Here is a 113365-nt window from a genome sequence, read left to right as displayed (position 1 = left end):
TGCCGCCCATCGAATCCATCCGCGCTTTTGGCGTTTCAAGGCGGCCCTCCGCCTCTCGGTTCGGCCAACTGCTTTTTACACGCGGAGCCCGTTGTTCTGGCTCTACATCCCGTGGCGGGCGAGGGCCCACTCGACGTGTTCGCGGACCACGGGATCGGCGATCTCCCGGCGTGACTGCAACGCAGCCAACACCTCGGGCGTTGCCGGCGCATTGCCCAGCGCCACCGCGATGTTGCGCAGCCAGCGCTGGTAGCCGCTGCGGCGAATCGCCGAGCCTTCGCTGCGTTGCAGGAATTCCTCCTCGGTCCACGCGAACAGTTGCGCCAACGAGGCCGTGTCCAGGTTGTTGCGCACGCGGAAGTCGGGTTCGTCGCTGCGCCCGGCGAACTTGTTCCAGGGACACACCAGCTGGCAGTCGTCGCAGCCGAAGATGCGGTTGCCGATCAGCGGCCGCAGTTCCTCGTCGATCGAACCTTCGTGCTCGATGGTGAGGTACGAGATGCAGCGGCGCGCATCGAGGCGGTAGGGCGAGGTGATCGCCTGGGTCGGGCAGACGTCGATGCAGCGCCGGCAGGTGCCGCAGTGGTTGCCGGCCGGCGCATCCACCGGCAGCGGAATGTCCAGGTAGATCTCGCCGAGGAAGAACCAGCTGCCGCCGTCCTTGTCGATCAGGCACGTGTGCTTTCCGATCCACCCCAGGCCGGCATTGCGCGCCAGCGCCCGCTCCAGCACCGGCGCCGAATCGACGAACACGCGATGCCCGAACGGCCCGATATCGGCCGCGATCCGGTCGGCGAGCCTCTGCAGGCGTTGTCGCATCAGCTTGTGGTAATCGCGGCCGAGCGCATAGCGCGCGACGTAGGCGCGCTCGCCGTCGGCGAGGTTGGCCCAGGCTTCGTCGGCCTCGCGCCCGTAATCCATGCCCACCGACAGCACCCGCACCGTGCCGGGGATCAGCTCCTGCGGCCGCGAGCGCTTGTCGCCGTGGCGCGCCATCCAGTCCATCGACCCGTACAGCCCCTGTGCCAGCCAGTCGCGCAGGTGCGCCTCGTCCTGGCCGAGTTCGATGTCGCTGATGCCGCAACGCTGGAACCCGGATTCCAGCGCCAGCGCCTTGATGCGTGCCGCCAACGCCGCGGGATCCGGCCGTGGCGGCGATGCGGGTGCGGCGGCAAGCGGGCCGGAAGCGTCCATCGCGCAAGTATAGAATCGCGTGATGCCGCACGCCTTCGCGCTTTACGACACCGATGCCCTGCGCGCCCTGGAGCGGCGCGCGGCGCAGGCGCATGGCGACGATTTCGAACTGATGCTGCGTGCGGGGCAGGCAGCCTGGCGACACGTGCTCGAGCACTGGCCGCAGGCGCAACGCCTGCTGGTGGCCTGCGGACCGGGCAACAACGGTGGCGATGGCTACGTGCTCGCCAGGCATGCGCTGGCGGCCGGGCGCGACGTGCGCGTGGTCAGGCTGGGCGCGCATGCGCCACGCAGCGCACTGGCCCGGCGCGCCTGCGCGGATTACGAGCGCGCGGGCGGTCGCGTCGATGCGTTCGAGGGCAGCCTGCCCGACGCGGACGTGCTGGTGGATGCACTGTTCGGCATCGGGCTGGCGCGAGCACTTGGCGAGGAGTCCGCGGCCCTGGTCGAGGCGCTCAACGCGGCGTCCGCCCCGATCCTCGCGCTGGACGTCCCCAGCGGCATCGACGCCGACCGCGGCAGCACTGCAGGCGTCGCGGTTCGGGCCGCGCGCACGCTGCAGCTGATCGCGCCGCATCGCGGGCTGGCCACCGGCGCGGCGCTGGACCATGTCGGCGCCAGCGACCTCGCAACGCTAGACCTGGAGCCGTCGGTCCTGGATGGTGTCGCGCCCGCAGCGCTGGCGCTGCCCGCGGCCATGCTTGGCGACTGGCTGCACCCGCGCCCGCGCGACAGCCACAAGGGCGACAACGGCCACGTGCTGTGCATCGGCGGCGGCCCGGGCGGTGGTGGGGCGGTCATGCTGTGCGCGCAGGCGGCATTGCGCGCAGGTGCCGGACTGGTGAGCGTGGCGACGTTGCGCGAACACGTCGCCGCGCTGCTGGCGCTGCAACCCGAGGCGATGGTGCATGCCGTCGATCACATGCAGCCGCCGGCAGCATTGTTGCAACGTGCATCGGTCGTCGCGATCGGCCCGGGCCTGGGCCAGGACGGCTGGGGGAACACGCTGCTTGATGCGGCGCTCGCTGCCGGCAAGCCGCTGCTGCTCGATGCCGACGCGCTCAACCTGCTCGCCACGCAGCCACGTGCTCTCGCCGCCGGCACGATCCTGACGCCGCATCCCGGTGAAGCGGCGCGGCTGCTCGGCATCGACGCGGCGCAGGTGCAGGCCGATCGTTACGCTGCCGCGCAAGCGCTGGCGCAGCGCCACGGCTGCGTGGTGGTGCTCAAGGGTGCGGGCACCATAGTGGCAGCGCCGCAGCGCACGCCGTTCGTGATCGCGGCCGGCAACCCGGGCATGGCGGTCGGTGGCATGGGCGATCTGTTGAGCGGGGTAATCGCGGCACTGCGCGCGCAACGGTTCGATGCCCTGGACGCGGCCGCGTGCGGCGCGCTCCTGCATGCGGTCGCCGGTGACGATGCGGCCGTCGACGGTGCGCGTGGCATGTTGCCCACAGACCTGCTGCCGCATCTGCGCCGCCGCGCGAACCCGCCAACATGACGCCGATGGACCGCACATCGATGCACCTGTTATTGCCGGACGCGGCCGCCACCGAAGCGCTGGCGCGCGCACTGGCCGCGACGCAACCACGTTCGCGCGCGGTGGTGTTCCTGCACGGCGACCTCGGCGCAGGCAAGTCGACGCTGGCGCGGGCCTGGTTGCGTGGGCATGGCGTCGAAGGCGCGATCCGCAGCCCGACCTACACCCTGGTCGAGCAGTATTCCCTGCCGGGCAGGGGCGTGGCCCTGCACTTGGACCTGTACCGGATCGGCGATGCCGGCGAGCTGGAATTCCTGGCGCTGGACGATGCCCGCAGCTGCCTGTGGCTGGTCGAATGGCCCGAACACGGCGCCCGTGCCCTGCCGCCGGCCGATCTGGAAGTCCGGCTGGCGCTGTCCGGCAGCGGGCGCTCGGCGCAACTGGAGGCCGGCACCGGCGCCGGCGAGCAGTGGCTGGCCAGGCTGGCTGGAAATGGGCAGTTGCGGGCCCTACCTGAATCCGGGCCGCAGGAAGTTACGCCAGCTCCCGGATAACTAAGGGAAAAATGGTTGCAATGCATGGCGGTTGGTGCTTGAATCCGGCCATGCGCGTCAAGGGGGCCACCATCCAGCAGTTCCTGCTCGCCACGGCCTTGCTGGTCGGGGTGTGCTGGAACCTGGCCCATGCCGGGGAATTGCGGGGCGTGCGCGTGGACAGCGGCGCCACCGGGACCCGAGCCGAGCTTCGGCTCGATCGCGAAGTGCCCTACCAGCTGATTTCCCTGGCCGGCCCCGACCGCCTCGTCGTCGACCTGCCCGGCGTGGACCTGGACAAGGGCCTGCAGCTGCCTGCCGGCAGCGGCCTGGTGCGCGGCGTGCGCAGCGGCCATCCGGTCCCCGGCACGACCCGGATCGTGTTCGACCTGGCCGACCGGGTCGCGGCGCTGAAGCCGCGTTTCGAAAACGGTGCCGACGGTGCGCGGCTGGTGCTGGAATGGCCGGGCGACGGCAGCGGGCAGGGGGTGGGGGCGACCGCGGTGGTTGCAGCGCCCGTGGTGCCGGCAGTCCCGACGCCCACGCCGGATCCCGCCCGGTCGGCTGCGGCCACCTCGCGCCTGATCGCCTCATTGCCGGACACGGCCGCCGAGGCGGAACCCGACCCGCTCGCCATCCTGACCCAGGGCTCCGGCACCGTCGCGACGGGCGTACCCACCCGCATCGCCACGGGCGTGCCGACGCCAGTGCCCGCGCGCGCCGCGCCAATCGATGCGCCGCGCAGCGCCCAGGCCCCGGTCAAGACCGTGCAGGACATCGCCCGCCGCGCCGGCATGCGCCCGCTGGTGATCGCCATCGATGCCGGCCACGGCGGCCAGGATCCGGGCGCGCGCGGCGCCAATGGCAGCCGCGAGAAGAACATCACCCTGCAGATCGCGCGCGAGCTGGCGCGCCAGGTCAACGCCACCCCCGGGCTCAAGGCCTACCTGACCCGCGACACCGACGTGTTCATCCCGCTGACGCGGCGTTACCAGCTTGCGCGCGAGCACAAGGCCGACCTGTTCGTTTCGATCCACGCCGACTCCTTCACCAGCCCGGAAGCCAGCGGCTCCTCGGTGTTCGTGCTGTCGCAGCGCGGGGCCTCGTCGCAAGCCGCACGCTGGCTGGCCAAGCAGGAGAACGAGGCCGACCTGGTCGGTGGCGTCCGGCTCCAGGACAAGGACGACACCCTGGCGTCGGTGCTGCTGGACCTGTCGCAGAGTGCCACCCAGAAGGCATCCGAAAGCATGGCCGACCAGGTGCTGGGCGGCCTCAAGCGCCTCGGCAAGACCCACAAGAACCACATCGAGCGTGCCAATTTCGTGGTGCTGCGCTCGCCCGACGTGCCGTCCATGCTGGTCGAGACCGCCTTCATCTCCAACCCGGCCGAGGAGCGCAAGCTCAACGACCCGGGGCACCAGTCGCAACTGGCGCGCGCGATCCTGGACGGCGTGACCAGCTACTTCACCCGCCAGCCGCCGCCGGGCACCTTGTATGCCGCGCGCGCCGATGCCGCGGGCGGTGCCTACGGCGGCGGCAGCCCCTAGCGCAACGCGGTCCCCCGTCGCGGGTCGGCGTCCGCTCCGCGGCGCGCTTGGTTATCATCACGGCTGCAATCGCATGGCGGCGCCGCAATCGGCGTCGGAGATAACGTCTTGAACCCGCCGTCGCCGTGACGATCCACCAGCTTCCCGACACCCTCGTCAACCAGATCGCCGCCGGCGAAGTGGTGGAACGCCCCGCGTCCGTGGTCAAGGAACTGGTCGAGAACGCGCTCGACGCCGGCGCGCGCCGCATCGACATCGACCTGGAGGAAGGCGGCGTGCGCCTGATCCGCGTGCGCGACGACGGTGGCGGCATCGCGGCCTCCGACCTGCCGCTGGCGATCGCGCGCCACGCCACCAGCAAGATCGCCTCGCTCGACGACCTGGAGTCGGTCGCCACGCTCGGTTTCCGCGGCGAGGCGCTGCCGTCGATCGCGTCGGTGAGCCGGTTCTCGCTGGCTTCGCGCCGCGATGACGATGGCCACGGTGCGGTGTTGCCGGTCGAGGGCGGGCGCATCGGCACGCTGGCGCCGAAGCCGCATCCGCAGGGCACCACGGTCGAGGTCCGCGACCTGTTCTACAACGTGCCCGCGCGGCGCAAGTTCCTGCGTGCCGAGCGCACCGAGCTCGGGCACATCGAGGAATGGCTGCGTTCGCTGGCGCTGGCGCGGCCGGAGGTGGAACTGCGCGTCACCCACAACGGCAAGCCGTCGCGCCGCTACCGCGCGCTCGGCGTGCTCGGTGGCGATGCCGCCACGGATTCGCCCGAGCGCCTGCTGGAAACGCTGGGCGGGGAATTCGCCCGCAACGCGCTGCGCGTCGAACACGCCGCCGCCGGCCTGCGCCTGCACGGCTGGATCGCGCGCCCGGCCTACAACCGCGCAAGCGCCGACCAGCAGTACCTGTACGTCAACGGCCGCAGCGTGCGCGACCGCAGCATCGCGCACGCGGTCAAGCAGGCCTACGCCGACGTGCTGTTCCACGGCCGCCAGCCGGCGTACGTGCTGTTCCTGGAACTCGATCCGCGCGGCGTCGACGTCAACGTGCATCCGGCCAAGCACGAGGTGCGTTTCCGCGAGTCGAGGCTGGTGCACGACTTCGTGCATCGCACGCTGCACGCGGCGCTGGCGGGGACCCGGGCGGGCATCACCGGAGATGCTTCAGGCGCGGGCGCTTCCGCGCCGGCCGCGAATCCATTCGCGCAGGCGATGCCGCAGGCCCGCCTTGGACTGCAGGTCGACGACGCGCGCGCCGCCTATGCCGCGCTGTACGGGCCGTCCGCGGCGGTGGCGTCCGAAGCGCCACGGCCGGAGTTGGCGGCGTCCGACGATGCGACCCTGCCGCCGCTGGGCAACGCCATCGCGCAGCTGCACGGCATCTACATCCTCGCCGAAACCGTCGATGGACTGGTGGTGGTCGACATGCATGCCGCGCATGAGCGCATCGGCTACGAAAAGCTCAAGGCCGCGCACGACGGCATCGGCGTGCGCCAGCAGCCCCTGCTGGTGCCGGAGCGCGTCGCGGTCTCCGAGCGCGAGGCTGAAACCGCCGAGCGCGAGGCGGCGACCCTGGCCGAACTGGGTTTCGAGGTATCCCGCGCCGGCCCGCACGCCTTGCTGTTGCGTGCGGTGCCGGCGCTGCTTGCCGACGCCGATACGGGCGCCCTGCTGCGCGACGTGCTGGCCGACCTGCGCGAGCATGGCGAGAGCCGACGCGTCGCCGGGATGCGCGACGAATTGCTGTCGACGATGGCCTGCCATGGGGCGGTGCGCGCCAACCGGCGACTCACGCTCCCGGAAATGAACGCGTTGCTGCGCGAGATGGAAGCCACCGAGCGTTCCGGACAGTGCAATCATGGGCGCCCGACCTGGGCGCGCTTCGGCCTGGCCGAAATAGACCGTTGGTTCCTGCGAGGACGTTGAGATGGCGCAAATCCATTACGTGCTGATGCTCGCCGCGGCGGTGGCGCTGGCCGCCGGCTGCAAGCGCGGCGACGACGGCAAGGCGGCCGCGGCACAGGCGGCCGCCGCGTCCGCGTTCGCGCAGTCCGAACAGGCCTGGCGCGACCAGCGCCGCGAACGCCTGCTCGCGCCCGATGGTTGGGCCAGCCTGGTCGGCCTGCACTGGATCGACCCGGGCAGCCATTACCTGGGCAGCGATGCCGACAATGGCATCCGCCTGGCGATGGGACCGGAGCACATGGGCATGCTCGACCTCGAGGGCCGGCGGGTGCGCTTCGTGCCGGACAAGGCCGCGACGCTCACGCTCGACGGCCAACCGCTCACCGCCACCGCATCCTTGCGCACGGACATGGCCGAACAGGGCCCGAGCGTGATCGGTTTCGACGGCGGCAAGGGCCAGGCGACGGTGATCGAGCGCGGCGGGCGTTACGCACTGCGGGTGAAGCATGCGGATGCGCCCAGCCGGGTACGCTTCGCAGGCCTGGATTACTGGCCCGCGGACGCGGGTTGGAAGATCCAGGGCACCTTCGTGCCGCATGCGGCCGGGCAGACGATCGAGATCGCCAGCATCATCGGCACGACCGACCAAGTGCCGAATCCGGGCGCGATCGAATTCACCCGCGACGGCAAGACCTACCGCATCGAGGCGCAGGACGAAGGCGAGGGCGAACTGTTCCTGGTCTTCGCCGACCGCACAAACGGCCACGGCAGCTACGGCGCCGGGCGCTTCCTGTATGCGCCGATGCCCGATGCCAATGGCAAGGTGATGCTCGACTTCAACCAGTCCTACAACCCGCCGTGCGCGTTCACCGCCTTCGCCACCTGTCCGCTGCCGCCGCCGCAGAACCGCCTCGACCTGGCCATCACCGCCGGCGAGAAGGCGTATGCCAAGCCACCGCATTCCTGAGGAGTTCCATGGGTTCCCGCGCGCTGTTGCTGTCGTCCTGCATTGCGGCGCTGGTCGTCGCGGTTGCGCATGCCTCGGCGCCGGCCGCCGCGCCCGGACCCATGCAGGATGCCGCCCGTGCCCCCGCGACACAGGCGGCCGAACCAGTCGCCGTTGCCGCGATGCCAGCGGCCGAAGCGCCCGCCGCGCCGCCGGTGCCGTTGTTGTGGAAGGTCTCCGACGCCGACAACAGCGTCTACCTGCTCGGATCCTTCCACCTGCTCAAGCCGGGCGACTACCCGTTGTCCGCGGACGTCGATGCCGCGTTCGCCGATGCCGAGTCGCTGCTGTTCGAAATGCCGCCCAGCGAGATGGAATCGCCGACGCTTGCGCTGCAGATGGGGCATGCCGCGCTGCGGGTCGACGGCTCGCGGCTGGACAGCCAGCTGCCACCCGCGACCGCGCGCAAGTTGCAGGACTGGTTCACGGGGAACGCTGCCGATTTGCAGGCCTCGGGCCTGACATCGCAGTCGTTGCAGATGTTCGAGCCCTGGTTCGTCGGCCTGACCGTCAGCATCATCGAGATGACGCGCGAAGGCCTGGATCCCAAGCTGGGCCTGGACCGCCACTTCGCCGAGGCCGCAGGGCGGGCCGGCAAGCCGGTCGACGGTTTCGAGACGGGCGCACAGCAGATCGCCTTCCTCGACGGCATGGATGCGGACGAGCAGGTGCAATTCCTCGACGAGGCATTGTCCGAGTCGGACGAGGGCGGCAGCGAGGTCGAGAAACTTCATGCGGCCTGGCGCGCCGGCGACGCCGCGACCCTGTGGGATGACATGGCCGCCGACATGAAGCGCCAATACCCGCGGCTGTACCGGCACGTGAACGTCGAACGCAACGACGCCTGGCTGCCGCGGATCGAGCAGCGGCTGCAGGCGTCTGGCGAGGACGACACCATGGTCGTTGTCGGCACCCTGCACCTGCTGGGCAGCGACGGTCTGGTCGAGAAGCTGCGCGCCCGCGGCTACGCCGTCGAGCGGATCTGTTCGGCCTGCAAGGCGGCGGAGTAGCACCGCGCAGGGCTCCCTACGGCAAGGGCGCCACCAGCACGATGCAGTCGACCGGGCAGGCCGGGATGCACAGCTCGCAACCGGTGCACAACGGTTCGATTACCGTATGCATGTGTTTCGAACCGCCGATGATGGCGTCCACCGGGCAGGCCTGGATGCACTTGGTGCAGCCGATGCAGTCGGCTTCCACGATCAGCGCCACCTGCGCCGGCTTGTGCGCACCCCGGGCTCGGTCGAAGGGCAGCGCCGCGACACCGAGCACGTGCGCAAGCGCACGCGCGCCGGCATCGCCACCCGGGGGGCAGCGTTCGATGCCCGCCTCGCCGCGCGCCATCGCCTCGGCATACGGCCGGCAGCCGGCGTAACCGCATTGGCCGCACTGGGTTTGCGGCAGGATGCGGTCGAGGCGTTCGATCAAGTCTGCCTGCATGTCCTGGTTTGCCGTCGTTTGCCGTGAATGCACGAACCCGGTGCTCAAGGGGCGCGCAGCGGCAAAGTCACTGGATCATCGCCTGCGCGGGGCGGGTTATCTCACCGGCATGCCGGGCTGCGCGCCGTCGTCGACGGCCAGCAGGTGCAGCGGCCCGCCGTCGAAGCCGGCCGACAGGATCATGCCTTCGCTGATGCCGAACCGCATCTTGCGTGGCGCGAGGTTGGCGATGAAGACGACGTTGCGGCCGACCAGCGTTTCCGGCGCGCCATAGCTGGCGCGGATCCCGGAGAAGACCTGGCGCCTGCCCAGGTCCCCGGCATCGAGTTCGAAGCGCAGCAGTTTGTCCGAACCTTCCACGGCCTCGCAGGCGAGCACCTTGCCGATGCGCAGGTCGAGCTTGGCGAAATCATCGATACCGATGGTCGCCATCGGCGCGGTGCCATCGGCAACCGCCGTCGCGCCAGCGGTGTCTGCGGGGGCGGCGCTTGTCGGGGCGGTTTTCGCCACGGGTTTCTCCGGTGCAGGGCGAGCGGGTCGCGCCGCCGAGGCGCCGGCGGCAGTCGCCCCGGCCGCCGGGGCGAGGGTGTCCCTGGAAGCTTCGGTCATGGCGTCGATCTGTTTCGGGTCGAGGCGGGTGAACAGCGGCTGGTAGTCGCCGATGGCGTGGCCGAGCAACGGTGCGGCGGCGTCGTCCCAGCGTTGCAGCGGCGCATCCAGGAAATCCTCCGCCTGGCGCGCGAGCGCCGGCAGCACCGGCGCCAGCGCCAGGGCAAGCACCCGGAACAGGTTCAGCCCCTGGGTGCACACGGCCTGCAGTTCGTCGTCGGCGCCCACCTGCTTCGCAATCACCCACGGCTTGCGCTCGTCGATGTACTTGTTGGCCTCGTCGGCCAGCGCCATCGCCTGGCGCAGCACGCTGGCTGCTTCGTTGCGCTCGTAGGCCTCGCGGATCGGCGCCAGCGCGGCGACGAACCGTGCGTACGTCGCCGGCTCCGGCAGCGCCGGCGCCAGCCGGCCGTCGAAGCGCTTGCCGATGAAGCCGGCACAGCGGCTGGCAAGGTTGACGAACTTGCCGACCACGTCGGCGTTCACCCGCGCGACGAAGTCGACAAGGTTCAGGTCGAGGTCGTCGACACCGCCCGAGGACTTGGCTGCGAAGTAGTAGCGCAGCGCTTCCGGCGGCAGCCCGCTGTCGAGGTAGGTCCGCGCCATCACGAAGGTTCCGCGCGACTTCGACATCTTGGCGCCGTCCACGGTCAGGTAGCCGTTGACGTGCAGCCGCGTCGGCGCGCGCATGCCGGCGCCGTGCAGCATCGCCGGCCAGAACAGGCCATGGAAGTTGACGATGTCCTTGCCGATGAAGTGGTGCATCTCGGCGCTGCTGTCGGGCACGATGAAATCGTGGAATTCCAGGCCGGTGCGTTCGCACAGCGCGCGGAAGCTCGACAGGTAGCCGATCGGCGCATCGATCCAGACGTACAGGTACTTGCCCGGATGGCCCGGGATCTGGAAACCGAAATACGGCGCGTCGCGCGAGATGTCCCAGGCGCGCAGGCCGCCTTCGCCGTCCAGCCATTCCAGCAGCTTGGCCTTGACCCCGGGCACCGCGACGTCGCCGGCCAGCCACTGGCGCAGGAATCCTTCGAAATGGCCGAGTTCGAAGAAGAAGTGCTCGGACTCGCGCAGTTCCGGCGTGGCGCCGCTGACCACCGAGTACGGCGACTTGAGTTCGGTCGGCGAGTAGGTCGCGCCGCAGTGTTCGCAGTTGTCCCCGTACTGGTCGGGCGTGCCGCAGTTGGGGCAGGTGCCCTTGACGTAGCGGTCGGGCAGGAACATGCCCTTGACCGGGTCGTACAGCTGCGCCACCGAACGCCGCGAGACGTGGCCGCTGGCGTCGAGCCTGGCGTAGATCGCCTCGGTCAGCGCGCGGTTGCCGGCCGAGTTGGTGGAGTCGTAGTGGTCGAAAGCGATGCCGAAGTCGGCGAAGTCGCGTTCGTGCGCGGCCTGGATGCCGGCGATGAAGGCTTCCGGCGTGGTCCCGGCCTTCTCCGCGGCGAGCATGATCGGGGTGCCGTGGGTGTCGTCGGCGCAGACGTAATGCACGGTTTCGCCGGCCATCCGCCGCGCTCGCACCCAGATGTCGGCCTGGATGTAGCCCACCAGATGGCCCAGGTGCAGCGGGCCATTGGCATAGGGCAGGGCGTTGGTGACGAGCGCGGTGCGGGGCATGGGAATCGGCGTGCAAGGCTGGGTGCGATTATCGCATGGCCATGAAAACGCACGGCCCGGAAATCCGGGCCGTGCGTGGTGTCGCGGTGTGCCTGGCGCCGGTTATTCGTCGCGCAGCCAGGTCTGGGTACGGCCGAGCAGCGAGAAGCCCATGTAGCCGCGGACCTCGAGCTTCATGCCGTCGTCGATCGGCGTCATCTTGGCCGAATAGACCTTGCCGTTCTTGGGATCCATGATGCGGCCGCCTTCCCAGCTGGCGCCCTGGTGCTTCAGCCCCCAGGCGATGACCATGCCTTCGATCGGCTTGTTGTGGTTGGCGCCCTTGCAGGCGTCGCACACCGGGTGCGGGCCCTTCTCGGAGTCGAGTACCTGCAGCACCTTGGCCTGGAGGGTGCCATCGGTTGCGGTGTAGACCTCGACGATCGACTTCACCTTGTCGGTCTTGTCGTCGATGGTGCGCCACTTGCCTACCGGGCTTTCCTGGGCGGATGCGTTCTGGGCGAAGGCCGCCAGCGGTAGCGCGAGCAGCAGCAGTGCGGTGAATTTGATGCGCATGGTTCCCCTCCAAGGGATGGATGCCGGGCGGCGGCGAGCCGCCCGGGCTACCGGACTTATACCGCATCCGCCAGCGTATGGTGGCCGCCCCGGCAACGGCATTCAGCCGCGGGCGCGGCTGTCGCGCGCCGGGCCTGCGTGGCGCCCCCGCTACAATGGCGGCATGAACGAACTCGAACAGCGGTTGGCGGCCGTCATCGACCCCGCCAGTGGCCTGCGCCTGTCCGAAACCGGGGCGCGCGTACGCGTGGCCAGCGACGGCGGCCAGGCGGCAGTGGCATTGACCCTGGGGTATCCGCTGGCCGCGGACGGCATCGCCGCCCTGCGCGGCGCGGTGGTGCAGGCGCTGGGGGCGATGCCGCTGGCCAGCTTCGAGGTCGGGCAACGGATCCTTCCGCACGCCCCGCAGCCCAACGTCGCGCCGTCGCCGCGGGTGCGGAACATCCTCGCGATCGGTTCGGGCAAGGGCGGCGTCGGCAAGTCCACCACCGCGGTCAACCTGGCCCTGGCCCTGGCCGCGGACGGCGCCCGCGTCGGCGTGCTCGACGCCGACGTCTACGGCCCCAGCGTGCCGATGATGCTGGGCCTGTCCGGCCGCCCCGACAGCCCCGATGGCAAGGCGATCGAACCGATGCGCGCGCACGGCATCGAGGCGATGTCGATCGGGCTGATGGTCGAGCAGGACACGCCGATGATCTGGCGTGGCCCGATGGCGACCTCGGCCCTCACGCAGTTGCTCGAGCAGACCCTGTGGGGCGGCGAGGCGGGGCTGGACTATCTCATCGTGGACCTGCCGCCGGGCACCGGCGACATCCAGCTGACGCTTGCGCAGAAGATCCCGGTGGCCGGCGCGATCATCGTCACCACCCCGCAGGACGTGGCCACGCTGGACGCGCGCAAGGCGCTGAAGATGTTCGAGAAGGTCAACGTACCGGTGCTCGGCCTGGTCGAGAACATGGCCGTGCACGTCTGCAGCCAGTGCGGCCACGCCGAGCACATCTTCGGCAGCGGCGGCGGCGAGCGGATCGCGGCGCAGTACGGCGTGCCGTTGCTGGGCAGCCTGCCGCTCGAGCTGGCGATCCGCGAGCAGGGCGATGCCGGCGTGCCCGTGGTGGCCTTCGCGCCCGATTCGGCCGCGGCCCGCGCCTATCGCGACACCGCGCGCGCGATCGCGGCGCGGCTGGCCATGCGCCCGCGCGCGGCGATGCCGATCGCCTCGTCCATGGTCTGATCCGGACTGGGCCTGTCCCGGTCTTTACAATGCCCCGCTTTGGCCGCCTGGCCGCAGGAAACGACGCATGAGCATCAAGAGCGATCGCTGGATCCGCCGCATGGCAGAGCAGCAGAAGATGATCGAACCGTTCGAGCCGGGGCAGGTCAAGCATGCGGCCGACGGCCACCGCATAGTCAGCTACGGCACCTCCAGCTATGGCTACGACGTGCGCTGCTCGCGCGAGTTCAAGGTGTTCACCAACATCAACTCGACCATCGTCGACCCCAAGGCGTTCGACCCCGGCAGCTTCGTCGACATCGAGTCGGACGTCTGCATCATCCCGCCCAACTCCTTCGCCCTGGCGCGCACGGTCGAGTTCTTCCGCATCCCCCGCGACACCTTGGTGGTGTGCCTCGGCAAGAGTACCTACGCGCGTTGCGGGATCATCGTCAACGTGACCCCGCTGGAGCCGGAGTGGGAAGGCCACGTGACGCTGGAGTTCAGCAACACCACGCCGCTGCCGGCGCGGATCTACGCCAACGAGGGCGTCGCGCAGATGCTGTTCTTCCAGGCCAGTGCCGACGACGTCTGCGAGACCAGCTACCGCGATCGCGGCGGCAAGTACCAGGGCCAGACCGGGGTCACGCTGCCCAAGACCTGAGCGCCCCCAGTTGTGGGAGCGGTTTCAGCCGCGAGCTTTTCGGGGTCCGTTCGATACCGGGCAAAGGGCTCGCGGCTGAAGCCGCTCCCACAAAGGGATATTCAGGGCTTGCGGTAGGTGACGAAAAAGCCCTGCAGGTCGCCGTTCTCGATGTAGGGCGCCACGTCCACGACCTGGTAGCCGCGGCTCGCGAACGCCTGGTGTGCGCGGCTCAGCGAATTCGCCGCGCCCTGGTTGCGGAAGCCCCAGCTCGCGTCGACCCAGATGGTGACCGCGGCCAGGTTGGCGCGCGCGGCTTCCTCGGCGGATTTCTCCGGCGACTTGTCGAACAGGCCCGCGTGCGCGGGCAAGGATGTCGCAATCGCCGTGGTGGCGAGCAGGGCGGCAAGCAGCAGCTGTCTCATGCGTTCTCCGTGGATCGTTGCCCGCGTGGGGCGCTCATTGCGCCGGCGCGGCCTCGCCCGTCGGCGCCGTATCGGACGCCGGCGTGGCCGTCGGTGTCGACGCGGGGGCTGCGACAGCGGTCGCCGGCGCCGTCCACAACCTCGCCTCGGCACTGCCGCCGAGCATCTGCGCGCGCACCAGCGGGATCGGCGGGCCGCCATAACCCAGGAACTGGTCGTGGAACGCCTTCCAGCCGGTGCGGCCGCCGTGTTGCGCGGTCCAGTCCTCGCGCAGCTGCATGATCATCAGCTTGCCCAGCGTGTAGTTGAGGTAGGCCGGATCGTAGGTGCCGCGCGCAGCCTGCTGGCGCGCGCTGCCCGGGTTCTGGAACGCCTGCTCGAGGAACATCTTCTCCGATTGCGCCATGCTCATGCCGCCGGTGTGCAGGCCGATCGCCGACAGGTAGCGGACGTCGCGCAGCAGCGCGTTTGCAAGCTGGCCGATGTGGGTCTCGGGCGTGCCGCCACCGACGCCGGCATCGAACATCATCTCCTCGGTGTAGTGCGCCCAGCCCTCGGCGAAGGCGTAACCGACGAACAGCTGGCCGAACTTCCAGTCCGAGCGGTTGGAATGCAGGAACTGCAGGAAGTGGCCCGGCCAGACCTCGTGCGCGGACACGAACAACAGGTCCGCCTTGCCCGGCACGTAGGCGTCGCGTTCGGCCTTCGGCCATTTCGGGTCCGGCGGCGCGATGTAGTACACCGATGGCAGGTTCTTCTCGTATGGCCCCGGGATCTCGATGTAGGCGAAGTTCCAGCGGTTGAACGGCGGCGCCTCCTCGACTTTGGCCTGTTCCCGCCCCGGGATCGTTGCCAGGTCCTTGTCGACGATGAACTGGCGGAGGCTGTCGAGTTGCGCGCGCGCGCCTTCGACCGCGCCGCCCTCGGGCTTGTCCGCGGCTTGCTTCGCGACGCAGTCCTTCAGCGGCTTGCCGGCGGCGTACTGGTCGCAGGCGGCCTTGAGCGCGTCGAGGTTGCGCTGCAGGTCGGCTTCGCCCGCGGCCTTGAGCCGGTCCAGCGGGATGTCGACCCGTTCGGTCGCGCGCAGCATCTTCGAGAATTTCTCCGCGCCGAGCGCGAAGTCCTGGGTCGCCTGCGGCTGCTGCGCCGCAAGCCAGTCGGCCATGCCCTGCGTGGCCTGGATCGCGGCGGCGTTGGACGCCTTGAAGCGCGCCTGCAGGGCGTCGTCCTTCACTTCGGCGAAGATCGCCGGCACGTCGGACCTGAAGAAACTCGCGTAGCCGGCGAACGAATTGACCCCGAGGTCGATGTACGACGCCGGCAGCGGCAGCTTGAAGTTGGCCCTGACCTGGTCGATCGCCTTCGGCAGTGCTTCCTGGTAGGCGACGAAGGCGGCCATGCGCTGCGGCAAGGGCGCGTACGGGCGGGTGAGGTACATGCTCGGCGACAGGTCGCCGGTGTAGAAGCCGGGGTTGTTGTACGGGAACCCCGAGTCCTCCAGCCAGAACAGGTTCCCGTCGATCACCGCCAGCACGTAGTCGCGCTGGAATCGGCGCCTGTCGTCCAGCTGCGCGTCGGTGAAGCCGGCGAACCTGTCGCGCTGCGCGTGCAGCCAGTCGCCGGTGGCCTTCAATCCCGCCGGGCTGTAGTCGGGCAGCTTGCCGTCGAACTCATGCCGGCCGGCGTTGGCGGCGAAAGTCGGGTAATGCTGGAAGGCGCCATCGATGAAGGCGTCGACCGCCGATGCGAAGGCGGCGTCCTGGCTGGCGACCGCGGGCGCCGGCGCCTGCGTGCTCGGTGCGGGGGCGGCGTCGCGCCTGCAGCCGGCGAGCAGCGCGACGGCGACCAGCGCGGAAACGGCGGCGACGCGGGCGGAAGGCAGGTGGCGCATGCGCGTATTCCTCTTGGAGGCAGGCGCCGAGCCTAGGCCCTGGCCGCGGGCCGCGCAACGCGGCGGCTCAGGCCAGCAGGGCGTCGCGCAGCTGGGCGATGCGTTCCACCAGCCCTTCGGGCGTATAAGGCCGCGCCGCGACCCGTCCCCAGACCGGCGACGGCCACGCCGGGTCGTGCTCGTAGCGCGCGATCACGTGCACGTGCAGTTGCGGCACCAGGTTGCCGAGTGCGGCGACGTTGAGCTTGTGCGGCTGGAACACGTCGCGCAACGCGCGCGAGGCGAGGTCGATCTCGTCGCTCAGTGCATGCCGTTGCCTGGCATCGAGGTCGATCAATTCGCGCGCCTGCGGCAGCCGCGGCACCAGCACCAGCCAGGGATAGTTGGCGTCGTCCATCAGCCGCAGCTCGCACAGCGCGAATGCGACGACCGGGTGGGTGTCGGCGGCCAGTTGCGGATGCAGTTCGTAGTGCTGCGGAACCTGGTGCGAATGCCTGCTCATGGCGATCTCCTGCGCGGCCTCAGCCCAGCGCGCGCGCGAACAGTTCCATGGTGCGCTGGTGGGCGAGCCGGGCGGCCGCGCCGTCGTAGTGCGTCGGGTCGATCTCGCGGTTGAAGGCGTGGCCTGCGCCCTCGTAGACGTGGACTTCGGCCCCGGGTTGGCGCGCGCGGTGCGCGGCGACCGCCTCGGGTGGAATCGAAGGGTCGCTGTGGCCGAAATGGAACTGGATCGGCGCGCGCAGCGGCTCGTCCAGGAACGCCAGGTTGCGGGCGCCATAGTAGCTGGATGCCGGCAGTCCCAGGCGGGTGTTGCCGAGCAGGGCGACGGTGCCGCCCCAGCAGAAGCCGACGATCCCCACCTTCAACCCCTCGGCCTGGAGCAGGGCGGCCGCCGCGCCGGTGACCGTGTTCGCGCGTTCCAGCCCGACGGCATCGGCCAGCGCCTTGCCGCGCGCCACCCCGGCGGCGTCGTAGCCCAGTTCGACGCCGCGTTCGACCACGTCGAAATACGCGGGCGCCAGCGCCACGTAGCCTCCCGCGGCGTAGCGGTCGACCACGCCACGGACGTGCGCGTTCACGCCGAAGATCTCCTGCACCACCACCAGCGCGCCGCGCGGCGCCTCGACCGGATCGGCGCGCCAGCCGCCGATGCTGCCGGCGGGGGTGTCGAAGGCGATGTCGCGGCCCATGCGCGGCTCCCTGCGTGCGGGGGAATGATCGCGAACCCGGAGACAGGAGCGATCCCGGCCCGATTCTAGCCCCGGACTATAATTCGCGCCCCCCACGCGATCCTGCCCGATGTCCACGCCCCGTCCCGCCGCGCCCGCCCGCGAGCCCACGAACCCGAAAGTCGGCTTCGTCAGTCTCGGCTGCCCCAAGGCACTGGTCGACTCCGAGCGCATCCTCACCCAGTTGCGGGTCGAGGGCTACGACCTGGTGCAGAGCTACAACGACGCCGACGTGGTCGTGGTCAACACCTGCGGCTTCATCGACTCGGCCGTGGCCGAATCGCTGGACGCGATCGGCGAGGCGATGGCCGAGAACGGCAAGGTGATCGTCACCGGCTGCCTGGGCAAGCGCGAGGACGTGATTCGCCAGGCGCACCCGGGCGTGCTGTCGATCAGCGGCCCGCAGGACTACGGCAGCGTGATGAACGCGGTGCACGCGGCCGTGCCCCCTGCGCACGACCCGTTCATCCACCTGGTGCCGGACACCGGCATCAAGCTGACTCCAAAGCACTACGCCTATCTCAAGATCTCCGAAGGCTGCAACCACCGTTGCAGCTTCTGCATCATCCCGTCGATGCGCGGCGACCTGGCCTCGCGGCCGGTGGACGAGGTGCTGCGCGAGGCCGAAAAGCTCGCCATGGGCGGGGTGAAGGAACTGCTGGTGATCTCGCAGGACACCAGCGCCTACGGCGTCGACGTGAAGTACGCGGCGCGCGAGTGGCGCGGCAAGCCATACCAGACGCGGATGAAGGCGTTGTGCGAGGGCCTGTCCGAACTGGGGCTGTGGACGCGGCTGCATTACGTGTATCCGTATCCGCACGTGGACGAGATCATCCCGTTGATGGCGGACGGCAAGCTGCTGCCTTACCTGGACATCCCGTTCCAGCACGCCAGCCCGCGCATCCTCAAGCTGATGAAGCGGCCAGGCGCGGTCGACAGGACGCTGGGGCGCATATCGCGCTGGCGCGAGATCGCGCCCGAGCTCACGATCCGCTCCACCTTCATCGTCGGCTTCCCCGGCGAGACCGAGGCCGAGTTCGAGGAACTGCTGGACTTCCTCGACGTGGCGCAACTGGACCGTGTCGGCGCCTTCGCTTATTCGCCGGTCGAGGGCGCCAGGGCCAACGAGCTGCCCGATCCGGTGGACGAGGATGTCAAACAGGAGCGCCTGGCGCGCTTCATGGAACGCCAGGCCGCGATCAGCACGGCCAGGCTCGAGGCCAAGGTCGGCAGCGTGCAGCGCTGCCTGGTCGATGCCATCGACGGCGAACTGGCGATCGCGCGTTCGATGGCCGACGCGCCGGAGATCGACGGCGTGGTGCAGGTGCAGGACGGACGCGATGCCGGGTTGCAGCCCGGGCAATTCGTCGACGTCGAGATCCTCGGCAGCGACGAGCACGACCTCTACGGCGAAGTCGCCGTTTGATTCAGCGGCGCGACAACAGCATCGGCTTCGTGGAGGGCAGCCGCGGGTCCCGGCCAGCGAGGCGGGACACGCCGCAAGTACATCCATGTAGGCTTTTCAGCGACATCCATGTCGCTGAAAGTCCTCGCAGGCCGGGACCCGCGACTGCTGCCGCAGCTGGAGCGACACGGATTCCTGCAGCCGAAGACCGTGGTTCCATGTCGTGGTGACGTCGTGCGTGCGGGCCCGCCGGGCGGGGGTGTCGGCGACATGGATGTCGCCGATCAGCCTACAAGGACGTATTCACGGCGTCCCCCGACCGGCAGGCCCGCGCGTACGGCGGACCCGCAAGAGTTGGCAGGCTTTTGCCCGCACCACCAGCAGCGACTGGCCCCTCCGCGCCGGGCAGGGCATGGCGTAGGATCGGGGAATGGCCAAGGCCACGACATCGCCGGCATACGAATGGCGCACGGTGCTGCGCCATCGCGCGCCCCTGCGCTGGATGCACTGGATCAACCTCGCCTGCATGCTGGTGCTGGTCGGCAGCGGGTTGCAGGTGTTCAACGCGCATCCGGCGTTGTACTGGGGCCAGGCCTCGAGCTTCGGCAGCCCGGTATTCGCGGCCAGCGCGGTACTCGGGCCCGATGGCAAGGGCCGCGGCATCACCCTGGTGGGCAACGCCAGCTTCGATACCACCGGCGTGCTCGGGGTGTCCGCGAACGGGGACGGGCGCATGGTCCGGCGCGGCTTCCCGGAATGGGCGACGATCCCGAGCACGCGTTCGCTGGCGCTGGGCCGGCGCTGGCACTTCTTCTTCGCCTGGTTGTGGGTGGTCAACGGCGCCTGCTACCTGGCGTGGTCGCTGGCCAGCCGGCACCTCGCGCGCGACCTGGCGATGCGCCGGCGCGACTGGCGCGACATCCCGCGTTCGATCGCCGACCACCTGCGCTTCCGCCATCCGGTCGGCGAGCAGGCGACGCGCTACAACCCGCTGCAGAAGCTGGCCTACCTCGGCGTGGTGTTCGTGCTGGCGCCGCTGGCGCTGCTGACCGGGCTGTCGATGTCGCCGCAGCTGGATTCGGTGCTCGGCTGGTGGCTGGCGCTGGTCGGCGGGCGGCAATCGGCGCGTACGCTGCATTTCATCGTGATGGTGCTGTTCGTGCTGTTCGCGCTGCTGCACGTGCTGATGGTGGTGTACGCGGGTCCGGTCAACGAATTGCGCTCGATGCTCAGCGGACGCTTCCGCGTGCGCTGGCCGCGCGCGGGGGAGGCGGGCGATGGCTGAGCGCGTGCTGCTGCCGCGCCGGCGGTTGCTGCGCGGCGCGATCGCCGGCACCGGCCTCGGCCTGCTGGCGGGCTGCGACGCGTTGTCGCGCAGCGAGCGCTTCGTCGACGTGCTCGGCGTCGCCGAGCACCTGTCGATGCGCGCGCAACGCGCGCTGACCGGCAACCGGCTGGCGACGGAATTCCCCGAGTCGATGATCTCGCCGGGGTTCCGGCCCAACGGATCGGTCGATCCGCGCACGCCCGAATACCTGGCGCTCAAGGCCGATGGCTTCAGCGGTTACCGGCTGCGCATCCGCGGGCTGGTCGAGCGGCCCCTGGAGTTATCGCTGGATGCGTTGCGCGCGCTGCCGCAGCGCACCCAAATCACCCGCCACGACTGCGTCGAGGGCTGGAGCGTGATCGGCAAGTGGCAGGGCGTGCCGCTGGCGCACCTGCTGGATCTCGCGCGGCCGAAACCGGCGGCGCGCTTCGTGGTGTTCCACTGCTTCGATGACCTGGGTGGCGACGGCTCGCGCTATTACGAGAGCGTCGACCTCCTGGATGCGTACCACCCGCAAACCATCGCCGCCTACAAGCTCAATGACGCCCCGCTGCCGATCGCCAACGGCGCGCCAGTGCGCATGCGGATCGAGCGCAAGCTCGGCTACAAGCAGCCCAAGTACGTGCACGCGGTCGAACTGGTCGACGCCTACGCCGGGTTCGGTGCCGGCAAGGGCGGCTACTGGGAAGACCAGGGCTACGACTGGTACGGCGGGATCTGACCCGGTCCAGGCGCCGACACCGCTTTTGCGCGCCGCCTGCGCACTGGCGTCCGCCCTTTTCGAGAGGCACCCCGCATGCGCAAGCTCGGCTGGTTCACCCGCACGGCCAAGGCGGCGTCGCGCTTCACCGGGCGGCCGTTGTGCTTCGCGCTGGCCGCCGGCGTGGTGCTGGCGTGGGTGGTCACCGGGCCGCTGTTCGATTTCAGCGATACCTGGCAGCTGGTGATCAACACCGGGACCACCGTCATCACCTTCCTGATGGTGTTCCTGATCCAGAACACGCAGAACCGCGACACCCAGGCGCTGCAGATCAAGCTCGACGAACTGATCCGCGCCACCCAGGGCGCGCACAACGCGCTGCTGGACCTGGAGGAACTGGAGGAGCGCGACCTGCAGCAGTTCCAGGATCGCTACGAGGAACTGGCGCGCAAGGCGCGCGAAGTACCCCGGGGCGACGATGATGCCGGGACGCCGGAGGTGGAAGTGGGTGACCTCGAAGCGCCCGCGGGCGCGCGGCATCGCATCAGCCGTCGCCGTCGTAATCCACCGCCAGGATCGTGAAACGGGTGGCGCCGCCCGGCAATGCCGCTTCGAATTCCTCGTCGACGCGCTTCTTCAGCATGGCGCGCGCCAGCGGCGAATCGATGCTGATGTGCCCGAGCCTGGCATCGGTCTCGTCGGGTCCGACGATGCGGTAGCGCGAGACCTCGCCGTTGGCGACACTCTCCACCTCCACCGTCGCGCCGAAGAACACCGCATCGCGATCCGTGGGCGCCGTGTCGACGACGCGCAGCACCTGCAGCCGCTTGCTGAGGTAGCGCACGCGACGGTCGATCTCGCCGAGCTGCTTCTTGCGGTAGGTGTACTCGGCGTTCTCGGAGCGGTCGCCCTCGGCGGCCGCCGCGGCCAGCGCCTTGACCACCTCCGGGCGCCGCACGCGCCACAGCTCGTCCAGTTCCGCCTTGAGGCGCGCATGGCCGGCGCGCGTGACCAGCGCGGTGCCGTGCGCGGCGGGCGGGCGCCAGCGTCCCAAGGCCGGTTACTTGCCGCGCTTCAGGCGCATGTCGGGTGCGCCCTCCACGCGCTCGCCATCGGCGCCCAGCGGGCTGAGCGTGTCGTTGTCCTCGATCGCGTACAGGCGGTCGCGTTCGGCCTTGCTACCCGGATCCAGGCGGATTTGCTTGCCGTCGGCGTCGGCCGACCAGGTGCCCTGCAGGGTGGAGGTGCCCTGCGGGCGTTCGCGGTACACGTCGGTCAGGGTGAAGCTGCCATCGGCGGCCAGTTCGAGCGTCTCGTCGATGCCGGGGCAGTCGGCGCAGGGCAGGCTGCCGTTGAACTTGCCGGCGAAGGCCTTGCTGTCGATCGCTCCCGGGCCTGGTTGCACGCCGGCCTGGGCCATCGTGGTTTCGGTGGCGACCACGGGCGTGTCGCCGGGCGCCGGTGCGGCGACCGCGGGCGCGGTGGCGGTGTCGGCAACCGGCGCCTCGCGCTGGCAGGCGGGGAGGGCGAGCGCGAGGGCGGAGAGGATTACGGCAAGGCTGGGCTTCATGGGCTGGATCCCGTGGCTGGAAAGTTGTCGGTGGAGCGTCGCGATTGCCTGCGGTCGGCGACTAGCGTCGGCCGCCGAAGATGCCGCCGAGCACGCCGCGCAGGATCTGCCGCCCGACCTGGCTGCCGACCGTGCGCGCGGCCTGCTTGGCCATCGACTCGACCATGCCCTGGCGGCGCTTGGTGCCGAACACCGCATCCTTCACCGCCTGCCCGAAACCGCCGCCGTCATCGTCGTCGGCAGTCTTCGCCGGCGGCGCGTCGGCCCGGGCGCTGGCGGCCTCGGCCTTCTTCGCCAGCATCTCGGCGGCGGAGTCGCGATCGACCGCGTTGTCGTACCTGGCGCCGACCGGGCTGCCGGCGCGTACCTGCGCGCGTTCGGCATCGGTGATCGCGCCCATGCGGCAACGCGGCGGCGCCACCAGCGTGCGCTCGACCGGCATCGGGACGCCTTTGTCCTGCAACATCGAGCACAACGCCTCGCCGACGCCGAGCTGGCCGATGGCCTTGGCCACGTCCAGCGCGGGGTTGGCGACGAAGGTCTCTGCCGCCGTGCGCACGGCCTTCTGGTCGCGCGGGGTGAAGGCGCGCAGCGCGTGCTGCACGCGATTGCCGAGCTGGCCGAGGATGTCGTCGGGCACGTCATCGGGGAACTGCGAGCAGAAGTACACGCCCACGCCCTTGGAACGGATGATCCGCACCACCTGTTCGATCCGCTGCTGCAGCGCCGGCGGCGCGTCGTCGAACAGCAGGTGCGCCTCGTCGAACACGAACACCAGCTTCGGCTTGTCGAGGTCGCCGACTTCCGGCAGCTTCTCGAACAGCTCCGACAGCAGCCACAGCAGGAAACTGGAATACAGCCGCGGCTTCAGGATCAGCTGGTCGGCGGCGAGGATGCCGATGACGCCGCGGCCGTCGTGCGTGGTGCGCATCAGGTCGGCCAGCTCCAGCGCCGGCTCGCCGAAGAAGTTCTCGGCCCCGTCCTGCGACAGCCGCAGCAGGGCGCGCTGGATCGCGCCGATCGACTGGGTGCTCACCAGTCCATATTCGGTGGAGACGTCCCGGCGCTCGTCGGCGACGAGGTTCAGCAGCGCGCGCAGGTCCTCCAAGTCGAGCAGCAGCAGGCCGCGGTCGTCGGCGAGCTTGAAGACGATGTCGAGCACGCCGGACTGGGTGTCGTTGAGCTCGAGGATCCGCGACAGCAGCAGCGGGCCCATTTCGCTGACCGTGGTGCGGATCGGGTGGCCGAGCTTGCCGTACAGGTCCCAGAAGATCGTCGGCGCGCCTTCTGCCTTGTAGTCGGCGATGCCGATCTCGGCGATCCGCGCCTGCAGCTTGTCGTTGGGCGCGCCGGCAACCGCCAACCCGGCGACATCGCCCTTGACGTCGGCCAGGAACACCGGCACGCCGATCCTGGAGAAGCCTTCGGCCAGCGTCATCAGCGTCACCGTCTTGCCGGTGCCGGTGGCGCCAGCGACCAGGCCATGGCGGTTGCCGTACCTCGGCAGCAGTTGCACCAGCCCGCTGGCGGGGGTGGTCACGGCCTTGCCGACGAGGATGGGGTCCATGCGCGATCCTTCCGGGTGTGTTGCCCCGATTCTATCGGCCCGGTCCGATTTTTCACTCCTTTGCCTTTCGGGGTCCGGCCTGCTGGAGCAGAGCGTAGCTGCTGCGCGACGGTCAGGGGTGCCGCGGCGTTTCGACGTGACATCGTGCGCTTCGTATGTGCGGGAGCGCATCGGCCCGATGAATCGGCTTCGGCCGGAGTCGCCGCCCGGCGGGCTGGGGGTGCTGCGCCCTGCTGACGACACTCTGTCTCCAGGTCGGGTCGCAGGCCCGCTCCGCGGTCCGGCCCGGCGCAGCGCGCCGGGCGTTCGCCAAGGCCGCGCGGCAGTGCCGCGCAAGCTGCCCTGGCTCACCCATGGCCTGCTCTCCGCACCCCCCAGCCCGCCGGGCGGCGACGACGCAAGCCTGTAAATTCTGGGTTTCGGCCGCTTTTTTCTTCAAGCACCGCGCAACCGTGCTGAAGCTGGTGGCCTGCTATTCGCGGGACCTTCGGCGGCATGGATGCCGCCGATGAGCCTACATGGATGTACTTGCGGCGTGTCCCGCGAATGGCGGGCCACCTGCTTCCCCACGGCGGGCCACCTGCTTCCATACCCGCATTGAAGCTGCCAGTCGCTCCGGAAGCCTCGAAGACGAGATGATGGCCCCTTCGCGCGAGTTCTTCGCGCCCGCAGGGACGCATTCACCTTCGGCGGAGAAATGAGCGTGTCGTCGCAAGGAAGTTTCCCGCAGTTGGCGGTGGAGAAACCGGGGGCAATCTGGCGCAACGTTTCGGGCGAGGGCGGTTCAGCGGCGTCGATCACGGTTGCGCTCGCGGGCGGTTGCCGGTGCGCGGCCGCGGAGGCTACCCTGCGGGTACTTCCGCTGTTGCCGCCGTGATGACTTTCCTTGCCGCTACCTGGCGCATTGCGCCGATCGCCTGCCTGTTCGCCTGCCTGGCCGTGCCCACCGACGCTGCCGCCGTTTCGCGCCGCGACCAGGCCGGCATCGACGCCATCAACGGCAGGATGGCTGCCGCCGAGGAGCGTTATCGCGCGGCGCTGGTGAAGATCGGCAACAGCGATCCGGACGGGCAGAAGGAAAGCGACGCCGCGCTGGAAGACATGGAGGATGCGGTCGCTGCGTGCGGCCAGCAGCGCGGCTGCCAGGTGTCAACCCTGCTTGCCACCTACAAGCGCCTGCTCAAGCTCGCCGCCGACGGTGAAGCCGCGGCGAGCGACAGCGACGACTTCGACGATGACATCGACCCCAACGATGCCGATCCCGACCATATCGGCACCCTGGCAGCGGATGTGCCGGAGGCCGCGCGCGCAGCGAGCCTGCTCGACGACAAGACCCACCGCTTCGACGCGATGGTGCAGTACAACCCGGCGGTGCAGGCCGGCATCCGCCGCTGGCTGACCGACATGCGCGGGCAGCTGCTGGACAGCTACGAGAACTACGAATACCTGCGCCAGGCCATGTGGCCATCGTTCGAGCGCGCCGGCCTGCCCGAGGCATTGCTGTTCGGGATCATGGCCAAGGAGTCCAACGGCAAGGTGCACGCGACCTCGCGCGCCGGCGCCGCCGGACCGATGCAATTCATGTATGCGACCGGCAAGCGCTTCGGGCTGGGCGTCGACGCCACCGGCTTCGATACCCGCTACGACCCGCGCGCCGCCGCCGAGGCCAGCGCTGCCTACCTCAACGAGCGCATGGGCCAGCTCAACAACAGCATCGAACTGGCGCTGGCGGCCTACAACGGCGGCGAAGGCCGTGCGCTGCGCGTCTACCAGGGCAGTGGCGGCCGCGGCTTCTGGAACGCCGACGTCTACGACCAGTTCCCGTCGGAAACCCAGGACTACGTGCCGATGGTGATCGCCGCGGCATGGCTGTTCCTGCACCCGCGGCAATACGGCTTGAGCTTCCCCCTGGTCAGCACGCGCTCCGAAGGCCTGCGGCTGCAGAAGCCCGGGTCGATCTACGAGCTTGCGATCTGCCTGGGCAACAGCGGGACCCGCGACGGCTACTTGCGCACGCTGCGCAACCTCAATCCCCGCTACCAGGCCGACAGCTGGCTGCCGGCGGGGACCACGCTCAACGCCACCAGCCAGATCGCCAAGCTTTACGACCGCTATTGCGTGACAGGCGCGCGCGCCACCCTGGCGCAGACGCTGATGCAGAGCGACGCAGGCACGGCGATCGTGCGCACCGGCGCGATCCAGCAACTGCCGGATGTCGCGACCACGGTGCCCACGACCGTCGCCACGGGCAGGCCGATGCCGGCGACGCCGCGCCACTACAGCGTGCAACGTGGCGAAACCCTGACCTCGATCGCGCGCAAGTTCCAGTGCAGCACCGGCGACCTGGCCGAGGCCAACAACGTCAGGGCGCCGCGCTACGCGATCCGGCCCGGGCAGCGACTGAAGCTGGAAGGCTGCCGCGCCGCGCAGTAACTGCAAGTGCCATGATCTTCAACGCGTCGCAACGCGCGGAGATGTTGCCGCTAGGCTGAGGTGAGCGTTGCCAGGCGCTGGCCGAGCTTCACCGCTGATTCCGGGGCAAGTTCCGTTGCCAATGTCGCCACGCCCCGCGGCAGCAGCACGATCACCGTGGATCCGTAATTGAAACGCGCCATCTCGGCGAAGCGCTCCAGCGCGATGCCCTCGCCGCGGTAATCCTTCACCGTCACCGGCCCGCCATATGGGGGGATCTCGACGCCGCTCCATACGGTTTCCACGCCCGATACCAGCAACGCGCCGACCATGACCACGGCCATCGGCCCGAAATCGGTGTCGAAGTGGCACACCAGCCGCTCGTTGCGTGCGAACAGCCGCGGCACGCTGCGCACTGCGTCCGGGCCCACGGAAAACAGGCGCCCGGGCACGTGCACCGTCTCGCGCAGCCTGCCGGCCCACGGCATGTGCACGCGGTGGTAGTCCTTCGGCGACAGGTACACCGTCGCGAACACGCCGCCGTCGAACAATGCCGCTGCATCGGCGTCGCCGAGCAGTTCGGCGGTGGTGAACGACTGGCCCTTGGCCTGGAAGACGCGGCCCATGCCGTCGGCATTGGCGGTGATCGCGCCGCACTGGCTGATGCGGCCGTCGGCGGGCATCAGCAATGCGCGCGGATCGGGATCGGGCGCGCGCGCGCCCGCCTTCAGCGCGCGGGTGAAGAAGGCATTGAAGCTGGCATAGGCGTGCGCATCGGGTTCGGCGGCCTCGGCCAGGTCGACGCCGAACCTGCGCACCACCGTCTCGATCAGCCACCGTTTCAGCGCAGGCATGCGTGAATACGCCAGCGCGCGCGCCAGCGACGACAGCAGGCGGTGGGGCAGGACGTAGGTCAGGGCGGTAACCGGGCTCATGCGCCTCGCGCCTCAGCGGCCGTCGTCGCGGGTCAGCGCGAGCAGGTCGGCCGCGACCGCCTGCGGATCCAGCGGCGCATCCTGGGATTGCGGAACCATGCCGGCCATGCGCGCCTGCGGGTCGAGCAGTGCCAGCGCCGCGGAATGGTCGACGCTGTACTGGTCGGGGGGTGCGCCTTCGGGAGCGGGCACCTTCATGAACACCAGCGACAGCGAGCGCGCGAAGGCCTCCAGCGCCGGCAGGTCGGCGGTCGCCGCCAGCGTGTCCTTGTGGAAGGCGTGCGCGTACTCGCCGATCCGGTCCGGGGTGTCGCGCTCGGGGTCGACCGAGACGAACAGCACCCGCGGCCGGGTGGCGTCCGGCAAGGTGGCCCACTGCTTCTGCGCCTGCGCCAGCTGCGCAAGCGTGGTCGGGCACACGTCCGGGCAATGGGTGAAGCCCAGGAACACCACGGTCCAGTGGCCCTTGAGCTCCCCCGGCACCAGCGGGGTGCCGTCGGACTGCTGCAGCGAGTACGCCGGCAACTCGCGCGGCTGTTCGAGCAGCTTGGCCACCTGCAGCCGCGGCCCGGCGACGGGTTGCGCGAACCAGCGCTGCGCGGCCCAGAGACCGAGCGCGGCCGCGAGCGCGATGACCAGGATGGTGCCGGTGGTGCGGTTGAACATGGCGATTCTTCTTCAGCCGGTACTTGAACTTCGGCCATGATAGCCGCGCCACGGCTATAATTCGCCGCCTTGCCTACGGGCGCACGCCGCGGCCGCCGCCATGACCGATGAGCTCCGCACCATCATCGACCTGATCCGCTACGGCGCCAGCCGTTTCAACGCGGCCGGGTTGACCTTCGGCCACAGCTTCGACAACGCCCTGGACGAGGCGACCCAGCTCACCCTCCACGCGCTGCACCTGCCGCACGACATCGGCCCGGCCTACGGCCAGGCGCGGGTGACGCTGGCGGAGAAGGAAGAGATCCTCGGCTTGTTCCTGCGCCGGATCGAGGAGCGCATCCCCGCGGCGTACCTCGCCGGCGAGGCCTGGTTCGCCGGCTTGTCGTTCAAGTCCGATCCGCGCGCGCTGGTGCCGCGCTCGCCGATCGCCGAACTGATCGAAACCGGCTTCGAGCCCTGGCTCGGCGGCCGCGAAGTGCGCCGCGCGCTGGACCTGTGCACCGGTTCTGGCTGCATCGCCATCGCCATGGCGCACTACAACCCGGACTGGCACGTGGATGGCGTCGACCTGTCCGACGACGCACTCGCGCTGGCGCGGGAGAACCAGGCGCGGCTGCACGCAGGCAACCTGCGGTTGCTGAAGTCCGACCTGTTCTCGGCCCTGTCGGGCGAGCATTACGACCTGATCGTCACCAATCCGCCGTACGTCACCAATGCCGAGACCGATGCGCTGCCGCGCGAATATTCGCACGAGCCCGAGCTCGGCCTGCGCGCCGGCGACGACGGCCTCGACCTGGCGCTGCAGATCCTGCGCGATGCGCCGCTGCACCTGACCGACGACGGCCTGCTGGTGTGCGAAGTCGGCGAGGCCGAGCAGGCGCTGGTGAAGCTGTTGCCGGAACTGCCGCTGGCCTGGGTCGAGTTCAAGGTCGGGCAGATGGGCGTGTTCGTCGCCGAACGCCACGACCTGGTCGCGCACAACAAGCGCATCCGCGAGCTGGCCGACGCGCGCGAGCAGGCGACCGCGCCGCGCGCCGCCGGCGGGTTGTTCTGAATCCGGCAGCGGATGAACACCTTCGGCCAGCTGTTGCGGGTCACCACCTTCGGCGAATCGCACGGGCCGGCGATCGGCTGCGTGGTCGACGGCTGCCCGCCGGGGATCGAAATCGCGCCGGCCGATTTCGCCCCCGACCTCGCGCGCCGCGCCACCGGCAAGTCGCGGCACGTCTCGGCGCGGCACGAGGACGATGCCGTCGAGATCCTGTCGGGCGTCCACGAAGGCCGCACCACCGGGACCCCGGTCGCGCTGCTGGTGCGCAACACCGATGCCCGCGGCAAGGATTACGACGCGATCGCCGGTCAGTTCCGCCCCGGCCACGCCGACTACACCTACTGGCAGAAATACGGCACCCGCGATCCACGCGGCGGCGGGCGCTCCTCGGCGCGCGAGACCACGATGCGCGTCGCCGCCGCGGTGATCGCGAAGAAGTGGCTGGCGCAGCGCCATGGCGTGCACGTGCGCGGCTACCTCGCGCAGCTCGGCGAGGTGCTGCCGCGCGCCTGCGACTGGGCGGCGGTGGAGGCCAACCCGTTCTTCTGGCCCGACGCGGCGCAGGTGCCGGAGCTGGAAAGCTACATGGATGCGCTGCGCAAGTCCGGCGATTCGGTCGGCGCGCGCGTCACCGTCGTCGCCACCGGCGTGCCGCCGGGCTGGGGCGAGCCGGTGTACGGCAAGCTCGACGCGGAGATCGCCGCGGCGATGATGTCGATCAACGCGGTCAAGGGCGTGGAGATTGGCGACGGGTTCGCCAGCGTGATGCAGCGTGGCAGCGTGCACCGCGACCAGGCGACGCCGGACGGCTTCCTCAGCAACCACGCCGGCGGCATCCTCGGCGGCATTTCCAGCGGGCAGCAGTTGCTGGTGTCGGTGGCGTTCAAGCCGACGTCCAGCCTGCGACTGCCGGCACGCGGCGTGGACATCGAGGGCAAGGCGGTGGAGGTCGTCACCACCGGTCGCCACGATCCCTGCGTCGGCATCCGCGCCACCCCGATCTGCGAGGCGATGCTGGCGCTGGTGTTGATGGACCAGGCCTTGCGGCATCGCGCGCAGTGCGGCGACGTGGGCGAGGTGTCGCCGCGCATCCCGCCACAGGCATGAAATGAATTCGTAGGAGCGGCCTGAAGCCGCGAGCTTTGAAGCGCCACCCGGGAAAGGTCTCGCGGCCATAAGCCGCTGCTACATCAACCGCAACAAGCAGGAACAAGCATGGGCAGGACATACAAGGTCGCCGTGGTCGGCGCCACCGGCGCGGTCGGCGAGGTGATGCTGTCGATCCTGGCCGAGCGCGGGTTCCCGGTCGGGGAATTGGTCGCGTTGGCCAGCGAACGCTCCGCCGGTGGCGAGGTGGCCTTCGGCAACCGCGAGATCGTGGTCCGCGACCTCGCCACCTTCGACCCGGCCGGCGTCGACATCGCGCTGTTCTCGGCAGGCGGCGCGATCTCGAGGGAATACGCGCCCCGGTTCGCCGCGGCGGGCGCCGTTGTCATCGACAATTCCTCCGCGTTCCGCCAGGACGACGACGTGCCGCTGGTGGTGGCCGAGGTCAACCCGGAGGCGGCGCGCAACCGGCCGCGCGGGATCATCGCCAATCCCAATTGCTCGACCATGCAGATGCTGGTCGCGCTGGCGCCGCTGCACCGCAGGGCGGGAATCGAGCGCATCAACGTCGCCACCTACCAGTCTGTGTCGGGCACCGGCCGGCGCGCGCTGGAGGAGCTGGGCAGGCAGACCGCGGGGCTGCTCAATTTCCAGCCGGCCGAGCCGGAGGTCTACCCGGTGCAGATCGCGTTCAACGTGATCCCGCACGGTGGCGACTTCACCGACAATGGCTACACCACCGAGGAAATGAAGCTGGTCTGGGAGACGCGCAAGATCCTCGGCGACGACGGCATCGGGGTGAACGCCACCGTGGTGCGGGTTCCGGTGTTCTACGGGCATTCGGAGGCGGTCAACATCGAAACCCGCGACAAGCTCGCCGCCGCCGACGCGCGCGCGCTGCTCGCGGCCGCGCCCGGCGTGGAGGTGGTGGACGAACCCGTCGGCGGCGGCTATCCGACGCCGGTGACCCATGCCTCGGGCAACGACCCGGTGTACGTCGGCCGCATCCGCGACGATCTTTCCCATCCACGCGGGCTCAACCTGTGGATCGTCTCGGACAACATCCGCAAGGGCGCGGCGCTGAATGCGGTGCAGATCGCCGAACTGGTCGTGGCAGAGGCCGGATGATCGCAGCGGTGGTGATTGCGGAGTGCCGCCGCGGGCGGCTAGAGTCGGGACGAAGGTTTCCCCGGGGGTGGGCGTGACCAGAAGGCCATCGATCGCGATTTCGCTGCTGCTGGCCGGCGTGCTGGCGTTGCTGGCCGGGCCGGCGCTGGCGCTCGGCCTGGGCCAGCTCACGGTCAGGTCGCAGCCCGGGCAGCCGCTGGTCGCCGAGATCCCGATCATCTCCAGCGATCCGACCGAGCTGGAGAACCTGCAGGCGCGGCTGGCCTCGCCGGACACCTTCCGCCGCGTCGGCCTGCAGCCGCCGGACACGGAAGTGTCGGGCCTGCAGTTCGCGGTCGCGCTGGACGCGCGCGGCAATCCCGTCATCCGCGTCACCAGCGCGGCGCCGCTCACGCAACCGCTGCTGACCTTCCTGCTGGAAGTGGACTGGGGCGAAGGCCGCCTGGTACGCGAATACTCCACGCTGGTCGATGCGCCGCGCACCGTGGCCGCGCCGTTGCAGCCGATCGAGGCGCCGACCGTCGCGCCGTCCAACACCATCGTGCGCGCGCCGGAAGTGGCCCCTGCGCCGGCAGCGCCGACTCCGTCGGCAACGCCGGCCGCGCCGCGGGCGCCCACGGCGATCCCGGTGCCGCCCCCGGTTGCCGCGGCGCCCGCGCCTGCGCCGGCGCCCGCGCCCACGCCGGCGGCGCCACCGCCATCCGGCGATTATGCGGTGCGCTCCGGCGACACCCTGAGCGCAATCGCCGCGGGCTTGCCGTCGGCCGGCCACAACCTCGACCAGGTCATGCTGGCGTTGCTGCGCGCCAATCCCGATGCCTTCATCGGCGACAACATCAACCGCCTGAAGGCGGGCGCGGTACTGCGCATGCCGCCGGCTGGCGAACTGTCGCGCTACAGCGCCGGTGAAGCCGCGGCGATGGTGCGCACCCAGGTCGCGCAATGGCGCCAGGCGCGCGCGCCGCAGCAACAACCCGCGGCGATCGCGGGTGCCGATGGCGACCGCACGCCCGCTACGGCCGGCAAGGGCAACGGCGCCACGACGCAGGCGCGGCTGGAAATCGTGCCGTCATCGCCCGGGCGCGGGCAGGCAGGCACACGATCCGGCATCCAGGCCGGGGGCGAGGGCGACATGCTGCGACAGCAGGAATTGCAGGAAACCAGGGAAACGCTGGCGGCGCGCGATGTCGAGGTCGGCGAACTCAAGGCCCGCGTGGCCGAGCTGGAGAAGCTGCAGCAGCAACAGCAGCAGCTGATCGCGATGAAGGACAGCGCGCTGGCCGCGGCGCAACAGAACCTGGCCAAGGCCAACACCGCGGCCACCACGGTCCCGGGGGCCAGCCAGCCGCCCGCGCAGGCGGCGGCGTCCGGCGGCAGCGCGGCCTGGGTCTGGTTCGGGCTGGCGTTGCTGCTGGCGGCCCTGGTCGGCTGGCTCTTCACCCGTCGCCGTGCCTCGACGCACAAGCCGCGGCTGTTCGATGCCGCCGAACTGGCTGCAAGCGTCCCGCCACCGGCCGCGCAGAACGCTGCCGGGCTCCGCGCCGGGCCCGAGGATCCGGCCGTGGAAGCGGCGACGCCGGACACAACCGTGATCCGGGACGACGATGGAGAAGTGGGCGACGCGGGTCCCCAGTCGCTGCCGGCCGACGTCCTGGTGCCGGGCGCCACGGCGGCGCCGCACTGGACCGCGGCACCGGCCCTGGTCGGCACCGTTCCGACCTGGCACGGCGGCGGGTCTGCCCCGGTCGCGCCGGCTGCGGCGGTAAGCGAAACCAGCGACCCGCAGCGGCAACTCGAACTCGCCCGCGCCTACCTCGATCTTGGCGACGACGATGCCGCGCGCGACCTGTTGCGCGAGGTCCTGGACGGACGCGACCCGGCCGCGCGCGAGGCTGCGGCGCGGATGCTGCGCGACCTGTGACCGGCGCGGCCGCCATGCGCGTGCCCGCGAAGCCGGCCAGGGCGTACGCCCGCAGCGGGGAATAGCCCGGATGCGCTACGCGCTGGGCGTCGAATACGACGGCAGCGGTTTTTCCGGCTGGCAGCGCCTGAACCGGCCCGGCGAACCCGAGCGCCGCAGCGAGCCGACCCTGCAGTCCGCTCTGGAACAGGCGCTGTCGTTCGTCGCCGGCCATGGCGTGGAGACCGTCTGCGCCGGGCGTACCGACGCCGGCGTGCACGCGGCCTGCCAGGTGGTGCACTTCGACAGCCACGCCATGCGCGAACCGCGTGGCTGGATGCTGGGCACGACTTCGCGCCTGCCGCCGGCGGTCTGCGTGCTGTGGTGCGTGCCGGTTGCGGACGATTTCCATGCCCGTTTTTCCGCGCGCGCGCGCCGCTACCGCTACCGCATCCTCAACCGGGCGGTGCGGCCGGCGTTGCAGCGGCAATACCTGTCGTGGGAACGCAAGCCGCTGGACGCGGACGCCATGCACCGCGCCGCGCAGGCGCTGCGGGGCGAACACGATTTTTCCGCCTTCCGCACCGTGCATTGCCAGGCCCCGCACCCACGCCGCGACCTGCAGCACATCGCGGTGCGCCGCGACGGTGCGATCGTCGAAGTCGAGGTGCAGGCCAATGCCTTCCTTCACCACATGGTGCGCAACATCGTGGGTAGTCTCTTGCCGGTGGGCCGGGGCGAAGCCGCCGAGGACTGGATCGCGCAGCTGCTGGCGGGCCGCGACCGCGCGGCGGCGGGCCCGACGGCCCCGGCGGACGGGCTCGTGTTCGTCGGTCCGCGCTATCCCGGAGAATGCGGCCTGCCCGCGGAGGTGACCCTGTGATCCCGATCCAGCTGCGCCGCACCCTGTTCCGCACCCGCATCAAGTTCTGCGGCATGACCCGCGCCGGCGACGTGCGCCTGGCCAGCGAGCTGGGGGCCGATGCGATCGGTTTCGTGTTCGCCCGCGACAGCCCACGCCAGGTGCGGCCCCCGGAGGCGCGGTCGATGCGCAACGCGCTGGCGCCGCTGGTCGATGCGGTGGCGTTGTTCATGGACAACAGCGCCGAGGAAGTGCGCGAGGCGATCAGGCAGGTGCGGCCGAGCCTGCTGCAGTTCCACGGCGCCGAGGACGACGCCTTCTGCCGCGGGTTCGGGGTGCCGTGGCTGAAGGCGGTGGCGATGGGCGACGGCCAGGCGCCCACCGCGGCGGCGTTGCAGGCGCGTTATCCGGGGGCGTCGGGCTTCCTGTTCGACGGCCATGCGCCGGGGGCCGCGGGCGGCAGTGGCGCCCGCTTCGACTGGAGCCGGCTGCCGGCCGAACTCGCCAAGCCGGTGATGCTGGCCGGCGGCCTCGACCCGGACAACGTCTTCGACGCCATCACCACGGTGCTGCCGTGGGGCGTGGACGTGTCCAGCGGGATCGAGAGCGCGCCGGGGATCAAGGACGGCGAGCGCATGCGCCGCTTCGTCGAGGAGGTCAGGCGCGCGGATTGCCACGTCGAGCACGACACCGACGCCTGACCCCGCTGGCGGCGGATGCCGCGACCCGGCTTTCCGCCTACACTGGGCGGCCCAGCGCCGCATGCGGCCGCACTCCGCCGCGCCGCCGCCCGATGAACCGTTCCTCCGCCCTCGACACCATCGCGATCGCCGAAGCCCCGGTCGACTTCCACGCCTGGCCCGATGCCAGTGGCCATTTCGGCCGCCATGGCGGGCGTTTCGTGGCCGAGACCCTGGCCGGGCCGCTGCAGGAGCTGGCCGACGCCTATGATGCCGCGCGCGCCGATCCGGCCTTCATCGCCGCCTTCGAGGACGACCTGGCGCACTACGTCGGTCGGCCAAGCCCGATCTACCACGCGCAGCGCCTGAGCCGGGAGGTCGGTGGCGCCCGCATCCTGCTCAAGCGCGAAGACCTGAACCACACCGGCGCGCACAAGATCAACAACACCATCGGCCAGGCGCTGCTCGCCGCGCGCATGGGCAAGACCCGGATCATCGCCGAAACCGGGGCCGGCCAGCACGGCGTTGCCAGTGCCACCGTGGCCGCGCGCCTGGGCCTGGAGTGCGTGGTCTACATGGGCGCCACCGACATCGCCCGCCAGCAGGTCAACGTCGACCGCATGCAGATGCTGGGCGCGACCGTGGTGCCTGTCACCAGCGGCTCGGCCACGCTCAAGGACGCGCTCAACGAGGCGATGCGCGACTGGGTCGGCAACGTCGGCGACACCTTCTACATCATCGGCACCGTCGCCGGCCCGGACCCGTACCCGCGCATGGTCCGCGACTTCAACGCCGTGGTCGGGCGCGAGGCGCGCGCGCAGATGCTGGCCGAACATGGCCGCCTGCCGGACGTGGTCACCGCCTGCGTCGGCGGCGGCAGCAACGCGATCGGCATCTTCCATGCCTTCCTCAACGACCGCGACGTGCGCCTGGTCGGCGCGGAAGCGGCGGGCGAGGGCATCGCCACGGGCCGCCATGCCGCCTCGCTGTCGGCCGGTCGCGTCGGCGTCCTGCACGGCAACCGCACTTACGTGCTGTGCGACGACGATGGCCAGATCGTCGAAACCCACTCGATTTCCGCGGGCCTGGATTACCCGGGGGTCGGCCCCGAGCATGCGTTCCTGAAGGACGCCGGGCGCGCGGAATACGTCGGGGTCGGCGACGACGAGGCCCTGGCCGCGTTTTACCAGCTGGCGCGCTGCGAAGGCATCCTGCCGGCGCTGGAATCCAGCCACGCATTGGCGCAGGCGGTGAAACTCGCGCGCGGCCTGCCGCGCGATGCCATCGTCCTGTGCAATCTCTCCGGCCGCGGCGACAAGGACGTGCACACCATCGCGGCACGCGCGAAAATCAGGCCCTGACCCACACCCCGAAACCGGGCCGACGGCCGCGGTTTCCCTTCCATTTCCACTTTCCACCCGAGGCAAGAACGTGACCGAACCGACCCAGACCCCTATCCAGACCGAAGCGCCCGGCTCCAGCGGGCTTGATCCGGCCTTCTTCACCTGCGTCAACGAATTCCTGGAACTGACCAACCGGCAGTCCAAGGTCCAGGGCTTGAAGCGCATCAGCATGGCCAGCATGTTCGCGGCAGCACGCTTCAACGCGCATGTGTACCTCGCCAACGCCGGCGCCAATGCCGCGGCCGAGCGCAAGGATTTCCTGGACTACATGAGCACCATGTACCGGCGCATGCTCAACGAACACCTGGATGGCCTCGGCGCGGAGCGCGGCATCGACGTCGGCGAGTCCGAGTTGGCAGCCGAATACGCCGCCGCGGGCTTCACCCTGCCGGGCAAGCCGCTGCCCACGGAAACCGCGAACCCGGTATCGCCGGCGGCGCCCGCCGCCGAGTGACCCGGCTCGACGCCACCTTCGCCGCCTTGCGCGCCGCTGGCCGCAAGGCGCTGGTGCCATTCGTCACGGCGGGCGACCCGGGGTTGCAGGCGACGGTTCCGGTGATGCATGCGCTGGTCGCAGCCGGCGCCGACGTGCTCGAGCTGGGCATGCCGTTCTCCGACCCGATGGCCGATGGCCCGGTGATCCAGCGCAGTTCCGAACGCGCGCTGGCCCGCGGCGCCGGTCTGGCCTACGTGCTGGACTGCGTGCGCGATTTCCGCCTGCGCGATGGCGCCACGCCGGTGGTGCTGATGGGCTATCTCAACCCGATCGAGATCCGCGGCGCCGAGGGCTTCGCCCGCGACGCGGCGGCGGCCGGCGTCGATGGCGTGCTGCTGGTGGACCTGCCGCCGGAAGAGGCCGACGACCTGCGCGCGGCTTTCGCCGGCGAGGAGCTGGCGCTGATCCTGCTGGCCGCGCCGACCACGTCGGCGGCGCGGATGCAGCGCTTGCGCGTGGATGCGCGCGGCTACCTGTATTACGTCAGTTTCGCCGGCGTGACCGGCGCCGACCGGCTCGATGCCGGGGCCGCCACGGCGCGATTGCGCGAGATCCGCGCGCTTGCCGGGGTGCCGGTGGTCGCCGGATTCGGCATCCGCGATGCGGTCGGTGCCAGGGCGATGGCGGCGGAAGCCGACGGCGTGGTCGTCGGCAGCGCGCTGGTCGCGGCGATCGCGGATGCTGGCGATGCGGCGCGCGCCGCCGCGCTCGCCGGCGAGTTCCTGGCACCGTTGCGGTCCGCCCTCGACGCCGCCTGAACCGGCCGACGCATCGGTGGCGCGGGATGCCTGCGCTAGAATCGCAGGCGCCATGCCGCAATGCGGCCGGCAACGGATCCAGCTTCGTGGCGCGCGGCCAGGCCCCGCGAGCCGCAAGGCCATCCGGATTGACAGCCGCCCTGGAACGGGAGGCGATCCCGTTCCGCGCGCGGAACGGCATGGGGGTTGCGAGGGCATCCGCTCCAGCAACCGCAGTCGTGGCACCCACGTTCGAGTACCTGCCCGCATGAGCTGGTTGAAGAAACTGATGCCCGCGCACATCCGCACCGAGGCGGCCACCAGCCGCAAGCGCAGCGTGCCCGAAGGGTTGTGGGAAAAATGCGACAAGTGCGGCGCGGTGCTGTATCGGCCCGAACTCGAGGAAAACCTCGAGGTCTGCCCGAAGTGCGGCCACCACCGCCCGATTCGCGCGCGCGTGCGGCTGGCGGCGTTCCTGGACCCGGCCGGTTGCACCGAGATCGGTGCCGCGCTCGGGCCCACCGACGTGCTGAAGTTCAAGGACCAGAAGAAGTACTCCGAGCGGATCAAGGCCGCGCAGAAGTCCAGCGGCGAGCGCGACGCGCTGATCGCGATGCAGGGCACGCTGAAGGGCCAACCGCTGGTCGCCTGCGCCTTCGATTTCGCCTTCATGGGCGGATCGATGGGTTCGGTGGTCGGCGAGCGCTTCGCGCTGGCCGCCGAGCGTGCGCTGGAAATCGGATCGCCGCTGGTGTGCTTCTCCGCCACCGGCGGCGCCCGCATGCAGGAAAGCCTGTTCTCGCTGATGCAGATGGCCAAGACCTCGGCCGCGCTCGGGCGCCTGCGCGCCGCGGGGTTGCCGTATGTCTCGGTGATGACGCATCCCACCACCGGCGGCGTGTCCGCATCGCTGGCGATGCTCGGCGACATCAACATGGCCGAACCCGAGGCCCTGATCGGCTTCGCCGGCCCGCGCGTCATCGAGCAGACCGTGCGCGAGACGCTGCCGGAGGGCTTCCAGCGCTCCGAATTCCTGGTCGAGCACGGCGCCATCGACCAGATCTGCGACCGCCGCGAATTGCGCGACCGCATCGCCGAATTGCTGGCGATGCTGATGAAGCAGCCCCGGCCCCGGGAAGACGCCGAGGCCGCTGCTTGACCCGGTGCCCGCCATGAGCCGCAAGCACTTCGGCACCGACGGCATCCGCGGTCGCGTCGGCGAAGGCGCGATCTCGGCCGATTTCGTGCTGCGCCTGGGCAATGCCTACGGGTATGCGCTGCCCCGCAACGACTGGCGCAAGCCGGTGGTCATCATCGGCAAGGACACGCGCATCTCCAACTACATGTTCGAGGCCGCGCTGGAGGCCGGGCTGGTCGCGGCCGGCGTCGACGTGCAGCTGATGGGGCCGATGCCCACGCCCGCGGTCGCGCATTTGACCCATTCGATGCGCGCCGACGGCGGCATCGTCATCTCCGCTTCGCACAATCCGCACCACGACAACGGCATCAAGTTCTTCTCCGCCCAGGGCGAGAAGCTCGACGACGCCACCGAACTGCAGATCGAGGCGGCGCTCGAACGGCCGTTCCGCACCGTGCCTTCGGAACAGCTCGGCAAGGCGGTGCGCACGCGCGACGCGGTCGGCCGATACGTCGAGGCCTGCAAGAATTCGGTGCCCAGGGGCTTCGACCTCGGCGGCATGCGCATCGCGATGGATTGCGCCAACGGCGCCACCTACCAGCTGGGGCCGCTGGTGTTGCGCGAGCTCGGCGCCCGGGTGGACGCGATCGGCGTCGATCCCAACGGCACCAACATCAACGACGGCGTCGGCTCGACCCACCCGGAGACACTGGTCGCGCACCTGCGCGCGACCGGTGCCGACCTCGGCATTGCCTTCGACGGTGACGGCGACCGGGTGCTGTTCGTGGACGGCGACGGCGCGGTGTGCGACGGCGACGACCTGCTGTACGTGCTGGCCACAGACTGGCAGCGCAGCGGTCGCCTGCGCGGGCCGGTGGTCGGCACGCTGATGAGCAACTACGGCTTCGAGCGCGCCCTGGGCGAAAGCGGGATCGAGTTCGTGCGCGCGAAGGTGGGCGACCGTCACGTGCACCAGGCGCTGCTGCAGCACGGCGGCATGCTTGGCGGCGAGGCTTCCGGCCACCTGTTGTGCCTCGACCGCGCCAGCACCGGGGACGGCATCGTCAGTGCATTGCAGGTACTGGAAGTGCTGCATCGCCGCGGCATCGCGCTGCGCGCTGCGCTGCAGGGCATGCAGCGGGTACCGCAGAAGACGGTCAACGTGCGCTGCGGCAATGGCGCCAGGCCGGCCGAGGCGGCGAGCGTGCAGGCGGCGTTGGCCGAGGCCCTGCGTGCGGTGGAGGGGCGCGGCCGCGCGTTCCTCCGCCCTTCCGGGACCGAACCGGTGGTGCGGGTCACGGTCGAGGCCGACGACGCCGGCTTGATGCAGTCCACGCTCGACGCGTTGGCCGCGGCGGTGCGCGCCGCAGCGCAATGATTCCCACCCCGCCCGCGCGGGGTACGCATCCCATCCCGAGACGACCATGAGCGCCATCCCCACCCTCGACATTCGTCGCTTCACCGCGCCGGCCAGCGCAGCGGACCGCGACGCCTTCGTCGCCGAACTGGGCGCCGCCTACCGCGAGTGGGGTTTCGCCGGGATCCGCGGCCACGACATCCCGCAGTCGCTGGTCGACGATGCCTACGAAGTGTTCCGTCGGTTCTTCGCGCTGCCCGACGCGACCAAGCGCAACTATCACGTCCCCGGCGCCGGCGGCGCCCGCGGCTACACGCCGTTCATGGTCGAGACCGCGAAGGATTCGCGCTATCCGGACCTCAAGGAGTTCTGGCACATCGGCCGCGAGATTCCGCGCGATTCCAAATACGCCGCCGACATGCCGGCGAATCTGTGGCCCGACGAAGTGCCCGGGTTCCGCGAGACCGGCTATGGGCTGTACGTCGCGCTCGACCAGCTGGGCGTGCAGGTGCTGGCCGCGCTCGCGTTGCACATGGGATTGCCGGAGCAGTGGTTCGCCGACAAGATCGACAACGGCAATTCGATCCTGCGCCCGATCCACTACCCGCCGATCACCACCCCCGACGTGCCGAACGTCCGTGCCGGCGCGCACGAGGACATCAACCTGATCACGCTGCTGGTCGGCGCCAGCGCCGCCGGGCTCGAGGTGCTGTCGCGCAAGGGCGAGTGGGTGCCGTTCACGGCGGACGCGGACACGATCGTGGTCAACATCGGCGACATGCTGCAGCGCCTGACCAACCACGCGTATCCCTCGACCACGCACCGGGTGGTCAATCCGCCGGGCGACGGTGCGCGCCAGCCGCGCTATTCGACGCCGTTCTTCCTGCACCCGAACCCGGATTTCCTGATCGACGTGCTGCCGTCATGCGTCACCGCCGACAATCCCAGCCGCTATCCCGAGCCGATCACCGCGCAGGGTTACCTCGAAGAACGCCTGCGCGAGATCAAGTTGAAGTAAGCGGGATCGGGCGGGGCCGCGATCACCTGGTCGCACGCCACGACGCGACGGGCCCCGGCGTGATGGCCAGCCCTTCGGGGCGACCTGACGGGCGCCGGCGTGACCGCCAGCCCTTCGGGGCGAATGTCCCCCGGCCTGCGGCCTCCTCCCTTGTTTCGCCCCGAAGGGCTGCCGGCCACGCTGGCACGCCGGATCACGGGCTTGCTGAAAAGCCTTGCTCTGTTCTGCTCAGCTTTGCGCTCAAAACCGCTGCGCAGCCGCAACGCCGCGTGCGGTTGCCCCTGGGTGCGAAATCAATGGGGAGGCGTCGGCCAAAGGCCGGCGCCGGAGGACATTCGCACCCGAGGGCAACCGGATCCGGCACCCGACGAATGCCTGCATTCCCGATGCCCCGGCGAATGTCCGTATCGGCGCCCCGGCAAGTATCCGTAGCCGGTGCCACGGCCATTGCCTGGACGCACCGCGCGCGGTGGTCGCCGCGCTCAGGCGGCCATCCAGAAAAACACCGCCGCCATGCGCTTGTCCGCCAGCGCCTGCCCGCAGTAGGCGCTGGCGCTGTGGATCAGGTTGGCGCGGTACAGCAGCAGGCGGTTGAAGCGGTGCTCCACGCGCACGTCTTCCACGAAGGATCCCTGCGCCACGAAACGCGTGCCCAGCGCATCGACCAGGTTGGCGTGCGGCGGCATCACCGCGTTGCCGCCCAGGCGCCCGTCCGGCAGGCGTTGCCGGTAGAAGCTGGTGCCGCAGTGCGCCGGCGCATCCGGATTGAGGTACAGCACCGCGGCGTAGCGGCACAGCGTGCGCGAGTCGGTATGCGGCTTCGGCCCGGATTCGTCCTCGCCCACCACCTGCACGCAGTTGTGGTTGAGGTGGCCGCCGTCGGGCATGGATTGCACCCACAGACGCTTGCTGCCGGTCGCCTCGCGCACCCATGCCTCGATCGGCTCCAGTTCCGCAGGCTGCAGCGCGGGCAGGGCGCGCATCCCTGGCCAGGCCTCCGGCCTGTACGGATAACCCTCGCTCCAGTCCGTGCGCGCCAGGCAGCGCGCGCGCAGGGCGGCGGCGTCGGGCAGGGCATCGTCGAGCAGCCAGTAGTCGCGGCCCAGGGTCGGCTTGCGGTAGGGCAGCAACTTGATGGTGGGCACGGGCTTGGGCATGGGGTCAATCCGAGTCGCGGAAATCCCGGCTGCGGCGGTCGATCAGCGCGCGCGCCGCGGATTCGGGCAGGTACTTCGACAGGCCTGCGAGGATGCGGTTGACGCCGCCGGTCACGCAACGGGCATCGCCGCGTTCGACCGCGGCCACCCCCAGGCGTGCGACGCGGTCGGCATTCAGCCACAGCCAGGCCGGTAGTTTCGAAACCCGCGCGCGCATCCCGTTGACGTCGTGGAACTCGCTCCAGGTCATGCCCGGGCACAGCGCGGTCACGTGCACTCCCCGCGTTGCGGTTTCCTGCGCCAGCGACTCGGAAAAACGGATCACGAAGGCCTTGGCCGCGCCGTACAGGGTGTGGCCGGCCGAGGCCGGTACCAGGCCCGCCAGCGACGCGACATTGAGGATGCGACCGTGGCCGGCGGCTTCCATGGGCGGCAGGAAGCGATGGGTGAGTTCGGCGACCGCGGTCACCATCACCTGCAGGAAATCGGCGTGGGTCTTCCACTCCGAGGACAGGTAGCGCCCGGGAACGCCGTAGCCGGCATTGTTGACCAGGTGCGAAACGTGCAGCCCGCGCCGGCCGATTTCCTCCTGCAGCCAGCGCGGTGCGAGCGGATCGGCGAGGTCGGCGGGAATGCATTGGACCGCGACCTGCCCACGCAACGTCGCCGCCAGCGCCTGCAGGCGATCCTCGCGGCGCGCGCTCAGCACCAGCGGCACGCCGCGGCGCGCGTATTCGCGCGCGATCGCCGCGCCGATGCCGCTTGACGCGCCGGTGACGAGGGCATGGCCGGAACCGGGCATCGCGGGCTCGCTTCGGAAGAAAAGGCGCGCCTACGGTGGGACGCGGCATGGGGATTCTAGCGGCGCTGGGATAGACTGCGCGCCTTGACGCGACGGAGCAGGACGATGCGCCGCAGGATCGTGGCCGGAAACTGGAAATTGCATGGCGACCATGCCTTCGCGCACGCGCTGCTGGATGCGCTGGTGGCGGTGCCGGCGCCGGCCGGGGTCGAGCGCGTGGTGTTGCCGCCGCTGCCCTACCTGGGCGACCTGGTCGAGCACTACGCCGACCGTGGCATCGCCTTCGGTGCGCAGGACGTGAGCGCCAACGAGAAGGGCGCGTACACCGGCGAGGTGTCGGCATCGATGCTGGTCGACGTGGGCGCGCGCTACGGCCTGGTCGGCCATTCGGAGCGCCGCCAGTACCACAACGAGGGTAGCGAGCTGGTCGCGCGCAAGTTCCTGGCGGCGCGCCATGCCGGGCTTGTGCCGATCCTGTGCGTGGGCGAAACCCTGCAGCAGCGTGAGGCCGGGCAGACCGAGTACTGCATCGAGCGCCAGCTGGCGCCATTGTTCGACCTGGGTGGCGCCACGGTGCTGGAAGGGGCCGTGGTGGCCTACGAGCCGGTCTGGGCGATCGGGACCGGCCATACCGCCAGCCCGGAGCAGGCGCAGGCGATCCATGCCTTCATTCGTGGCGAAGTGGCCGCGCGCGATGCTAAAATCGCGGGCTCGCTGCCGATCCTGTACGGCGGCAGCTGCAAGCCCGACAACGCCGCCGCGCTGTTTTCACAGCCGGACGTCGATGGCGGGTTGATCGGCGGCGCCTCGCTGGTGGCCGCCGATTTCCTTGCCATCGCAGCCGCGGCGGCGCCCTGAGACAAGACCGGAAGACCCCGTGCAATGCTGATGCTGATCCTCAATGTCGTGTACGTGCTGCTGGCGATCGCGATGATCGCGATGATCCTGATGCAGCGCGGCGCCGGCGCGCAGGCCGGTTCCGGCTTCGGCGGCGGCGCTTCCGCGACCGTCTTCGGCGCCCGCGGCGCATCCAACTTCCTGTCCAAGAGCACCAAATGGCTGGCGATCGCGTTTTTCGGGATCAGCCTGGGCATGGCCTGGTATGCGACCCACTCGGCGACCCAGGGGCCGGCGCAGCAGGACTTGGGCCTGATGGGGCAGGTCCCGGCCGCGGCGACGCCCGCGCCGGCGCCCTCCACCGGCGCGACGGTGCCCACGGCGCCCGTGGCGCAGCCGGCGCAGGCGCCCGCCTCCACGGTGCCGGCGGCTCCGGCCGCGGCCCCGGGCGCGCAACCGCAACCGGCGACACCGCCGACGGGCGGCTGAGCGTCGGTTAAAATGCCTGCTTGAAAATCTGCTGGAAAATCCGGGCCGGATGCCCGGGTTGTCGTGTCCGGGATGGACGCTTGCCCAGGTGGCGGAATTGGTAGACGCACTACCTTGAGGTGGTAGCGGCTTAGGTCGTAGGGGTTCGAGTCCCCTCTTGGGCACCATATGCGCCTCCCGTCGGCCCGCGCCTCGCGCGCGGAGCGGCTGGAGCAAGCGGCAGCCCGCATCCTTGGATGCGGATTGCCGATAACGACAGACTTCCCGGACAGGACGTCCGGGTGCCGGCCGGGATGGCCGAAAGAGGACGCGCGTGCTGGCCGAATACCTGCCGACCCTGCTGTTCCTGATCGTTGCCACCGGCATCGGCATCGCCCTGATCGTCATCGGCAACGTCCTCGGGCCCAGGCGCCCGAACCCCGAAAAGCTGTCGCCGTACGAATGCGGTTTCCCCGCGTTCGAGGACGCGCGCATGCGCTTCGACGTGCGCTACTACCTGGTGGCGATCCTGTTCATCGTGTTCGACCTGGAAATCGCCTTCATCTTCCCGTGGGCGGTGGTGTTCCGCGAGCTCGGTGTGTTCGGGCTGGTCGAGATGGGCGTGTTCCTGGCGCTGCTGGTGATCGGCTTCGTCTACGTCTGGAAGAAGGGAGCGCTGGAATGGGAGTGAGCGAGACCGTCGCGCAGTTGATGAACAACCCGCTGCCGCAAGGACGGGTCGACGACATCCTGCGCCCGGAGGGCGAGAACCCGCTGGTGGAGCATGGCTTCGCGACGGCGAGGTTCGACGACCTGCTCAACTGGGCCCGCACCGGATCGATGTGGCCGATGACCTTCGGCCTGGCGTGCTGCGCGGTGGAGATGATGCATGCCGGCATGTCGCGCCTGGACCTGGACCGCTTCGGTGTGGTGTTCCGGCCGTCGCCGCGCCAGGCCGATGTGATGATCGTGGCCGGCACCCTGGTCAACAAGATGGCGCCGGCGCTGCGCAAGGTCTACGACCAGATGCCCGACCCCAAGTGGGTGATTTCGATGGGCAGCTGCGCCAACGGCGGCGGCTACTACCACTATTCCTACGCGGTGGTGCGCGGCTGCGACCGCATCGTGCCGGTCGACATCTACGTGCCCGGCTGCCCGCCGACCGCCGAGGCGCTGATCTACGGCATCCTGCAGCTGCAGAAGAAGATCCGCCGCGCCAGCAACTTCGGCGACAACAAGACGGGGCTGCGCTGATGGCCGCGACGGCTGCTGCCCTTGCCGATCGCCTGCGCGCGCGTTTCGTCGGCGCGGAAGTTTCCGTGGCCGAGCCGCGTGGCGAGGTCGGGATCGTGTTCGACGCCGGCGTCTGGCACGACGGCTGCCGCGCGTTGCGCGACGAATTCGGATTCGAACAGCTGATCGACGTGTGCGGCGCCGACTACCTGGGCTACGGCGGCGACGAGTGGGACACCGGCGTGTCTTCGGAAGGCTTCTCGCGCGGCGTCCAGGGCAGGGGCCCCGGGCGTTTCCGCTTCGGCGAGGTGCCAAGCGAACAAGTCCCGCAGCCGCAGGGCCACGCCGACACGGTGGCGCCACGCCGCCGCTTCGCCGCGGTGTTGCAGTTGCTGTCGGTGCAGCACAACCAGCGCCTGCGCGTGACCTGCTTCGCCCCCGACGACGCGCTTCCCGTCGTGGCCTCGGTCACCGACCTGTGGCCGGTCGCGAACTGGTTCGAGCGCGAGGCCTTCGACCTGTTCGGCATCGTCTTCGCCGGGCACCCGGACCTGCGCCGGATCCTCACCGACTATGGTTTCGTCGGCCATCCGTTCCGCAAGGATTTCCCGCTGATCGGGAACGTCGAGGTTCGTTACGACGCCGGGCAGCAGCGCGTCATCTACGAGCCGGTGACCTCGGTGGAACCGCGGGTCAACGTGCCGCGGGTGATCCGCGACGACGCCCGTTACGCGACCGCGCGCGGCGAGGACCATGACCTGAAGATCGACAGCGGCATCGGCCCTGCGGGGGTTGGCAAGTGAACGCACATCCCTCCAGCATCCCGTTTGCCAGCAATCCCGCCGAGGCCCGGCAGGAAATCCGCAACTACACGCTGAACTTCGGCCCGCAGCACCCGGCTGCGCACGGCGTGCTGCGCCTGATCCTGGAAATGGACGGCGAAACCGTCCAGCGCGCCGACCCGCACATCGGCCTGTTGCACCGTGGCACCGAGAAGCTGGCCGAATCCAAGCCGTTCAACCAGTCGATCGGCTACATGGACCGGCTGGACTACGTGTCGATGATGTGCAACGAGCACGCCTACGTGCGTGCGATCGAGACCTTGATGGGGATCGAGGCGCCGGAGCGGGCGCAGTGGATCCGCACGATGTTCGACGAGATCACGCGCATCCTCAACCACCTGATGTGGATCGGCTCCAACGCCCTCGACCTGGGCGCGATGGCGGTGATGCTGTACGCCTTCCGCGAGCGCGAGGAGTTGATGGACGTGTACGAGGCGGTGTCGGGCGCGCGCATGCACGCGACCTACTACCGTCCCGGCGGCGTCTACCGCGACCTGCCCGAACGCATGTCGAAGTACCGCGAATCGCCGTGGAGGAAGGGCGACAAGCTCAAGCGCTTCAACGCCTGGCGTGAAGGCTCGATGCTCGATTACCTGGAAGCCTTCGCCAACGACTTCCCGGGCCGCGTGGACGAATACGAGACGCTGCTCACCGACAACCGCATCTGGAAGCAGCGCACCGTCGGCATCGGCGTGGTGTCGCCGGAAAAGGCGCTGGCCTGGGGCATGACCGGGCCGATGCTGCGTGGTTCCGGCATCGCCTGGGACCTGCGCAAGAAGCAGCCCTACGCAAAGTACGCCGAGGTCGACTTCGACATCCCGGTCGGGGTCGAGGGCGACTGCTACGACCGCTACCTGGTGCGCGTGGCCGAGATGCGCCAGTCCGCGCGCATCATCCTGCAGTGCGTGAAATGGCTGAAGGCCAACCCGGGCCCGGTAATGCTGGACAACTTCAAGGTCGCGCCGCCCTCCCGCGAGGAGATGAAGGACGACATGGAAGCCCTGATCCACCACTTCAAGCTGTTCTCCGAAGGGTATTGCGTGCCCGCAGGCGAGACCTACAGCGCGGTCGAGGCGCCGAAGGGCGAGTTCGGCTGCTACCTGGTGAGCGACGGCGCCAACAAGCCGTTCCGCTGCCACCTGCGCGCGCCCGGGTTCGCCCACCTGTCGTCGATGGACGAACTGGTCAGGGGCCACATGCTGGCCGACGTGGTGGCAATGATCGGCACCTACGACATTGTTTTTGGTGAAGTCGACCGATGAAAGCGACCGGCAATTTCGAGAACGCGCGCAACGTCGACCCGATGGTCGCGTTGAGCGACGCGACCCGCGCCCATATCGACCACTGGCTCGCCAAGTTCCCGCCGGACCGCAAGCGCTCCGCGGTGCTGCAGGGGCTACACGCGGCGCAGGAACAGAACGGCGGCTGGCTCAGCGACGAACTGATCGCCGCGGTGGCGAAATACCTCGGCCTGCCACCTGTCTGGGCCTATGAGGTCGCCACCTTCTATTCGATGTTCGAGACCCGGAAGGTCGGGCGCAACAACGTCGCCTTCTGCACCAACATCAGTTGCTGGCTCAACGGCGCGGAAGACCTGGTCGCGCACGCCGAACGCAAGCTGGGCTGCAGGCTGGGCGAATCCACCGCCGATGGCCGCGTCTACCTCAAGCGCGAGGAGGAATGCGTCGCCGCGTGCTGCGGCGCGCCGGTGGTGGTGATCAACGGGCACTACCACGAGAAGCTCGATGCCGCGAAGGTGGACGAGCTGCTGGACGGGCTGAAGTAATGGCAGGGCACTCCCACTATTCGGAAGGTTACGGCCCCGTCGGCCCGGCGCCCGCGGAGCACAACGTCGTCTACACGACGCTGCACTACGACAAGCCGTGGTCGTACGAGAACTACCTCAAGACCGGTGGCTACGCCGCGCTGCGCAGGATCCTCGAGGAGAAGATCGAGCCGGCGGCGGTGGTCGACATGGTCAAGCAGTCGGGCCTGCGCGGTCGCGGTGGCGCAGGCTTCCCGACCGGCCTGAAGTGGAGCTTCATGCCCAAGGGCCCGGGCGTGAAGTACATCCTGTGCAACTCGGACGAGTCCGAGCCCGGCACCGCCAAGGACCGCGACATCCTGCGCTACAACCCGCACGCGGTGATCGAGGGCATGGCGATCGCCTGCTACGCGACCGGTTCGCCGGTGGCCTACAACTACCTGCGCGGCGAGTTCCACCACGAGCCCTTCGAGCACCTCGAGGAGGCCACGCGCGAGGCCTATGCCAATGGCTGGCTGGGGAAGAACATCCTCGGCAGCGGCATCGACATCGACATCCACAACGCGCTCGGCGCCGGCGCCTACATCTGCGGCGAAGAGACCGCGCTGATGGAGTCGCTGGAAGGCAAGAAGGGCCAGCCGCGCTACAAGCCGCCGTTCCCGGCCAACTTCGGCCTCTACGGCAAGCCGACCACGATCAACAACACCGAGACCTACGCCTCGGTGCCGGCGATCATCCGCAACGGCGCCGAGTGGTTCCTGAACCTCGGCAAGCCCAACAACGGCGGGCCGAAGGTGTTCTCGGTCTCCGGACACGTCAACAAGCCGGGCAATTACGAGATCCGCCTGGGCACGTCCTTCGCGGACCTGCTGCAGATGGCCGGCGGCGTGCGCAACGGCCATCGCCTCAAGGCGGTGATCCCGGGTGGTTCGTCGATGCCGGTGCTGCCGGCCGACACCATGATGGGCCTGACCATGGACTACGACGCGATCCAGAAGGCCGGGTCCGGCCTGGGTTCGGGCGCGGTGATCGTGATGGACGAGACCGCGTGCATGGTCCGCGCCTGCCAGCGGATCGCGCGCTTCTACTTCAAGGAAAGCTGCGGCCAGTGCACCCCGTGCCGCGAGGGCACCGGCTGGATGTACCGCATGGTCACCCGCGTCGCCGAGGGCAAGGCGACGGTGGACGACCTGCAGATGCTGCGAGCCGCCGCCGGGCAGATCGAGGGCCACACCATCTGCGCCTTCGGCGAAGCCGCGGCGTGGCCGATGCAGGGTTTCCTGCGCCATTTCTGGGACGAGTTCGAGTACCGCATCGTGAATGGCCGCTTCCTGGTGGACGACGAGCGCGACGGCACCGTGGTGCGCAAGGCGGTGGCGGCATGAGCGCGACATTCCTCCACGACCCCCGTTGCCCGCGCACGGGCAACGCGCCCCTTGACCCAAGGGGCTGCGCTGCTCCGATGGGAGGTATCGCATCGTGAGCGCGCAACCGGTCAACCCGAACCTGCCGCCCGACCATGTCACCGTCTTCATCGACGGCGTCGAGATGGCCGCGCCGAAGGGTTCGATGATCATCCAGGCGGCCGACAGGGCCGGCATCCCGATCCCGCGCTTCTGCTACCACGACAAGCTGGCGATCGCGGCCAACTGCCGCATGTGCCTGGTCGACGTCGACAAGATGGGCAAGCCCGCGCCCGCCTGCGCCACCCCGGTGATGGATGGCATGAAGGTATCCACGCGCAGCGAGAAGGCGTTGAAGTCGCAGCGCAACGTGATGGAGTTCCTGCTGATCAACCATCCGCTCGACTGCCCGATCTGCGACCAGGGCGGCGAGTGCGAGCTGCAGGACCTGTCGCTGGGCTACGGGCGTTCGGTCTCGCGCTTCTCCGAGCGCAAGCGGGTGGTGGCCGACGAGGACCTCGGCCCGCTGGTCGCCACCGACATGACCCGCTGCATCCACTGCACCCGCTGCGTGCGCTTCACCGCGGAGATCGCCGGCACCTACGAGCTCGGCGGGATGATGCGTGGCGAGCAGCTGCAAATCGGCACCTACGACGGCAAGCCGCTGACGACCGAACTTTCGGGCAACGTGATCGACGTCTGCCCGGTCGGGGCGTTGACCAACAAGGTGTTCCGCTTTCGCGCCCGGCCGTGGGAACTGGTGGCCAGGGAATCGCTCGGCTACCACGATGCGCTCGGCAGCAACCTGTTCCTGCACGTGCGCCGCGGCGACGTGCTGCGCACCGTGCCGCGCGACAACGACGCGGTCAACGAGTGCTGGCTGTCGGACCGCGACCGCTATTCGCACCAGGGCCTGTACGCCGAAGACCGTGCCACGCGGCCGCTGGTCCGCGTCGCCCGCAACGGCGACGAAGGCGACTGGCGCGAGGCGAGCTGGGACGAGGCGCTGCAGAAAGCGGCGTCCATCCTGCGCGACAACGGCGCCGACCAGCTCGGATTGCTGGTGCATCCGGCCACCTCGAGCGAGGAGGGCACGCTGCTGGCGCGGCTGGCCGAGGCGCTGGGCAGCGGCAACCTCGACCACCGGATCGCGCAAGCCGACCTGTCCGATGCCGCCGTCGCCGAACCCTTCGCGATGCCGGTCGCCGACATCGAGCAGGCCGACGCCATCGTCATCGTCGGCTCGCAGCTGCGCTACGAACTGCCGCTGGTGCATGCGCGGGTGCGCAAGGCCGTGGCGCGCGGGGCCAGGGTCCACGTGGTGAATCCGGTGGACTTCGACTTCACGTTCGAGGTCGCCTCGCGCCGGATCGTGCCGCCGTCGCGGCTTGCCGCCGCGCTCGGCGAGGTGCAGTTGGGCGAGGCCACCCGCGCGGTGGTGATCGTCGGTGGCGTGGCCGAAGCCGGGCCGCACGCCAGCGCGATCCGCGCGGCCGCGCGCGCGTTCGCCGGCGCCAACAATGCCGCGCTCTGCCGCATCCCGCAGGGCGCCAACGCGCTCGGGCTGGGGCGACACGGCGTGCTGCCGGCTTCGCGCGATGCGCAGGCGATGTTGCGCGAACCGCGCAGCGCCTACGTGATCTATGGCCTGGAACCGGGCCTGGACTTCGCCGACCAGGCGCTGGCGATGCAGGCGCTGGGCAACGCGCAGGTGGTGGCCTTCAGCCAGTTCGCCTGCATGTCCACGCGCAAGGTCGCGGACGTGATCCTGCCGATCGGCGCATTGCCGGAAATCGACGCCACCCTGACCAACCTCGATGGCCGCGACCAGCGCGCCGTGGCTGCCGGCAAGCTGCCGGGCGAGGCGCGCGCCGGCTGGCGCGTGCTGCGCGCGCTGGGCGGCCTGCTCGACGCGCCGGGCTTCGGCTTCACCGACCTGGCCGGATTGCGCGGCGAAATGGACGACCACCTGGCCACGACCGCCGCCGTGGGCGTGGCGGCGCCGAAGCAGGCATGGTTCCAGAAGGACGAGGTCGCCACGGAGCAGGCCGCGCACATCGCCAACGCAGCGGTGGCCGCCGCGAGCGGCGACGCAGGCGTCGGCGAAGGGCTTGAGCTGGTGGTGTCGCAAGCCATCTACCGCGGCGACGCCGTGCTGCGCCGCGCCGCTGCCCTGCAGGCGCACCCGCTGACGGCCGGGGCCCGCGTCGTGCTGCACCCGCGCGATGCGCAATCCGCCGGCCTTGCCGCGGATGCCGTCGCCAGGGTGGCCAACGACACCGGCACCGCGACGCTGCCGGTCGCGATCAGCGAGCAGGTCGCGCCGGGTTGCGCCTGGATCGAATCCGGCTACGGCGCCACCGCGGCGCTGGTGTCGGCACGCGTAAAGGTCGGTGGCGCATGAACCCGATCGTGACCCTGTTCGAACCGCTGCGCGACTGGATGCTGTCCTTCGGCGCCATCGGGCTGCTGGCGTGGGTGCTGCTGAAGATCCTGGCGATCGCGGTGCCGGTGATCCTGGCGGTTGCCTTCTACGTGGTCTGGGAGCGCAAGCTGATCGGCTGGATGCACGTGCGCCACGGCCCGATGTACGTGGGCAAGGGCATCCTCCAGGCGTTCGCCGACGTCTTCAAGCTGCTGTTCAAGGAGGTCATCCATCCCTCCGCGGCGCATCGCGTGCTGTACGTGCTGGCGCCGCTGGTGGCCATGGTGCCGGCATTGGCCGCATGGTCGGTGGTGCCGTTCGACACGCAAATGGTGCTGTCCAACGCCAACGCCGGCCTGCTCTACCTGCTGGCGATGACCTCGATGGGCATCTACGGCGTGATCATCGCCGGCTGGGCCTCGAACTCGAAATACGCCTTCCTCGGCGCGATGCGCGCCTCGGCGCAGATGATCAGCTACGAGATCGCGATGGGCTTCGCCCTGGTCGGCGTGCTGATCGCCGCAGGCAGCCTGAACATCACCGACATCGTGATGGCGCAGGCCGGCAACGGCGGCTTTCTGGAGTGGTTCTGGGTCCCGCTGCTGCCGCTGTTCGTGGTCTATTTCGTGTCCGGCGTGGCCGAGACCAACCGCTCGCCGTTCGACGTGGTCGAGGGCGAGTCGGAAATCGTTGCCGGGCACATGGTCGAGTATTCGGGCTCGCAGTTCGCGCTGTTCTTCCTGGCCGAGTACGCCAACATGATCCTGGTCAGCTTCCTGACCTCGATCTTCTTCCTCGGCGGCTGGCTGAGCCCGTTCCATGGCTGGGGCATCCCGCTGCTGTCGGTGGACGGCTGGTGGTGGCTGTTCGCCAAGGTGTTCTTCTTCGCCAGCGCCTTCGTCTGGTTCCGCGCAACCTTCCCGCGCTATCGCTACGACCAGATCATGCGCCTGGGCTGGAAGGTGTTCATCCCGGTCACGATCGCCTGGATCTTCGTGACCGCGTTGATGGCGTACTACGGCGTGTTCGAGGTGGGTGCCTGATGGCCAATCTGATTGCCTGGTTCAGGGGCCTGCTGCTGATCGAGCTGCTGCAGGGCATGTGGCTGACCCTGAAGTACCTGTTCCGTCCGAAGTACACGCTGATGTACCCGATGGAAAAGACCCCGCAGTCGCCGCGCTTCCGCGGGCTGCACGCGCTGCGCCGCTATCCCAACGGCGAGGAGCGCTGCATCGCCTGCAAGCTGTGCGAGGCGGTGTGCCCGGCGCTGGCGATCACCATCGACTCGGAGCAGCGCGCCGACGGCACACGCCGCACCACGCGCTACGACATCGACCTGTTCAAGTGCATCTACTGCGGCTTCTGCGAGGAATCCTGCCCGGTGGACTCGATCGTGGAGACCCACATCCTCGAGTACCACTTCGAGAACCGTGGCGAGAACGTCGTGACCAAGCCGCAGCTGCTGGCGCTGGGCGACCGCCTGGAGGCGGAGATCGCCGAACGCCGCGCCGCAGATTCCCCGTTCCGATGATCGAGCGCCACTGAGGACCGCATGGATTACACGTTGCTCGCGTTCTACGCCTTCGCCGCCGCGGCCGTGGTCTCCGCCGGCGCGGTGATCGGCGTCCGCAACCCGGTGCAGGCGGCGCTGTTCCTGGTGCTGACCTTCTTCACCGTGGCCTGCACCTGGATCCTGGCCGGCGCCGAGTTCCTCGGCCTGGCGCTGGTGGTGGTCTATGTCGGCGCGGTGATGGTGCTGTTCCTGTTCGTGGTGATGATGCTGGACATCGACGTCGCGCGGATGCGGGAAGGCTACGTGCGCTACCTGCCAGTCGGCCTGCTGGTGGCGGTGGTGATGCTGGCCGAGATGCTGGCGCTGCTGGGGATCCGCGCCCGCAGCGCGGTGCCCTTCGCCGACAACGCCGCGCATGCCGCGGCCGCCGGCGACGTGCCGAACACCACGTGGCTGGCGCGCGCGCTGTTCACCGACTTCCTGCTGCCGTTCGAGGTCGCCGCGGTGATCCTGACCGTGGCGGTGGTCGCGGCGGTGATGCTGACCCTGCGCCGCCGCGTCGGCGCCAAGCACCAGAACCCGCTGGAACAGGGCCGGGTGCGCGCCTCCGACCGCTTCCGCATGGTGAAGATGGACGCCACCCGCAAGCCGGAACCCCCCGCCGACCAGGAGGTGACGCCATGACCGCCCTGACCACCGGGCTGGCGCTCGGCCATTTCCTCGCGCTCGGCGCGGCCCTGTTCTGCATCAGCGTCGCCGGCATCTTCCTCAACCGCAAGAACGTGATCGTGCTGTTGATGTGCATCGAGCTGATGCTGCTGGCGGTCAACATCAATTTCGTCGCGTTCTCGCGCCACCTCGGCGACGCGGCGGGCCAGGTGTTCGTGTTCTTCATCCTCACCGTGGCCGCGGCCGAGGCCGCGATCGGCCTTGCGATCCTGGTCACCCTGTTCCGCAACCGGCGCACGATCGACGTCGCCGATATCGATTCGTTGAAGGGCTGAACCGATGCCTGGCGTCGAACACGTGATCTCGAAATCAATGCTGCTGGCGATCGTGCTGGCGCCGCTGCTGGGCGCGGTCGTTGCCGGCCTGTTCCGCAGGCAGGTGGGCCGGGCCGGCTCGCATGTCGCCACCATCGCCGGCGTCGCGATCAGCTGCGCACTGTCGTGCTGGGTGCTGTGGCAGCTGGTGGGGCAGGGCGCGCCGCCGTTCAACGAGAACGTCTATACGTGGTTCAAGGTCGGCGGGCTGGAAGCGCATGTCGGCTTCATGGTCGACAAGCTGACCGCGATGATGATGGTCGTGGTGACCTTCGTGTCGCTGCTGGTGCACGTCTACACCATCGGGTACATGGCCGAGGACGACGGCTACCAGCGCTTCTTCAGCTACATCAGCCTGTTCACCTTCTCGATGCTCATGCTGGTCATGAGCAACAACTTCATGCAGCTGTTCTTCGGCTGGGAAGCCGTCGGCCTGGTGTCGTACCTGCTGATCGGCTTCTGGTTCAAGCGGCCGACCGCGATCTTCGCCAACCTCAAGGCGTTCCTGGTCAATCGCGTCGGGGATTTCGGCTTCATCCTCGGCATCGCCGCGGTGCTGTACTGGTTCGGCACCCTCGACTACGCCACGGTGTTCGCAAACGCGCCGACCATCGACGGCCTGACGGTGGCGGTGTTCTCCGGCCACGAATGGTCGGTGGCGACGCTGATCTGCATCTGCCTGTTCATCGGCGCGATGGGCAAGTCGGCGCAGGTGCCGCTGCACGTGTGGCTGCCCGACTCGATGGAAGGCCCGACCCCGATCTCGGCGCTGATCCACGCCGCGACCATGGTCACCGCCGGCATCTTCATGGTGGCGCGGATGTCGCCGCTGTTCGAGCTGAGCGAAACCGCGCTGAACTTCGTGCTGTTCATCGGCGCGACCACGGCCTTCTTCACCGGCCTGATCGGCATCGTGCAGAACGACATCAAGCGCGTGATCGCCTATTCGACGCTGTCGCAGCTGGGCTACATGACGGTGGCACTGGGCGTGTCGGCCTACAGCGCCGCGGTCTACCACCTGATGACCCACGCCTTCTTCAAGGCGCTGCTGTTCCTGGGCGCAGGCTCGGTGATCATCGCCATGCACCACGAGCAGGACATGCGCCGCATGGGTGGCCTGCGCAAGTACATGCCCGTGACCTTCTGGAGCATGCTGATCGGGACCCTGGCGCTGGTCGGAACGCCGTTCTTCAGCGGCTTCTATTCCAAGGACACCATCATCGAGGCTGCCGCGGAGCACGCGCACGAGGCCGGCAACTGGGTCGCCACCTACGGCTATTGGGCGGTGCTGCTGGGCGCCTTCGTCACCGCGTTCTACAGCTTCCGCCTGCTGTACCTGACCTTCTTCGGCGAGGAGCGATTCCGCCACGCGGCCGCCGACCATCACGGCCACGACGCGCACGACGACCATGGCCACCACGGCGTGCACGAGCCGCACGAGTCGCCCTGGGTGGTCACGTTGCCACTGGTGCTGCTGGCGATCCCGTCGGTGCTGGTCGGCTTCTTCACCATCGGCCCGATGCTGTTCGGCACCGACGTGATGGGCCATGCGAAGCAGTTGCCGTTCTTCCTCGGCGCGATCGACGTGGCCGCGGCGCGCGACGTCGTCGGCAAGCTGGCCGGGGAATTCCACGGCCCGGTCGCGTTCGCGCTGCACGGCTTCCAGGCGCCGGCGTTCTGGCTGGCGCTGGCCGGATTCGCACTGGCCACGGTGATGTACTGGTGGAAGCCGGAACTGCACCACAGGGCGCGACGCCTGCTGTCCTGGCCGGTCCGGGTGCTGGAGGACAAGTACGGCTTCGATGCGCTCTGGATCGGCGGTTTTGCCGGGAGCGGCGTCAGGCTCGGCAAGGTGTCGCGCAAGGTGGACGAACGGCTGATCGACGGCCTTTTCGTCAACGGCAGCGCGCGCCTGGTCGACTTCGCCTCGGGGTTGTTGCGCAGGACCCAGTCCGGCTACCTCTACCACTACGCTTTCGCGATGATCCTCGGCCTGATCGGTTTGCTGGCCGTGCTTCTTCGCTTCTGGCACTGATCCGACAAGGACCCGCGACGTGAGCCCCGAGCCCTTGCAAACCTTGACCTCCAACGGCGGACTGCCGCTGCTGAGCCTGCTGGTGTGGCTGCCGATCCTCGGCGGCGCGCTGTGCCTGGCGCTGGGCGACGCCCGCGCGGCGGCCGCGCGCTGGACCGCGCTGCTGTTCGCGCTGGCGACGCTGGCCCTGACCGTGCCGCTGATCACGGGTTTCGACATGGCCGATCCCGGCATGCAGTTCGTCGAACTGCATGCGTGGATCCCGGCCTACGACATCCGCTACCACCTCGGCGCCGACGGCATCTCGGTGGCGCTGATCGCGCTGACCACGCTGACCACGGTGTTGACCCTGGTCGGCGCATGGACGCCGATCCAGAAGCGGGTCAACCAGTACGTGGCCTCGATCCTGTTCCTCGAGGGCGTGATGATCGGCGTGTTCGCGGCGATGGACGCGATGCTGTTCTACGTGTTCTTCGAGGCGATGCTGATCCCGATGTTCATCATGATCGGCGTCTGGGGTGGCCCGCGCCGCGTCTATGCCTCGGTGAAGTTCTTCCTGTACACGTTCCTGGGCTCGGTGTTCATGCTGGTCGGGCTGATCTACCTGTATCTGAAGGGCGGCAGCTGGCAGATCATCGACATGTACGCGGTGCCGCTGTCGATGCCGGAGCAGATGTGGCTGTTCTTCGCCTTCCTGGTCTCGTTCGCGGTCAAGGTGCCGATGTTCCCGGTGCACACCTGGTTGCCGGACGCGCACGTGGAGGCGCCGACCGGCGGTTCGGTGATCCTGGCCGCGATCATGCTGAAGATCGGCGGGTACGGCTTCCTGCGCTTCAGCCTGCCGATCGTGCCCGACGCCGGCCACGAATGGGCCTGGCTGGTGATCGCGCTGAGCCTGGTCGCGATCGTCTACGTCAGCCTGGTGGCGCTGGTCCAGGACGACATGAAGAAGCTGATCGCGTATTCGTCGGTCGTGCACATGGGCTTCGTCACCCTGGGCATCTTCATCGCCTTCGCGCTGGTCCGCGACTTCGGCAACGTCGATGCCGCGCGACTGGGCCTGCAGGGTGCGATGGTGCAGATGATTTCGCACGGCCTCATCTCGGGCGCGATGTTCTCCTGCGTCGGCGTGCTCTACGACCGCCTGCACACGCGCCGGATCGCCGACTACGGCGGCGTGGCCAACGTGATGCCGTGGTTCGCGGCGTTCATGATCTTCTTCTCGATGGCCAACTCCGGCTTGCCTGGCACGTCGGGCTTCGTCGGCGAATTCATGGTGATCCTGGCCAGCTTCCAGCAGCACCCGCTGATCGCCTTCGGCGTGGCCACCACCCTGGTCACCGGCGCCGGCTACACCCTGTGGCTGGCCAAGCGCATCGTCTGGGGCGAGGTCGGCAACGCCCACGTGGCGCAGATGCAGGACATCGACATGCGCGAATGGATCGTGCTGGGCGTGTTCGCCGCCGGCGTGCTGCTGATCGGCGTGTGGCCGAAGCCGCTGACCGACCTGATGGAGCCTTCCATCGCGCAACTGGCGGGCCAGCTCGCCGCAAGCAAGCTTTGAGGATGCAAGCCGGATGACGCCGACCATGCCCACCGCCGCCGACCTGCTGCCGCTGCTGCCCGAACTGGTGCTGGTCGGCGCCGCGTTCGCGCTGCTGCTGCTGGACCTGTTCCTTGATCCGCGCCGCCGCGTCGTCACCCACGTGCTGGCGATCGTGGCCTTGCTGGCGGTAGCGGCGATGATCGTAGCCGGCGTCGGCGGGCAGGGCACGGTGCTCAACGGCATGTTCGTGCGCGACACCATGGCCGACGTGCTCAAGGTGACCGCTTGCGTGATCACCGCGCTGTCGCTGATGTACGTGTGGCCGTTCCTGCGCGAGCGCGGCCTGTACCAGGGCGAGATCGCGGTGCTGATGCTGTTCGCGGTGGTGGGCATGATGCTGCTGATCTCGGCCGGCAGCCTGGTGATGGTGTACCTGGGGCTGGAACTGCTGGCGCTGTGCTCCTACGCGCTGGTCGCGCTGGACCGCGACAGTTCGCTGTCTTCCGAAGCGGCGATGAAGTATTTCGTGCTCGGCTCGCTGGCATCGGGGCTGCTGCTGTACGGCATGTCGCTGCTGTACGGCGCCACCGGCACGCTCGACCTGGCGCAGCTGCACGCGGCCGTCGCCGGGTCGACGGAAACCACGCTGCTGCTGACGGGCACCGTGTTCCTGGTCGCCGGCATCGCTTTCAAGTTCGGCGCCGCGCCGTTCCACATGTGGCTCCCCGACACCTACCACGGCGCGCCGACCGCGATCACCGTGTTCATCGGCTCGGCGCCGAAGCTGGCCGCGTTCGCGATGGCCTTCCGCCTGCTCGAAGCCGGCCTCGGGCCGCTGGACGAGCGCTGGCGGCTGCTGGTGGCCGCGCTTGCCGTGCTGTCGCTGGTGGTCGGCAACGTGGTCGCCCTGGCGCAGTCCAACCTCAAGCGCATGCTGGCGTACTCGACGGTGTCGCACGTGGGTTTCCTGTTCCTGGGACTGGCCGCGGCCGATGCACAGGGCTACGCGGCGGCGATGTTCTACGCGATCTCCTACGCGATCATGTCGACCGCGGCATTCGGCGCGGTGGTGTTGCTGGCCAGCCGCGGCTTCGAGGCCGACCGCATCGACGACTTCAAGGGCCTGAACGCGCGCAACCCGTGGCTGGCCGGGATGATGCTGATCGCGATGATGTCGTTGGCCGGGATCCCGCCGTTCCTGGGCTTCTGGGCCAAGCTCGCGGTGCTGCGCGCCGCGATCCAGGGCGGCATGCTGTGGCTGGCGATCGTCGGCATCGTGTTCGCGGTGGTCGGCTGCTTCTATTACCTGCGCGTGTGCAAGGTGATGTACTTCGACGTGCCTGACGGCGACGTGCCCGCGTTGCGCGAGGATCGCCCGTTGCGGATCGCATTCAGCGTCAACGCGCTGGCGCTGCTGGTGCTGGGGTTCTTCTGGAACCCGATCATGGCCTGGTGCCAGGCGTCGTTCCTGTAAGGCAGGCGCGGCCACTGCGTTTCATGCGCGGGATCGCGCCGGCCCGGACCCGCCGCCGCTGAACCGCGGCACGCCGGCGGCAACGAAGTCGATGGGGCAGGTTGCAATAATCCGCGCCATTCACCATAATCCCGCCCCTGTTGCGGGGTGGAGCAGTCTGGCAGCTCGTCGGGCTCATAACCCGAAGGTCGCAGGTTCAAATCCTGCCCCCGCTACCAGCTCTCGCTGGCGATAAAGGCTCCTCGGAGCCTTTTTCGTTTGCGAGGTCGGGCTTGGCGGACGCACGCTGCATGCGACCGCGCCGAAATCCAGCGGAGCACGCTGGCTATTGGACAAGGGGCCCGCCGGGCCCCTTGTTGTTTTCCGGGCCCGGAAACGGCCAAGGCAGAAGGCAGGACGCAACTTCCGAACTCGCGACCCATGACCGACAAGGCAAACGAAATCGCCGCGCTGCTGGCCCCGACCGTGCAATCGCTGGGGCTGGAACTGCTGGGCGCCGAATACCTGCCGTCCCCGGGCGGCGCGGTGTTGCGCCTGTACATCGATGTCGCCGCGGACGAGTCGCGCACGGTCGGGATCGAGGACTGCGAGGCCGTCAGCCGCGAGGTGTCTGCGCAACTCGACGTCGCCGACCCGATCAGCGGCCACTACACCCTGGAGGTGTCGTCCCCGGGCGTGGACCGGCCGCTGTTCACGCCGGCACAGTTCGCGCAGTTCATCGGCCAGGACGCAAAGGCCACGCTGAAGCTGCCGCAGGACGGGCGCCGGCGGCTGCAGGGCCGGATCGTCGCGGTGGAAGGCGACGGGATCCGGTTCGAGGTCGACGGCCAGCCGTTCGCGGTTGCCTTCGACAACATCGACAAGGCGCGGCTGGTGCCCGACTGGGCGGCACTGGGCCTGGCGCCGGCAAGGGACAAGTCGGGTCGCGACGCGCGCCCCGGCAAGCAGGCAGGGAAGCGATCCAGCGGGACGCAATCCAGTACCAACAAACCATCCAACAAGAAGCCGGCGGCCGCGAAGCCGTCCCGTGCGGAGCGAGAGAAATGAGCAAGGAACTGTTGCTGGTCGTCGATGCGGTGGCAGCCGAGAAGGGCGTGCCGGAGTCGGTGATCCTGGAGGCGATCGAGGCTGCGCTGGCCTCGGCGGCGAAGAAGCGCTATCCGGACCAGGACGTGCTCACGCGCGTCGCCGTGGACCCGAAGGACGGCAGCTACGAGACCTTCCGCCGCTGGGAAGTGGTGGCCGACGACGTGGTGATGGAATCGCCCGATCGCCAGATCCGCCTGATGGACGCGCTCGACGAGAGCGAAGGCGCCGAGGTCGGCGACTTCATCGAGGAACAGATCGAGAACCCGGACTTCGGCCGCATCGCCGCGCAGGCCGCCAAGCAGGTGATCGTGCAGCGGGTGCGCGAAGCCGAGCGCGCCCAGGTCGTCGACCAGTGGAAGGACCGCGTCGGCGAACTGGTGACCGGCGTGGTCAAGCGCGCCGAGCGCGGCAACATCTTCGTCGACCTGGGCGGTAACGCCGAGGCCTTCATCCCCAAGGACAAGGGCATCCCGCGCGACGTGCTGCGCGCCGGCGACCGCGTCCGCGGCTACCTCTACGACGTGCGCAGCGAGATCCGCGGCCCGCAGCTGTTCATCAGCCGCGCCGCGCCGGAATTCATGATCGAGCTGTTCAAGCTCGAGGTGCCGGAAGTCGGCCAGGGCCTGGTCGAAATCAAGGCCTGCGCGCGCGACCCGGGCGACCGCGCAAAGATCGCGGTGCTGGCCTACGACAACCGCACCGACCCGATCGGCGCCTGCATCGGCATGCGCGGTTCGCGCGTGCAGGCGGTGAGCAACGAGCTCAACGGCGAGCGCGTGGACATCGTGTTGTGGTCTGACAACCCGGCGCAGTTCGTGATCAACGCGATGGCGCCGGCCGAAGTGCAGTCGATCATCGTCGACGAGGAAAAGCACTCGATGGACCTCGCGGTCGCGGAAGACAAGCTGGCGCAGGCGATCGGCCGCGGTGGCCAGAACGTGCGCCTGGCCAGCCGCCTGTCGGGCTGGCAGCTCAACGTCATGACGCAGGACCAGGTCACCGCCAAGTCCGAGGCCGAACAGGAGGCCGCGCGCGCGCTGTTCCAGGACAAGCTCGAGGTCGACGAGGAAATCGCCGCGATCCTGGTCGCCGAAGGCTTCAGCACGGTCGAGGAAATCGCCTACGTGCCGGTGGGCGAGCTGCTCGCGGTCGAGGGCTTCGACGAGGACATCGTCGAGGAGTTGCGCTCGCGCGCCCGCGACGCGCTGCTCAACGACGCGCTGGCGGTGGAGGAAGAGCTCGACGAGCACCAGCCCGCCGACGACCTGCTGTCGCTGGAAGGCATGGACGACGAGACCGCGTTCGCGCTCGCCGGCCACGGCATCCGCACCGCCGACGACCTCGGCGAGCTCGGTGCCGACGAAGTCGTCGAATTCGGCATCGAGGGCATGGACGAGACGCGCGCCGCGGCGCTGATCCTGGCCGCCCGTGCCGAGGAAATCGCGCGCCTGGAGCGGGAGGGGTGAGCAAAAGGCCATAAAACGGCCTTCCAACCCCCACCGCAGTAGAATCGCCTGCTTCACGCGCCCGGCCGCAACCGGGCCACAGGACACGGAATCCGAATGTCGCAACAAACCACGATCCGCAAGCTGGCCGAACTGGTGAACAAGCCGGTCGACAAACTGCTCGAACAGCTGGCCGAGGCCGGCATGCGCTTCGACGGTCCCGACCAGGTCGTCACCAGCATCGAGAAGGTGAAGCTGCTCGGCTTCCTCAAGCGCGCGCACGGCAAGGCCGACAAGTCGGCCGAGGAAGTCGCCGCGCCGAAGAAGATCACCCTCAACCGCAGCCGCAAGCAGGAACTCACGGTCGGCGGCGGCAAGAACCGCAGCACGGTCGACGTGGTGGTGCGCAAGAAGGTCACCCTGGTCAAGCAGGTGGACGCGGTTGCCGGCACGGAAGCGCCGGAGAACGACGAGCGCGCCGAGATCCTGCGCAAGCTCGAGGAATCGCGGCTGCGCAACCTGACCGAGCAGCAGCGCCTGGCCGAGACCGACAAGCGCCGGCTCGAGGAAGCCGCCGAGCGCAAGCGCCAGGAAGAAGAGGCCGCGCGCGCCGAAGCCGCGCGTGCCGCCGCCGCGGTCGTCGTTTCCGAGGAGGAGATCGCGCGCAAGGCCCACGGCCACGGCCATCCCAAGCCGGCCGCCCCGCGCGCCGACGACAAGGCCGGGCACAAGCACAAGACACGCGGCTCGCACGCGATGGTCGCCGGCGTCGAGGACGACGACCGCGCCAGCCGTTTCGCCGGGCAGATGCACCTGAGCGCGGCCGATCGCGCGCGCCGCAGCACCAGCGGCCGCGGCAAGGCCAAGCCGCAGCGTCGCCATGCCGAGCAGTCGCGCTCGGGCACCGGCTTCACCCGCCCGACCGCGCCGATCGTGCGCGAAGTGGCGATCGGCGACGCCATCACCGTCGCCGACCTGGCGCAGAAATTGGCCCTGAAGGGCGGCGACGTGGTCAAGGCGCTGTTCAAGATGGGGGTCATGGCGACCATCACCCAGAGCATCGACCACGACACCGCGGTGCTGGTGGTCGAGGAACTCGGCCACACCGCCGTGCACGCCGATGCCGGCGATGCCGAGAGCGAACTGCTGGCGCACGTCGAGGACGTCCAGGGCGAGAAGCTGGCGCGTCCGCCGGTGGTCACGATCATGGGCCATGTCGACCACGGCAAGACCTCGTTGCTGGACTACATCCGCACCACCAAGGTCGCGTCGGGCGAGGCCGGCGGCATCACCCAGCACATCGGCGCCTACCACGTGCAGACGCCCAAGGGCACGATCAGCTTCCTCGATACCCCCGGCCACGCCGCGTTCTCGCAGATGCGCGCGCGCGGCGCCAAGCTGACCGACATCGTGGTGCTGGTGGTCGCCGCCGACGACGGCGTCATGCCGCAGACGATCGAGGCCGTGCAGCACGCGCGGGCGGCCGGCGTGCCGCTGATCGTCGCGATCAACAAGATCGACAAGTCCGACGCCGACCCGATGCGGGTCAAGAACGAGCTGCTCGCGCAGGACGTGGTCGCCGAGGACTTCGGCGGCGACACGCAGATGGTGGAACTGTCGGCCAAGACCGGGCAGGGCGTGGACAACCTGCTGGACGCGATCTCGCTGCAGGCCGAGGTGCTGGAACTCAAGGCCGTGCAGGAAGGCCGCGCCTCGGGCGTGGTGATCGAATCCTCCCTCGACAAGGGCCGTGGCCCGGTGGCCACCGTGCTGGTGCAGCAGGGCACCCTGCAGAAGGGCGACTACCTGGTGTGCGGCGTGCAGTACGGCCGCGTGCGCGCGCTGTTCGACGAGACCGGCAAGCAGGTTCCGGATGCCGGCCCGTCGATCCCGGTGCAGGTGCTGGGCCTGTCGGGCGTGCCCGACGCCGGCGACGACTTCGTCGTGGTCGCCGACGAGCGCCTGGCCAAGGACGTGGCGCAGCAGCGCGACGCCAAGCGCCGCGAGACCAGGCTGGTGGGCCAGGCGGGCAACCGCATGGAAGACATCATGGCGCAGATGGGCGCGGGCGAAGCCCAGCTCAGCCTGCCGCTGATCGTCAAGGCCGACGTCCAGGGTTCGGTGCAGGCCCTGCGCGAGGCGCTGACCGGCCTGTCCAACGAGCAGATCCGGATCAACGTGATCGGCTCCGGCGTCGGCGGCATCACCGAGTCCGACGCGCAGCTGGCGGCGACCTCCAAGGCCACCATCATCGGCTTCAACGTGCGTGCCGATGCCTCGGCGCGCAAGGTGATCGAGACCACCGGCGTGGACCTGCGCTACTTCTCGATCATCTACGACGTGATCGACCAGGTGAAGCAGGTCGCCTCCGGCATCCTCGGCGTCGAGATCCGCGAGGAGATCATCGGCACCGCGGAAGTGCGCGACGTGTTCCGCAGCTCCAAGTTCGGCGCGGTCGCCGGCTGCATGGTGGTCGAGGGCGTGGTCAAGCGCCACAAGCCGATCCGCGTGCTGCGCGACAACACCGTGATCTTCGAGGGCGAGCTGGAATCGCTGCGCCGCTTCAAGGAGAACGTCGACGAGGTCCGCGTCAACACCGAGTGCGGCATCGGCGTGAAGGCCTACAACGACGTCAAGCCGGGCGACCAGATCGAGTGCTTCGAGCGCATCGAAGTGCAGCGCACGCTGTGACCCGGGCACCGTAGAACGAGATGCCGCAGAAGAAGTCCTTCCATCGCACCGACCGCGTCTCCGCCCAGCTCCGGCGCGAGCTGGGCACGCTGGTGCACGAGGCGGTGCGCGAGCACGGGCTGCCGTCGCTCAGCGTGTCCGACGTCGAGGTCACCCGCGACATGGCCCATGCCAAGGTCTGGGTGACGGCATTGCAGCCCGAGCGTTCGGTCGAAGCGGTGAAGGCGCTCAAGGCGCTGGCGCCGGAGCTGCGCTACCAGCTCGCGCACGCGGTGAAGATGCGGCACGTGCCGGAACTGCACTTCCACTACGACGAGTCGGTCGATCGTGGCGAACGCATCGAAAACCTGCTGCGCCAGTTGCCGGACGTGCATCCGGACACCGACACCGACCCGCCCGACCAGGCCGACTGAGCCGGTGGTGGCGCCTCCAGCCGTGGGCTTTCCTGCCGGTTCCCGCCACGGGCAGGGGCCGGCAAGCGCTCGCGGCTGACGCCGCTCCCGCGACGTTCGGACAAGGCGGGGTTCGACCCACCCTACAATGCCGCTGATGACCCAAAGGCCGCGCACGGTGTTCCGCAAGCTCGACGGCATCCTGCTGCTCGACAAGCCGCGCGGCCTGAGTTCCAACCAGGCGTTGCAGCGCGTGCGCCACCTGTTCCGCGCCGCCAAGGCGGGGCATACCGGTAGCCTGGATCCCCTCGCCACCGGGCTGCTGCCGGTGTGCTTCGGCGAGGCGACCAAGATCGCCGGCGGCCTGCTCGGCGCGCGCAAGGCCTACGAGACGGTCGCGCGGCTGGGCGTGGTCACCGATACCGACGACGCCGACGGCCAGCCATTGCGCGAGCGCCCGGTGCCCGAGCTCACGATCGCGCGCATCGATGCCGCGCTGCAGGCGCTGACAGGCTGCATCCGCCAGCGCCCGCCGATCTATTCGGCGCTCAAGCGCGGCGGCGAACCGCTGTACGCCAAGGCGCGCCGCGGCGAGGTCGTCCAGGTCGAGGAACGCGAAGTCGAGGTCCACGCCTTCGAACTGCGCTCGGCCGCCGACCTCCTCGACGGACTGCTTGCGGATGGCGCGCCGCTGCTTCGCCTGCACGTGGAATGCGGCTCCGGTACCTACGTGCGCAGCCTGGTCCGGGACCTCGGCGAGGCGCTGGGCTGCGGCGCCCATGTCGCCGAGCTGCGGCGGCTCTGGGTCGACCCGTTCCGCGAGCCGCGGATGTGGACGCTGGAGGCGTTGCAGGCACTGGCTGAACGCGGCGAGCGCAGCCTTGACGCCTGCCTGCTGCCGATCGAGGCCGGCATGGCCGCCTGGCCCGAGGTCCGCGTGGCCGCGGCGCAGGCGCTGCGGCTGGGGCAGGGGCAGGCCGTGGAGGGCGAGTTCCGCCCAGCCGGCAGCGTCGCCATCGTCGATGAAACCGGGCGCGCGCTGGGCCTGGGCGAGGTCGGCGCGGATGGCTGCCTGCGGCCGCAGCGGCTGTTCGCGTGGGCCGCGCAGCAGGTCGCCCCCATCCGCGCCTAGCCGGCGCAGGCCGCCACGCCGCGTGCCGCCTCGCCGGCGGCAGCGTTGCGCAACGCCGGTCATGCTGCGCTAACGCCTTGTCCGCAAAGGCCCCAGCGGGCTACAATTCCGGGGCTGATCGGGTCCGATCGGCAGCATCCTTCCTGTTCCAACCGCACGCGGCGGGCCGGGCGGTGCGTCACGCTTCCAGCAACGGCTGGGCGACGCTTCTGCCGACCACGCATCTACCCGAGGCAACACCATGTCCATCGACAGCTCCAAGGTCATCGAAGAACACAAGCGCGGCGCCAACGACACCGGCTCCCCGGAAGTCCAGGTCGCCCTGCTCACCGCCCGCATCACCCAGCTCACCGAGCACTTCAAGGCGCACAAGCAGGACCACCACAGCCGGCGCGGCCTGCTGATGATGGTCAACCGCCGCCGCAGCCTGCTCGACTACCTGCACCGCAAGGATGCCGAGCGCTACAAGGCCCTGATCCAGAAGCTCGGCCTGCGTCGGTAAGCGATACCAAGACCGCGGCGCAGCAATGCGCCGCGGTTTCGTTTTGACCGGTTGCGAGCGCGCAACCACCCGGACCGCGCATGGGCGCCTTCCGGTCCAACCGCGAAAGCAAGCATCCAAGGAATTCCAACGTGGCAAAAATCACCAAGACCTTCCAGTACGGCAACCATGAAGTCACGCTCGAGACCGGCGAGATCGCCCGCCAGGCCGGCGGCGCGGTCATGGTCAAGTGCGACGGCACCGTGCTGCTGGTCACCGCGGTCGCGGCGAAGTCGCAGCGCGAAGGGCAGGATTTCTTCCCGCTCACCGTCGACTACCAGGAGAAGTTCTACGCCGGCGGCCGCATCCCGGGTGGTTTCTTCAAGCGCGAAGGCCGCCAGACCGAGAAGGAAACGCTGATCTCGCGCCTGATCGACCGCCCGATCCGCCCGCTGTTCCCCGAGGACTACAAGAACGAAGTCCAGATCATCGCCACCGTGATGTCGATGAATCCCGAGATCGACGGCGACGTGCTCGCGCTGATCGGCGCGTCCGCCGCGCTGTCGCTGGCGGGTACCCCGTTCCAGGGGCCGATCGGCGCCGCCAAGATCGGCTACAAGGACGGCCAGTACCTGCTCAACCCGACCGTCACCGAGCTCAAGGATTCGCAGCTCGAGCTGGTCGTGGCCGGTACCGCCAACGCCGTGCTGATGGTCGAGTCCGAGGCCGACGAGCTGTCCGAAGACGTGATGCTGGGCGCGGTGATGTTCGGCCACCGCGAGATGCAGAAGGTCATCAACACGATCAACGAGCTGACCGTGGAAGCCGGCACCAGGCCGGTGACCTGGGTCGCGCCGGAGAAGAGCGACGCCATGGTCGCCGCGCTCAAGGAAGCCGTGGGCGACAAGCTCGATGGCGCCTTCCAGGTGCGCGACAAGCTGCAGCGCCGCGACGCCATCGCCGCGATCAAGAAGGACGTGATGCAGGCGCTCGCGGGCCGCGCCGAGGAAGCCGGCTGGAAGGCCGCCGACATGTCCCGGGAATTTGGCGAGCTCGAGTACCAGACCATGCGCAGCTCGGTGCTCGGCACCAAGGTCCGCATCGACGGCCGCCAACTCGACACCGTGCGCCCGATCGCCTCGCGCGTCAGCGTGCTGCCGCGCGTCCACGGCTCGGCGCTGTTCACCCGCGGCGAGACCCAGGCGATCGTTGCGGTCACCCTGGGCACCGCGCGCGACGGCCAGATCATCGACGCCGTCTCGGGCGAGTACAAGGAACACTTCCTGTTCCACTACAACTTCCCGCCGTACTCGGTCGGCGAAGCCGGCCGCATGATGGGCCCGAAGCGCCGCGAGATCGGCCACGGCCGCCTCGCCAAGCGCGGCGTGCTGGCGGTGATGCCGACCATGGAACAGTTCCCGTACACCATCCGCGTGGTCTCGGAGATCACCGAGTCGAACGGTTCCTCGTCGATGGCCTCGGTCTGCGGCAGCTCGCTGGCGCTGATGGATGCCGGCGTGCCGATCAGCGCCCCGGTGGCGGGCATCGCCATGGGCCTGGTCAAGGAAGGCGACAACTACGTGGTGCTGTCGGACATCCTTGGTGACGAAGACCACCTGGGCGACATGGACTTCAAGGTCGCCGGCACCGACAAGGGCATCTCGGCGCTGCAGATGGACATCAAGATCCAGGGCATCACCGAGGAGATCATGAAGACTGCGCTGGCGCAGGCCAAGGCCGGCCGCCTGCACATCCTCGGCGAGATGGCACACGCGCTGACCGCGCCGCGCCCGGAGCTGTCCGACTTCGCGCCGCGCCTGATCACCATCAAGATCCACCCCGACAAGATCCGCGAAGTGATCGGCAAGGGCGGCTCGGTGATCCAGGGCATCACCAAGGAAACCGGCACCCAGATCGATATCCAGGACGACGGCACCATCACCATCGCTTCGGTGAACGCGATCGCCGGCCAGGCCGCGAAGGCGCGCATCGAGCAGATCACCTCCGACGTCGAGCCGGGCCGCATCTACGAGGGCAAGGTCGCCAAGCTGATGGACTTCGGTGCGTTCGTCACCATCTCCCCCGGCAAGGACGGCCTGGTGCACGTGTCGCAGATCTCCAACGATCGCGTCGAGAAGGTCAGCGACGTGCTCAAGGAAGGCGACATCGTCAAGGTCAAGGTGCTCGAGGTCGACAAGCAGGGCCGCATCCGCCTGTCGATGAAGGCCGTCGAGGAAGGCGAGGGCGTGACCGTCGGCTGAGCCGTCGCGTCATCGCAATGAACCAAGGACGGGCCTGCGGGCCCGTCCTTTTTTGGTTCATCTCGCAAACGAAGGGCGAGGATTCCCCGGGCGCGTACCTCCCCGCTAGCTGACCGGCCCGGCGCAACCGCCAGCGCTGCGCGGCGAATGTCCCCCGGCATCCGCCTGGCGGCGGCTGCCTCCTCCTTGATTTCGCCGCGCAGCGCTGGCGGCCGCGCCGGGCCCCGCATGGCCGGTCCGTCCGAAGGAAAGCCAGGCTCTTGCGCGCTGCTCTCGCGGCCCTTGCAGGCCTCGCGCGAGTTGGGACGCCGGGTGCGCAGGCCTCGGGGTGCGAAGTCAAGGAGGAGGCGTCGGCCAACGGCCGGCGCCGGGGGACATTCGCACCCCGAGGCCTGCGTGCCCGGCGTCCCCGCCGCCCAGCGGCTTCACCGGACTGCTTCTTTCGGCACCCCGACGCAGGATCCGGAGTGCGGTCGCACCCAAGGCTTGCGTCGCCGGCGTCCCCGCCAGCCAGCGGCTTCACCCGACTCGCCGAAGAACCACTTCATTCGATGGCGGTGCAGATCGGAAGAGTGAGATACAAGGATCGTTGCGCACGCTACGGCTTTGATCGGTTCTCGACCCAGGCCTATCTCGGCCCTCTGTCCGGCGTGCGGTCACGCCGCCAGTTCGAAGCGGACCCTGCGCGCGGCCGGGTCGGCTGCCACGAGCCGGACGGTCACGGTTTCGCCCAGCGGCAACGTGCCTTCCGCCACCACGTGCGCCTCGATCGCCAGCGCATGCAGCATCACCACGCCTTCGTCGCGGTCACGCCGCTCGACCTCCACGATCGTGCCGGTGAAGCTTTCGCCGACGCGCGTGGCCAGCACCAGGCTTTCGGCCAGGTCGATCACCGCGCGCTCGAAACGGCCCGCGCGGCGATCGGCGTCGGCCATCGTCGCCGGCAATCCCGGCAATGCCTGCAGCACCCAGTCCGGCACCGGTTGGCCCGCGCACAGGGCAACGCAGGTCTCGCCGGTGTAGCGGTCCACCAGCCGGCGCAAGGGCGCGGTGACGTGGGCATAGGTGGAAGCCAGCGCCGAATGCAGCGGCTGCGTCGGCATCTCGCCCACGAACGCGGCGTAGCCGGCGCCGCGCAGCACGCTGGTGCAGGACACCATCATCGCCACGTGGCGCGGATCGGCGGGATCCAGTGAGCGGATGAAGTCCGGATAGCCCATCCGTTCGGGCCACGCGATCCCGAGCGCCTTCGCGGTACGGCGCAGGCGCCCGAGCGCGCGCGGGTCGGGTTCCGGCAAGGTGCGCAGCAGGCCGACGCGGTGCTCCATCATCAGATGCGCGGCGGCCATCCCGGTGAGCAGCGAGATCTGCTCGTTCCAGTCCTCGACCGGATGGCGGGCGCGGAACTCCAGCTGCCAGCAGTCGCCCTCGACCCGGATCTCCTGCTCCGGCAGCGGCAGGCTGACCCCGCCGCGGCGTTGTTCCCGCTGCTTGCGCAACTCGCCGATCTCGCGCAGCACGGCCCACATCGGGTCGGCGTCGCCGGCATCGATGCGTCGCTGCACGCCGTCGTAGTCGAAGCGTTCGCGGCTCCGGACCAGCGCGCGATGCACGTCCACGGTGATGCCTTCGCCGCTGCGGTCGAGCTCGATCGTCCACAGCAGCGCCGGGCGCAGCTGGCCCGGCAACAGCGACGCGGCGCCTTCGGAGAGCACCTTTGGATGCAGCGGGATCTTGGCGTCGGCACCGTAAAGGGTCGCGCCGCGGCGGTTGGCTTCAAGGTCCACCGGGTCGCCGGGGCGGACGAAGGCGGCGACGTCGGCGATCGCGTAATGCACCACGTACCCGTCGCCCTTGCGCGCCACGTGCAGCGCCTGGTCCAGGTCCATCGCGCCGGGCGGGTCGATGGTGACAAAGGCAAGGTCGCTGCGATCCTCGGCCGGCAGCCGCGGATGGGCAGCGGCCGCGGCCGCGGCGGCTTCGACGTCGGGCGGGAATGCCAGCGGCAGTTCCAGTTCGCGCTTGATCGCCTCGATCCCCGGCTCGAGCGCGGGTTCGGACGGGGCGCGGACGTGGATGCGACGTGTCGTGGCCAATGGCAATCTCCCTTGCACTGATGGTTGCCGGCGCGATGCCGCGCGCGCCGGAACGGCCGGCTCCCGCGCGCGCCAGTCGGCGCCTGCGGCGAACCGCGGTCCTCAATCCATGAACGGATAGCGGTAGTCGCGCGCCGGCACGAAGGTTTCCTTGATGCTGCGCGGGCTGATCCAGCGCAGCAGGTTGAGGACCGAGCCGGCCTTGTCGTTGGTGCCCGAGGCGCGCGCGCCACCGAACGGCTGCTGGCCCACGACCGCACCGGTGGGCTTGTCGTTGATGTAGAAGTTGCCGGCGGCATTGCGCAGGCGCTGCAGGCCCTGTTCGACCGCATAACGATCCTGGGCGAAGATCGCACCGGTCAGCGCGTACGGGCTGGTGCGGTCGCCCAGGTCGAGGGTCTCCAGCCACTTGTCTTCGTCGTACACGTGCACCGTCAGCACCGGGCCGAACAGTTCGTCGCACAGGGTGCGGTAGGCCGGGTTGTCGGTGACGATCACCGTGGGCCGCACGAACCAGCCTTCGCCGTCGTCGTACTCGCCGCCCACCAGGATTTGGGCATCGCTGGCGGCCTTGGCCTCGTCGATCGCCGCCTTCTGGGTGCGGAAGCTGGCGCCGTCGATCACCGCGCCCATGAAGTTGGAGAAGTCCGCGACATCGCCCATGCGGATGGAGGCGACCTGGTCGGCCAGCGCAGCGCGCACCGTCGGCCACAGGTTCGACGGGATGTACACGCGACTGGCGGCCGAGCACTTCTGGCCCTGGTATTCGAACGCGCCGCGTACGATCGCCGTGGCCAGCGCGACCGGGTCGGCGCTGGCATGGGCGACGATGAAGTCCTTGCCGCCGGTTTCGCCGACCAGGCGCGGATAGCCCTTGTACCGGTCGATGTTGTTGCCGACCGTGCGCCACATCTGGTGGAACACTTTCGTCGAGCCGGTGAAATGGATCCCGGCCAGGTGCGGGTCCGCCAGCACCGGGTCGCCGATGTCCGCGCCGCTGCCGCTGACCAGGTTGATCACGCCGTCCGGCAGGCCGGCCTCGCGCAACAGCCGCATCAGGAAATGCGCGCTGTAGACCGCGGTGCTGGCCGGCTTCCAGACCACGGTGTTGCCGCACAGCGCCGGCGCGGTCGGCAGGTTGCCGGCGATCGAAGTGAAGTTGAACGGCGACACCGCGAACACGAAGCCTTCCAGCGGCCGGTGTTCCATCCGGTTCCACATTCCGGCGCTGCTCTGCGGCTGCTCGCGCAGCACCTGCTCGTAGAAGGCGACGTTGAAACGGAAGAAGTCGATCAGCTCGCAGGCGCTGTCGATCTCGGCCTGGTGGCAGGTCTTGCTCTGGCCGAGCATGGTCGCTGCGTTGAGCACGTCGCGGTAGGGGCCGGCCAGCAGGTCGGCGGCCTTGAGGAACACCGCCGCGCGCGACTCCCACGGCAACGCCGCCCAGTCGCGCTGCGCGCGCAACGCGGCATCGATCGCCGCCCGCGCCTCGGCCGCGCCGCCCTGGTGGAAGTCGCCGAGCACGTGCGCGTGGCGGTGCGGCATCACCGCCTGGCCGAGGCGGCCGGTACGCACGTCCTTGCCGTCGATCACCAGCGGCATCTCGGTGCGCTCGCCGGACATCCGCGCCAGCGCGGCCTGTAGGCTGGCGCGTTCGGGCGTGCCGGGCGCGTAGCCGCGGACCGGTTCGTTGACCGGAACGGGCACCTTGGAGATGGCGAGGGACATGGCGGCCTCCGTGGGAAAAACCCGATTGTAGGCCGGGCCCGTGGACGGGGCGGCAACCGGCATGCGCCCGCGCGACGCTCAGGCGTCGGCGAACAGTTCCGGCTGCGCGACCAGCTGCTCGGCATCGACGAAGCCGGACAGGCCCACGCCCACCAGCCGGTAGCGCGTGCGCGACGGCAGGCCGACGCGCTCGCGCAGCGCGCAGGCGATGTCGGCAAGTTCCGGCAGCGTGGCCGGAGGCTGCGGTGGCGTCAGGCTGCGCGTGAGTACCTGGAAGTCGGCGGTCTTGAGCTTGAGCACGACCGTGCGCGCGATCCGCTCCGGCGCCTGCGCCAGTTCGCGCTGGTAGCCGGCCCAGGCCTTTTCCGCGAGCCGGCGGATGTCGGCTTCGATCTCGCCCAGGCGCAGGTCATGCTCGAAGGTGTCTTCGGCCGACACCTGCAGGGTCGGGCGCTCGGACACGACCGGGCGTTCGTCGATCCCGAACGACAACTCGTGCAGGCGCCGCCCCCAGCGGCCGAAGCGTTGCTCCAGTGCCTCGGGTTGGAGCAGGCGCAGGTCGGCGACCGTGGCCACGCCCAGCTCGCCCAGCCTGCGTTCCATCACCCTGCCCACGCCCGGCAGGCGCCCGACCGGCAGCGGCGCGAGGAAAGCCTCGACCTGGCGCGGGCGGACCACGAACAGGCCATCGGGTTTGCGGAAATCCGAGGCGATCTTGGCCACGAACTTGTTCGGCGCCACGCCGGCCGAAGCGGTCAGCTGCGTTTCTTCCCGGATCGCGGCGCGGATCGCCTCTGCGGTTGCGGTCGCCGAGGGCAGGGCGCTGGTGTTGGCGGTCACGTCGAGGTAGGCCTCGTCCAGCGACAACGGTTCGACCAGGTCGGTATGGCGGGCGAAGATCGCGCGCACCTGGCGCGACACCGCCTTGTAGCGGCTGAAGTCCGGCGCCACGAACACCGCCTGCGGGCACAGCCGCTCGGCGCGCAGCGCCGGCATCGCCGAACGCACGCCGAACTTTCGCGCTTCGTACGAGGCCGCGCACACCACCGAACGCTTGCCGCGCCAGGCCACGACCACCGGCCTGCCGCGCAGCGACGGGTCGTCGCGCTGTTCGACCGACGCATAGAACGCGTCCATGTCGACGTGGATGATCTTGCGCGCGCTCACCGCCAGAAGGGGATGTGCCAGTCCCGGTCGCCGTCGCCGTCGGGTTCCGCACGCGCCACGCGCAACTGGTGGCGGCCCGGCGCGAGCACGCGCACGTCGATCATCGCCACCAGCACCGGGCGGCCGGTGCGCGGGTCGGTGCCGGCGTCGTAGCGCAGGCCCGCCAGCGGCTTGCCGTCCAGGCTGACCGCGTGCACCGCCTGCAGGCATTGCAGCGCGGACAACGGGTCGGCCGTGGCGGCTCCCCCGCAGCGGGCGCGCATCGCGCGGTCGTCGCTGCCGGGCGTGAACGGCACCAGCAGGCGAAGGTAGGGGCCGGCCACCACCATGTCCGGGATGAAGGGCACGGCAGGGTCGCGCGCGGGATCCCTGCGCAGGTCGTAGTGCGCGTCGTCGAGCAGGCGGCCGCCTGCCGGATCGGGGACCGGGAACATGCCGTAACCGCCCAGGCGTTCGGGCGACTGCATGGCGCGGGCGCCGAACATCACCCCCAGCATCACCGGCAGGAAGACCGCGAACACGACCAGCACGGTCCGGCGTTCACCCTGGTGGCTCGAGAGCAGGGCCATGGCATTGCTGCCGCGGCCGAAACCGAAGATCCCGTAGAACCGGAACATCGCCGCCAGTGCCCGGCGCGGCAGCCCGCCGGGCGCGAGCCTGGCCGCGAGGCGGCGATCGATGGCGGAGGCGAGCGCGAACGGCACCACCGCCAGCAGCACGGAGGCCAGGAACACCGTCGACACGTCCGCGTCCAGGCCCGCCAGCGCAAGCAGGGCCAGGCAAAACCCGAACACCAGCACCGCCAGCAGGCTGACCGACAGCAGCAGGGTCGCCATCACCACGCCGGTGGCGAAGACCGTGGTGGCGCGATTGTCCGCACGGTCGATGACCAGCGCCGCGTCGCCGCTGCGCGCGCGTTCGTGTTCGCGCTGCACCGGGCCGATGCGCAACTGGTCCCAACGCACGCCGTCGGGGTAGATGGAATGCATCCCGACCAGCGCGATCCAGTGCGCGCGCATCAGCAGGTGGATGGCGAAGGTCGCCGCCAGGATCACCGCGGCGCTCTTGAGGTACACGTGCATCATCCGCAGCGGCTCGTGCCAGGCGGCATCGAAGCGCGGTCGCAGCGCAAACAGGGCATCGTCGAACATGCCGGGCAACTGCAGCATCGCGAACACCGCCACGCCCGAGATCAGCAGCTCGACCTCCCAGGTCGGCGTCGTATGCCGGGGCAGCGCGAATGCGCCCTCATCCCGGGTCCTGGAACCGTGCGCCTGGTCGGTCATGCGTGCTTCCCCATGCGGGAAGCGTAGCGCACCGGGATCGGGGCTACACGACCCCGGTGCCGTAGAACACGCCGATTACCACGAACACCGCCAGGGTCTTGATCAGGGTGATGGCGAACACGTCCTTGTAGGCCTGGCGGTGGGTCAGGCCGGTGACCGCCAGCAGCGTGATCACCGCGCCGTTGTGCGGCAGCGTGTCCATGCCGCCGGATGCCATGGCCGCGATCCGGTGGAAGACTTCCAGCGGGATCCCGGCGGCCTGCGCGTTGGCGATGAAGGTCTCCGACATCGCCGCCAGCGCGATGCCCATGCCGCCGGAGGCCGAACCGGTGATGCCGGCCAGCGCGGTCACCGTGATCGCCTCGTTGACCAGCGGGTCCGGGATCGCGGCCAGCGCGTTGGCGACCACCAGGAAGCCGGGCAGGGCGGCGATCACCGCGCCGAAGCCGTACTCGGACGCGGTGTTCATGCCGGCCAGCAGCGCCCCGCCGATCGCCGCCTTGCTGCCTTCGGCGAACCCGGCCGCGACCGTCTTCCAGGCGAACGCCAGCACGCAGGCGATGCCGAGCAGCAGCGCGCCCTCGACCGCCCAGATCGCGGCGATCTTCTGCACTTCCTGCACCACCGGCGCCGGGTTGCCGATCACCGCGGGCACGAAGCTGTGGCTCTGGCCGTACCACTGCGGGATCCACAGCGTCAGCAGCTTGTTGGCCACGCCCACCAGCACCAGCGGCGCGATCGCGACCAGCGGATTGGCGAGCTTGCCGCCGGCGAACGCGGCCGGTTCGTTGCGCAGCGCCGCTTCGTCGCCATAGCCCTCGCCCTTGCGCTGGGCCACGCGCCGGCGCCAGTCGAGGTAGGCCATGCCGACGATCAGGATGAACACCGCGCCGATCGTGCCCAGCCACGGCGCCGCCCAGGCATTGGTGCCGAAGAACGAGGACGGGATGATGTTCTGGATCTGCGGCGTCCCCGGCAGCGCGTCCATGGTGAAGGTGAACGCGCCCAGCGCGATCGTGCCCGGGATCAGGCGCTTGGGGATGCCGGCCTGGCGGAACAGTTCGGCCGCGAACGGATACACCGCGAACACCACCACGAACAGCGACACCCCGCCGTAGGTCAGCAGCGCGCACACCAGCACGATCGACAGGATCGCGCGCTGGGCGCCGACCACCTTGATGGTCGCGGCCACGATCGACTTGGAGAAGCCCGACAGCTCGATCACCTTGCCGAACACCGCGCCCAGCAGGAACACCGGGAAATACAGCTTCAGGAAGCCGACCATCTTGTCCATGAACAGGCCGGTGAACATCGGTGCGACCAGCGCCGGGTCCGTCAGCAGCACCGCGCCCAGCGCCGCCACCGGCGCGAACAGGATCACGCTGTGGCCGCGATAGGCGACATACATCAGGAAGCACAGCGCGGCCAGCACGATCACGAACGCCATTCCCCAGATCCCTCGCCCGCGCCGCGGGCTTCGTTCCCGATGCCGGAGTGTCGGCAAGCCGGCCGTGGCGGCCCATTGTCCGAAGGTACGATGCCGCCGCCGAGCCTTGGCCCCTAGGCTTGCCGCCAATCTGCGGCGCATGCCGTACCTGTCGCATCCAAGGGGAGTGAGAAATGAAGCGCAAGCATTTGAGCCTGGCGATCGGTTGCATCCTGATGTTGCCGGCCGCTGCATGGGCGCAGGACGCGGCGACCACGGTGGCCGGGGATGACGCGCCGTCGCAGCAGCAGGATCCAGACGCCAAGGCGAAGGAAAAGGTCTCGACGCTGGAGACGGTCAAGGTGACCGCCCGCAAGCGCGAGGAAACCATCCAGGACGTCCCGGTCGCCGTGACTGCGTTCACCGCGGACGCGCTGGAGCAGTTCGGGGTCGAGGACCTTGGCGGCCTCGATGCGCAGGTGCCCAACCTCACCATCTACGCTGCGCGCGGTTCCAGCAGCACCGTCACCGCCTACATCCGCGGCGTCGGCCAGTCCGACCCGCTGTGGGGCGTGGACCCGGGCGTGGGCATCTACATCGACGACGTCTACATCGCCCGCCCGCAGGGCGCGCTGCTCGACGTGCTGGACGTGGACCGCATCGAGGTCCTGCGCGGCCCGCAGGGCACGCTTTACGGCAAGAACACCATCGGCGGCGCCATCAAGTACATCACCCACGGCCTGCCGACCGAATTCGAGGCCTTCGCGGAAGCCACCGTCGGCAATTACAACCAGGCCGACGTCAGGGCCGCGATCGGTGGCCCACTGGGTAGCGGCGCGCTGCGTGGCCGGCTTGCGGTGGCCAGCCTGAGCCGCGACGGCTTCGGCGAGAACGTGGTCACCGGCCAGCCGGTCAGCGACAAGGAAATCCTGACCGCGCGCGGCCAGATCGGCGCCTACCTCAGCGACAACGTGGACGTGCAGATCGCATTCGACTGGATGGACGACCAGTCCGGCGTGCGCGGCGCGAAGATGCTGGGCCCGAACAAGTTCGTGCCGACGGCGCTGCCGCTCGACAGCCGCTACGACGTGCGCAACGGCATGCCCAACGTCAACGACACCTCCATGTCCGGCGCCTCGGCCACCGTGAACTGGCGCGCCAACGCCGACTGGGCGCTGAAGTACGTGTTCGCCACGCGCCAGTCCGATACGGAGACCAACATCGACTTCGACACGCTCCAGGACAAGATCGCCGACGTGAAGGCGTTCTACTCGGACGAGCAGACCAGCCACGAAGTGCAGGCGAACTATGACGCCGGCGGCCGCTCGCGCGGCGTCATGGGCATCTACGCCTTCGACGGCGAGGCTGGTGGCCAGGTGCTCAACAACTTCTTCAACTTCCTCTTCGGCGACACCCAGGGCACGGTGTACACCAAGAGCATCGCGGCGTACGCGGACTGGACCTTCGACCTCACCGACAAGCTGTCGCTCGACCTCGGCGCGCGCTACACCGACGAGGACAAGCACGCGGTGGTGCTCAACCGCGGCTACACCGACGCGACCTATACCGTGCCGACGACCGTCGCCGCCAACTTCGACAAGACCATCAACTTCAAGAACGTCTCGCCCAAGGTTGCGCTCGATTACCAGCTGACCCCGGACGTGATGGTGTACGCCTCGGCGTCGCGCGGCTTCAAGTCGGGCGGCTACAACATCCGCGCCCAGGCGACCGCGGTGCCGCGTTCGGCCGAGCCGTTCAGCGACGAGTCCGTGGACAGCTACGAGATCGGCACCAAGATGGGCTTGCTCGACCAGTCGCTGTTCCTCAACCTGTCGGCCTTCCACAACAAGTACAAGGACATCCAGCTGTCGGTGTTCACCGCCTACGACAGCAACGGCGACGGCAGCGACGACGCGTTCTTCGGCGATTTCACCAATGCCGGGTCCGGCACCGTGGACGGGCTGGAAGTCGAGTACCAGTGGCTGCCGACGGCGAACTGGATGGTGTCGGGCAACCTGGCCTGGCTCAACGCGAAGTACGACGAGTTCATTTACGCGGGCGTCAACATCGCCGACGAGCAGGAGTTCACCAACGCCCCGGATTTCTCCGGCGCGCTGAACCTCACCTACCGCACCGAGCTGGCGAGTGGCGGCGACGTGGCGGCCTGGCTGGGCTACAGCTACCAGTCGGACGTGGTGGCGACCACCGAGATCGTGCGCACCGGGGCCCAGCCGATCACCCAGGACGGCTACGGCCTGCTCAACGCAGGCGTGACCTGGCACACCGGCGGTCCCTGGACGGTGCGCCTGCAGGGCACCAACCTGACGGACAAGGAATACCGCACCACCGGCTACAACCTCAACGCAGCCCTCGGCGTGCTGACGGGATTTTACGGCCCGCCGCGCCAGTACTCGCTGAGCGTCCGCTACGACTTCTGAGCCGCCGTGCATCGGCGGACCGGACGACGGCGGGCTTCGGCCCGCCGTCGCGTTATGCTCGCCGCGAATGCGCATCCCTGACCGACGCCACGCGACTTACCTGCCGACCGCAGGCCTGAAGGCGGCACGATGCTGAGCGTTGCCGTGGTCGTGGCCGCGGCAACGCTGTGGCTCGGGCTGCTGTTTGCCGCCGGCCTCTACGGCGAGCGCCGGCCGCAGGCGCTGGCCGCGCACTGGCGCCACGTCTATGCGCTGTCGCTGGCGGTGCACTGCACCTCGTGGACCTTCTACGGCACGGTGACGCAGGCCGCGCGCCACGGCTGGCCGCTGCCGCCGACCTTCCTCGGCGCGATCGTGCTGTACGCGCTGGCGGCGGCCTTCATGGTGCGGCTGGTGCAGCTGGCGCGCGAGACCAACGCCACCTCGATCGCCGACCTGATCGCCACCCGCCTGGGCAAGGACGCGTGGCTGGCCGCCACCGTCACCCTGGTCGCCGCGCTCGGCCTGATCCCGTACATCGCGCTGCAGCTCAAGGCGATGGCGATGAGCTTCGCGATGCTCACCACCCGCGCCGGCAGCGAGACGCCGCCGGCGTGGCAGGACAGCGCCCTCTACGTGGCGCTGGCGATGGCCGCGTTCGCGATGCTGTTCGGCACCCGCCGCGCCAGCGCCGCCGAGCACAACCGCGGGCTGGTGCTGGCGATGGCGGTGGAATCCCTGTTCAAGCTGGCGGCGATGCTGGCGCTGGCCGCCTTCGTCTGGTTCGGGCTGGACGCCTTGCCGGAAGTGGCCGCAACGCCGCCGACGCCGCCGTCCGCCGGCGGTGGCTTCGCGCCGCTGATGCTGCTGGGCGCGTTCGCGATGTTCATCCTGCCGCACCAGTTCCACATCGCCGTGGTGGAATGCCGCGACGAACGGCACGTGCGCACCGCGCGCTGGCTGTTTCCGCTGTACCTGCTGCTGATCGCGCTGCCGGTGCTGCCGCTGGCGCGCGCGGGCGAAGCGCTGCTGGGCGGCCGCGTGCCCTCGGACCTGTACGTGCTGGCGCTGCCGCTGTCGCAGGGGCAGCACGGGCTGGCGCTGTTCGCATTCCTCGGCGGGCTGAGCGCGGCCACCGGCATGGTGGTCGTCAGCACGCTGACGCTGAGCCTGATGATCGGCAACCACTGGTTCGCGCCGGGCCTGCTGCGCGGCGCGTGGGCGCGCAACGACGGCAGCGACCTGCGCGGCAGCGTGCTCACGCTGCGGCGCGTCGGCATCGTCGCGATCATGCTGCTGGCTTGGGTGTACAGCCGCGTGGTGGCCGGCAGCGAGGCGCTGGCCGACGTCGGCGCGGTGTCGTTCTCGGCACTGGCGACGCTGGTGCCGGCGCTGGCGTTCGCGGTGTGGCGGCCGCAGACGCCGCCGCGCGCGGCGGTCGCGGGCGTGCTGGCCGGGTTCGCGGTGTGGAGCTGGGTGCTGCTGCTGCCGATGGCGCTGGACCTGCGCGGCATCGCCCCGGAGTGGCTGCGGCAGGGGCCGTTGGGCTGGGCGTGGCTGTCATCGGACGGCCTGTTCGGGCTCACCGGCTGGAGCCGGCTCGGGCGCGCGGTCGGCGCCAGCCTGTTCGTCGGCACCGCGACGACAGTGCTGGTCGCGTTGTGGCGGCGCGAGGCCCCGCGCCGCGCACGCCGCGGCCTGGATGCGCAGACCCTGCGCGATGCCGGCCTGCGCTTCCTCGCGCGCGACCGCGTCGACCAGCTGCTGCTCGATGCCCCCGCCAGCGGCGCGGTGCCGGCGCGAACCGAGGCGCAGGTGGAGCGCGAACTGGCCGCGGTGCTCGGCTCGGCCTCCGCGCGCGTGCTGCTGGATGCGGCGCGCCGCGAGACCGGGCATCTGGACACGGTCGCGGCGATCGTCGGCGAGGCCTCGCGCGACCTGCGCTTCAACCAGCGCGTGCTCGAAGCCGCGCTGGAGAACATGAGCCAGGGCATCAGCGTGGTCGATGCGCAATTGCGGCTGGTGGCCTGGAACCGCCGCTACGCCGAACTGTTCGGCTACCCCGAGGCGATGCTCAAGGTCGGTATGCCGATCGCCGACCTGGCCCGGCACGCCCTGCAGCGCATGCCGCCGCAGGGCGACATCGAACACGCCCTGCAACGGCGTTTGTCGCACATGCGCGCCGGCACCGCGCACCTCACCGAGCGCGTGTTCCCGGACGGCAGCATCGTCGAAATCCGCGGCAACCCGATGCCCGGCGGCGGCTTCGTCGCCACCTTCACCGACGTCACCGCGTTCCGCAGCACCGAGGCCGAGTTGCTGCAGGCCAAGCAGACGCTCGAGCAGCGCGTCGAGGAACGCACCGCTGCCGCCGAAGCCGCGCGCCGCGAAGCCGAGCGCGCCAACGACGCCAAGGGCCGCTTCCTGGCCGCGATCGGCCACGACCTGCTGCAGCCGCTGCACGCCGCGCACCTGTTCACCGACGCGCTCGCCGGGCAGGTGCCCGAGAGCGCGCGCGAGTCCGTGCGCCAGGTGCGCGGCGCGCTGGATTCCACGACCGGCCTGCTGACCGACCTGCTGGACCTGTCGCGGCTGGAAGCGGGCGGGCTCGACCCGCAACCGCGCGACTTCGCGCTGGCCGACGTGCTGGAGCCGCTGGCGTCGGAGTTCCGCGTGCTGGCGGCCGAAGCAGGTTTGAAGTTCGACTACGTGCCCACGCGCGCGTGGGTGCACAGCGACCCGCAGCTGCTGCGGCGCGTGCTGCAGAACTTCCTCGCCAATGCGGTGCGCTACACCGCCAGTGGCCGCGTGCTGCTGGGCGTGCGCCGCGCGGGCGACGCGGTGCGCATCGAGGTGCACGACACCGGCCCCGGCATCGACCCGCAGGTGCAGGCATCGCTGTTCGAAGAGTTCCGCCGCGGCGAAGGCGCGGCAGGGCAGGGACTGGGCCTGGGGCTGGCGATCGCCGATCGCATGGCGCGGTTGCTGGATGCGCGCATCGGGCTGGACAGCCGCCCCGGAACCGGCACGGTCTTTGCGCTGACGTTGCCGCGCGCCGCGCGCTGCGCCGATCCCGCGCCGCAACCGGTCGCGGGGACGCGGCAGGGCCTGGCGGGAACGCGGGTGCTGGTGGTGGACAACGAGGCGCCCGCGCGGGCCGGCCTGGGGCAGTTGCTGGAGGGCATGGGATGCGTCGTGGTCGACGCCAGCGGCGGCGAAGGTGCGCGGCGACACCTGCAAGACGCGCCGGTCGATCTATGGCTGTTCGACTATCACCTCGACGACGGCGATACCGGCGTGCGCCTGCATTCCCGACTGGCAGGCGAGTTCGGTGCGCGGCCCGCGGTGATCCTCAGCGCGGACGCAGGCATCGAGGTGCGGGCCGCAGTGCACGAAGCCGGGCTGCCCCTGCTCATGAAGCCGTTGAAGCCGCTGGCGCTGAAGTCCGTGCTGGACCGGCTGCTGGCCGCCAGGTCGGTGCGCTGAACGCCTGCAGCACGCCGGCCACGTTGCTGCCGAGCTCCTTCACCGCATAGCCGCCTTCCTGTACCAGCACGGTGGGCAAATTCAGCGCTGCCAAGCGCGCGCCAAGTTGCGGGAAGCGTTCGGCGCCGAGGCGGAACGCACTGATCGGGTCGCCTTCGAAGGTGTCCACGCCGAGCGACACCACCAGGGCGTCGGCACCGTAGGCGTGGATCGCCTGCAGGGCGGTATCCAGCGCCTGTGCGTAATCGTCCCAGCCGGTGTCGCGCGGCAGGGGCAGGTTGAGGGTGAAGCCTTCGCCGGCGCCGGCGCCACGCTCGTCGGCATAACCGAGGAAGTACGGATACTCGGTGTCCGGGGTGCCATGGATGGAGACGAACAGGACGTCGTCGCGGGTCCAGAAGATATCCTGGGTGCCGTTGCCGTGGTGGTAATCCACGTCCAGCAGCCCGACCTTGCGCGATCCGCGTTCACGCAACAGTTGCGCGGCGAGCGCGGCATTGTTGAGGAAGCAGTAGCCGCCGTAGGTGCCGCGCCCCGCGTGGTGCCCTGGCGGGCGGCACAGGGCATAGGCCGCGCCTTCGCCCTCGGCCACCAGCGCCGCGGCGGTCATCGCGCACTGTGCCGCGGCCATGGCCGCGTCCCAAGTGCCGGCGACGATTGGGGTGCCGGCGTCGAACGCGTAATGCCCCATCGCGCCGTGGATGCCTGCCGGTACGCGGTCGCGGCGCATGCCGCGCGCGGGAAAGCCGCTGGGCAGCATGAAGCCGTCGCGGCCGTCTTCCTGCCAGCGCGCCCAGGCCGTCCGCAGGAACTCCACGAAATCGGCATCGTGCACGCCCAGCAAGCTGTCGATGGCGAACGCGCGCGGTGCGACCAGCGCGTGCCCGGCGTCAGCCAGTGCCTCGCGGATGTCCTCGGCCCGCGCCCGCGACTCGAAGCAGGGCACGAGCTTGCTGCGATGCAGTTCCATGCCGCCGTCGTGGCGCCGGTGCAGCGGCGAATGGACGACTTTCATGGCGACTCCGGAAATGGATTGCGGCCGATTCTAGCCAGCCGTGGCACGCATGCGACTACGCCTGACGCGAGGGATCGCTCAGTTCCAGCTCCCGCAACACCACGCTGGCCTGGGTGCGGTTCCGCACCCCCAGCCGCTCGAAGATCGCCGTCAGGTGCGCCTTGACCGTCCGCTCCTGCACGCCGAGCCGGTCGGCAATCTGCTTGTTGAGCAACCCTTCGGCCACCAGCGCCAGTACCCGGAACTGCTGCGGCGACAGGCTGGCCAGGCGCGCCGCGAGCTCGGCATCTCCGGGCAGCGACTTTGCGCCACCCACGGCATTTCGCAGCGACGGCGGCAGCCATTGCTGCAATCCCAACACGGCGCGGATCGCCTCGCGTAGGTCTTCCAGCCCGGTGCTCTTGGGCAGGTAGCCGGCGGCACCATGATCCAGCGCTCGCCGGATCACGCGCGGATCGTCGTTCGCCGACACCACCACTACCGCAACGCCCGGATGCTGCGCGCGGATCGCGGCCAGTCCGGCCAGCCCGTGGTTGCCCGGCATGTGCAGGTCCAGCAGCACCAGGTCGATGCCGGGTTCGGCGTCGAGCGCGGCGAGCACACTGTCGAGCGAGTCGGCTTCCTGCACCTGCAGGTCGGCGACGGCATCGGCGGCGGCGCCGCGCAAGGCGGCGCGGAACAGCGGGTGGTCGTCGGCGATCAGCAGGCTGGGCATGGGTTCGGTGAATGACGGGAAATACTGTTCTCCGGAATTGTGATGCCTTCCGGTACGCGGTGCCCGACCAACCAAGCGTGTATCGGGGAGCGACTTGGGCGGGCACCGCGTACCGGAAGGCCCCACCCGAAGCCGCATCGAGTCATTACTGCACAGTCCAGCCGCCGTCGATCTCGAGGGTGTGGCCGGTGATGTTGCGCGCGGCGTGCGACATCAGGAAGGCGGTGGTGCCGGCCAGTTCGTCGTATTCGATGAACACGCCCTTGGGCATGGGCTTGAGCATCACGTCGCTGACCACCTGCGATTCGGGGATGCCGCGGGTGCGGGCCTGGTCGGCGATCTGCCTGTCGACCAGCGGTGTTTTGACATAGGTCGGGCAGAGGGTGTTGATGGTGATGTCGGTGTCGGCGGTTTCCAGCGCGACTACCTTGGAGAATCCGACTAGGCCGTGCTTGGCGGCGACGTAGGCGCTCTTGTAGGGGCTGGCGACCAGCGAATGGATCGAGCCGACGTTGACGATGCGGCCGAAGCCGCGCGCGCGCATGCCCGGCAGCAGCGCGCGCGTCAACCGGGCGACGCCGACCAGCATCACCTGTACCAGGAAATCCCACTTGGCGATCGGAAACTCCTCCAGCGGCGCGACATGCTGTAGCCCGGCGTTGTTGACCAGCACGTCGACCGGGCGCGAGACCGCCGCCAGGGCGGCGGCGACGCTGTCGTCGGAGGTGACGTCGAGCACCAGCGCTTCGGCCGAGCCGCCGGCGTCGCGGATTCCGGCGGCGACTGCGTTGGCGGATTCATGGTTCACGTCGGTGACCACCAGGTGGTGGCCGGCCGCGGCCAGTTCGGTGGCGATGCCGGCGCCGATGCCGCTGCCGGCGCCGGTGATCAGGATGCAGCGGGTGGCCATGGGCGCCTCGCGGAAGGGGGATTCGCTAGCCTAGCAGGGGCCCGCGGGCGTCGAGTTCGGACCAAAGTACGATGGCCGTGGCGCGCGCGCTTGCTAGGGTGTGGGCATGAACGCCATCCATCCTGCGGTGCTTGCCGCCCTTGCCCTGTCGCTGACGGCCTGCGCCACCCGCCCCGGAACTGCCATGTCGCCTGTTGCCAGCCAACCGAGCCTGGGTATCAGCGGCCAGGTCGTGACCGCGCATCGCGACGGCGACGACCTGCTGACCGCGGGCCTGGGCCTGGCGGGCCTGCAGGCGGTGGTGCCGCCGGCGTTCGCCGATGCGGCGCGTCCGACCGCGGCCGAAGCGCGCCGGCGCGCGATCTGGAGCAACTGGCGCGGCATCGCCGACCTGTCGCCGGGCGGCGGCTACGGCACGGTGTACGGCCATGCGGGCGCGGTGCCGGGGCGCGAGTTCTCGGCGCTGGCGACGGTGCCGGGCGCAAAGCATCCGCACCGGGTGCTGGTACAGGTGCCCGATGCGTTCGACGCGGCGAAGCGCTGCGTGGTGGTCGCACCGGCTTCCGGCTCGCGCGGCGTGTACGGCGCGATCTCGGTCGCCGGTGCCTGGGGCCTGCCGCAGGGCTGCGCCGTGGCCTACACCGACAAGGGCGCGGGCAGCGACTTCTTCGACCTCGATGCCGGCATCGGCGTGCGCGTGGATGGCACCAGCGGCGCCGTGGCCGACGGTGGCCTCGCGTTCGCGCCGGACGTGCCGGCGGGCGCGAAGGGCGTCGCCTTCCGCCACGCGCATTCGCAGGACAACCCGGAGGCCGACTGGGGCCGGCACGTGCGGCAGGCCGCGCAGTACGCGCTGCAGGTGCTGGGCGAGGCGCTGCCCGGCGCCGCGCCGTTCACCTTCGACAACACCCGGGTGATCGCGGTCGGCATTTCCAACGGTGGCGGCGCGGTGCTGCGCGCTGCAGAGCTCGAAGGCGGCTGGCTGGATGCGGTGGTCGCCGGTGAACCCAATGTCTACCCGGAAGCGCCGGGCAGCCGCGCGCTGTACGACTACGCCACCGAGGCCGCGCTGCTGCAGCCGTGCGCGCTGCTGCACCTGGATCCGGCATCGATGGCGCAGCCGCCGATGCGCGCCACGGTGGAGCCGTGGTGGACGCTGCGTTGCGCGACGCTGAAGTCGCTGGGGCTGGTGTCCGGCGACACCGTGGCCGAGCAGGCCAAGTCGGCCTACGACGCGATGCGCGCGAGCGGCTGGACCGATGAAGCGATGCGCTCGGGCGCGGCTTCCAGCGGTTTCGACCTGTGGCGCTCGGTGGCGGCGACCTATGCCTCGGCCTACGGCCGCTACGGCGCCGGCGAGCATCCCTGCGGCTACGCGTTCTCCGCGCAGAACGCGGACCTGAGCCTGCGTGCTGCGACCGACGCCGAACGCGCCGCGTGGTGGTCCGACAGCGCCGGCATCCCGCCGGGCAATGGCGTGAACCTGGTCGACGGCAGGATGGTGCCACCGGACTTCACCATTGCCGGGCTGCAGTGCCTGCGCGCGCTCTGGGACGGGCAGGGCGCCGACGCCGAGCGCGTGCGTGCCGGCATCGCCCAAACCCGTGCCGCGCTGCCGCGCGCCGGCTTGCCGGTGATCGTGGTCCACGGCCTCGACGACGGCCTGGTGCCGCCGGCCTTCAGCAGCGCGCCGTACGTGGCCGCCGCCCGGGCCGCGGGCCGCGAGGTGCGTTACTGGCAGGTGGGCAACGCGGAGCACTTCGACGCCTTCCTCGGTTTCCCGGATTACGCGGCGCGCTACGTGCCGATGCTGCCGTACGTGTATGCCGCGCTGGATCGCGTCGATGCCTTCCTCGATGGGAAGGGCGCGTTACCCGCGGATGCGGTGATCGCGAACAAACCGCGTGGTAGCGCCGCGCTGACGGCGGACGACCTCGCGATTCCGTAGGCACTGGCAGTGCGTTCTCCTCGCCCGCGCAGCGCAGTGGCTCGCGCGGCAAACCAAGGCGAGGGTGGGGAGCAAGGACGAAACGGCAGGAACCCCCGTCAGGCCCCGAAGTTGCCGGCTTCACGCCGGCTTTGGCACGCTGTCGCCGACGCCATGCGGGGGAACATGATGAACAAGCGCCATTTCTCGATGCTGCGCGAGTTCCATCTCGCCGACTGGTTCACCCTGGGCAACGCCTTCTGCGGCACCGGCGCGATCTTCGCTTCGATGCGCTTCCTGCAGGAAGGCGTGGTCGCCGACCTGCTGTGGGGGATGGCGCTGATCCCGCTGGCGTTCGTGTTCGACGCGCTCGACGGCCGCATCGCGCGCTGGCGCAAGGTCGCCTCCACGCTGGGGCGCGAGCTCGACTCGCTGGCCGACGTGATCTCCTTCGGCGTGGCCCCGGCCGCGCTCGGCTATGCCTGCGGCCTGCAGGGCGGCTGGGACTGGGCGGTGCTGTCGTACTTCGTCGGTTGCGGCGTCAGCCGCCTGGCGCGCTACAACGTCACCGCCGAATCGCTGTCCGGCGACGAAGGCAAGGTGAGGTTCTTCGAGGGCACGCCAATCCCGACCAGCGTGGTGATCGTCGGCCTGCTGGCGCTCGCGGCGTTCAGCGGCCGGCTCGGCGCGGACCTGTGGTTCGGCCAGTACCGGCTGGGGCCGTGGTTGCTGCATCCACTGGTGCTGGTCTATGCGCTCTCGGGCTCGCTGATGATCAGCAAGACCCTGCGCATTCCGAAACCGTAGCGCGGCCTTCGGGCCGCGAGCGCGCCCGATGCGGGAGCCCGGACCGGGCAGCCCCGATGTGGCAGTGCAACATCCGCGGCGCTAGCATGGGCGCAACACGGGAGGATGCATGGCCAACACGCAGGGAACCGGCGACTTAGAAGCGCTGGCACGCCAGTACTGGAATGCCTGGGGTGACGCGATGCGGCGCGGCGGCGTCGGCGCGCACACTGACGCCACCGGCATCCCCGGCTGGCAGGACGCGATCGACTGGTGGAGCCAGCTGGCGCATGGCGGCCGCAGCGAAGCCAATGCCGCGGTCGAGCGCTTCAATGCGCAGGCGCGCGACTGGTACGGGCAGATGCAGCAGCTTGCCGCGCAGTTCGCCGGCCGCGACGCCGGCGCCGCCGACATCGCCGCCGAATGGAGGCGTGCGCTCGGCGCGGTCGGCGAGAACCCCTTCCCGGAAATGTTCCGCGCCTTGCGCGGGCGCGGCGCCGAAGGCCTGGATCGCTGGATCGAGGACGCCACGCCGTGGCTGGAGGCGATGCGCCGCGAAGGCGCGTCCTGGCTCGGCATGCCGGCCTTCGGCATCGGTCGCGAGCACCAGGAGCGGCTGCAGCAGCTGGCGCAGGCGCAGCTGGATTACCAGCAGCGCAACGCCGCCTACAACGCGCTGATGTTCAAGGCCCTGCAACGCGCCTACGAAGTGTTCGAAGGCAAGCTCGCCGAGCGCGAGGAGCCGGGCCGGCAACTGGCCTCGGCGCGCGCCCTGTTCGACCTGTGGATCGACGCCGCCGAGGAGGCGTACGCCGACATCGCGCTGTCGCCGGAATTCCGCGAGGTGTACGGCGCGCTGGTCAACGCGCAGATGCGCGTGCGCCAGGGCGTGCAGCAGCAGGTCGAACAGGCCTGCGCGCAGCTGGGCATGCCCACGCGCGGCGAGGTCGATGCCGCGCACCGCAAGATCGCCGAACTGGAGCGCGCACTGCGGCGGATGCGCGATGCCGCGCCCGCGGCGCCGCGCGCCGAACCCGCGCCGCGCACGCAGGAAGCCAAACCAGCAGCGAGGCCGGCAGCGAAGGCTGCAGCCAAACCCGCAGCCAAACCCGCAGCGCAAGGAGCCGCGAAGCCGGCGGCCAAGCCCGCGCCCGGCCGCGCCGCGGCGCCTTCCGGCAAACCGAGCGCGAAGAGGAAGCCGCGATGACCGGCCCGCTCGATTTCACCCCGCAGGCGCTCGCCCGGGAAGCGATGGAACTGCAGGCCAAGCTCGGTGCCGGCCTCGGCACGTTGCGCGAGGTCGACGACGTCGATTACGGCGCGACCGCAAAGGAAGAGGTCTGGCGCGACGGCAAGGTGGTGCTGTACCGCTATCGCGGCGACAGCAAACCGACGGCCAGGGTGCCGCTGCTGATCAGCTACGCGCTGGTCAACCGCCCGTACATGGTCGACCTGCAGGCCGACCGTTCCATCGTCAAGGGCCTGCTGGCGCGCGGCGAGGACGTGTACATCATCGACTGGGGCTACCCGGACCGCTCCGACCGCTTCCTCACCCTGGAGGATTACATCGAGCGCTTCCTCGGCGGCGCGGTCGACCACCTGCGCAAGGCCTCCGGGCTCGATGCGATCAACCTGCTGGGCATCTGCCAGGGTGGCGCGTTCTCGCTGTGCTACGCGGCGCTGCATCCCGACAAGGTCAGGAACCTGGTCACCATGGTGACGCCGGTGGATTTCCAGACGCCGGACAACATGCTGTCGAACTGGGTGCAGGCGATGGACGTCGACCTGTTCGTCGATACGCTGGGCAACGTGCCGGCGGACCTGATGAATCATTGCTACCTGATGCTCAAGCCGTTCCGGCTGAACCTGCAGAAGTACGTCGGCCTGGTCGACATCCTCGACGACAAGCGCGCGGTCGAGGACTTCCTGCGCATGGAAAAGTGGATCTTCGATTCGCCCGACCAGGCGGGCGAGGCGTTCCGCCAGTTCATCAAGCAGTTCTACCAGGGCAACGGCTTCGTCAACGGCGGCATCACCATCGGCGAGCGCGAGGTGCACCTGGGCCTGGTCGAGATGCCGGTGCTCAACATCTACGCCGAGCAGGACCACCTGGTACCGCCGGATGCGTCGCGCGCGCTCAAGGACCTGGTGGGCAGCGACGACTACACCGAGCTGTCGTTCCGCGGCGGGCACATCGGCATCTACGTCTCAGGCCGCGCGCAGGTGCAGGTGCCGCAGACGATCCACGACTGGCTGGAGCGGCGCGCATGAGCAGGGGCCTCTCGCGCTCCCGCAACGACCGCGTGCTGGCTGGCGTCATGGGCGGCATCGCACGGCGCTTCGGCTGGAATTCCACCCTGCTGCGCGTGGTGTACGTCGTCCTGTCGATCGCCTCGGCCGCATTCCCCGGGATCCTCGTGTACCTGATCCTGTGGCTGCTGATGCCGGAGGAAGGCCCCTGAACCCGTCGCTGCGGCTGGCACTGCGCGCGCTGGGAATGCTGTGGACGGCGCCGAACACCGCGCTCGGCATGGTTGCGGGCAGCATCGGCGTCGCCTTCGGCGCTCACGCGCACCTGCGGCCGCAGGATCTCGCGCTCGTGTTCCATCGCATGCCCTGGGGCCCGGGCGGCGCGCTGACCCTGGGCAACATCATCCTGCACACCGGCGACACGCTGGATTCGCCGTGCGTGACCTATGCGCACCGCGCCGGCCACGGCGACGAACCCGCGATCGTGCTCGCCGACCACGAGCGCGCGCACGTGTTGCAGTACATGGCGCTGGGCCCGTTGTTCCTGCCGCTGTACCTGCTCTGCGGCGGCGTCAGCGTGCGCAACCGCTTCGAGCGTGCCGCCGATCGTTATGCGCAGTGCGGGCACGGCTGGTGGCCGTGGTAATGCACTGCAACAATGCGCACGCGGCAGGACAGGCGTGCGTGCCGACGAACGGTCGGGCCGCTTGACGTTTTTATAACAGCCACTGCGATAGCGTGCAGGCGTCGGAGAAAAAGAGGCCGGCGAAGGCGGGACAAAGGCGCAAGCCGGCGGAACGCAAGCGCAGGTTTCAACAGCTCTGACATCGAAGGCTCAGCCGACCGGGGTCACACCCGGGAGACTGGGCCTTCACCTTTTGCGGCGTCGCAACAGCACGCCGCGCCTGCGACACAGGCATTTGCACGAACGCGCTGATGAAATCCGTGCGTGCATCCGCGCAAGCCGTTGAATAAGCGTCGCGCTGCTCGAGCAGGTGGCGCAATGCAGCGCGGTCGCGTCGGTCAGCGTTGTGCCAGCCGCACTGCGCAGGCCAGGTCCAGGCCGAGCATGGCGACGTTGTCGTTGCCGCGCACATGCCCGCCGCCGGCGGCGCGGACCAGTTCGGCGACCACGTCGCGCCCCGCGTCGCGGCTCTGTGCGGTCACGAAGTACTCGCCGGCATCGGCCGCCGTCCGTGGCGCCAGCTGCAGCGTGTCGCTGGCGCGCAAGGTGTCGACCAGGTAACAGGATTCGACCAGCGAGGCCCGGTATTCGTCATCGCGGCGGCTGGGCGCCTTGCCCGGTGGCAGCAGGGCCGCGTAGGCGTGGCTGGCCTCGTGCAGCGCCACCGCCAGGGCCTTGCCGACCGCGGTCGATGGCGCCACGGCGCCGCTTGCCGGCAATGCCATCACCAGGTCGACGACCAGGGCATCGGCGCCGGGATGACTGCGGCGGGTGCGCAGGTGGTAGCTGTCCTCCACGAGCGTCAGCACGATGCGCGCTGGCGGCTGCCCGCGAGGTCGCAGCTTCTGCAGCCATTCCACTGCCTTGTCCAGTTCCGGGCCGAAGGCGGCGTCGGGCGCCTGCAGCACGCGCGCGCTGGGTGCGTCGGCCAGCAACTGCACGCTGGCGTCGCCGAGTGCGCGCCTGGCCACGACGCGCGTCGCCGGCGGCTGCGCGCGGGCGGGCTTGCCGGCATTGATCTCGCTGAGGCTTTCAATGTTGCGCTGGGCGCCGCTGCCCAGAACGCGCACGCCCCAGGCGTCGCCCGTGGCCGTGGCGGCCGCGTCGGCGCGGCAGGCCAGCGTGGCGCAGGCTGCGAGCAGGAAGGTGCAGGCCAGGGCAGGGAGTCGAGGCAAGGCCGGATCCGGGGGGCGGGGCGCAGGGATGATCGCCGCGGATGGCTAAAGCGCGCTTGAATGGGCGGCGCCGTCGTGGCCACGGGCGCTCCCGGGCATGAAAAAGCCCGCGATCGCTCGCGGGCTTCTTTCCGACCTGGTACCGGAGGAGGGACTCGAACCCTCACGCTTTTAAGGGCGGCGGATTTTGAGTGGGCGAATTGGGGTCCGGTAACCCATTGAAAGGCAAGCGGTTTCGCGGCATGATGTTGACGTAAGTCTTTGATTCTACGTGCATTTTTGGTGCACCGTGGATACGCTGCGGGTGCGGGGAGGGAGCCTTCCCGTAGCAGTCCCGCACTTACAAACGACTTACAAAACATCGACCACAGGGGTGTCCCATGCCGCGCGCCAAGCTCACCGAGAGCTACATCAAGTCCATGCCCGTACCCAGCGGATCCCTCTACGAGCTGCATTGGGACACCGAGGTCAAAGGGCTCACCGCCCGGATCACCAAAGGCGGATCCCGCCACTTCGTCCTGGCCTACACGTTCGACGGGAAGAACAAGCGGTTCACCATCGGACGCTGGATGCCGCCTCCGTCGAACCGACTAGGCGGACCCGCTACCCGTGAGTTCGTCGGCACGCTGGACTGGGCGCGGCAAGAAGCCAAGCAGCTGATCGGACGCATCGCTGCCGGCCACGATCCGTCCCAACAGAAAAAGGACTCGCGCGCTGCCCGGGAGGCGGCAAAGCAGCAGGCAGCGAAGGAGGTCACTGTGGCCACATTGGCCGATCGCTACCTCAAGGAATGGGCAAAGCCAAACAAGCGCAGCTGGAAAGAGGACGAGCGCAGAATCGAGCTTGTCATCAAGCCTACGTGGGGCAACCGTAAGGCCAAGGAAATCACCCGTGCCGATGTGCACCAGCTCATCAAACCTGTGGCAATCGGCGATCCGCAGAACGGCATTGCACCGCGACTGGCAGAAGCAGGGCATCGGCTCGCGTTGGTCCGCAAGATGTACTCGTATGCACTGGACGAGGAAATCGTCGAGGTCCACCCGTGCCTGCGGATGAAGATTCCCGGCGGCAAACCGAAGCCCCGGACACGCGCGCTGACTACGCCCAAAGAGTTGCGCGTGCTGTGGCGTATTACTGACCCCGAGAGCATTTGGAGCCGTGCACCTGTTAAGCGCCGTACTGCTGCGAGCCTGCGCGACAAGCGGTTTGCCCATGGGGAAGGGGATGCCCTGCGCTTGCTGCTGCTTACAGGGGCACGGGCGAGCGAGGTTTGCGACCTTCCGTGGGCAGAGCTGGACTTAGATGCAGCGACCTGGCTGCTGCCGGCAGCGCGCTCCAAGAACAAGCGACCCAATCTAATCCCGCTCATCCCAGTGGCGGTGGACCTGCTGCGTCGCCGGCGCGAGACCGTGGAAGGCGACCATGTGTTCCCGGCTGCACGCAGCCCGCACTTGGTAGATGAAAACCTTAGCCGCCCGCTGCGAGAGATATGCAAGGAACTGCAGCGCGCGGGATTTGGGGGTGTCCTGTTAGGCGTCGACCCGTTCACCCCGCACGATCTTCGTCGCACCGTAGAAACCGGTATGGCAGCCGCTAAGGTGCCCAAGGAGTACCGTGATCGCGTCTTGAACCATATTGATGCCAGTGTAGGCGGCCAGCACTACAACATGTACGACTATCTGGACGAGAAGCGGGAAGCGCTGGAGAAGTGGTGGCGCCGGCTGGAAGGCATGCTACAGGGTGAGAAATCCAACGTTGTGCCGCTACGGAGGGCTGGATGATGGGCACGGACAGCGAAGACGACCGCGACTGGGCGGCATGCGGTGCAGCGCGCGAGGTCAAGCCCGAGCGCGAGCTATTGCAACAAGCGCGCGACGGCGATAGCCGCGCGGCCATCGAGCTATTGATGTGGCCACGCCTGTACCGCAGGGAGATGATCGACCCCGAGGTTATGGACGCCATCATTGATGGAGCATTGGATGTTGCGCACCATGTGGCCAATACGGTGAAGGTTAAAGGCGACAAGAAATCTGGGGCAGTAGTACCCGTCAAACCTCTAATGTTCTTCAATGGCGCCAACCACAGGGCCATGGCGAAGCATGGCCGCAAGGATAAAGTCGAGGTCGAGAGAATCATCGGAGCAATCGTTGCGAATGGCGATCTCCCATTCGACAAAGATCGACTGACCGATGCCGATCTAAAAGTCGCGTTAACCACAGACTTTCAACGACCCGGTTTGCCGATCAAGACTCGCCCTGAACTCTACCGCGACGTACAGGCGCGACTTGTGCAGTTCGTCCGATGGAAATACAGTCGCGACGTGTCATCCGAGAGCGAAGTCTTCGGGCGAAACATCTTGGAGATTGACGAGGAGCTGTGCGAAGGCCTCATCTCCGTATCGTTCAGGCAATACCAGTGGCATCGCGATCGCGACAAGAAGTTTACGTATCCTCCGGAGTGGGATTAACCCCTTTCCCCCAGGGAATAGCTACGAGCAAACGGATAGCTAATAGGTGCCCCATCCAAGAAGGGCGCCACTGTGGAAAACGAAACCCCAAACCTCGTCCGGGATTACCTCAGCAAAGACGCTGCCGCCGCCGCACTGGGCATCCATCCGTTCACGCTCAAGCGCTGGCGGATGCGTGGCTACGGCCCGCAATGCGTCAAGGTGGGCGGCAGGCTGCGTTATCGCCAGAGCGACATACAAGCATGGCTGGAGTCGCTGGGTAGGGAGCAGCAAGGGGCCAGCCAATGAGGGCCCCAAAAGAAACGCCCCCGGCGGCAACCGAGGGCGCTGAGGAAACCCAACCTTTGTCCGTTGAGCTTAGCGCCGCTCCCGGCGACGCGCACGAGGCAATCCGGTCCAGCTTTAGTATTCCGCAGCCGCCTGGACTGCTGGGCGAACTCGCAAGCTATTTTTACGCCAGTGCGCGCTATCCGATGCTCGAGGGTGCGATGCTTGGCGCGCTGGGGCTCATGGCGGGTGTCGCGGGCCGCGCCTTCAATTTCGAAGGTACGGGGCTCAATCTTTACCTCTTGCTGCTCGCGGAAAGCGGGCGTGGCAAGGAGGACATGGCTCGCGGCATAGAACGAGTACTTGACGCTGTGCGCGAGCGCAGCTCGTTCGCGGACGACTTCGTGGGACCACGCAAGTTCGCATCAGGACAAGCGTTGAACCGAGCGCTGACATCCAACCCTTGCTTTCTGTCGATCCAGAGCGAGTTTGGCCTGCGCCTAAAGGAGTTGAACGATCCGCGCGCACCGGCCTCTACAAGCGAGTTGCGACTCTCGCTGCTAGATCTATATGCAAAATCAGGCAAGGGAAACACCTTCCGCGCGACCGCCTACGCAGATCGGGAGAAAGACACCCAAATCGTCAAAGCGCCGGCAATAAGCATTCTCGGCGAATCGACCCCCGGTCACGTATTTGACAACCTCTCGTTCCGCGACATTGAGGACGGCTTGCTGCCGCGCACGCTAGTCATCGAGGTTACGGGTGACCGGCCACCAACAAACCCGACGGCCTATTTTCCGCCGCCAGCGCAGCTGGTCAATCGATTCGCTGACCTTGTGGCCACAGTCATGCAGCTAGGCGGACTCGATCCGATGCCCATGGAGCCCCGCCAGATTGTGACCAGCGAGGACGGCGCAAAGGCGCTCGAAGCCATTCAAGCTAAGTTCGACGCCGACTTCAATGACAAGTCACGCGATGTATTTGATCGCGCCCTTTGGAATCGAGCAGGACTCAACATCAGGCGCATCGCCGCGCTTGTCGCAGTCGGTTGCATGCCCGGGCAGCACTCCATCCCCGTCATTGAACGCGAACACGTCGATTGGGCATATAAGTTTGTGGAGCATTGCGTGGGCACCCTCGCAAACCAGTTCCGCGAAGGAATGGTGGGGGCCGGTGAATCGCGACAGGAGGCGGAACTCAAAAAGTACGTACTCGAGTACTTCCGGATGAAGCCGCTACAGCGCCAAACCAAGTACGGAGTCCCTCAGAAGATTCTCTATGAAGGCGTCGTCCCCCTGTCATACCTCCGCCGGCGCGCAAAGCAGTGCATCGCCTTCAATCAAGACCGCCGCGGCGTTGGCATGGCTTTGAATTCGATACTACTGGCGATGTGCCAGACCGGTGCACTGTTCAAGTTGGACTCGCATGCGGCGCTGCAGCGCTTCGGCCTCCGCAGCGAAATGTATGTCCTGGGCGACCCAGAGGCATATGGGCTCCCTGCGGCTAAACCCGCCCCGCGGCCTACGCTGGCACCTAGGCCTGTGTCTAACTCAGCACCGATCAAGTTCTGGTCTGACTAGTCCCCGCAATGGACACAGATGCGCTTTCACCCCGGTAAGAGCAGTACCAGCGGCTGTCCTGCTGCTAGGGCTTCCTCCCCGCGAGTTTCCGCGTTGTCCGTCCCCGGGGTCGCTACCGTGGCAGCGGGTCGGGGTTGATCGCGCTCCTACGCGCTCCTGCTGTGATTCCGCATTGATAGATGAAGTGGATGGGATTCGCAAAACCGACAGGGAATGCAGGGAATGGCTCCATTCCCGCTTTTATTCCCGCTTTTGGCAGCTATTTTTAAGCGGTTTCCTGCATATCAAGGAATGAAGGGAATGAAGAATGCAAATGCAGGGAAAGGGCTGCCTGTCGTAACCGTGTCGTAACCTTTAATTACCAAAGTCCAATCCATTCCATTTATTCCATGATTAAGCAGATATCGCTTGTTTTTAGCTTCCAAAACTGGGAATGAAATAGGGAATGAAAGCGGGAATAGGGAATGGAGGCCGTTGCTGCGTCTGCAGCAAACTTACAGCCCCTAAGCGCAGCTCATCTGCTATCAGCCGTGAACTGCAGGAATGCGCTTGCTTCCGTGCGTGTGGCAGTTCCGCGCGCGATTTTGTACATGGCTTGGCCGGAAAGCTGGGTGTGGCGCCTTCCCCGGGGGAATAGCAGCGCGGGACGGAGGCAAAACTGCACCCATTCGTAACCGGATTGCACGATGTCTCGACCAATCAACCGGCTGCTGTCGTCCATCGATGAGCTGCACGTTGCAGCCAGCAATGCAGCGCTGGATTTCCGGTTCCAGCGATCCAAGACTAACCCGGCAACGGACCGGAATACCGACCGGCTGCTCGCATGCGTGGCCGAAGTCGGTGACTGCGTTCAAGCCGTGCGCATGTATTTGGTCACACACCCTAGTGACAGAGACGCAGACACCTTCGCTCGTGCAATGCGAAGGCTGGAAGGGCTGTACCGCATGCACGAACAAACCTTCATCGATCCCACTGACCACTAGGGAAACGCCGCTATGACCACTACCAGCACACCCACCGATTACAGCTCAAAGCAAGCCATCCAACAGGCCGAAGAACGGCGCGCAGAACGTGTGCGTATGAACAATGCCGCCCAACATGCGCTGGAAGCCCAACAGAAAGCCGCACAGGAACCGCGCAAGCGCGCCAAGGCCCGAGCCGAAGAAGCAGCCATTGTGGCTATCGAAACCCTCGGCGTGCATGACCCGCTGCCGGATGCGCCCGAGTTCAACGGTCTGCGCACCGCCCGCGAGAACATCCACAAGTCGGTGGTCAGCACGTTCGAAGCGATGGCCCGCACGTTTGATAACGAGCTTCTCAGCGGGCCACAGGGAATCGCCCAAGTGGCGAGGATCGGCAATGAAACGTTGGCCCAGCACACCGACACGATCAACGGCCTGCGCAACAGTCTGCATCGGACCCGCGGGGACGTGGAGGAACGTCTGCGGGCTGCCATGACTCCACCGCCGCATCTCGCGGGTATGGTCGAGCAGGCACGCGACGTGTTGCGCGCGATGAAAACCGAAGATCGTGAAGCGCTCATTGCCCGTGCGCGTGGAGATGAAGCACTCATTATCGACTACGCGATCGGCGGCGCACCGGCGTTCCTGACCGGCTCCCAGGTGGGACAGCAGATGCAGAAGCGCACGACACTACTTGGCCTGCGTGATCCCAAGTTGTTGCAACTGGAGCCCGGCCTGACCAAGGCCTTCGCGGTAGTGGACAAGTTGGAGGCCGGAATCCCGAAGCTCATGAACTCGGTCGTGGACTTCGACGCCGCGCAAGCATTGTCGGACCTACGGAAGGCTTGAGGCATCGCATCTGTGTCCAGCAAGTCGCCACCGCCATCCCCCAAGCAGCCTCCGCGTGCACCGTGGCGGGTGGATGAGGCACCCGGGCCCATTGCGGCCCCGGCTGCGCTCGTGCCCGCTGTTGTAAGCTCATCCGCGCCCCCGCCGCCCCAAGCACTCGCACCGCCGGCAGACAGCGTCCCTAGCGATGCCCCTGAGCGGGTACGGGTGGCGGCCAGCAAGGGTGGTTCCCTGAAAGCCATGCACACGCTATTCGCGGTGTCTGCCGATGACTTCAAGCGGTGGCTGGATGCAAATGCATCACTCCGCAAAGCCTTTGATGAAGGCAAGGAGCTTGAGCGCGAACTATTGCATCGCACTCTGTACGAGGCGGCGATCTACAAGCGCGACCTGGGGGCGGCGCAGTTTCTCTTAAGAAGTCGCCATGGGTACAGAGAACAGGAACCCGAAGACAACCGCAACAGGGTCAGCATCACCTTCCATATCCCTGCGGCAGCGCCGGACCTCAAAACCTACGTGGAGCGCAACGGCAGGCTAGAAGTGGTGCCGTTGCCACGTATGCCTCGGGTGATTGAACATGAGTGACGGCATCGAACTCAATGCGTTCCAAGAGCGCGCGCTGCTGGTGCCGGAGTCCATCGATCTCGCCCTGACGGGCGGTCGCGGTGGCGGCAAGTCTTACCTAATGGCGCTGCTCGCGTTGCGGCATATCGAGCAGTACGGCAAGCGCGCTCGCGTGCTGTACATCCGGCGCACCTACAAGGGCCTAGAAGATTTCGTGCTGACCACGCAGGACCTGTTCGCCAAGGTCTACGGGCCAGCAGCCCGCTACAACGGCGCCGAGCATGTGTGGAAACTACCGAGCGGTGGGATCCTTGAACTCGGGCAGCTTGAGTCGCAAGCCGATTACGCCAAGTACCAAGGGCGCAGCTTCACGCTGCTGATGGCCGACGAATGTGGCCAATATCAAGACGCCTCGCTGCTCGACATGCTGCGCTCCAACTTGCGTGGCCCCAAAGACTTGCCGATCCGGACCGTCTACGCGGCGAACCCGGGCGGCGTTGGTCACATGTGGATCGCCCGACGCTTCGTCTTCACGAAAGCTGCGCCATGGACGCCATTCACCGACGAGAAGTCGAAGCGACTATGCGTCAACGCGCCCAGCACGTTCGCGGCGAATCAGTTTCTCGACGTTGAGATGTACCGAGAACAGCTCGGCGCGGCTTGCGCGGATGATCCTGAGCTACTGCGGGCTTGGGTGGATGGCGATTGGAGCGTTGCGCGCGGAGCGTACTTCGCCGACTGTTTGGATGAAGACCGGGTGGCGACCAACCTGTGGCCAGAGATTCCGCGCGGCTGGTGGACCTGGCTGGCCCATGACTTCGGGTCGGCGGCCCCCTCGGTGACCTACGTGCTGGCCGAGAGTCCCGGAGGGGAAGGTCCGGACAGCAAGTTCTATCCACGCGGATCAATTGTGGCCGTAGACGAACTGGCCACGAACCGGAGCGACGACCGGCTCAACGAAGGAATCGGTTGGACCGTGCCAGTGCTGTCCGACGCCATCAAGGAAATGTGCGAGCGCTGGAAGATCGACCCCGAGGGTGTCGCCGATGACGCCTGCTTCGCTCGGAGCGGGCATTCGGTCGGCTCCATCGCTGACGAGTTCCAGCGGGCCGGGGTGCACTTTGTACCCGCGCAGAAGGGCGACCGGGTACAGGGCTGGCAGCGGATGCGCCGGATGCTAGCGGACGCTGGGAAGCTGGACCGCCCCGGCCTGTACGTCTCGCGAACCTGCCGCTACTTCTGGCTGACCGCGCCCTATGCCGGTCGGGACCTCAAGAGGCCCGAGGACGTGGACAGCTCAGGGGCCGACCACGCCCTAGATGCTATGCGCTACGGCACCCAGCGGGTGGCCTGGGCGACCGTTGCGGATGTCAGGATCGAGCGGCCGACGTAGGTCAGAGGCACCGTCGAAGCGTGAGGCTAGTGGCTCTACTAGTCCTTGACTGCAAATGCAGTGAATCCCACGATGCAAAGATTGCAGTTGGGGAAGGTATATGACTACCGACAATTACGACTGGCATCTCGCCGAACTCTCAAAAGTTTGCATCGAATGGTTGCCAGAGAACAGGTTCAATCTCGGCGTAGAGCGGTTGCTGCATGTTGCTCCAAATCAAATGGAGCTCATCAATGCTCTGGCAGCTATTGAGGCAGTCGTCCGTTCATGGCTAGTGCACCACACGGCTCCCGAAGAACGTCGAAGTACGTTTGAAGGACTCCGCAATGCTCGCGTCGATTCCATGATTGAGGCGATGCTGTCTATCAGAGGCGAAGCACCGGAGGAAGCATTCGGTTCTGAGAAGTGGGCCGTCTTCAGGTACGCACTAGAATATCGCGACATGATGGTCCATGAGGCCATGTATGTAGGCCTTGATCGAACCCAGGCTCTGACGAGCGCCACCGCACACGTTACGTTCGTCTTATTGGATAAGTTTCATATTCCTCTACCTCCAGCTGCTCGCAGCCGCCCTCCCGCGGATTCCGAGGTGGCGACTGAGGCTGGCTCAACTCCCGCTACCCTTGCAGCACCATCCCCTGAATCATTGATGGAGAAGATATTTGATTGGGGCGAGAGAATGACCAACTTGCTGATATCTGCTGGATACGTTGGGCTGCTGGCCGTCTGGTCTTTCATGCGAGACACCATGTGCCAAACGACGGAGTTTGCGGTTGCTATCACAATCGTCGTGTCGCTCTCGATCTACGTGTTCTGGCATGCGTTCAATATGCGCCGGATGAACACAGCGGCGTTTCAGTTCAGCGAAGCAGCGAAAATCCCAAGCAACTTTGAAGCGGCATTCAAAGAGTTCTCGACGAAGATAGGCAACCCGCACGACCCATACACCAGGATTTGGGTGAAGGTCCTATTCCCGATAAGTCTCTATTCTGCTCTCTTAGGCGCCGCCATCATGACGTCGGCGTTTGTTCACGGATTACTCGTTGGGCAAGGCTTGATGCTCGCGACTTGTCCGCGATAGGTGATCTTTGTCCTCGATATCTGCCGGCAGCCCTGCATCCCTGCAGGGCCCGCGCGATTGGATGACCTCAGAGGTGCGCGCGTTGCCGACGGGTATAGATTGCTGGCGCAATCACGGGGCTGGAATCGGGCGTTCGCCAACCGAGGCGTAGGAAAATTCTGAAATCGATTGGCGCGTTCAGATCAGCCGGTTGTCCGTAAGCGAGAACTGCCGATAGGTAATAGGAAGCTCGAACTTATCGCGGAGGTGAGCCAAATACTTGTCTGCGGCTTTCGTGATCGGCAAATGAGAAACAATCACCAACTCGTCAGCTCGCTCTTCGGCTGGCCAATAAGCGTACTCAAGTAGTTGCGGAATAGCTTGACGGATGCAGCTTCGGACGGAGCTACTGGTCTTGATCTCGTAGAACGTAAGTTTTCCAGGTTGCTTAGTCGCGAGGTCAATTGCTGTCCCACTCCCTGTGTCTAACTCTGTCCCTACGTTTGGAGCTCCAATCTTCGCTTTCAGGTACTCGTAAAGACGGTTCTGTATGTCGTTGTGAAGCTGGTTCGCTTTTGTCTTTGCAGATGCCTTCTTGGAGACTGGATCTACAGAACGCTGTTCGTGACCGGGCTTGAATGCGAATGTTCCCGTAACTCCTTCGTCTGGAGAATCGAAAAACTCTTCGTCTTTAGAAATGAGCTGAGTGCCGGCATCAAGAGGCTCCGCTCCGACGGTGATCCAATCTCGAAATTCCTTGTCGGTGACCCCAAAAACATTCTGAAAGCTGAGCGCGATTGCCTCATCTGCAACTGTTCCTGCCTGATTCCAGTTGGCCGCTATTAGCTTGTACTTAAGAAGCTCGCCTACAAGCGGTCCGAGGCCGGGCATGCTGAACATAGATCGCAAGTTAAAAGTGACGCCCTTAAGATCTCGCTTCGTCGCATAGCCCAGTTGGTCCACTATCTGTACGAAGTTCGTATAGGCTTTTCCTGTGAGCTGGACATTGCGTTCGATTCTCCCCGAGTACCTTGAGCGGGAGCTGGCATTCGACATCGCCAAAATTAGTTCATGGTGGCTAAAGATGATGCCAACTAGTACGAGCGCATCGACTGCGTTTCCGCCAAGCTTTCTGACCTTAGCCCAGACCTTCGGAACTTGAGTGCCGTTTTGCACCGATAGATTTTTGTGGGCCTGAACGGTCTCTGCATGGACTTCGCTCAATTTAGAGAGAACGCTACTCGCCTTGTACTTCTTCAGAAGCGGCGCAATCTTATGCGCGTTATGCTTGGTGAGCGACACCTTCAATCTTGACAGGTCAGTCATCCTGACGATCTCCAGCCCCTATGGGGCTGTGATCGTATCAATCAGGCATCGTCGCGTGAAGTAGGGGCTTTAATGCCTCGCTATTTCACCAGCATCAGGCATTCCTCGACCTCTCGGTGTCGGTCGAATTGGCGCCCCAAGGTCATGTGCTTGTAGTCGGTAAACACCAGCTCGATGGATTTGCCTGCAAATTCTCGTGATGCGATCTCGCCAAGATCGTCAATGGAAATCATGCCTGTATTGCTATAGCTCAGAACGAGGTTTGAACCGCTTTCGCTCACACCACGGAACAGGTCTTCAAATGCACCCGCCACCAAAGAACGAATGCAGAATGGCGACTGATGTCGATTCTCTCGATACCGTCCTTTGACCACTACGCCGTTCTTCTCTTGAATTTCAGGGTAGTCATAAAGAACAAGCGTTTCGAGCGCATGATAGAAGCGGCTGTAGTGCACGAATGCGTATGGCGGGTCTGCATAGACTGTCCCACCCGAGAACTCCTTAAGACATTCTCGATAGTCTAAGGAGGTGACTTTGTGCTGAAAGTCAGAGGGCTGCGTCGCCAAAGTGGCTAGTGCGCCGGAATACTTCTTGACGAACAACTGCGCTACTGACTTCTTTCGATAGATTGATATGTCTTTCATCGAAGATGCAGTATTTGCATCTCGATATTGAGCGTAGTGCCCTGTTCCCTGGCTGGAATAAGCCATCGCGAACATCAGCGAAGAGAGGATTACGTCATAAGTGGGGTCGGCCTTGTACTGATCCGCAACCTCCCTAATGGCATCAATCCATAACGCCTGCTCTGCAGACCACCAAGTGCCTGAGTAATACTTAAGAAAAAGATGCCATGGTCGCCGGAAGTTTCGCTCAATAAGCGATTGTTGTTCCCGCTCAATAGCATTGAAGCGCTTGATAGAAACGGGGTGTGCATAGTCGTGTAGGCATCTAATCGCCTTCCGGTTCCTGCTTACGATGGCTTTGGCTTGCTCGATAATCGCTGCCGCTTCGGGGGTGGAGTTCTTCCTCCACGCGGTCAAGTAGGCGCCAGCCAGCACTGCCGAATAGGCCTGAATGTCGTTGGAGTGGATGGCGACTTGGTCGCCGACTGCACCAGCAAGAGAAGCACTCCCGCCGAAAAGGTCGCAAATCCCGCCATCCTCATAGACATCGTTGATGCCAGACAGCACGAAGTCCATGATCTTCGACTTCGAGCCCATGTACTTGATGTACTGCGGATAGGGTCGTTGCGTTATTTTTGTTTTAGCCAACACCACTCGCTCCACGTTCTTGAACAACCGAGCTCTTGGCTCAGAGTTGCTGATCTAGGTCGCTCAATGTGAGACGGCATCCGATGATCGTCACATGCTCGCACGTGAGTCACGAAATGGCGCCCTCTCTATGCGCTCCTGCGAGCGACCGTATGTCCAAGCATGTACAAAACACTTACAAAGTTGCGTGGCCCCCAAAGGGCAAGGGCCTAGCCTCGCGGCTAAGCCCTTGCTTTTATTGGTACCGGAGGGGGGACTCGAACCCCCACGAGTGTTAGCTCGGCGGATTTTGAGTCCGCTGCGTCTACCGTTCCGCCACTCCGGCGCGGGGTGCGAAGTATAGCGGGGCTCAGGCGGCCTCGTCGGTCCTGAGGGTCGCATCCTCGCGCACGAACCATTCGTCGTCGGCGCCCGGGCGCTCGGGGACGAACTTGGCGCAGCACGCCATTTCGGCCTTGTAGATGTGCAGCGAGATCGCGATGGCGTCGGCGCTGGCGTTGCGGATCGTATGGTACTCGTGCGGCGGGATCAGGCTGCCGGCGCTGCCGGGGCCGGCGTGGATGCCGCCGGCGGCGCGGAACCGGTAACGCCCGCCCACATGCTCGAGTAGTTCGTACTGGACGATCTCCAGTTCGCCGTCCCACACGCCTTCCACGCACCAGAGGCCGGAATGGTCGTGCAGCGGGGTGCCCTGGCCGGGGCCCCAGGTCATCGCGACCACGCTGTAGCCGTGGACGGGGCTGCGGTAGAGCTCGCGCCGCGCGTAATGGTCGACGATCGGCTCGTGCACGCAGGCCGGCAGGGTGACGTCCTGGTCCTTGATCAAGCGGCACAGCGCGTTGCGCACTGCGGCGGTGACCGCATGCTGGTCCCCGGCGGCGATCGCGGTGTCGATCGCGGACACCAGCTTGTCGTGGCCGGGGAAGGCGATGTCGGGGCAGCAGTCGTCGGTCATGGGGTCGATTCTAGCCCAGCCGGGAAATCGCGGCTGCGGCCGATTCCGCGGTTACAGGGCGTCGAGGAAGCCGCGGACGGCCGGGCCGAAGCGCGCGAAATCGACAAGGAACGCATCGTGCCCCTGCGGCGAGTCCAGCGGCAGGAAGCTGGCGTCGGCGCCGCCGGCGCGCAGGCCGTCGGCGACCTGCTCCTGCTGCTGCAGCGGGAACAGGATGTCGGTGGACACGCCGATCGCCAGCGCCTTGTCGACGCGGATCTTCGCCAGCGCCTGCAGCACGTCGCCGCCGCGGTCGCCGCAGGGCGCGTCGCAGTATTCGGCCAGGTCGAACCAGTCCATCGAGCGGCTGAGGTAGAGGTAGCAGTTGGGATCGAAGCGGCGCACGAAGCGGCGCGCATGGCCTTCCAGGTAGCTCTCGACCTCGAACTCCAGCCCGAACGGGTCCTCGTCGTCGCGGCGATCATGCTCTTGTCGGGATTGGTCCAGGCGCACGCGGCCGAAGCGCCCGTCCCATTCCAGCGCCGAGCGGTAGGTGATCACGCCGAGCTTGCGCGCCATGCGCATGCCCGATTCCGGGTAGTGCGCGTCGTCGTAATCGCCGTTGTTCCACTGCGGGTCGAGCCGGATCGCCTCGCGTTGCAGCGAGCGGATCGCGATCGAGAACGGCAGCGCGTGCGCGGCGCCGGAGATGTTGAGGTGCGCGCGTGCCGACCCGGGATGCCGCAACAGGTAGGCCAGCGCGCTCATGCCGCCCATCGAGTTGCCGATCACGCAGGCCAGGCGCTCGATCCCCAGCGCCCGCACCAGGTGGAAGGCGGCGTCGGCGCCGTCCTCGATCGACAACTCCGGGAAGTCGAGCCGGTACGGCGCGCCGCTGGCCGGATCGATCGAGGCCGGGCCGGTCGAGCCCTTGCAGCTGCCGAGCGAATTGACGCAGACCACGAACCAGCGATCGGTATCGATCGGCTTGCCGGGGCCGAGCATCGCTTCCCACCAGCCCGGTTCCGGGTTGCCGGTGTTGGCCGCGGCATGCGCATCGGGCGACAGGCCTGGCAGGATCAGGATCGCGTTGCCGCGCGCGGGGTCGAGCTGGCCCCAGGTTTCGTAGGCGAGGCGGGCGCCATGCAGGCTGCCGCCACGCTTCATCGCGAACGGGGAAGGCAGGTCGAGCCAGCGGGTGCCGGGCGGGATGAATTCGGTCATCGCGGCAGTTTACCGGGCGTCGATCGCGGCAGAACCCGTGCGCGCGAACGGCAGGTGCGCAACAGGCGCGCGATCAAGGCGCTTGCTGGCCGATGACCAGTTCGACCGGTGCCGTCGCCGGCAGTCGCACGCGCACCGGCTTCGATGCCAGGTCGCCGGGTTGCGGAGTCGCGTCGCCGCTCATCGACAGGCGCGCGATCACTTCCACCTCCTGCACCCCCGACAGCTTCTGCGTCGGCATGGGGCTGTCGGCGTCGTCCAGCGAGGCGGTGAACGGGAGTTCGGCCACGCCGTGCTTTTCCGCGGCGATCGGCATCGGCGGGCCGCCCGGCGCGCGCGCGATCACGAACACGCTGGCCTCGCCGCGCAGGCGCACGCGCGCCGCCAGGGTCGGGTCGAGGCTGACCGCGACCCGCAGCGCGTTGCCGGCAGGCGCCGCTGCCACCGCCGGCAACGGCGGCAGCCCGGCTTCGGCGCGGGCGAGGTCGATCTGCGTGCGCAAGGGACCCGCGGCGGCCGCGTCGACGCGCGCCAACAGCGGCTCCCAGGTTTTCGCCGCTTCGGCCGGCTGTCCGGCCTGGCGCTGGCTGATGCCGAGGAACCAGCGCGCGCGCTGGTGTTCGGGTTGCACATCGAGTGCGTGCCGCAGCATCACCACGGCCTGCGCGTCGAAACGGTGCCGCGGATCGGCCAGGGCCCGCGATTCGGCGGCTTCGACCAGCACGTCGGGCTCGTCCGGGGCCAGCTTCGCGGCGCGGGCATAGGCCTCGCGCGCCTGCTCGGCCTGGCCGTTGGCGGCCCGGGCGCGGCCGAGCAGGCGCCAGCCTTCCACCTGGCGCGGGTCGCGCTGCAGTTGCGCCTGGAGCTGCGCGATCGCGTCCTGCAGCGTGTCCGGCGCCTTGCGCGCGGCGGGATCGAGCGCGGCCGGCGTGCCGACCAGCCGGTACAGTCCGAACGTGGCCAGCATCAGCGCCGCCAGCAGCGACAGCACTGGCAGCGGCGCGGCGCGGCCACGCCACAGCGGCCGCAGCACGAAGACCAGCACGCCCAGCGTCAGCGCGGACGCGAGGGCGGCGAAGGCAGCGCCGGTGCCGGTCATCACCACTCCTGGTCGTCGTTGCCGGGGAGGTCGCCACGGCTCGCGGCGTGCCCGCGGACCACGCGCGCGACCACGAAACCGCCGGCCAGCAGCAACAGCGCCGGCCCGAACCACAGCAGCCAGGTCTTGGCTTCCACCCGCGGCTGGTACAGCACGAACTCGCCGTAACGCGCGACCAGGAACTGCTTGACCTGCGCGTCGCTCATGCCCTGGCGCATCAGCTGCAGCACTTCGCGGCGCAGGTCGTGCGCGATCTGCGCGTTGGAATCGGCCAGCGACTGGTTCTGGCACATCACGCAGCGCAGTTCGCCGACCAGGGCGTGGAAGCGGACCTCCTCGGCGTGGTCGCGGAACTGCAGCGGGGCGGGATCGACCACGGCCTGCGCCATCGTGGCCAGCGGCGCGATGGCGAGCAGCAGCGCGAGCAGCCAGCGCGTCACCGCTGCGCCTCCGCCTGCGCCAGCGCCGGCAGCAACTGCTCGCGGATAATGGCGTCGTCCAGCGGGCCGACGTGCTTCCAGCGGATGATGCCGTCGGCATCGACCAGGTAGGTTTCCGGCGCGCCGTAGATGCCCCAGTCGATGGCGTAGCGGCCTTCGTAGTCCACCAGCACCATCCAGAACGGGTTGCCGAACTGGTCCAGCCAGCGCAGCGCGTCGGCGCGCTCGTCCTTCCAGTTGTAGCCGACCACGCGCACGCGCTTGCTTTCGGCGAAGCGGGTCAGCACCGGATGCTCGATCCGGCACGAGACGCACCAGCTGCCCCAGACATTGAGCACGAAGGGAGCGCCCTTGAAATCGTCGAGCGTGGCCAGGCGGCCGGGCTCGTGCAGCACCGGCAGCGAGAACCGCGGCGCCGGCTTGCCGATCAGCGGCGAGGGCAGGGCGTCGCGATTGGACTGGCGGCTGAGCCAGACGCCGGCGCCGAGCAGCACCGCGAGCGCGGCGAACACCGCCAGCGGCAACCAGCGCCCCAGCTTCGATGCGTTCACGGGTTCGCCCCGCTGCGCCGGAAGCGGCGATCGGTCGCGGTGACGAAGCCGCCCAGCGCCATCAGCGCCGCACCCAGCCAGATCCAGCGCACGAACGGCTTGACGTGCACGCGCACCGCCCAGGCGCCGTTGCCCAGCGGCTCGCCGAGCGCGACGTAGAGGTCCCGCAGCAGGCCCGCGTCGATCGCCGCCTCGGTCATCACCTGGCCACCGCTGGCGTAGTTGCGCTTTTCCGGATGCAGGGTCCTGGTCGGGCGTCCGTCGCGCATGACCTGCACGGTGCCATGGTCGGCCAGATAGTTGGGGCCGGCGCGGCGCTCGACGCCATCGAAACGGAACTCGCGCCCGGCCAGTTCGACCGATTGCCCCGGCGACAGCGCAAGTTCGCGCTGCATGCTCAGGCCTTCGGTCAGCAGCGCGCCGACCAGGAACACCGCGATGCCGGCGTGCGCCAGGGTCATGCCCAGCATCTCGGCGGTGAAACGGCTGCCCTGGTTCGCGAATCGCGTCCACGCGAAACGCACCGTCCCGGCGAGCACCCAGGTCGCGCCGGCAAGCCCGGCCGCCGTCTTCCACGGGCCCTGCGGCGCGAGGAAGAACGCGGCGATGCCGGCGCCCAGCGCCAGCCCAGCCCACGGCAGCAGCATCGCCAGCGGTTTCGACGGCTGCTCGCGCTGCCAGCGCGTCAGCGGGCCGAACGGCAGCAGCAGCACCAGCGGCGCCATCAGCAGCACGAACAGCAGCGCGAAGTAGGGCGGGCCGACCGAGATCTTGCCCAGTTCCAGCGCATCGGCCAGCAGCGGGTACAGCGTGCCCAGCAACACCATCGCGCAGGCCGCCACCAGCAGCAGGTTGTTGACCAGCAGCAGGGTTTCGCGCGACGCCGGCGCGAAGCGGGCGCCATCGTCGCCCTCCGGCGCACGCAGCGCATACAGCACCAGCGAGCCGCCGATGACGATGCCCAGGAACACCAGCACGAACAGCCCGCGGGTCGGATCGGCGGCGAACGCGTGCACGCTGGTCAGCACCCCCGAGCGCACCAGGAAGGTACCCAGCAGCGACAGCGAGAACGCGGCGATGGCCAGCAGCAGGGTCCAGCCGCGGAAGCTGCCGCGCTTCTCGGTCACCGCCTGCGAATGCAGCAGCGCGGTGCCGGCCAGCCACGGCATGAAGCTGGCGTTCTCGACCGGATCCCAGAACCACCAGCCGCCCCAGCCCAGTTCGTAATACGCCCACCACGAGCCCAGCGCGATGCCGCAGGTCAGGAACGCCCACGCGATGTTGGTCCACGGGCGCGTCCAGCGCAGCCAGTCGCGCCATTGCCGGTCATCGCGCCCGGCGTCGCCGTCGAGCAGCGCGGCGATCGCGAACGCGAACGGGATGCAGAAGCCGACGTATCCCAGGTACAGCATCGGCGGATGGATGATCATCCCCGGGTCCTGCAGGAGAGGATTGAGGTCGCGGCCCTCGACCGCGCCCGGCAGCAGGCGCGCGAACGGATTGCTGGTGAAGACCAGGAATGCGAGGAAGCCGACCGCCACCAGGCCCATCACCCCGAGCACGCGCGCGACCACGACATCGGGCAGGCGCCGCGAGAAGCGCGCGACCATCGCCGTCCACAGCGCCAGGATCAGCGCCCACAGCAGCAGCGAACCCTCGTGCGCACCCCAGACCGCGGTGTAACGGTAGTACCAGGGCAGCAGCGAGTTGGAATTCTCGGCGACGTAAAGCACCGAGAAATCCTGGGTGACGAAGGCATGGGTCAGGATCGCGAACGCGCCGGCCACCAGCAGCAGCTGCGCGTACGCCGCCGGCCGCGCGACCGCCATCCACGATGCGGTCCCGCGCTGCGCGCCGACCAGCGGCAGCAGCCCCTGCAGCGCCGCGACCAGCAGCGCGAGCAGCAGCGCAACCTGTCCGAGTTCGGGCAGCATGCCTGCGACCACGCTCAGCGCATGTCCACGGGGGCGTCGGCGGACGCCGGCACGTCGTGCTTGCGGTGCGCCGCGCCCATCTTGTCGGCGACTTCCTTGGGCATGTAGGTCTCGTCGTGCTTGGCCAGCACCTGCTCGGCGACGAAGGTGTCGCCGCGCATGCGCCCGGTGGCGATCACCGCCTGCTTCTCGCGGAACAGGTCGGGCAGGATCCCGGTGTAGACCACCGGCAACCGCGCGTCGCCGTCGTCGACCACGAAGTGCGCTTCCATCGACCCGGGCGCGCGCCGGAACGAATCGGCCGCGACCATGCCGCCAAGGCGGAAGCGCGCATGCGCGCCGGCTTCCCCGCGAAGCACTTCCGAGGGCGTGTACAGGTAGGCGACGTTGCGCTGCAACGCGAGCGCGACCAGCGTGGTGGCGATGGCGGCGGCCACGACCAGCGCCAGCAGCAGCCACAGCCGGCGTTTGCGGGTGGGGTTCATCGCGTCGGCTCCGTTTGCGGGTTGCGGTTGCCGGCGCGCTGGGCGCGCAGGCGGGCGGCGCGCAGTTCACGCCGCAGCTGCAGTCGTGGCGCAACGAAATCCCACGCCAGCACGACCGCGAAGACCGCATATGCGGCAATGACATAGTCCTGGTAACTCATGCCGTCGCCCCATCCAGCCTGCGGACCCAGTCCTTGCCGGCTTCCCGCCGCAGGTTGTCGGCGCGCGCCCGCGCCAGCAGCGAGCCGACGAACCAGATGTGCGTGCCGAGTACCATCCACCACAGCGGCGGCAACATGCTCGCGTCCATCGACGACTGCCCCAGGAGCCGGATCGTCTGGCCCTGGTGCAGCGAGTTCCACCAGGTGACGGAGTAACGGATCACCGGCAGCAGCGCGACCCCGACGATCGCCAGCAGGCCGGCGGCGCGCGCGGCGGCGCGGCGGTCGTCGATCGCGTTGTACAGGCCGATCACGCCGAGGTACAGGAACAGCAGGACCAGCTCGGTGGTCAGGCGCGGGTCCCAGTCCCACCAGGTGCCCCACATCGGCTTGCCCCAGATCGAGCCGGTGGCGAGCGTGACCAGGGTGAAGGCAGCGCCGATCGGCGCGCAGGCCATCGCCAGGATTTCGCACAGCTTGATCCGCCACACCAGCGCGATCGCCGCGTAGAGCGCCATCAGCGCGAAGATCGCCATGCTCATCCACGCGCTGGGGACGTGGATGTAGAGGATCCGGAAGCTGTCGCCCTGCTGGTAGTCGGCCGGCACCACGAACAGGGCGCCGTACAGTCCGCAGGCCATCGCCAGGATCGCCAGCCCGTAGGCCCACGGCGTCCAGCGCGCCGCGAAACGGTCGAAATACGGTGGCGAACCGAGTTGGTGGAACCAGCGGAGCACGGGGTTCATGCGCTTTTCCTGCGTCCCGGCGGTGCGGGGGAAGGGGACGTGGCCATTGTCTCATGCAGCATCACGCGACCGTCCGGACCTGCATCAAGACAGCGCGATGCGGATCGCGGCAGCGGCCGCCAGCGGCGCCAGCACCAGCGCCAGCACCAGCCCGGCCGCCAGCAACAGCAACGCGCCGACCGGGTCCAGGCCTTGCGCCGCCGCGACCACGCTGCCGGCGCCGAACACCAGCACCGGCACGTACAGCGGCAGCGCCAGCAGCGCGACCAGGATGCCGGAGCGGCGCATGCCGACCGTCAGCGCCGCGACCACCGCGCCGAGCAGGCTCAACAGCGGCGTGCCCAGTGCCAGCGATGCCAGCAGCACCGGCAACTGGGGGCGCGGCAGGTGCAGCAGTTCCGCCAGCAACGGCGTGGCCACCAGCAGCGGCAGCGCCGTGGTCGCCCAGTGCATGAAGGTGCGCACCAGCACCAGCCAGGCCAACGGTACCGGCGCCAGCATCCACTGCTCCAGCGAGCCGTCCTCGGCGTCGCCGCGGAACAGTGTGTCCAGCGCCAGCAACCCGGCCAGCAGCACCGCCAGCCACAGCACCGCGGAGGCGACCTTCGCCAGCGCCTGCGCTTCGGCACCCAGCGCCAGCGCGAACAGCACCACCACCAGCAGCGCGAACAGCGCCGGTTGCAGCGCATCGCCGCGGCGCCGCCACAGCAGGCGCAGGTCGCGCAGCATCAGCGCGCGGGTTGCCGGCCACAGGGTCGGGCTGCCTTCCATCGCGTTACTCCGCCCCCGCCGAAGCGGGCTGGGCCCGGCCGAGCACCAGCATGCGCGTGCGCACCGGCGGCGCCGCGTAGGCGCCGTGCGTGGTCAGCAGCGCGGCGCCGCCATCGCGCAGGTGCGCCTGGACCATGCGGTTGACCAGGTTGATGCCTTCCAGGTCGAGGTTGGCATAGGGCTCGTCGAGCAGCCACAGCGGCGCCGGCGCCAGCCACAGCCGCGCCAGCGACAGGCGCTTCTTCTGCCCGGCCGAGAGCTGGCGCAGCAGCGTGTCCTGGTGCCCGCCCAGGCCGACGATGCCGAACGCGTCGTCCGGGCGCTGCCCGCGGCGGCGCCCGTGCAGGCCGCAGAGGAACTGCAGGTTTTCCAGCGCGGTCAGGTCCGCCTTCAGCGCCGGCAGGTGGCCGAGGTAGCTGATCGCGCGCGCGCGCAGCGACGCCCGTGCCGGCTGGCCGTCGATGACGATCGTGCCGGCGTCGGCACGCAGCAGCCCGGCCAGCACCCGCAACAGGGTGGTCTTGCCGGCGCCGTTGTCGCCCTGCACCAGCAGCGCCTCGCCGGCGTCGACGTCGAAATCCAGGGGGCCGAATACCGGCTGCTCGTTGCGCGCGAAGGCCAGGCCGCGCACGGCCAGCAGCGGCGGAGCGGTCGGCGCGATGTCGGGCATCAGCCTGCGACCGCCGGCAGCCAGTCGACGAAGGGCGCCGCGACCGCTGCCGGCCGCGCGTGGTACATCCGCAGCCGCATCGGCTCGCCACGACGGCAAAAAAGGGTGCCGAGTTGCCCGAAGCGGAGGGCGAGGGCGTCGAAGTCGGCCAGCGGCAGGCCGACCGTCACCCAGCTGGGTTCGCGCCAGCTGCGGTTGCGGGCCGAGGAGAAGCCGGGCCGGTAGATGGCGCCGCTGGCGCGCAACGCCGCGTGCAGGGTGGCATCGGCGGCACGGTTGGTCTCCTCCGGGCGTTCCAGCGACTGCGGGTTCCAGGCCGAGAGCAGGCCGAACTCCGCGGCGTCGGGGAAGGTCGCCTCCAGGTCCGGCGCGGTCGCGCCGATCTGCAGCGGATACCACTCGCCGCCCCATTCCCAGCGGTATTCGGCATCCAGGTACGCCTGCATCAACGCGGTGACGCGGGCATCTTCCAAGGGGCTATGTGTCACCAGCGACAACCTGCAACCGTGCTACAAAGTCCGATATTGTAACGATTCAGCCTTGCACCGATGCCCGAGACACCGCCGTTGCACCCGCTGCCCCCGACCCCCGCCAGCAAGCTGCCCCGGGTAGGCACCACCATCTTCACCGTGATGTCGCAGCTGGCGGCCGAGCACCAGGCCGTCAACCTCGGCCAGGGGTTCCCGGACTTTGCCGTGCCGGCCCGCCTTGTCGACGAGCTGGACAAGACCATGCGCGCCGGCCACAACCAGTACCCGCCGATGAC

The 113365-nt window shown here is 68.6% G+C and carries 104 protein-coding genes and 3 tRNA genes (1 of these 107 running past the window's edge); 68 read left to right on the top strand and 39 right to left on the bottom strand.

The features are described 5' to 3' along the window. Positions 1 to 102: 102 nt before the first annotated feature. Entirely contained in the window at positions 103 to 1194 is a 1092-nt protein-coding gene (queG, locus tag MQC88_RS03655) for a tRNA epoxyqueuosine(34) reductase QueG (protein ID WP_243319263.1), read from the bottom strand. Between the two features lie 22 nt (positions 1195 to 1216). Between queG and MQC88_RS03650 the strand changes: the two genes are divergently transcribed. The 6 genes from MQC88_RS03650 to MQC88_RS03620 all read left to right on the top strand — a co-directional run bounded on the left by MQC88_RS03650 (position 1217) and on the right by MQC88_RS03620 (position 8668). Beyond that, on the top strand, positions 1217 to 2695 hold the full coding sequence (locus MQC88_RS03650) for an NAD(P)H-hydrate dehydratase (protein WP_243319262.1): 1479 nt from the start codon (positions 1217 to 1219) through the stop codon (positions 2693 to 2695). A 5-nt stretch (positions 2696 to 2700) separates the two neighbouring features. Then, positions 2701 to 3228: a tRNA (adenosine(37)-N6)-threonylcarbamoyltransferase complex ATPase subunit type 1 TsaE gene (tsaE, locus tag MQC88_RS03645; RefSeq protein WP_243319261.1), complete on the top strand. Its 528-nt coding sequence runs from the start codon at positions 2701 to 2703 to the stop codon at positions 3226 to 3228. A gap of 50 nt (positions 3229 to 3278) precedes the next feature. Then, positions 3279 to 4754 carry an N-acetylmuramoyl-L-alanine amidase gene (locus MQC88_RS13040; protein ID WP_315857070.1) on the top strand — a complete coding sequence of 492 codons (1476 nt, stop codon included), beginning with the start codon at positions 3279 to 3281 and terminating at the stop codon, positions 4752 to 4754. Positions 4755 to 4879: 125 nt separating this feature from the next. Next, positions 4880 to 6673 (top strand): DNA mismatch repair endonuclease MutL, encoded by a 1794-nt coding sequence (gene mutL, locus MQC88_RS03630; protein WP_243319260.1) that lies wholly within the window; start codon positions 4880 to 4882, stop codon positions 6671 to 6673. A 25-nt stretch (positions 6674 to 6698) separates the two neighbouring features. Beyond that, entirely contained in the window at positions 6699 to 7619 is a 921-nt protein-coding gene (locus MQC88_RS03625; protein ID WP_425491588.1) for a DUF1684 domain-containing protein, read from the top strand. An 8-nt stretch (positions 7620 to 7627) separates the two neighbouring features. Then, positions 7628 to 8668: a TraB/GumN family protein gene (locus MQC88_RS03620; RefSeq protein ID WP_243319258.1), complete on the top strand. Its 1041-nt coding sequence runs from the start codon at positions 7628 to 7630 to the stop codon at positions 8666 to 8668. Positions 8669 to 8684: 16 nt separating this feature from the next. Here MQC88_RS03620 and rnfB read toward each other — a convergent pair whose 3' ends face one another. From rnfB to MQC88_RS03605, 3 genes are all read right to left on the bottom strand, one after another. Further along, on the bottom strand, positions 8685 to 9131 hold the full coding sequence (rnfB, locus tag MQC88_RS03615; protein ID WP_315857078.1) for an Rnf electron transport complex subunit RnfB: 447 nt from the start codon (positions 9129 to 9131) through the stop codon (positions 8685 to 8687). Positions 9132 to 9194: 63 nt separating this feature from the next. Beyond that, positions 9195 to 11330, bottom strand: a complete 2136-nt coding sequence (gene metG / locus MQC88_RS03610; protein WP_243319256.1) for a methionine--tRNA ligase — start codon at positions 11328 to 11330, stop codon at positions 9195 to 9197. Positions 11331 to 11432: 102 nt separating this feature from the next. Next, positions 11433 to 11885, bottom strand: a complete 453-nt coding sequence (locus MQC88_RS03605) for a DUF2147 domain-containing protein (protein WP_243319255.1) — start codon at positions 11883 to 11885, stop codon at positions 11433 to 11435. Positions 11886 to 12048: 163 nt separating this feature from the next. Here MQC88_RS03605 and apbC point away from each other — a divergent pair, with 163 nt between their 5' ends. Next, positions 12049 to 13116: an iron-sulfur cluster carrier protein ApbC gene (apbC, locus tag MQC88_RS03600; RefSeq protein WP_243319254.1), complete on the top strand. Its 1068-nt coding sequence runs from the start codon at positions 12049 to 12051 to the stop codon at positions 13114 to 13116. A 67-nt stretch (positions 13117 to 13183) separates the two neighbouring features. Continuing rightward, the gene (gene dcd, locus MQC88_RS03595; RefSeq protein ID WP_243319253.1) at positions 13184 to 13759 is read left to right on the top strand and encodes a dCTP deaminase; all 576 of its coding nucleotides are present in this window, start codon (positions 13184 to 13186) and stop codon (positions 13757 to 13759) included. Positions 13760 to 13860: 101 nt separating this feature from the next. Here the strand turns inward: dcd and MQC88_RS03590 are convergent, their stop codons facing one another. The 4 genes from MQC88_RS03590 to MQC88_RS03575 form a co-directional block, all read right to left on the bottom strand. Next, complete coding sequence (locus MQC88_RS03590; RefSeq protein WP_243319252.1) at positions 13861 to 14163, bottom strand: hypothetical protein; 303 nt, start codon at positions 14161 to 14163, stop codon at positions 13861 to 13863. A 34-nt stretch (positions 14164 to 14197) separates the two neighbouring features. After that, positions 14198 to 16054: a DUF885 domain-containing protein gene (locus MQC88_RS03585; RefSeq protein ID WP_243319251.1), complete on the bottom strand. Its 1857-nt coding sequence runs from the start codon at positions 16052 to 16054 to the stop codon at positions 14198 to 14200. A gap of 67 nt (positions 16055 to 16121) precedes the next feature. Further along, positions 16122 to 16556 carry an HIT family protein gene (locus MQC88_RS03580; RefSeq protein WP_243319250.1) on the bottom strand — a complete coding sequence of 145 codons (435 nt, stop codon included), beginning with the start codon at positions 16554 to 16556 and terminating at the stop codon, positions 16122 to 16124. 19 nt (positions 16557 to 16575) lie between these two features. Continuing rightward, entirely contained in the window at positions 16576 to 17244 is a 669-nt protein-coding gene (locus MQC88_RS03575) for a dienelactone hydrolase family protein (RefSeq protein ID WP_243319249.1), read from the bottom strand. A gap of 109 nt (positions 17245 to 17353) precedes the next feature. On the opposite strand from MQC88_RS03575, the gene rimO reads away from it, so the two are divergent. From rimO to MQC88_RS03555, 4 genes are all read left to right on the top strand, one after another. Beyond that, positions 17354 to 18709 (top strand): 30S ribosomal protein S12 methylthiotransferase RimO, encoded by a 1356-nt coding sequence (gene rimO / locus MQC88_RS03570; protein ID WP_243319248.1) that lies wholly within the window; start codon positions 17354 to 17356, stop codon positions 18707 to 18709. Positions 18710 to 19118: 409 nt separating this feature from the next. Further along, positions 19119 to 19973, top strand: a complete 855-nt coding sequence (locus MQC88_RS03565; RefSeq protein WP_243319247.1) for a cytochrome b/b6 domain-containing protein — start codon at positions 19119 to 19121, stop codon at positions 19971 to 19973. Next, positions 19966 to 20736, top strand: coding sequence for a molybdopterin-binding protein (locus tag MQC88_RS03560; protein WP_243319246.1), 771 nt, complete (start codon positions 19966 to 19968; stop codon positions 20734 to 20736). The genes MQC88_RS03565 and MQC88_RS03560 overlap by 8 nt, the downstream gene beginning before the upstream one ends. Positions 20737 to 20811: 75 nt before the next feature. Continuing rightward, a complete protein-coding gene (locus tag MQC88_RS03555; RefSeq protein WP_243319245.1) occupies positions 20812 to 21297 on the top strand; it encodes a low affinity iron permease family protein in 486 nt (161 codons plus the stop codon). Here the strand turns inward: MQC88_RS03555 and greB are convergent. From greB to MQC88_RS03540, 3 genes are all read right to left on the bottom strand, one after another. Further along, a complete protein-coding gene (gene greB / locus MQC88_RS03550) occupies positions 21260 to 21769 on the bottom strand; it encodes a transcription elongation factor GreB (RefSeq protein WP_243319244.1) in 510 nt (169 codons plus the stop codon). The two genes, MQC88_RS03555 and greB, sit on opposite strands and share 38 nt — an antisense overlap. A gap of 6 nt (positions 21770 to 21775) precedes the next feature. Further along, positions 21776 to 22285 (bottom strand): copper resistance protein NlpE, encoded by a 510-nt coding sequence (locus MQC88_RS03545; RefSeq protein ID WP_243319243.1) that lies wholly within the window; start codon positions 22283 to 22285, stop codon positions 21776 to 21778. A gap of 61 nt (positions 22286 to 22346) precedes the next feature. Next, positions 22347 to 23852 carry a helicase HerA-like domain-containing protein gene (locus MQC88_RS03540; RefSeq protein WP_243319242.1) on the bottom strand — a complete coding sequence of 502 codons (1506 nt, stop codon included), beginning with the start codon at positions 23850 to 23852 and terminating at the stop codon, positions 22347 to 22349. An 876-nt stretch (positions 23853 to 24728) separates the two neighbouring features. Between MQC88_RS03540 and MQC88_RS03535 the strand changes: the two genes are divergently transcribed. Beyond that, positions 24729 to 26285, top strand: coding sequence for a transglycosylase SLT domain-containing protein (locus tag MQC88_RS03535; RefSeq protein WP_243319241.1), 1557 nt, complete (start codon positions 24729 to 24731; stop codon positions 26283 to 26285). Between the two features lie 50 nt (positions 26286 to 26335). Here MQC88_RS03535 and asd read toward each other — a convergent pair whose 3' ends face one another. Both asd and MQC88_RS03525 read right to left on the bottom strand, forming a co-directional pair. Continuing rightward, a complete protein-coding gene (asd, locus tag MQC88_RS03530) occupies positions 26336 to 27199 on the bottom strand; it encodes an archaetidylserine decarboxylase (RefSeq protein ID WP_243319240.1) in 864 nt (287 codons plus the stop codon). 12 nt (positions 27200 to 27211) lie between these two features. Continuing rightward, positions 27212 to 27865, bottom strand: coding sequence for an SCO family protein (locus MQC88_RS03525; RefSeq protein ID WP_243319239.1), 654 nt, complete (start codon positions 27863 to 27865; stop codon positions 27212 to 27214). A 100-nt stretch (positions 27866 to 27965) separates the two neighbouring features. On the opposite strand from MQC88_RS03525, the gene prmB reads away from it, so the two are divergent. From prmB to MQC88_RS03465, 12 genes are all read left to right on the top strand, one after another. Further along, complete coding sequence (prmB, locus tag MQC88_RS03520; protein WP_243319238.1) at positions 27966 to 28919, top strand: 50S ribosomal protein L3 N(5)-glutamine methyltransferase; 954 nt, start codon at positions 27966 to 27968, stop codon at positions 28917 to 28919. Positions 28920 to 28931: 12 nt separating this feature from the next. Beyond that, the gene (gene aroC / locus MQC88_RS03515; RefSeq protein WP_243319237.1) at positions 28932 to 30023 is read left to right on the top strand and encodes a chorismate synthase; all 1092 of its coding nucleotides are present in this window, start codon (positions 28932 to 28934) and stop codon (positions 30021 to 30023) included. Between the two features lie 108 nt (positions 30024 to 30131). Beyond that, positions 30132 to 31151 carry an aspartate-semialdehyde dehydrogenase gene (locus MQC88_RS03510; RefSeq protein WP_243319236.1) on the top strand — a complete coding sequence of 340 codons (1020 nt, stop codon included), beginning with the start codon at positions 30132 to 30134 and terminating at the stop codon, positions 31149 to 31151. 73 nt (positions 31152 to 31224) lie between these two features. Beyond that, on the top strand, positions 31225 to 33072 hold the full coding sequence (locus MQC88_RS03505) for a type IV pilus assembly protein FimV (protein ID WP_243319235.1): 1848 nt from the start codon (positions 31225 to 31227) through the stop codon (positions 33070 to 33072). A 70-nt stretch (positions 33073 to 33142) separates the two neighbouring features. Beyond that, positions 33143 to 33934, top strand: a complete 792-nt coding sequence (truA, locus tag MQC88_RS03500) for a tRNA pseudouridine(38-40) synthase TruA (RefSeq protein WP_243319234.1) — start codon at positions 33143 to 33145, stop codon at positions 33932 to 33934. A gap of 11 nt (positions 33935 to 33945) precedes the next feature. Next, positions 33946 to 34614, top strand: coding sequence for a phosphoribosylanthranilate isomerase (locus MQC88_RS03495; protein ID WP_243320254.1), 669 nt, complete (start codon positions 33946 to 33948; stop codon positions 34612 to 34614). A 92-nt stretch (positions 34615 to 34706) separates the two neighbouring features. Next, a complete protein-coding gene (trpB, locus tag MQC88_RS03490; RefSeq protein WP_254713191.1) occupies positions 34707 to 35954 on the top strand; it encodes a tryptophan synthase subunit beta in 1248 nt (415 codons plus the stop codon). A 70-nt stretch (positions 35955 to 36024) separates the two neighbouring features. Next, a complete protein-coding gene (locus tag MQC88_RS03485) occupies positions 36025 to 36450 on the top strand; it encodes a DUF3144 domain-containing protein (protein WP_243319233.1) in 426 nt (141 codons plus the stop codon). Further along, the gene (gene trpA, locus MQC88_RS03480; protein WP_243319232.1) at positions 36447 to 37250 is read left to right on the top strand and encodes a tryptophan synthase subunit alpha; all 804 of its coding nucleotides are present in this window, start codon (positions 36447 to 36449) and stop codon (positions 37248 to 37250) included. The genes MQC88_RS03485 and trpA overlap by 4 nt, the downstream gene beginning before the upstream one ends. Before the next feature lie 247 nt (positions 37251 to 37497). Beyond that, positions 37498 to 38388, top strand: coding sequence for an acetyl-CoA carboxylase, carboxyltransferase subunit beta (gene accD, locus MQC88_RS03475; RefSeq protein ID WP_243319231.1), 891 nt, complete (start codon positions 37498 to 37500; stop codon positions 38386 to 38388). 13 nt (positions 38389 to 38401) lie between these two features. Continuing rightward, positions 38402 to 39745, top strand: a complete 1344-nt coding sequence (gene glmM, locus MQC88_RS03470) for a phosphoglucosamine mutase (RefSeq protein ID WP_243319230.1) — start codon at positions 38402 to 38404, stop codon at positions 39743 to 39745. Positions 39746 to 39791: 46 nt separating this feature from the next. Further along, positions 39792 to 40742, top strand: coding sequence for an isopenicillin N synthase family dioxygenase (locus tag MQC88_RS03465; RefSeq protein ID WP_243319229.1), 951 nt, complete (start codon positions 39792 to 39794; stop codon positions 40740 to 40742). A gap of 482 nt (positions 40743 to 41224) precedes the next feature. On the opposite strand, the gene MQC88_RS03460 is transcribed toward MQC88_RS03465, so the two are convergent. After that, on the bottom strand, positions 41225 to 41899 hold the full coding sequence (locus MQC88_RS03460; protein ID WP_243319228.1) for a DUF6445 family protein: 675 nt from the start codon (positions 41897 to 41899) through the stop codon (positions 41225 to 41227). Between the two features lie 4 nt (positions 41900 to 41903). Continuing rightward, the gene (locus tag MQC88_RS03455) at positions 41904 to 42701 is read right to left on the bottom strand and encodes an SDR family NAD(P)-dependent oxidoreductase (RefSeq protein ID WP_243319227.1); all 798 of its coding nucleotides are present in this window, start codon (positions 42699 to 42701) and stop codon (positions 41904 to 41906) included. A 105-nt stretch (positions 42702 to 42806) separates the two neighbouring features. Here MQC88_RS03455 and tpiA point away from each other — a divergent pair, with 105 nt between their 5' ends. The 25 genes from tpiA to pnp all read left to right on the top strand — a co-directional run bounded on the left by tpiA (position 42807) and on the right by pnp (position 68776). After that, complete coding sequence (tpiA, locus tag MQC88_RS03450; protein WP_243319226.1) at positions 42807 to 43559, top strand: triose-phosphate isomerase; 753 nt, start codon at positions 42807 to 42809, stop codon at positions 43557 to 43559. Between the two features lie 24 nt (positions 43560 to 43583). Next, complete coding sequence (gene secG, locus MQC88_RS03445; RefSeq protein ID WP_243319225.1) at positions 43584 to 44027, top strand: preprotein translocase subunit SecG; 444 nt, start codon at positions 43584 to 43586, stop codon at positions 44025 to 44027. An 82-nt stretch (positions 44028 to 44109) separates the two neighbouring features. After that, positions 44110 to 44194 (top strand) — tRNA-Leu (locus MQC88_RS03440). A 146-nt stretch (positions 44195 to 44340) separates the two neighbouring features. Then, positions 44341 to 44697, top strand: coding sequence for an NADH-quinone oxidoreductase subunit A (locus MQC88_RS03435; protein ID WP_243319224.1), 357 nt, complete (start codon positions 44341 to 44343; stop codon positions 44695 to 44697). Continuing rightward, positions 44688 to 45260 carry a NuoB/complex I 20 kDa subunit family protein gene (locus tag MQC88_RS03430; protein WP_243319223.1) on the top strand — a complete coding sequence of 191 codons (573 nt, stop codon included), beginning with the start codon at positions 44688 to 44690 and terminating at the stop codon, positions 45258 to 45260. The genes MQC88_RS03435 and MQC88_RS03430 overlap by 10 nt, the downstream gene beginning before the upstream one ends. Then, on the top strand, positions 45260 to 46042 hold the full coding sequence (locus MQC88_RS03425) for an NADH-quinone oxidoreductase subunit C (protein WP_243319222.1): 783 nt from the start codon (positions 45260 to 45262) through the stop codon (positions 46040 to 46042). The genes MQC88_RS03430 and MQC88_RS03425 overlap by 1 nt, the downstream gene beginning before the upstream one ends. Further along, on the top strand, positions 46039 to 47343 hold the full coding sequence (locus MQC88_RS03420) for an NADH-quinone oxidoreductase subunit D (RefSeq protein ID WP_243319221.1): 1305 nt from the start codon (positions 46039 to 46041) through the stop codon (positions 47341 to 47343). The genes MQC88_RS03425 and MQC88_RS03420 overlap by 4 nt, the downstream gene beginning before the upstream one ends. Beyond that, positions 47340 to 47867 (top strand): NADH-quinone oxidoreductase subunit NuoE, encoded by a 528-nt coding sequence (gene nuoE / locus MQC88_RS03415; RefSeq protein ID WP_243319220.1) that lies wholly within the window; start codon positions 47340 to 47342, stop codon positions 47865 to 47867. The genes MQC88_RS03420 and nuoE overlap by 4 nt, the downstream gene beginning before the upstream one ends. Continuing rightward, on the top strand, positions 47867 to 49231 hold the full coding sequence (gene nuoF, locus MQC88_RS03410) for an NADH-quinone oxidoreductase subunit NuoF (RefSeq protein ID WP_243319219.1): 1365 nt from the start codon (positions 47867 to 47869) through the stop codon (positions 49229 to 49231). The genes nuoE and nuoF overlap by 1 nt, the downstream gene beginning before the upstream one ends. Positions 49232 to 49325: 94 nt before the next feature. Further along, the gene (nuoG, locus tag MQC88_RS03405) at positions 49326 to 51653 is read left to right on the top strand and encodes an NADH-quinone oxidoreductase subunit NuoG (RefSeq protein WP_243319218.1); all 2328 of its coding nucleotides are present in this window, start codon (positions 49326 to 49328) and stop codon (positions 51651 to 51653) included. Further along, a complete protein-coding gene (gene nuoH, locus MQC88_RS03400) occupies positions 51650 to 52717 on the top strand; it encodes an NADH-quinone oxidoreductase subunit NuoH (protein WP_243319217.1) in 1068 nt (355 codons plus the stop codon). The genes nuoG and nuoH overlap by 4 nt, the downstream gene beginning before the upstream one ends. Further along, positions 52717 to 53205: an NADH-quinone oxidoreductase subunit NuoI gene (gene nuoI, locus MQC88_RS03395; RefSeq protein ID WP_243319216.1), complete on the top strand. Its 489-nt coding sequence runs from the start codon at positions 52717 to 52719 to the stop codon at positions 53203 to 53205. Before nuoH ends, nuoI begins: the two co-directional genes overlap by 1 nt. 21 nt (positions 53206 to 53226) lie before the next feature. After that, a complete protein-coding gene (locus MQC88_RS03390; RefSeq protein ID WP_243319215.1) occupies positions 53227 to 53871 on the top strand; it encodes an NADH-quinone oxidoreductase subunit J in 645 nt (214 codons plus the stop codon). Further along, entirely contained in the window at positions 53868 to 54191 is a 324-nt protein-coding gene (gene nuoK, locus MQC88_RS03385; protein WP_243319214.1) for an NADH-quinone oxidoreductase subunit NuoK, read from the top strand. The genes MQC88_RS03390 and nuoK overlap by 4 nt, the downstream gene beginning before the upstream one ends. 4 nt (positions 54192 to 54195) lie before the next feature. Next, complete coding sequence (nuoL, locus tag MQC88_RS03380) at positions 54196 to 56265, top strand: NADH-quinone oxidoreductase subunit L (protein WP_243319213.1); 2070 nt, start codon at positions 54196 to 54198, stop codon at positions 56263 to 56265. A 79-nt stretch (positions 56266 to 56344) separates the two neighbouring features. Next, entirely contained in the window at positions 56345 to 57829 is a 1485-nt protein-coding gene (locus MQC88_RS03375; RefSeq protein ID WP_243320250.1) for an NADH-quinone oxidoreductase subunit M, read from the top strand. A 13-nt stretch (positions 57830 to 57842) separates the two neighbouring features. Then, on the top strand, positions 57843 to 59285 hold the full coding sequence (gene nuoN, locus MQC88_RS03370) for an NADH-quinone oxidoreductase subunit NuoN (RefSeq protein ID WP_243319212.1): 1443 nt from the start codon (positions 57843 to 57845) through the stop codon (positions 59283 to 59285). Positions 59286 to 59426: 141 nt separating this feature from the next. Next, positions 59427 to 59503: transfer RNA gene (locus MQC88_RS03365), tRNA-Met, on the top strand. 202 nt (positions 59504 to 59705) lie between these two features. Beyond that, complete coding sequence (gene rimP, locus MQC88_RS03360; protein ID WP_243319211.1) at positions 59706 to 60332, top strand: ribosome maturation factor RimP; 627 nt, start codon at positions 59706 to 59708, stop codon at positions 60330 to 60332. Then, positions 60329 to 61840 carry a transcription termination factor NusA gene (gene nusA / locus MQC88_RS03355; RefSeq protein ID WP_243319210.1) on the top strand — a complete coding sequence of 504 codons (1512 nt, stop codon included), beginning with the start codon at positions 60329 to 60331 and terminating at the stop codon, positions 61838 to 61840. The genes rimP and nusA overlap by 4 nt, the downstream gene beginning before the upstream one ends. Positions 61841 to 61936: 96 nt before the next feature. After that, on the top strand, positions 61937 to 64510 hold the full coding sequence (infB, locus tag MQC88_RS03350) for a translation initiation factor IF-2 (RefSeq protein WP_243319209.1): 2574 nt from the start codon (positions 61937 to 61939) through the stop codon (positions 64508 to 64510). Between the two features lie 20 nt (positions 64511 to 64530). Next, the gene (gene rbfA / locus MQC88_RS03345; RefSeq protein ID WP_243319208.1) at positions 64531 to 64923 is read left to right on the top strand and encodes a 30S ribosome-binding factor RbfA; all 393 of its coding nucleotides are present in this window, start codon (positions 64531 to 64533) and stop codon (positions 64921 to 64923) included. A 127-nt stretch (positions 64924 to 65050) separates the two neighbouring features. Continuing rightward, complete coding sequence (truB, locus tag MQC88_RS03340) at positions 65051 to 66034, top strand: tRNA pseudouridine(55) synthase TruB (protein WP_243319207.1); 984 nt, start codon at positions 65051 to 65053, stop codon at positions 66032 to 66034. A gap of 241 nt (positions 66035 to 66275) precedes the next feature. Continuing rightward, positions 66276 to 66536, top strand: a complete 261-nt coding sequence (gene rpsO, locus MQC88_RS03335; RefSeq protein WP_243319206.1) for a 30S ribosomal protein S15 — start codon at positions 66276 to 66278, stop codon at positions 66534 to 66536. Between the two features lie 131 nt (positions 66537 to 66667). After that, entirely contained in the window at positions 66668 to 68776 is a 2109-nt protein-coding gene (pnp, locus tag MQC88_RS03330) for a polyribonucleotide nucleotidyltransferase (RefSeq protein ID WP_243319205.1), read from the top strand. 656 nt (positions 68777 to 69432) lie between these two features. Here the strand turns inward: pnp and MQC88_RS03325 are convergent. The 5 genes from MQC88_RS03325 to MQC88_RS03305 all read right to left on the bottom strand — a co-directional run bounded on the left by MQC88_RS03325 (position 69433) and on the right by MQC88_RS03305 (position 76500). After that, entirely contained in the window at positions 69433 to 70872 is a 1440-nt protein-coding gene (locus MQC88_RS03325; RefSeq protein ID WP_243319204.1) for an RNB domain-containing ribonuclease, read from the bottom strand. 102 nt (positions 70873 to 70974) lie between these two features. Further along, a complete protein-coding gene (pruA, locus tag MQC88_RS03320) occupies positions 70975 to 72600 on the bottom strand; it encodes an L-glutamate gamma-semialdehyde dehydrogenase (RefSeq protein WP_243319203.1) in 1626 nt (541 codons plus the stop codon). A gap of 78 nt (positions 72601 to 72678) precedes the next feature. Then, positions 72679 to 73773 (bottom strand): DNA polymerase IV, encoded by a 1095-nt coding sequence (dinB, locus tag MQC88_RS03315; protein WP_256451746.1) that lies wholly within the window; start codon positions 73771 to 73773, stop codon positions 72679 to 72681. After that, positions 73764 to 75053, bottom strand: a complete 1290-nt coding sequence (locus MQC88_RS03310; RefSeq protein ID WP_243319202.1) for a hypothetical protein — start codon at positions 75051 to 75053, stop codon at positions 73764 to 73766. The genes dinB and MQC88_RS03310 overlap by 10 nt, the downstream gene beginning before the upstream one ends. Positions 75054 to 75096: 43 nt before the next feature. Then, positions 75097 to 76500 (bottom strand): GntP family permease, encoded by a 1404-nt coding sequence (locus MQC88_RS03305; protein ID WP_243319201.1) that lies wholly within the window; start codon positions 76498 to 76500, stop codon positions 75097 to 75099. Between the two features lie 173 nt (positions 76501 to 76673). Here MQC88_RS03305 and MQC88_RS03300 point away from each other — a divergent pair, with 173 nt between their 5' ends. Continuing rightward, complete coding sequence (locus MQC88_RS03300) at positions 76674 to 78917, top strand: TonB-dependent receptor (protein ID WP_243319200.1); 2244 nt, start codon at positions 76674 to 76676, stop codon at positions 78915 to 78917. A gap of 129 nt (positions 78918 to 79046) precedes the next feature. Further along, entirely contained in the window at positions 79047 to 82382 is a 3336-nt protein-coding gene (locus MQC88_RS03295; protein ID WP_243319199.1) for a hybrid sensor histidine kinase/response regulator, read from the top strand. Here MQC88_RS03295 and MQC88_RS03290 read toward each other — a convergent pair. The 3 genes from MQC88_RS03290 to MQC88_RS03280 all read right to left on the bottom strand — a co-directional run bounded on the left by MQC88_RS03290 (position 82309) and on the right by MQC88_RS03280 (position 85022). Beyond that, positions 82309 to 83397 carry a histone deacetylase family protein gene (locus tag MQC88_RS03290; protein WP_243319198.1) on the bottom strand — a complete coding sequence of 363 codons (1089 nt, stop codon included), beginning with the start codon at positions 83395 to 83397 and terminating at the stop codon, positions 82309 to 82311. The two genes, MQC88_RS03295 and MQC88_RS03290, sit on opposite strands and share 74 nt — an antisense overlap. 55 nt (positions 83398 to 83452) lie before the next feature. Further along, positions 83453 to 84112: a response regulator transcription factor gene (locus MQC88_RS03285; protein ID WP_243319197.1), complete on the bottom strand. Its 660-nt coding sequence runs from the start codon at positions 84110 to 84112 to the stop codon at positions 83453 to 83455. Between the two features lie 145 nt (positions 84113 to 84257). Further along, positions 84258 to 85022 carry a 3-hydroxybutyrate dehydrogenase gene (locus MQC88_RS03280; RefSeq protein ID WP_243319196.1) on the bottom strand — a complete coding sequence of 255 codons (765 nt, stop codon included), beginning with the start codon at positions 85020 to 85022 and terminating at the stop codon, positions 84258 to 84260. A 106-nt stretch (positions 85023 to 85128) separates the two neighbouring features. Here MQC88_RS03280 and MQC88_RS03275 point away from each other — a divergent pair, with 106 nt between their 5' ends. The 6 genes from MQC88_RS03275 to MQC88_RS03250 all read left to right on the top strand — a co-directional run bounded on the left by MQC88_RS03275 (position 85129) and on the right by MQC88_RS03250 (position 90631). Then, positions 85129 to 86970 (top strand): D-(-)-3-hydroxybutyrate oligomer hydrolase, encoded by a 1842-nt coding sequence (locus MQC88_RS03275; protein ID WP_243319195.1) that lies wholly within the window; start codon positions 85129 to 85131, stop codon positions 86968 to 86970. A gap of 165 nt (positions 86971 to 87135) precedes the next feature. Further along, positions 87136 to 87756, top strand: coding sequence for a CDP-alcohol phosphatidyltransferase family protein (locus MQC88_RS03270; RefSeq protein WP_243320246.1), 621 nt, complete (start codon positions 87136 to 87138; stop codon positions 87754 to 87756). Between the two features lie 109 nt (positions 87757 to 87865). Continuing rightward, a complete protein-coding gene (gene phaE / locus MQC88_RS03265; RefSeq protein ID WP_243319194.1) occupies positions 87866 to 88942 on the top strand; it encodes a class III poly(R)-hydroxyalkanoic acid synthase subunit PhaE in 1077 nt (358 codons plus the stop codon). Then, positions 88939 to 90006 carry a class III poly(R)-hydroxyalkanoic acid synthase subunit PhaC gene (locus tag MQC88_RS03260; RefSeq protein ID WP_243319193.1) on the top strand — a complete coding sequence of 356 codons (1068 nt, stop codon included), beginning with the start codon at positions 88939 to 88941 and terminating at the stop codon, positions 90004 to 90006. The genes phaE and MQC88_RS03260 overlap by 4 nt, the downstream gene beginning before the upstream one ends. Continuing rightward, positions 90003 to 90197, top strand: coding sequence for a PspC domain-containing protein (locus MQC88_RS03255; protein ID WP_243319192.1), 195 nt, complete (start codon positions 90003 to 90005; stop codon positions 90195 to 90197). Before MQC88_RS03260 ends, MQC88_RS03255 begins: the two co-directional genes overlap by 4 nt. Before the next feature lie 35 nt (positions 90198 to 90232). Further along, complete coding sequence (locus MQC88_RS03250) at positions 90233 to 90631, top strand: hypothetical protein (RefSeq protein ID WP_243319191.1); 399 nt, start codon at positions 90233 to 90235, stop codon at positions 90629 to 90631. Between the two features lie 377 nt (positions 90632 to 91008). Here MQC88_RS03250 and MQC88_RS03245 read toward each other — a convergent pair whose 3' ends face one another. Further along, positions 91009 to 91845, bottom strand: a complete 837-nt coding sequence (locus MQC88_RS03245; protein WP_243319190.1) for a hypothetical protein — start codon at positions 91843 to 91845, stop codon at positions 91009 to 91011. Positions 91846 to 92225: 380 nt separating this feature from the next. Here MQC88_RS03245 and MQC88_RS03240 point away from each other — a divergent pair, with 380 nt between their 5' ends. The 9 genes from MQC88_RS03240 (at position 92226) to MQC88_RS03200 (ending at position 101008) form a co-directional block, all read left to right on the top strand. Continuing rightward, a complete protein-coding gene (locus MQC88_RS03240) occupies positions 92226 to 93626 on the top strand; it encodes a tyrosine-type recombinase/integrase (RefSeq protein WP_243319189.1) in 1401 nt (466 codons plus the stop codon). Then, on the top strand, positions 93626 to 94312 hold the full coding sequence (locus MQC88_RS03235) for a hypothetical protein (protein WP_243319188.1): 687 nt from the start codon (positions 93626 to 93628) through the stop codon (positions 94310 to 94312). Before MQC88_RS03240 ends, MQC88_RS03235 begins: the two co-directional genes overlap by 1 nt. A 72-nt stretch (positions 94313 to 94384) precedes the next feature. Continuing rightward, the gene (locus MQC88_RS03230) at positions 94385 to 94600 is read left to right on the top strand and encodes a helix-turn-helix transcriptional regulator (RefSeq protein WP_243319187.1); all 216 of its coding nucleotides are present in this window, start codon (positions 94385 to 94387) and stop codon (positions 94598 to 94600) included. Then, positions 94597 to 96159, top strand: coding sequence for a YfjI family protein (locus MQC88_RS03225; protein WP_243319186.1), 1563 nt, complete (start codon positions 94597 to 94599; stop codon positions 96157 to 96159). Before MQC88_RS03230 ends, MQC88_RS03225 begins: the two co-directional genes overlap by 4 nt. Positions 96160 to 96845: 686 nt before the next feature. Then, complete coding sequence (locus MQC88_RS03220; protein WP_243319185.1) at positions 96846 to 97142, top strand: hypothetical protein; 297 nt, start codon at positions 96846 to 96848, stop codon at positions 97140 to 97142. Between the two features lie 12 nt (positions 97143 to 97154). Beyond that, positions 97155 to 97970, top strand: coding sequence for a hypothetical protein (locus MQC88_RS03215; protein WP_243319184.1), 816 nt, complete (start codon positions 97155 to 97157; stop codon positions 97968 to 97970). A 240-nt stretch (positions 97971 to 98210) separates the two neighbouring features. Then, positions 98211 to 98555 (top strand): hypothetical protein, encoded by a 345-nt coding sequence (locus tag MQC88_RS03210; protein WP_243319183.1) that lies wholly within the window; start codon positions 98211 to 98213, stop codon positions 98553 to 98555. Next, entirely contained in the window at positions 98548 to 99927 is a 1380-nt protein-coding gene (locus MQC88_RS03205; RefSeq protein WP_243319182.1) for a phage terminase large subunit, read from the top strand. Before MQC88_RS03210 ends, MQC88_RS03205 begins: the two co-directional genes overlap by 8 nt. A gap of 100 nt (positions 99928 to 100027) precedes the next feature. Next, complete coding sequence (locus MQC88_RS03200; RefSeq protein WP_243319181.1) at positions 100028 to 101008, top strand: hypothetical protein; 981 nt, start codon at positions 100028 to 100030, stop codon at positions 101006 to 101008. Positions 101009 to 101185: 177 nt separating this feature from the next. On the opposite strand, the gene MQC88_RS03195 is transcribed toward MQC88_RS03200, so the two are convergent. The 15 genes from MQC88_RS03195 to MQC88_RS03125 form a co-directional block, all read right to left on the bottom strand. Then, positions 101186 to 102313, bottom strand: coding sequence for a hypothetical protein (locus tag MQC88_RS03195; protein WP_243319180.1), 1128 nt, complete (start codon positions 102311 to 102313; stop codon positions 101186 to 101188). 80 nt (positions 102314 to 102393) lie between these two features. Beyond that, entirely contained in the window at positions 102394 to 103611 is a 1218-nt protein-coding gene (locus MQC88_RS03190) for a DNA adenine methylase (protein WP_243319179.1), read from the bottom strand. A 212-nt stretch (positions 103612 to 103823) separates the two neighbouring features. Beyond that, a tRNA-Leu gene (locus MQC88_RS03185) sits at positions 103824 to 103909 on the bottom strand. Between the two features lie 24 nt (positions 103910 to 103933). Further along, positions 103934 to 104539, bottom strand: a complete 606-nt coding sequence (locus tag MQC88_RS03180) for a cysteine dioxygenase family protein (RefSeq protein ID WP_243319178.1) — start codon at positions 104537 to 104539, stop codon at positions 103934 to 103936. A gap of 51 nt (positions 104540 to 104590) precedes the next feature. Then, on the bottom strand, positions 104591 to 105742 hold the full coding sequence (gene metX, locus MQC88_RS03175; protein ID WP_243319176.1) for a homoserine O-acetyltransferase MetX: 1152 nt from the start codon (positions 105740 to 105742) through the stop codon (positions 104591 to 104593). 73 nt (positions 105743 to 105815) lie between these two features. Next, on the bottom strand, positions 105816 to 106841 hold the full coding sequence (locus MQC88_RS03170; protein WP_243319175.1) for a tetratricopeptide repeat protein: 1026 nt from the start codon (positions 106839 to 106841) through the stop codon (positions 105816 to 105818). Beyond that, positions 106841 to 107281 (bottom strand): cytochrome c-type biogenesis protein, encoded by a 441-nt coding sequence (locus MQC88_RS03165; RefSeq protein ID WP_243319173.1) that lies wholly within the window; start codon positions 107279 to 107281, stop codon positions 106841 to 106843. Before MQC88_RS03165 ends, MQC88_RS03170 begins: the two co-directional genes overlap by 1 nt. After that, a complete protein-coding gene (locus tag MQC88_RS03160; RefSeq protein ID WP_425491536.1) occupies positions 107278 to 107832 on the bottom strand; it encodes a DsbE family thiol:disulfide interchange protein in 555 nt (184 codons plus the stop codon). The genes MQC88_RS03165 and MQC88_RS03160 overlap by 4 nt, the downstream gene beginning before the upstream one ends. Beyond that, a complete protein-coding gene (locus tag MQC88_RS03155) occupies positions 107829 to 109766 on the bottom strand; it encodes a heme lyase CcmF/NrfE family subunit (protein ID WP_243319171.1) in 1938 nt (645 codons plus the stop codon). The genes MQC88_RS03160 and MQC88_RS03155 overlap by 4 nt, the downstream gene beginning before the upstream one ends. A gap of 14 nt (positions 109767 to 109780) precedes the next feature. After that, on the bottom strand, positions 109781 to 110251 hold the full coding sequence (gene ccmE, locus MQC88_RS03150) for a cytochrome c maturation protein CcmE (protein ID WP_243319170.1): 471 nt from the start codon (positions 110249 to 110251) through the stop codon (positions 109781 to 109783). After that, positions 110248 to 110412, bottom strand: coding sequence for a heme exporter protein CcmD (locus MQC88_RS03145; protein WP_243319168.1), 165 nt, complete (start codon positions 110410 to 110412; stop codon positions 110248 to 110250). The genes ccmE and MQC88_RS03145 overlap by 4 nt, the downstream gene beginning before the upstream one ends. Beyond that, a complete protein-coding gene (gene ccmC, locus MQC88_RS03140) occupies positions 110409 to 111158 on the bottom strand; it encodes a heme ABC transporter permease CcmC (RefSeq protein WP_243319166.1) in 750 nt (249 codons plus the stop codon). The genes MQC88_RS03145 and ccmC overlap by 4 nt, the downstream gene beginning before the upstream one ends. Positions 111159 to 111242: 84 nt before the next feature. Next, complete coding sequence (gene ccmB / locus MQC88_RS03135; protein ID WP_243319165.1) at positions 111243 to 111929, bottom strand: heme exporter protein CcmB; 687 nt, start codon at positions 111927 to 111929, stop codon at positions 111243 to 111245. Between the two features lie 4 nt (positions 111930 to 111933). Further along, entirely contained in the window at positions 111934 to 112599 is a 666-nt protein-coding gene (gene ccmA / locus MQC88_RS03130) for a heme ABC exporter ATP-binding protein CcmA (protein WP_243319163.1), read from the bottom strand. Next, positions 112599 to 113072, bottom strand: coding sequence for a DUF3293 domain-containing protein (locus MQC88_RS03125; RefSeq protein WP_243319160.1), 474 nt, complete (start codon positions 113070 to 113072; stop codon positions 112599 to 112601). Before MQC88_RS03125 ends, ccmA begins: the two co-directional genes overlap by 1 nt. 75 nt (positions 113073 to 113147) lie before the next feature. Between MQC88_RS03125 and MQC88_RS03120 the strand changes: the two genes are divergently transcribed. Continuing rightward, positions 113148 to 113365: the 5' end (the start) of a pyridoxal phosphate-dependent aminotransferase gene (locus tag MQC88_RS03120; protein ID WP_425491535.1), read on the top strand. It continues 964 nt past the right edge of the window; the window shows 218 of its 1182 coding nt (coding positions 1–218); its start codon is at positions 113148 to 113150; the stop codon falls past the right edge of the window.

It is taken from the genome of Cognatiluteimonas sedimenti (genome assembly GCF_022808325.1).
Taxonomy (GTDB): Bacteria; Pseudomonadota; Gammaproteobacteria; order Xanthomonadales; family Xanthomonadaceae; genus Cognatiluteimonas; species Cognatiluteimonas sedimenti.
The sequence above is the reverse complement of the archived record's forward strand: the minus strand, read 5'-3'. Positions and strand labels throughout refer to the sequence as shown.

What these genes read in the sequence shown, in the direction of transcription:
- queG (WP_243319263.1), bottom strand. Translation starts at nt 1,194, where the DNA reads ATGGACGCTTCCGGCCCGCTTGCCGCCGCACCCGCATCGCCGCCACGG.
- MQC88_RS03650 (WP_243319262.1), top strand. Translation starts at nt 1,217, where the DNA reads ATGCCGCACGCCTTCGCGCTTTACGACACCGATGCCCTGCGCGCCCTG.
- tsaE (WP_243319261.1), top strand. Translation starts at nt 2,701, where the DNA reads ATGGACCGCACATCGATGCACCTGTTATTGCCGGACGCGGCCGCCACC.
- MQC88_RS13040 (WP_315857070.1), top strand. Translation starts at nt 3,279, where the DNA reads ATGCGCGTCAAGGGGGCCACCATCCAGCAGTTCCTGCTCGCCACGGCC.
- MQC88_RS03625 (WP_425491588.1), top strand. Translation starts at nt 6,699, where the DNA reads ATGCTCGCCGCGGCGGTGGCGCTGGCCGCCGGCTGCAAGCGCGGCGAC.
- MQC88_RS03620 (WP_243319258.1), top strand. Translation starts at nt 7,628, where the DNA reads ATGGGTTCCCGCGCGCTGTTGCTGTCGTCCTGCATTGCGGCGCTGGTC.
- metG (WP_243319256.1), bottom strand. Translation starts at nt 11,330, where the DNA reads ATGCCCCGCACCGCGCTCGTCACCAACGCCCTGCCCTATGCCAATGGC.
- MQC88_RS03605 (WP_243319255.1), bottom strand. Translation starts at nt 11,885, where the DNA reads ATGCGCATCAAATTCACCGCACTGCTGCTGCTCGCGCTACCGCTGGCG.
- apbC (WP_243319254.1), top strand. Translation starts at nt 12,049, where the DNA reads ATGAACGAACTCGAACAGCGGTTGGCGGCCGTCATCGACCCCGCCAGT.
- dcd (WP_243319253.1), top strand. Translation starts at nt 13,184, where the DNA reads ATGAGCATCAAGAGCGATCGCTGGATCCGCCGCATGGCAGAGCAGCAG.
- MQC88_RS03590 (WP_243319252.1), bottom strand. Translation starts at nt 14,163, where the DNA reads ATGAGACAGCTGCTGCTTGCCGCCCTGCTCGCCACCACGGCGATTGCG.
- MQC88_RS03585 (WP_243319251.1), bottom strand. Translation starts at nt 16,054, where the DNA reads ATGCGCCACCTGCCTTCCGCCCGCGTCGCCGCCGTTTCCGCGCTGGTC.
- MQC88_RS03580 (WP_243319250.1), bottom strand. Translation starts at nt 16,556, where the DNA reads ATGAGCAGGCATTCGCACCAGGTTCCGCAGCACTACGAACTGCATCCG.
- MQC88_RS03575 (WP_243319249.1), bottom strand. Translation starts at nt 17,244, where the DNA reads ATGGGCCGCGACATCGCCTTCGACACCCCCGCCGGCAGCATCGGCGGC.
- rimO (WP_243319248.1), top strand. Translation starts at nt 17,354, where the DNA reads ATGTCCACGCCCCGTCCCGCCGCGCCCGCCCGCGAGCCCACGAACCCG.
- MQC88_RS03565 (WP_243319247.1), top strand. Translation starts at nt 19,119, where the DNA reads ATGGCCAAGGCCACGACATCGCCGGCATACGAATGGCGCACGGTGCTG.
- MQC88_RS03560 (WP_243319246.1), top strand. Translation starts at nt 19,966, where the DNA reads ATGGCTGAGCGCGTGCTGCTGCCGCGCCGGCGGTTGCTGCGCGGCGCG.
- MQC88_RS03555 (WP_243319245.1), top strand. Translation starts at nt 20,812, where the DNA reads ATGCGCAAGCTCGGCTGGTTCACCCGCACGGCCAAGGCGGCGTCGCGC.
- MQC88_RS03545 (WP_243319243.1), bottom strand. Translation starts at nt 22,285, where the DNA reads ATGAAGCCCAGCCTTGCCGTAATCCTCTCCGCCCTCGCGCTCGCCCTC.
- MQC88_RS03540 (WP_243319242.1), bottom strand. Translation starts at nt 23,852, where the DNA reads ATGGACCCCATCCTCGTCGGCAAGGCCGTGACCACCCCCGCCAGCGGG.
- MQC88_RS03535 (WP_243319241.1), top strand. Translation starts at nt 24,729, where the DNA reads ATGACTTTCCTTGCCGCTACCTGGCGCATTGCGCCGATCGCCTGCCTG.
- asd (WP_243319240.1), bottom strand. Translation starts at nt 27,199, where the DNA reads ATGAGCCCGGTTACCGCCCTGACCTACGTCCTGCCCCACCGCCTGCTG.
- MQC88_RS03525 (WP_243319239.1), bottom strand. Translation starts at nt 27,865, where the DNA reads ATGTTCAACCGCACCACCGGCACCATCCTGGTCATCGCGCTCGCGGCC.
- prmB (WP_243319238.1), top strand. Translation starts at nt 27,966, where the DNA reads ATGACCGATGAGCTCCGCACCATCATCGACCTGATCCGCTACGGCGCC.
- aroC (WP_243319237.1), top strand. Translation starts at nt 28,932, where the DNA reads ATGAACACCTTCGGCCAGCTGTTGCGGGTCACCACCTTCGGCGAATCG.
- MQC88_RS03510 (WP_243319236.1), top strand. Translation starts at nt 30,132, where the DNA reads ATGGGCAGGACATACAAGGTCGCCGTGGTCGGCGCCACCGGCGCGGTC.
- truA (WP_243319234.1), top strand. Translation starts at nt 33,143, where the DNA reads ATGCGCTACGCGCTGGGCGTCGAATACGACGGCAGCGGTTTTTCCGGC.
- trpB (WP_254713191.1), top strand. Translation starts at nt 34,707, where the DNA reads ATGAACCGTTCCTCCGCCCTCGACACCATCGCGATCGCCGAAGCCCCG.
- accD (WP_243319231.1), top strand. Translation starts at nt 37,498, where the DNA reads ATGAGCTGGTTGAAGAAACTGATGCCCGCGCACATCCGCACCGAGGCG.
- glmM (WP_243319230.1), top strand. Translation starts at nt 38,402, where the DNA reads ATGAGCCGCAAGCACTTCGGCACCGACGGCATCCGCGGTCGCGTCGGC.
- MQC88_RS03465 (WP_243319229.1), top strand. Translation starts at nt 39,792, where the DNA reads ATGAGCGCCATCCCCACCCTCGACATTCGTCGCTTCACCGCGCCGGCC.
- MQC88_RS03460 (WP_243319228.1), bottom strand. Translation starts at nt 41,899, where the DNA reads ATGCCCAAGCCCGTGCCCACCATCAAGTTGCTGCCCTACCGCAAGCCG.
- MQC88_RS03455 (WP_243319227.1), bottom strand. Translation starts at nt 42,701, where the DNA reads ATGCCCGGTTCCGGCCATGCCCTCGTCACCGGCGCGTCAAGCGGCATC.
- tpiA (WP_243319226.1), top strand. Translation starts at nt 42,807, where the DNA reads ATGCGCCGCAGGATCGTGGCCGGAAACTGGAAATTGCATGGCGACCAT.
- secG (WP_243319225.1), top strand. Translation starts at nt 43,584, where the DNA reads ATGCTGATGCTGATCCTCAATGTCGTGTACGTGCTGCTGGCGATCGCG.
- MQC88_RS03430 (WP_243319223.1), top strand. Translation starts at nt 44,688, where the DNA reads ATGGGAGTGAGCGAGACCGTCGCGCAGTTGATGAACAACCCGCTGCCG.
- MQC88_RS03425 (WP_243319222.1), top strand. Translation starts at nt 45,260, where the DNA reads ATGGCCGCGACGGCTGCTGCCCTTGCCGATCGCCTGCGCGCGCGTTTC.
- nuoE (WP_243319220.1), top strand. Translation starts at nt 47,340, where the DNA reads ATGAAAGCGACCGGCAATTTCGAGAACGCGCGCAACGTCGACCCGATG.
- nuoF (WP_243319219.1), top strand. Translation starts at nt 47,867, where the DNA reads ATGGCAGGGCACTCCCACTATTCGGAAGGTTACGGCCCCGTCGGCCCG.
- nuoH (WP_243319217.1), top strand. Translation starts at nt 51,650, where the DNA reads ATGAACCCGATCGTGACCCTGTTCGAACCGCTGCGCGACTGGATGCTG.
- nuoI (WP_243319216.1), top strand. Translation starts at nt 52,717, where the DNA reads ATGGCCAATCTGATTGCCTGGTTCAGGGGCCTGCTGCTGATCGAGCTG.
- MQC88_RS03390 (WP_243319215.1), top strand. Translation starts at nt 53,227, where the DNA reads ATGGATTACACGTTGCTCGCGTTCTACGCCTTCGCCGCCGCGGCCGTG.
- nuoK (WP_243319214.1), top strand. Translation starts at nt 53,868, where the DNA reads ATGACCGCCCTGACCACCGGGCTGGCGCTCGGCCATTTCCTCGCGCTC.
- nuoL (WP_243319213.1), top strand. Translation starts at nt 54,196, where the DNA reads ATGCCTGGCGTCGAACACGTGATCTCGAAATCAATGCTGCTGGCGATC.
- nuoN (WP_243319212.1), top strand. Translation starts at nt 57,843, where the DNA reads ATGACGCCGACCATGCCCACCGCCGCCGACCTGCTGCCGCTGCTGCCC.
- rimP (WP_243319211.1), top strand. Translation starts at nt 59,706, where the DNA reads ATGACCGACAAGGCAAACGAAATCGCCGCGCTGCTGGCCCCGACCGTG.
- nusA (WP_243319210.1), top strand. Translation starts at nt 60,329, where the DNA reads ATGAGCAAGGAACTGTTGCTGGTCGTCGATGCGGTGGCAGCCGAGAAG.
- infB (WP_243319209.1), top strand. Translation starts at nt 61,937, where the DNA reads ATGTCGCAACAAACCACGATCCGCAAGCTGGCCGAACTGGTGAACAAG.
- rbfA (WP_243319208.1), top strand. Translation starts at nt 64,531, where the DNA reads ATGCCGCAGAAGAAGTCCTTCCATCGCACCGACCGCGTCTCCGCCCAG.
- truB (WP_243319207.1), top strand. Translation starts at nt 65,051, where the DNA reads ATGCCGCTGATGACCCAAAGGCCGCGCACGGTGTTCCGCAAGCTCGAC.
- rpsO (WP_243319206.1), top strand. Translation starts at nt 66,276, where the DNA reads ATGTCCATCGACAGCTCCAAGGTCATCGAAGAACACAAGCGCGGCGCC.
- pruA (WP_243319203.1), bottom strand. Translation starts at nt 72,600, where the DNA reads ATGTCCCTCGCCATCTCCAAGGTGCCCGTTCCGGTCAACGAACCGGTC.
- MQC88_RS03310 (WP_243319202.1), bottom strand. Translation starts at nt 75,053, where the DNA reads ATGACCGACCAGGCGCACGGTTCCAGGACCCGGGATGAGGGCGCATTC.
- MQC88_RS03305 (WP_243319201.1), bottom strand. Translation starts at nt 76,500, where the DNA reads ATGGCGTTCGTGATCGTGCTGGCCGCGCTGTGCTTCCTGATGTATGTC.
- MQC88_RS03300 (WP_243319200.1), top strand. Translation starts at nt 76,674, where the DNA reads ATGAAGCGCAAGCATTTGAGCCTGGCGATCGGTTGCATCCTGATGTTG.
- MQC88_RS03295 (WP_243319199.1), top strand. Translation starts at nt 79,047, where the DNA reads ATGCTGAGCGTTGCCGTGGTCGTGGCCGCGGCAACGCTGTGGCTCGGG.
- MQC88_RS03290 (WP_243319198.1), bottom strand. Translation starts at nt 83,397, where the DNA reads ATGAAAGTCGTCCATTCGCCGCTGCACCGGCGCCACGACGGCGGCATG.
- MQC88_RS03285 (WP_243319197.1), bottom strand. Translation starts at nt 84,112, where the DNA reads ATGCCCAGCCTGCTGATCGCCGACGACCACCCGCTGTTCCGCGCCGCC.
- MQC88_RS03280 (WP_243319196.1), bottom strand. Translation starts at nt 85,022, where the DNA reads ATGGCCACCCGCTGCATCCTGATCACCGGCGCCGGCAGCGGCATCGGC.
- MQC88_RS03275 (WP_243319195.1), top strand. Translation starts at nt 85,129, where the DNA reads ATGAACGCCATCCATCCTGCGGTGCTTGCCGCCCTTGCCCTGTCGCTG.
- MQC88_RS03270 (WP_243320246.1), top strand. Translation starts at nt 87,136, where the DNA reads ATGATGAACAAGCGCCATTTCTCGATGCTGCGCGAGTTCCATCTCGCC.
- phaE (WP_243319194.1), top strand. Translation starts at nt 87,866, where the DNA reads ATGGCCAACACGCAGGGAACCGGCGACTTAGAAGCGCTGGCACGCCAG.
- MQC88_RS03260 (WP_243319193.1), top strand. Translation starts at nt 88,939, where the DNA reads ATGACCGGCCCGCTCGATTTCACCCCGCAGGCGCTCGCCCGGGAAGCG.
- MQC88_RS03255 (WP_243319192.1), top strand. Translation starts at nt 90,003, where the DNA reads ATGAGCAGGGGCCTCTCGCGCTCCCGCAACGACCGCGTGCTGGCTGGC.
- MQC88_RS03250 (WP_243319191.1), top strand. Translation starts at nt 90,233, where the DNA reads ATGCTGTGGACGGCGCCGAACACCGCGCTCGGCATGGTTGCGGGCAGC.
- MQC88_RS03240 (WP_243319189.1), top strand. Translation starts at nt 92,226, where the DNA reads ATGCCGCGCGCCAAGCTCACCGAGAGCTACATCAAGTCCATGCCCGTA.
- MQC88_RS03235 (WP_243319188.1), top strand. Translation starts at nt 93,626, where the DNA reads ATGGGCACGGACAGCGAAGACGACCGCGACTGGGCGGCATGCGGTGCA.
- MQC88_RS03225 (WP_243319186.1), top strand. Translation starts at nt 94,597, where the DNA reads ATGAGGGCCCCAAAAGAAACGCCCCCGGCGGCAACCGAGGGCGCTGAG.
- MQC88_RS03220 (WP_243319185.1), top strand. Translation starts at nt 96,846, where the DNA reads ATGTCTCGACCAATCAACCGGCTGCTGTCGTCCATCGATGAGCTGCAC.
- MQC88_RS03215 (WP_243319184.1), top strand. Translation starts at nt 97,155, where the DNA reads ATGACCACTACCAGCACACCCACCGATTACAGCTCAAAGCAAGCCATC.
- MQC88_RS03210 (WP_243319183.1), top strand. Translation starts at nt 98,211, where the DNA reads ATGCACACGCTATTCGCGGTGTCTGCCGATGACTTCAAGCGGTGGCTG.
- MQC88_RS03205 (WP_243319182.1), top strand. Translation starts at nt 98,548, where the DNA reads ATGAGTGACGGCATCGAACTCAATGCGTTCCAAGAGCGCGCGCTGCTG.
- MQC88_RS03200 (WP_243319181.1), top strand. Translation starts at nt 100,028, where the DNA reads ATGACTACCGACAATTACGACTGGCATCTCGCCGAACTCTCAAAAGTT.
- MQC88_RS03195 (WP_243319180.1), bottom strand. Translation starts at nt 102,313, where the DNA reads ATGACTGACCTGTCAAGATTGAAGGTGTCGCTCACCAAGCATAACGCG.
- MQC88_RS03180 (WP_243319178.1), bottom strand. Translation starts at nt 104,539, where the DNA reads ATGACCGACGACTGCTGCCCCGACATCGCCTTCCCCGGCCACGACAAG.
- metX (WP_243319176.1), bottom strand. Translation starts at nt 105,742, where the DNA reads ATGACCGAATTCATCCCGCCCGGCACCCGCTGGCTCGACCTGCCTTCC.
- MQC88_RS03170 (WP_243319175.1), bottom strand. Translation starts at nt 106,841, where the DNA reads ATGACCGGCACCGGCGCTGCCTTCGCCGCCCTCGCGTCCGCGCTGACG.
- MQC88_RS03155 (WP_243319171.1), bottom strand. Translation starts at nt 109,766, where the DNA reads ATGCTGCCCGAACTCGGACAGGTTGCGCTGCTGCTCGCGCTGCTGGTC.
- ccmE (WP_243319170.1), bottom strand. Translation starts at nt 110,251, where the DNA reads ATGAACCCCACCCGCAAACGCCGGCTGTGGCTGCTGCTGGCGCTGGTC.
- MQC88_RS03145 (WP_243319168.1), bottom strand. Translation starts at nt 110,412, where the DNA reads ATGAGTTACCAGGACTATGTCATTGCCGCATATGCGGTCTTCGCGGTC.
- ccmC (WP_243319166.1), bottom strand. Translation starts at nt 111,158, where the DNA reads ATGAACCCCGTGCTCCGCTGGTTCCACCAACTCGGTTCGCCACCGTAT.
- ccmB (WP_243319165.1), bottom strand. Translation starts at nt 111,929, where the DNA reads ATGGAAGGCAGCCCGACCCTGTGGCCGGCAACCCGCGCGCTGATGCTG.
- ccmA (WP_243319163.1), bottom strand. Translation starts at nt 112,599, where the DNA reads ATGCCCGACATCGCGCCGACCGCTCCGCCGCTGCTGGCCGTGCGCGGC.